Origin of the sequence: Niveispirillum sp., assembly GCF_052437035.1 — a bacterium.
Classification (GTDB): domain Bacteria; phylum Pseudomonadota; class Alphaproteobacteria; order Azospirillales; family Azospirillaceae; genus Niveispirillum.
Window position 1 is genome coordinate 1 of record NZ_JBQVOH010000012.1, and the last position, 113,467, is coordinate 113,467.

Consider the following 113,467-nt stretch of genomic DNA (forward strand, 5'->3'; position numbering starts at 1 on the left):
TCCAGATTATAGGCCGCCTTCAGGTTCGCCTCGATCTCCGGCGGCAGCACGCGTTCGCTGTCGAACGGGCCACCCGGTGCCGAATGCATCAGGAAGAACGACAAGGCCACGATCACCAGCAATGTCGGGATCGCTTCCAGCAGGCGCCGGATGATATAGGAAAGCATTGGGTTCCCCGCCGGTCAGAAGAAGGTCAGGATGCCGCCGCTGACGCGGTAATCATCCTCCACCACCGACAGCAGCCGCCATTTGTCGAAGGTGGTGCAGGGATGGGAGATGCCGAAACAGACCATGTCGCCCACCCGCAACGGGCTGTCTTCCGGCAGCGACAGGTAACCATGCTGATCGTTCATGCCCGTCAGCCGGTATCCCGCCTCCAGCGCCTGCGGCCCCTGCCCGCCGATGCGGTGCCAGGCGACGGGGACGGGCAGGTCGATATCGGTGCCGGCATCGCGCTTACCCAGGGTAACGATGGCCCGGCCCGGATCGGGCCGCGACTGCACATAGGCCCAGAGTTCGATGGCGGGCCGGGGTGGCGGCGCCAGCCCCGCCAGATGCGGGCTGCGTTCCACCAGCCGCTGCCAGGCCCGCTGCGCCCAGCCATGATCATGGGTCAGGTAGCAGCCGGACCGCAGCACGATCTGGACCGGTGATTTCAGCCCGATGGCCCGCATGGAAGCCGCCGCCATGTCGTAATAGATCGACCCACCCGCCGACAGCAGCACGGGGCCGGGCCGAAACCAGCCCCTGGCCTCAACCGCCCGCGCGGTTTCGGTCATCAGGGCGAACAGTGCGGCGATACACGTCTCAATGGTGGCATCATCAGGACCAGGCAAAATGCCCTCGTAACATTCGATCCCGGCCAAGGACAGCACGTCCGGCGCCTGCGCAACCGCCGCCGCAACGGCCATCGCATCCGAAAGGTTACGAGTCCCCGTGCGCCCCCCCGCCTGCCCGACCTCCAGCAGCACGTTCAGGGGCCGGGTGGGTGCCGCCGCGCGCAGCCCCTGCACCAGCAAGGCGACGCCGTCCAGACTGTCGACCAGACAGTAGAAATCGAAATCCGGGTCGCGCGACAATTCCCCCGCTACCCAGGCAATGTCGGGCCGGGACAGCAGCTGATTGGCCATCAGGATGCGGTTGATGCCGAAACGGCGGTATGTCGTGGCGTGGCCGACACTGGCCGCCGTGATGCCCCAGGCCCCGTCCGCCAGCTGGCGGTGGAACAGCTGCGGGCTCATGCTGGTCTTGCCATGCGGGGCCAGGGAAAGGCCAGTATGGGCCAGGAAGGCCCGCATCCAGGCGCTGTTGGCATCCAGGGCGGAGCGGCGCAGCACCGCCGCCGGCAAGGGCAGGTCGCCCGCCAGCAGGTTCCAGCCCTTCTCCGCAATCCTGTCCAGCCTGAAGGGTACCGTCCCGGCGGGCACGCCCTTGTAGCGGTCATCGATCTGCATATCATCGGGCATCATCATAATGCGCCCCTCCCCTTTTCACATTCTTAGTCTTTGCATGATTGTCGGCGGCGCGGTGGCCAGACATGTCAGCAGATGGGCAGCCACCGCCAGATCCTGCGCCACCACGCCCACCGATTTGTAGAGCGTGATCTGGTCGGCGGTGGTGCGGCCCTCGGCCTTTCCGGCCAGGATGGCGCCGATTTCCGCCCGGATATCGCCCTCCCCGATCAAGCCGTCGCGCAGCCCCGCCTGGATATCACCGCCCAACGCCAGGGCCGAGGGTCGATGATCGACATAAAGACGCCCGCGCGCCAGCACCGCACCATCCACCTCCCGCTGCTGCGGGAAGGAGGCACCGACGATATTCACATGCACCCCCGCCGGCAGCAGCCCGCCCGTCAGGATCGGGTCCGTGGCGGATGTCGTGGTGCAAATGATGTCGGCCTGTTCCACCGCCCCCGCCACGGTGGCGCAGGGCGCTACCGCGATCCCATGCCCTTCCGCCATCTCCGCGCCGAAGCGGGCAACCTTGTCCGCTGACCGGCCCCAGACGGACAGGTGGGTCACGGGCCGGATCAGGCACATCGCCTCCACATGCCGCCGCGCCTGCTCCCCGCTTCCCAGCACGGCCAGATGGCTGGCATCCGGTCGGGCCAGGGCGTCGGTGGCGACGGCGCTAGCTGCCGCCGTGCGGATCGCGGTAATGGCGCCGGCATCGAACAGGGCCACCGGCGCCCCATGATCAGCATCGAACAGCAGCACCGCCCCGCAATGCGACGGCAAACCGGCGGCGGCGTTGCCGGGAAAGGCCGTTGCCACCTTGATCCCGAAACAGGCCGGTTCATCGATGAAGCCCGGCATCATGCCCAGCAGCCGGCCCATGCCCGGCAGGTCCATGCGGCTGCGCGGTGACTGTCTTACATCGCCCAGCGCCATGCGTGCCATGACCTTGGCCACGACCCTGATGGCGTCTTCCATGGGCAGCAAGGCCTCCACCCCTGCGGCATCCAGCACGGCCAGGCCGTCACCCCTGCTCATAGCGGGTCCAGGGGCCAGACGGGGCGGGCCAGATGCAGGAACTGCACATCGCGGAAACCCAGGTCAATACCGCCGGGCGTATCGACATAGAGGATTCGATCCGTTATCGAAATGAAATTGCTGAAGAAATGTACCGTCGATTTCGGCACCAGAATTCGTTTCGAAAGTGGATCAATGCCCATTTGCGAATAGACATCGGGGCTGAATGTCTGCCCTCGACCCTCCGTCACCACAACATCGACGCCGCCGATGCGGATGGCAGCCGCCCCGCCGACAGGCAACAGCGGGGTTTCAGGGGCACAATGGCGTTGCATCGCATCATCGCGCAGGCACAGGACCGTCGCCATGCCGGTCACCGGCTCGCCTGAACAGGCCTCCCGCTTGCCGCCAATGCGGGCCGGGAATGTTCCACCGACCCCGGCGGCACGGGCATCGGCGACGGTTTCCGGATCATGCAGCAGACCGACCGCCGCCCCCTCCACCCCCGCCTCAATCAGGCCGCGCAGGATATGGGTGGCATCACCGGGCGCGCCGCCGCCGGGATTGTCGCTGCCATCGGCCAGAACGAAGGGCGGGCCGGGCGGGGCCGCCGCCACGATGGCCAGCGCCTGATCCAGCGGGATCGGCCGCAGCGCCAGTTCGTCCCGCTCCCGCCAGAACCGCCTTGCGATGGCATCGGCGGCGGCTTGCGCAAGGGCCAGATCACCATTGCCGATGGCCAGGGCGCGCACCCCGGCGTCGGCATGATCGCCCCAGGGAAAGCCATGGATCAGCGAAACGGACAGGATGCCATGCGGCTCCTCCATCGCGCCCATCCAGTCCACGAAATCGGCCATGGCCGGGCGTACCGTGGGGAAGGCACCGATGGCCGGTACCGGGATCATGACCATGCGCGGCCTGATCCGCCCCTGCGCGGTGGCCACCGCCAGACGATACAGTTCCCCGGCACGCGCGGCGATGTCGGTATGGGGATAATGCTTGTAGGCGACCAGCAGGTCGCAGCTTTCCAGCAGACCCGGCGACAGGTGGCCATGCAGGTCCAGCAAGGCGCCAACAACCACATCCCCGCCCAGCGCTGCCCGGATATCGGCCATCAGAACCGCCTCGCAATGGCTGCCATCCTCCGCCAGGGTGGCGCCATGCAGGTTCATCAACACGATATCCACGGGACCTGCGGCACGCAGGTCATTCAGGATACGGGCGCGCAGATGCTGCCAGCACTCCAGCCGCAGCGGCCCCGTCGGCGGGGCGAAGGCGACCGTGCCGCCTAGGACACAGTGCCCATCGGCCTGGGCCAGGGCGACCATATCGCTATGGCCGTTGGTGGGCGTGGCCATGCGGGGGTCGGTGCCTTCGCGATAAAGGCAATGGCCCGCGAAATCATCCAGGGTGGCGCGGGCGGTGACGAAACTGTTCACCTCGCACCCGAAGCCGGCGATGAAGATATGCATCGGACAGCCCTTCTTGTCGCAACGGATCAGGGAATGGACAGCACGAACTGCCCGTTGGCCGCCAGTAGGGCCAGATACAGCGCCAGCAGCACGACGCCGCCAGCCAGGACGCTGCGCATCACCGGACCGGCCTGCATACGCCGGTGCCACAGGACAGGAACTGCCAGGGCCAGCAGCATGGCCGACAGCCAGGGCAGCACGAAGGCGGGCCGCAGCCCCAGATAGCCCATGCCGTACAGCAGATCCCATTGCGAGCCCCCGGCCAGAACCAAACCCACCCAGAGCGGGAAAGCCAGGATGCTGAGTGCCGACAGCCCCAGCACCGTCATGCCGGGCCGCAACGCCGGGCGGCGAGCGAACAGCACCGTCGCCAGCACCAGCATGGCCAAGGCCGACCCCAGCCCGACCAACAGCAGCGGCAGCTTCACGCCGGCCTGCCGGTACCAGGGCTGCGGCAGGGCGGACAGGTTGTAGCCCGCGATGTCCAGATGGATGGACGCCACAGCGCCGGCCGCGTCGCGCACGACCGACAGGGTCCGCCCCACACGCCGGCCATTATCACCAGGCAGCAGGCTGAACCGGTCGGGCGCGGTTTCCATGAAGCGCGGGGCCGTGCCGCCATAAAGGCCCGGCATGGCCAGCGTCAGCACGCCATCATCATCCGCACTCAATCGGAACTCCGTCAGCATCGACAGCATCAGCAGCGGATCGGGGTCGATGAAGCGGAAATCCTGATAGGTGCCGGCGACAGACGCTGCACGCTGCGCCGCATCGGGCAGCGGCACCAGTGCCGGCGCCGGGTCTGGCAGATAGGTCTCCAGGAAGGACGACAGGAAATCACCGGTCAGGAAACCGCCATTCCCGGTAATGGCCAGGAAATAGCCAAAGCCCTTTTCGGGAAACAGCCGCAGGTCAGCCGACAGGCCCCGTTCACCACCGGAATGACCGACGACCAGCGTGCCCCCCACCTGCCGGCGCTGCCAGATGAGACCCAGCGTTGTGCCGATATCGGGGTTCCCCCCCTGACGCCGCAGCAACTCCCCAATGCCGGACGGCGGCATCAATATTGTATCGTGGCCCGCAGCACCTTCCAGATAGGCTGCCATGTAGCGGGCCATGTCGTTGGCGCTGGCCTGCAAGCCCGCCGCCCCGATATTCAGTGAATATTCAACGGGAACGGGGTAAAGCCGCCCGTCAGGCCCCGGTTCATAGGTGCGGGCCGGCATGGCGGCGGGATCGGCGGCAGGCGCCGCCCCCGGCAGGTTGAAGCGGCTGTTATCCATGCCCAGGGGCGACAGGATACGGTCGCGCAGCAATGCTGCATGATCACGGCCCGTCACCTGCTCCAACACACCGGACACCAGTGCCGTCCCGTAATTGCTGTAGGAATGGAACTGGCCCGGCGGCAGCAGCGGGGCCGGCTGCCGATCGGACAGATAGGTCTTCAGCGGCAACAGGCTGTCGGCATCCCAGGCGGAGCTGCCGATCATCCGGTCAGGCATGCCCGACGCATGGGTCAGCAGGTCGCGCAGCGTCACCGCCCGCCCCGGCCCCTGGTGCAAGGGGAAGGACAAATGCCGCTGCACGGGATCGTCCAGCCCCAGCCGCCCTTCCATCACCAGCTGTGCGACCGCCGTCGCCGTGAAGGTCTTGGTGATGGAGGCCAGCGGGAACATGGTATGATCAATGTCCACGGGCAGCTTGGCCTCCAGATCGGCCATACCATAGGCGCGGGCATGGAACACCTGCCCATCCTTCACAGCGATCAGCACAGCACCGGCCACCTGCCGATCCGCCAGTTTGGCGAACAGCGCCCTTTCAGCAAAAGCCGCGAAGGTCGCCGGGTCATCAGGGATTTCGGCCCGTACCGCCGGTGATGACAAACCCGCCAGCAGCAGGGTCACCCCCATGATCGAACGCAGCAACACCATCACCCCTCTCCGCACTTTGGTGGAATTGATGGCACCATAAAATGATATTGTTTTCAAGTTCAGTTTTTGGCACACTCAATGAATAGTGAATTGCGGAGCCGCATCCATGCGTATCCTGATCATCGGGGCGGGCGTCATTGGCGTCACCAGCGCCCATTACCTGCGCCAAGCGGGGCACGAGGTCAGCATCATTGATGCCGCCCCCGCCGTTGCCGACGGGGCCAGTCACGCCAATGCCGGACAGATCAGCTGGGGCTATGCCAGCCCCTGGGCGGCACCCGGCATTCCGTTGAAGGCGCTGCGCTGGATGGTCAGCGCGCATCCGCCCTTGTTGATCCATGGTTCCACCGACTGGCGGCAATGGCGCTGGCTGCGCTGGATGCTGCGCAACTGCACCGCCGCCCGCTATCGCCGTAACAAGACCTGGATGCTGTCGCTGGCCCGGTACAGCCAGCAGGCCCTGGCCGCCCTGCGCACGGAGACGGGCCTGCGCTATGATGATGGACAGCGCGGCACGCTGCAATTGTTCCGGACGCAGAAGGCCATGGACGCGTCGACCGCCGACAGCCATGTGCTGACCACCCTGAACGTCCCGCATTCCCTGCTGACCCCGCGTGAATGCGTGGCGCGGGAACCGGGCCTGGCGCATATGGTGGACGGGCTGGCCGGCGGTCTGCTGATGCCGGGTGATGAGACGGGGGATTGCCAGCTTTTTACGCACGCGCTGGCTAACCGGTTGCAGCAGGATGGCGTCGCGTTGCATCTGGGCACAGCCGCGACGCAGGTCGTGCAGGCGGGTGATCGGGTGACCGGCGTGATGGTCGGCGGGCGCTTCCACGCCGCCGATGCCGTGGTGGTGGCCGCCGGCCATGAAACCGCCCGGCTGCTGCGCCCATTGGGGCTGGATTTGCCCGTCCTGCCCGTGAAGGGCTATTCGGCCACGGTCCCCATCGTAGATGCGGAACGGGCACCCGTTTCCACCCTGCTGGATGATCATTACAAGATCGCTGTCACCCGCCTGGGTGACCGCATCCGGGCCGCCGGCATCGCGGAACTGGCGGGGCCGGATCACCGGCTGACCCCGGCGCGGTGCGATACCGTGCGCCATGTGATTGCCGACCTGTTCCCCGGTGCCGCTGACATGGCGGCGATCCAGTTCTGGACCGGCCTGCGCCCCATGACGCCCAATGGTGTGCCGCTGGTGGGGGAAAGCGGCACCAAAGGTCTCTACCTCAACACCGGCCACGGTACCCTGGGCTGGACCATGGCCTGCGGGTCGGGCCGGCTGCTGGCCGATATCATCGACGGGCATGTCACGGATATCGATGCCTCGCCCTATGCCTGGCCCCGCCCGTTTGCCGAATGAAAGAGGCCGTGATGCGTGCAGACCATCCCCTTCGCGATATTCCGCACCGGCTATCCCTGGCCCTGGCCGACCTGTGCCGGCAGGGCACCATCGGGGCGGTGCTGGGGCTTGCCGTACCGGGCCGTGCGCCCCTGCTGCTGGCGGCGGGGCATGCGGATATCGCCCGGACGCAGGCTGTCACACCCGGCTATCAGTTCTGTATCGGCAGCCAGAGCAAGAGCTTCACTGCCGTCACGGCCCTGTCGCTGATCAAGGCCGGGTTGCTGGACCTGGACCGGCCCGTCGCGGACTATGCCGCCGACCTTCGCCATGGGGGCGAGGTGACGATGCGGCAATTGCTGACCCACCAATCCGGCCTGGGCAATGGTCATGCCCTGCTGACCCCGCCCAAACGCCTGCCGGATCGGGAGGTGGGGTTCGATGAACTGGAAACCCTTTCCCTGGCCGATGGCCGGCATTTTGCGGCAGGAGAGCGGTTCGAATACAATAATTACGGCTACGCCCTGGCCGCCCATGTCATGGCGCGCGCTACCGGGACGCCCTATGAAAGCCTGCTGCGGGATCGGGTCTTGGCCCCCCTGGGCCTGAACCAGACGCGCCTGGGCCGACGACGAGCGGACCTCCCGCCGGGATTGATGGCCTCCGGCTGGTACCGTCCTGACCCGACACTGGATTTCGCGGATATGGCCGATGGCGGGGACCTGTTCTGGGCCGGTTCCTCAGGGGCCATGGTGTCCGACCTGGGCGATCTGCTGCATTGGTATCAATGCTTGCGGGACGGAAGCGCCGGCGGCATCGGCCTTGCCGACTGTCTGGCCACACAGGTCGCGGACCCCCATCAAGGGATGCGTACCGCCTATGCGCTGGGCCTGGAATGCCGGATGTTCGGGGGCATCCCCTGCTGGGGCCATGGCGGGCGGGTGCTGGGCTATCTGTCGGCGGGCTTTGTCGAGCCGGAAAGCGGCATCACCCTGGCATTGCTGACCAATCTGGCTGAAACCGGGGTGGCCGACCTGACGGCCACCATGATGCTGATCCAGTCCGTGGCGTCGCTGGCCCTTCATGCCGGCTTGGACATGGTGGAGTGACCGCAATGCGTCTGCTGCCTCCAGACATCCCCGCCCTGCCCCGACTGGGCGATTATCTGGGCCATTACGCCCATCACACGCCCGACAGCGACGCCGCCGTGCTGAATGGACGCCGCCTGTCCTACGCCACCCTGCATGCGCAGGTGACGGCGGCGCAGCGGGCATTGCTGGCCCTGGGGATACGGCCGGGGGACCGGGTGGCGATGCTGGCCCCGCCCTGCCCGGCCTTCTGGACCCTGTTCCTGGCCACCTGCGGCATTGGCGGCATCTGGACCGGACTGAACCCCAAATACCGCACGGCGGAATTCCGCCATGTCCTGACCGACGCGCAACCGTCGCTGGTCATCACCGTTCCCGGCTTTGGCGGACGCGATTATCCGGCCGAATTGTCGGAACTGGCGCGGGAGGTGCCGTCGATTCGCGCGGTTCTGGAGGTGCAGGGCGATAATCTGCACCCGCGCCATCTGGCGGCGGGTGAAAACCTGTCGCCTGCCCTGCTGGCCGCCGCCCGCGAAACGGTGACCGCCGACAGCCCGGCCCTGATCGTCTACACCTCCGGCTCGACGGGCCGGCCCAAGGGGGCTGTGCTGCGTCAACGCGGGCTGGTCGAATGCTCCCTGATCCAGGGCGACCATTTCGGCGGACCCGGCATGCGCATGCTGAACAACCTGCCCATCAACCATATTGGCAGCGTCGGCGACGTATCCTGCGCCACCCTGGTCCAGGGTGGGGCCATCATCTTCATGGAAAGCTTCGACCCCGCCGGCACCGTCCATGTGCTGGCGGCCGAACGGGTCAGCGTCTGGGGCCAGATCCCCACCATGTTCCAACTGGTGATGGATGATCCGGCCTTCGCCCATGCCGACCTGTCGCATCTGCGCGACATCGTCTGGTCTGGGGCGGCAGCACCAGAGGCGCTGGTATGCCAGCTGGCGGCACTGGGCAAGCGGCTGGTCACCTGCTTCGGCATGACGGAAACGACGGGTAACATCACCTTCACCCGCCCAGACGCCGACATCGCGGTGCTGGCCGGCAGCATCGGCTGGCCCGATCCGCGTTATGACATCCGCCTGGCGGACGCAGACGGCAACCCGGTGCCCGACGGGGTAGCGGGCGAAATCCAGGTGCGGGGCGGCTGGATCATGCAGGGCTATTTCAACCGGCCCGATGCGACCGCCGAAAGCTTCACGCCGGATGGCTGGATGCGAACGGGTGATCTGGCGGAGATCGTGCCAGACCTGGGTTGGCGCATCGTCGGTCGGCTGAAGGAGATGTTCAAATCCGGCGGCTATAATGTCTACCCGCGGGAGGTGGAACAGGTAATCGAAACCCACCCCGCCGTGGAACTGGCCGCCGTCGTTGGCGTACCCGACCCGCTTTACCGAGAAGTGGGATACGCCTTCATCCAGCCGCGCGCCGGCCATCCACCGCCGAACCCTGCGGAATTGGCCGCCCATTGCCGAGCGCACATGGCCAATTACAAGGTGCCCAAGCGTTTCATCCTTACAGAATCCCTGCCCCTGCTGCCCATCGGCAAGCTGGACAAGCAGGCGTTGAAGGCACAGGTGGCGGGGATGCTGGCAGGTGACGTAGGTCAGGTCGAGGCGAAAGCCGAGCCCTGACAGAAAAGGCCTTACCGCAAGACTGTCAGGGCTCGCGCGGCGCGCTCGACCTGACCTACGGAAGGTCACTGCCGCAACAGCGCTTGCCTTAAAAGTGAAATTGTGTTCGATTTCTAAAAATACCACATGCAAGGGCCGGGACCGCCGGCATCAACAACTAGAACAAGGGGGTTTTTATGGTACGGGAAAACAAGCGGGTACGGCTGGCATGCGCCTCCATCCTGGCCCTGACGGCAGCCACTGCCGGGCAGGCGCAGGAAATGATCGTGCTGGAGGAGATCATCGTCACGGCACAGCGGCGCATCGAGAATCCGATGGATGTACCTTTGTCCATCACGGCCATTTCCGGCGATGCGCTGGAACGGGCCGGTGTCGGCACCGTGGACCAGGCCATGCGCCTGATCCCCAACGTGTCGCTGGACAACAACAATTCCCTGCGCTCTGGCCGCATCTCCATCCGCGGCATCACCTCGGACGTGAACAATCTGGGCACGGAGGGCAGCGTCTCGGTCTCCGTCGACGGGGTCTATCAGGGCCGCGCCACGACCTTGAACAGCGACCTCATCGACCTGGAACGGGTGGAGGTGCTGCGCGGGCCGCAGGGCACGCTCTATGGCAAGAACACCACCGGCGGCGCCATCAACATCATCACCAGGCGCCCGGCAAAGGAGCCGGAGGCGGTGGCCGATATCCGCTTTGGCAATCACGACGCGCAGCGCTACCGCGCCACCGTCTCTGCCCCGCTGGGTGACGCCTTCGCGTTCCGCGCATCGGCCGCCGTCACGCGCCGCGACGGTCTGCTGACCAACAGCTTCCAGGGCCGCAAGGTTAATGACATCAACAGCGAGACCGCGCGCCTGACGCTGGAGGCGCGCCCGTCGGAAACCGTGACGATCCGCCTGTCCGCCGATGGCAGCCGCGATGACGGTACGGGCGACAGCAAGTCGGTCCTGACATTGGGCGGCACGGTTGGCGGTTTCGCCCAGGCCGTGGGCGTGCCCCTGACGGTGCCGCCTTTGTTCGACCGCACCACCGCCTTTGATGCGCCGAACAATGAAAACCGCCGCGTCTGGGGCACATCCGCCACCATCGATTGGGACACGGGCGAGGATACGGTCACCTCCATCAGCGCCTTGCGCGGCTTCACCTTCGACAATCAAAGCGACAATGACTTCACGCCCCTGTCGCTGGTGCAGTCGGGCCTGCGGGAGAAGCAGCACCAGTTCAGCCAGGAACTGCGCTATGTCGCGGCACAGCGGGATCATTTCCGCTACACGGCCGGCCTCTATTATTTCCACCAGATCCTGAAGGGCAATCAGGTCGCCTCCGTCGGCCCGCATTTCTCTGTTCTGACCGGGGTGCTGACCGGCGGGGCGCTGGTGGTGCCGGCGGGGTCCGTGGCCCCGGCCTTCGTGCGAACCGAAACCGACAGCTATGCCGCCTACGCCGAAGGCACCTATGACGTGACGGAGCAGTTCAGCCTGACGGCGGGCCTGCGCTACAGCCACGAGACCAAGGATGTCCGCCACGACCAGTCGAAGGTGAACCCGCTCTTCGTGCCGCTGGGCTTCCCGCCGCCGATCCCGGTCTTCACCGCCGGGCTGACGGAGAACAACCTCTCGCCCAAGCTGACGGCGCAGTACCGGTTCAACGACGACACCATGGCCTATGCGACCGTCAGCCGGGGCTTCAAGGGTGGCGGGTTCAGCACGGGCCTGATCAACAGCGCCGCCGACACCGAATTCAAGTCGGAAAAGGCGACGAATTATGAGCTGGGGCTGAAATCCACGCTGGTGCCGCGCCGCCTGAACGCCACGCTGACCGGCTTCTATCTCGATTACAGCGACCTGCAGGTCTCCACCTTCGTCACCAACCGTTTCATCGTCTCCAACGCCGCCAGCGCCACCAGCAAGGGCGTGGAGTTGGAGCTGGAATTCAAGGCGACGAAGGAATTGCTGTTGCAGGCATCTGCCGGCTATCTGGATGCCAGCTACGATGATTTCGCCAACGCCCCCTGCCCCGCCGGCAGTGCGGCCCGCACCTGCGATCTGTCCGGCAAGCGCATGCTGCGCGCGCCGGAATGGACCACCACGCTCACCGCCGGTTATGAGCGGGAGGTGACGGCGGGCATCACCGGCTATTTCCGGGCTGATTACACCTACAAATCCGGGCAGTTCTTCACCCTGGAACAGGACCCGGACCTGTCGCAGTCGGGCTATGGCCTGGTGGGCGGCAAGGCGGGCCTGCGCTTCAACGACGGTGCCTATGAACTGTCGGTCTATGCGCAGAACCTGTTCGACCGGCATTACATCAATGGCGGCGGCACAGGCATCCCCTTCTCCGACACCAAGGGCGTGACCTTGGGCGACCCGCGTCTATGGGGCGTCGAATTCAAGGCGCGCTTCTGATGATGAAGGCTGGCCCGCCAACCCCGTATCTGGTCGTCGACCGTGACGTGCTGGACCGCAATCTGGAAAGGATGCGGTCTATCGCCGCCCGGCATGGCGTGCGGCTGCGCCCGCATATGAAAACGACCAAGTCGGTGGAAATCGCGCTGGCCGCCCATGGCGGGCAGGCCGGCTCCATCACTGTGTCCACCCTGCGCGAGGCCCGGCATTTCGCCGATGCCGGGTTCCGCGACATCCTCTACGCCGTCACCACCACCCCGGCAAAAGTGACGGAAATCGCGGCGTTGGGCGCGGCCACGGGTGCGCAAATCACCATCCTGGCCGAAGACGCCACCGTTGCGGCGGCGGTCGGGGCAGAGGCGCAGTCCTGCGGGCTGCGGCTGCCGGTCCTCATCGACATCGATTGCGGTTATGGCCGGTCGGGCCTGCACCCGGACGACCCGCACCTGCCGGTGCTGGGCCGTCTGATCCACGATCATCCTGGCCTGTCTCTGGCCGGGGTCATGACCCATGCCGGTCAGGCCTATGATTGCCGCGATGCCGACGCCGTCCGTCGTGTCGCGCGGCAGGAGGTATCGGCCACCGTCGCCGCCGCCACCCTGTTACGCGATATCGGCCTGCCCGTGCCCACCGTCAGCATCGGATCGACACCCACGGCGCTGCTGGCCGACGACCTGTCCGGCATCACGGAAATCCGCCCCGGCAATTACCAGTTCCTGGACCTGACACAGGCCGCCATCAGCGTCTGTGGTCCGGGCGACATCGCGCTGCGCGTGGTGACGGAGGTGTTGAGCCACCATCCCGGCGGCCATGCCCTGGTGGATGCCGGCGCGCTGGCCCTGTCCAAGGATACAGGTGCCGACGGGCATTACGGGATCGTCGCCCGCATCGGTGACACCCCCGCCCCGCCCGGCCTGTTCATCGCCAAGGTGGCGCAGGAACAGGGCTATCTCCGTGGCCCGCACGGGCTGGACCTGACCTGGCTGCTGCCCGTGGGCACACGGGTGGAGGTCCTGCCCAACCATGCCTGCATGACGGCGGCGGCCCACGATTTCTACCACATCCGCTCCGACAGCCACGCGCCGGACATCTGGCGGCGCGTCAATGGCTGGCACTGAACAATAAGGATAAGGGAATGACCACCACCATGCGTCCCCATATGGACGACCTGTCGACCCTGATCGGCGCTGAACTGGGCGTGTCCCGCTGGATCACGCTGGGGCAGGAGGATAACGACCTTTTCGCCCGCGCCACCCGCGATCCCGACCCGCTGCATATCGATCCCGATTGGGCGCGGCGTGAAGGGCCGTTTGGCGGCACCATCATCTTCGGCTTCCTGACGCTGGGCATGCTGACCCATCTGGCCAATGATATCGGCCTGCCGCGCGGGTCGAAATATCAGCTGAATTACGGGCTGAACCGGGTGCGTTTCGTCTCCCCGGTGCATGTCGGGTCACGCGTCCGGCTGCGCATGGCGCTGGCGGACGTAAAGGAACATGCGCTGGGTATGCTGATCACCAACAATTGCACCATCGAGATCGAAGGCAGCGACCAGCCCGCCATCGTGGCGGAATGGCTGGGCGTGCTGGTGCGGGAGGATTGACGGTCAACCCGTCTTCACTTTTTTGGCAAACAAACCGCCCGGCGTAACCAATACGCCGGGCGGTTTCTGCTTCAGGACTTCGCCGGCAGCAGCCGAAGGAACCGGGCCGGTGTGACCGTTCCCGGCGCCGGCTGCATGCCCTTAACGCGGGTTGAGACCAGCAGCTTGCGCGAGACCTGCAGCAGCGGGATCACAGGGGCGTCGGCCATTGCGAGGCTTTCGGCTTCGGCCAGCTTGTCATACATACCGGACAGGTCGGGCTGCTCACGCGCCACTTCCAGCAGCTTGGTGAAGGCGGGATTGTGATATCCCGGCCCGAAGCCGCCCCGGTCGCCGTCCAGCAGGTCCAGATAGGTCACGGGCTGATCCGAATTCCAGCCATTCATGGCCAGGTCGGTATAGTCGCGGGCCCGCAGATGCGTCACCACCGACTTCGTCTCCTGATTATGCAGGGTGACGGTGATACCCAGCTTCTGTTTCAGCATGGCGGCGACGGCGATATTGATCTGCCGGAACCGGTCACCCGTGGGATGCAGGATCTCAATCGACAGCGGCTTGTCCTTGCCGTATCCCGCCTCTGCCAGCAATTGCCGCGCCTTGGCGTCTCGGTCGGCCTGGGACAGGGTGGCCCATGGCAGAGGCGACGCCGTATAGCCGGGAATGCCGGTCGGCACGAAGGTGAGAAGCGGCGTTTCCCCGCTGCGCAGCACCTTCTGCGAGATCACCTCCCGGTCGATGGCCATGCTGATCGCCTGACGCAGCTTCACCTGCGTCGCCCAAGGCTCCCGTGTCAGATTGGGGCTGAGATAGAGGACGCCGGCGCTGGGATAGACCATCAGCGCCTCACCCCATTCCGCCCTGATCGCATCCAGTTGACCCGGCGGAACCGACACTGTCATATGCAGGTCGCCGGTGCGGAACCGTTTCAGTTCGGTCTGCTGATCCTCCGTGACATGATATTCCACAATCTCCGTGGCGACGGTAGCGGTATCCCAGTAATGGGGGTTCTTCTGCAACCGGACCAGCGATTGCGGTTCCCGTGCCACCGCCATATAGGCACCGTTGGAGAGGGGCAGCGCCCGGTCATTCGCCCCCTGGGTCAGGCTGGACCGGTGGACGGGGCACAGCATGGCCTGGGGCAGATAGGCCGTGAAATCCGCCTGCCGGCGGGCCAGTTGCACGACCAGGGTATGGGCGTCCACCGCCTTGACGCCCAGCGTCGCCGGGTCGGCCTTACCCGTGATGATGGCCTGCGCATTCGCCAGGTGGAGCAGTTTATCCGCCTGCGCTGCCGCCGTGGCCGGCGTCACCAGCCGGCGCCAGGCGGCCACGAAATCATCGGCTGTCACAGGGCTTCCGTCCGACCAGCGCGCATCCGTCCGCAGCGTGAACGTATAAGTCAGGCCATCCTTGGACAGGGTCCAGCCTGTGGCCACGCCGGGAATGGCCTCGCCCCGGGCACCATAGGCCAGCAGCCCCTCACAGATATCGTTGGCGATCCGCATCTCGAACACGGTGGAGGCCTTCTGCCAGTCCAGCGTTGAGATGTCGGGCCCGTTGCCCAGCCGCAAGGCCTCCGCCCCTGCCGCCACAGGAACCAACAGGCCCAGAGCGGCCAGCATGGCCATGGTCACAACGCGCATATCCCGTCTCCCGCATCAGTTCCGCCGGTACCGCTTCACATCCATGACACATGGTCCGACCGACAGCCCTTATTGACACACCAACGGGGTCGATGTTTCAATAGTGAAGTTGCTTTCAATTTCATAAAACTGGAGATCTTCATGGGACTCAGGTCGCCGGGCCGGCATTCTTCGGACAACTGGAACCCCCTGGCCCCGGTAGCGAAGACGCCGCACTACACCGCCAGCCGGTTCGACCTCTATGATATGGACGCGGTCGGGCAGAAGCGGGCGATACCGGGCGAGCCCCGGACCTTTGGTATCAAACTGCGGGTGGATTTCTGATGAGCGGGCGGTTGGGCGACGTGGTCACAACCGGCGCGGAGGCCGGGCAAAAGACGGAAGGCTGGAGCGACCAATCCTATTACCTGCCCATGCGGGACGGGATACGGCTGGCGCTCAGCCTCTATTTCCCCAACGGCAAGCCGCCGGCGGAGAGATCACCGGTCCTGCTGGTGCAGACCCGCTATGGGCGGGCGAGCGTCTATCTCTCCAACCCCGATTATGCACGCTGGCGAAAGGCGGGCTATGTCGTCGCCATCATTGATACGCGCGGGTCCACCGCGTCTTTCGGCGCGCGCCATGTGGATATCGGACCGGAAGAACAGGCCGATATGCCGGCGATCATCGCGCATCTGGCCGGCCAGCCCTGGTCCAGCGGGGAGGTCTTCACCCATGGCGTCTCCTACATGGCCGATACCTCGGACTGGTCGACGGCCATCCCCGCCCCGGCCCTGAAGGGCGCCTTGCCCCGCCAGACGGATTTCGACGCCTATCTGCATCTGTTCATGCCGGGCGGCGTATCCAATGACTGGTTCCTGACCGAATGGGGTGGCTTTACCCAGCGCATCGACACCGGCCGCGCCGGACGGGAGGATTTCGACTGCGTGGCGCGACCCGCCGACTGCCCCAAACTGTTCCCCGCCTTGCAGCCTGTCGATGGGGACGAAGATTACCAGCTGATGCGGCAGGCGGTGACGGGACGGGAACGCTGGGCACCCGGAGATTATATGGACGCGCAGTTTCGCGACGATCCGGGATTGAACGGCCACAGCCTATTCAACTCTTCCCCCGCCTCGGCCCTGGCCGCCATACGGGCGCTGCACAAACCCGTACAATATTGGGGGTCCTGGGTCGATGGCGGCACGGCGGAAGCCGCGCTGGCCCGCTTCCGCTCCGCCCCCGACGTGCCGATGGAAGTGTGGATCACCGCCAACAGCCATCAGCATGATGTGGGGGCCGATCCCTTCTTTCCCGATCAGCGTGACCCCATGCCCACTGTTGAGGCACAGTTCGCCCATAATCTGGCCTTCACGGAGAATGTTCGGCGTGGCGCGCCATCGCCGCGCATCATTCATTACTACGTTATGGGTGCACGCCGGTTTCGCGAGAGCCATGTTTGGCCGCCCGCCGACACGCGGGTGCATTCCTTCCACCTGGCCCCGGACGGCACCCTGTCCACGGGGCCGGCACCGGCGGGCAGCGTCGCCCACAAGGTGGATTTCACGGCCACCACGGGCGATGCCACCCGCTGGTCAACGCAGTTCGGCACCCCTCCCGCCTATCCCGACCGGCGGGCGGAGGATGCGAAGCTGCTGGTCTTCGACAGTCCAGCTTTCCAGACGGATATGGAGTTGGCGGGCACCCCGGTCCTCACGCTGCACACCAGCAGCGCCACTGACGACCCGGCCTTCTTCGCCTATCTGGAGGATGTGGCCCCCGATGGCCGCGTCACCTATCTGACGGAGGGCATGCTGCGCGCCATCCACCGCAAACCGGCCGACCCCTCCACCCTACCCTATGACCAAGGTCCCGTCCCCCATTCCTTCCGTCGGGCCGATGCGATGCCAGTTTTGCCGGGGGAAGTGATGGAGGTTCGGTTCTCCCTGTTCCCCTTGGCCGCCCTGCTGAAGCGCGGACACAGGCTGCGTCTGGCCATCACGGGCGGTGATGCCAAGGTCTTCCGCCGCCATTCCAGGGACGAGAACGAAGTTTTCACCATCCAGACCGGGCCGGGCAAGCCAAGCCGGGTCGAGATTGATCTCCGTCCCTGGTGGGATTAGAGCTGTTTGCACTCAACCGGTGCTGGATACGCTGCCTGATCATGTACAGGTCATGCGGTCCTGGCCGCGCCCGCTGGGCATGATGCAGGATATCGAGACGGACCCCTTCACCGCCTGCCTGATGATCGGCCATCATACGGGCCGTGCATCAGGGGCGCCGCCGCCGATGCCGTCCGCACCAGGACCACAGCAACGCCGCTGCTGCCGGATACGCCGCTGACGGTGGAGGTGCAGTTCAAGAACCACTGGAACGCTGAACTGCTGGTCGACCTGCCGTGCTTCAGCCGGCTGGATACGGTCACTGTCGGTTTTACGGTGGATGACGCGCCGGTCCTGGCCCGTATCCTGAAATTCATCACCAGTTACACGCCGTCGCCCTGAATTTAGCCCTGTGCCTTCAGATCCGCCATACCCGCAAACTCCCCCATCTGATCGGCAGGCGGGTTGGCCAGGAAGACTGTACGATACCAGAGGATGGACAGAAAGCGGGCGATACGATCCGGGTCCAGCTCGCCTTCCACCAGTTCCGGCAATGGTTGGACATAAAGATCGAACAGGGCGCGATCCACCATGCCGCCCAGCGTATGGGCCAGGGCCGCATGGACCGCCGGATCAACGCCGGCATCGGCGAAGCGCCGCTGGGTATTGGCCGCCACACGCCGGCTCCAGGCGGCGCTGACCTCTTGATAGAAGACGGCGAAACGCGGCTCGGAATCCTCCAGCTGCAACAGGCTGCGCATAATGCCGGGACGTTCGGCGTATTGCCGGGCCAGGACAGCCGTGGCGCGCATCAGCGGATCGAAACCGTCGGGGCTGCGCTGCCTTCCTTCCTGCGTCATGGATCTGCGCAGTTGTTCCATCATGTCGGTCACCGCTTCTTGCAGCACCTCCATGGCCAGGCTCTCAAGGTCTGGATAGTAATGGTACAACAGCGAAATGGGGACATCCGCCTCCTGCGCGACATCGACAAGGCGCAGCGCACGGTAGCCGTCACGCTCCAGCACCTTCCTGCAAGCGTCCTTTATGCGCTGCCGGCTGCGCACACCCCGGCTGGTGGCGACAGTGCCGTTTTCACCCTGCGACATCGACGATCCGTACCCTGAACATTGCGTAAGACAACCTAACACCCATCCCTTCCCATGCCTAGTTGGGCCGGCCCTGCCCAGTCAGGTCCGGATATCGGATGGAGTTGAAAAAAATGAAGTTGTTTTCAATATCATTTCATGATGTGATCCCGGCTATCCCCAAGCGCGCGACCGCCGTCAGAGATGAAAGCCGGCCAAGCCGGCGAACCGACCCATGCGATCGGCGGGCGGATCGCGGAGATAGAGTGCCCGATGCCAGAGCAGAGACACGAACAATGCCATATGCTCCCGGTCTTCTGCGAAGACAGGCGTCAGGATCGGGCTGCGCAGGACAAGACATTCATAGACGAAATTGTCCACCATGCTGCACAGCGCATGGGCCAGCATCAACCGCTCCCCCTCAGTCAGACGGGCGTCCGCGAATTGCTGGGCGATGGACCGCGCCACGGCCTGATTCCAACGTTGCGACATGTCGCGGAACAGCTGCTGGAATTCAGGCTCATCAGCGCCGAAGGAGATGATACAGCGCAGGAGGCCGGGATTGCCTGCATAAAGGCTGATGATACGGCGGTTCTTGTCCAGGATACGGTCGAAGGCGCTGCCTGTGCTGTCAGCCGCCAGCAAGTCCTGCACCTCGTCGCGCAGCCTGGTCAGGGCCGCCAGCACGATCTGCGCCTTGCCCTTGAAATATCGGTAGATCAGGCTGGATGGGACCTTTGCCTCAGCCGCGATGTCGGCCAGCCGCAGGTCCTGATAACCGATGCTGTTGACCATGCTGGTCGCCGCATCGATCAGCCGGTCCCGCGTCTCCAGGCCCTTGCGGGTCCGAGGCAGCCCCGGGTCCCGTTGCACGGCGTTGCGTCTGCGCCTTGTTGTCACTCTTCCCTCTTGGTTCGGCCTGATGCCGCGATGGCCCCCAGGGTATTTCGCGCCAGAATAAATGAATTTGATTCCAATGTCGGTTGGAAAATGCCGGTTCCGGCATGCCACCGCTCCCCCCGTCAGCAAAAATACGGAGAAAGACAAGATGTCCATCGTCGTTCTGGATCGCTACGCGGTTGAAGCCCTGTTGCCCATGGCCGAATGTATCGAGGCCGTGGCTCATGGCATGGCCCGCACGGCCCGTGGCGGCACGCGCCAGCCGCCACGCAGCCGCCTTGACCTGCCCGTTCCGGGCAACCTGCTATCCATGATGCCGGGCTGGATTGATGAACCAGAAGCGTTCGGCATCAAGGTGGTCAGCGTCTTCCCCGGAAATTTCGATGTCGGCCTCCCCTCCCATCGCGGTCTAGTACTGCTGTTCGAAGCGGTACACGGCGCCCTGGTTGGCATCTTCGATGGCGGCACCATTACCGGCATCCGCACGGCGGCGGCCAGCGCGCTCGCCACCCGCCTGCTGTCACGTCCGGAATCGAGCGACCTTGCCGTACTGGGCTATGGCGAGCAGGCGGAACAGCACCTCGCCGCTATGCAGGTCGTCCGGCCCATCACCCATGTCACGGTATGGGGCCGCTCGGCCGAGAAGGCCGCCGCCTTCTGCCGCCGAATGTCGGCGAAGCACGGGATCAGCGTCGAGCCCGCAAGAAGCGTGCAGGAGGCCGTGGCGACCGCAGACATCATCTGCACCACCACAGCCTCGCGGGAACCCATCCTGCAGGGGGCGTGGCTGCCGACAGGTTGCCATCTGAATGTCGTTGGTTCCAGCTTCCCGCAGAATCGGGAGATCGACGCCGAAGCCGTTTTACGCAGCCGCTTCTATGTGGATTACAAGCCCTCGACCCTGGCGCTGGCCGGCGATTATCAGGACGCAGTTGCCCAAGGTCTGATCGATGAGAGCCACATTATCGGCGGCACGGGCGATGTGCTGGAGGGGCTGGCACCGGGCCGCATCACCCCTGGGGACATTACCCTCTACAAGTCGGTGGGCATCGTGGCGCAGGATCTGGTGGCTGCACAGCACCTGCTGAACAAGGCCTTGAACGATCCGGCCGCGGCGGCAAGCGGGTTGGTTCAGTCGATCGCATTTTAAAGCCGGGTAAGAAGAACCTACCCCCGACAGGGTCCAGGTTCTTCCCTGGGCTTTGGTGTTGGATGCAGGGGGCGGCACCCTCGATTTGAACCCGCTGAGCTAAGTTATTGATTTCGTTAAATAGTGGGTCATTGCAAAGAACCAGAGCCAAAGACATAAGCCCTGTAACCTGTTGGTATTACGGGGCTTTTGGTGTGACCAGTTGGATGCGGGGGCAGGATTTGAACCTGCGGCCTTCAGGTTATGAGTTTGAAAAGTATTCATACGATCAAATACGACGACACCAGCCTATTCCCCATAACATGCTGTTTATAAATAATAATCCCAATGAGCCATTGTCTCTCAAATACGCTTCAATTACCCTAATTTCACTCTCTCTTGTTACCTATATGTTACCTGTGGACCGGTGGCATGACCACAGTTTTTTGGCAGGCAAGGAGGTTGATGATGGCGAAACTGACAAAGCGCGTGGTCGAACAGTTGGAGCCGGAAGCCGTCGAAACCGTCCATTGGGATGATGAGCTTCGCGGCTTCGGCGTGCGCGTTTGGCCATCGGGCCGCAAGGTCTATGTTGCCATGACGAGGGTCAAAGGCCGGCTGCGGAAGGTGACGATCGGCACGCATGGCCCTATCACCGCCGAGAAAGCCCGGATTAAGGCACACGAAATCATCTCACAGGCGAAAGCTGGCAACGACCCGGTCAAGGAGCTTGACGTAGCCCGCAAATCGCCCACGGTCAAAGGGCTCGGCGAGCGCTTCCTCAAGGAACATGTCGCTGTCCGCTGCAAGCCCTCCACTCAATATGAGTACAGGCGCTCCGTCGAGTTGTTCATCAATCCCGAGATCGGCACCCGCAAGGTCTTGGATATCGAGCGCCGGGACGTCGCCGAACTGCACCAATCCCTACAGCACATTCCCTATCAGGCCAACCGGACCCTGGGGGTGCTGTCCAAGATGTTCAATCTGGCCGAGGTTTGGGGGCTGCGGCCTGACGGCAGCAATCCCTGCCTGCATGTGAAGAAATACCGTGAAGAGAAACGCGAGCGGTTTCTTGGCGCCGACGAGTACGCCTCCTTGGGCCGGACCTTGGCCGAAGTTGAAGCGGATGGTTCAGAGCCTCCGGCCGTAGTCGCCGCCGTCCGGTTGCTGATGCTGACGGGCTGCCGCCTGGGCGAAGTCATGACCTTGAAATGGCCCTATGTGGATTGGCAGGCGCGGGCATTGCGTTTGCCGGATTCCAAAACGGGCGCGAAGGTTGTGCATTTCGGGGAAGCCGTGGCCGCCGTGCTGCGGTCGATCCCCAGGCTACAGGACAATCCCTGGGTGATCACCGGCACGAAGGAAGGTGCCCGGTTGAGCGACTTGCAGCCGCCTTGGCGCCGCATCCGCAAGAAGGCCGGGCTGGATGATGTCCGCATCCATGATCTGCGGCACTCGTTCGCCAGCGGCGCCCTGTTCCTGGGCGAAGGGCTGCCGATGATCGGCAAGTTGCTCGGACATACCCAAGTGCAGACCACAGCCCGGTACGCCCATCTGGCTGCCGACCCCGTCAAGAATGCCATGGAGAAGGTCTCGGACTTCATTGCCAAGCAGGCGACGATCAGTGCAAAGCGGCGGCGCAATCACAAATACACGGTCCAACCCTTGGGATCGTGGGCAAGCGCGAAATCAGCACCGTAGAGGTAGGGTGCCCCCTCCCCTTTCGTCCTTTATAGCTGCTTTTGCATCTCAGGCGGGGGCTATGGGACATTATGGTCAGGATAACAGCGCTACACCCAGCTGATCGACAAGACGTGCCCGGACAGTCTTGGCAAGTTTGTCCAGGTTCAGTTGCTTCCACCGCACGGCTGGCAGGTTCGCCGCTTCGGGAAGCCCGACGAGGCTCCAATCCGCCTCGCCACGCTTGAACCGCAGCAAGAAGTCCCGATGCGCGGCCGGCATCCCGCCGATGATCGTCGCAATCAACGCCTCCCGCGCCGCCGCCAAGTCCTCAAGAGCGACGGGCTCCGTCGTCATGCCCTCGAAACCCTGCGCGAACTCCTGGGCTAGGTCCTTGCGACGGGGTGCCACCAGTTCAAATATCAACCGGTCATGGCTGACCAGATAGACGATGAAGGCGCGGCGCAGTTCATCATTGATACCCTCGTTGGCCAACAGGTCCCTGATGTCGAACAGGTCCCGCGGATGTTGCCGGTCGAGTGCGGCCACGATCTTTCCGGCATAAAGATCAGCGAACGAGACAACCTGCATTTCGGCAAAGCCGAACGCCTGCTCCACCGCGGCCGACACAGAGCGCAGTTCCGGTGCGAAGACGCAGCCGCGCAGGACGGGCGTCACCTCAATCTTGATCTGGGCATCCCCCCGCTGCACTGTCAGCTTCGTGACAACCTGCTCGCGTGTGTTCAGGACTTCGGTGACATGCGCACCGCGCAGTCCCTTGCGGATGGCAGCGGCGATCCGCTTCATGCCGGCGTCAATCGCGGACAGGGATTCCGGGCGCCCGGCTATCGGCAGGTATGTCAGGTCGATGTCGACCGACAAGCGGGGCATGTCGCGAACAAACAGGTTGATCGCCGTGCCGCCCTTCAGCGCGAAATCCTCTTCCGCCGCAACGAACGGCATCACGGCGATCAGGAGTGCGACCTGCGCCCGGTAGCGATCAGACAGGGGCACCAAGATCCTCCGGCACGGTTATCAGGTACTTCGGATCAAGCCGGCCACCCTTGACCAGCATGCGCTTGCCGCTGCCGAGCGACACACGGTCCCGGTCGATCCGGTTGAGCCAGCGATGGCCATGTCGTTCGGCAAACCAGAAGAACAGCCGCTTGACCTTTACGCTGCGGCAATCTTCCAGCAGCCTCTGGAGACGGGCCGGACTGAGCGAGCGCAGCCCTTCCGCGATCATATCGACATTGTGGAATGTCTCTCGTTTCGGCAGTTCGTCCAGCAATTCCAGAAAGGCCCGTTCAGGTGTGGAAACCAGCAGAGGCCAGTGCGCGCTCATGGTTAGCGGGCGAACATGATCCCCGGTTCGTTCATGGTCATCGCCGTCATCGCCACCAGCCAAGCTGAGCGGACCCTCCGCGGTAGTCGTTGCACTGAACAGGGTCTGGGCCTTGTGGAAGATGAAGCGCTCCTTGAAAGGCAGTTTCGCAAGCCAGCCTGGTGGGGGTTCGTCACCATGAAGATGGATGCTCGCCGGCCCGCTGGCGGAGACGTAATGACCAAGCCCTTGCAGTTCAAGCGCGGTCCGACCGCCTACGATCAACGGATGCTTCATCAATGCTTGCAATGAGATGACGGCTCTTTCCCAAGTCAGCTTGCCAAGCGGCCGCTTGTAGGTGCCACGAACCGGCTGCACCAGCCAGCCAGCTGCGACATACTGGCTGCGGAGGCTGGTCGAATAGCCGTGCTGCTCCATCCAGGCCGCATCCACCAGCAGCCCGTCAGGGAGCGTCCGCTCCAGCAAGTTTAGCTTTCCCATGCTTTGCCTAGTCATGCTTGGTAAAATAGCACGGTTTCAAACCGCGCTTCAAGGTTCAAGCTCGGAACTTTTTACAAAGTATAACTTAGTAAAATTCATCTTCTGTAAACTTGCAATCCATTCACATGGCATTTCACAGGAGAACCAGACCATGGCCATTGCGGTCTTTCCGCCGTTCTGGTCGATGCCCTGACAGCGAACATGGCTACGAACGGCACGTCCGGAAAGCGCCCCCGTTGTGGTCGTTTGGGGAGATGGTTGCTGGGACGATAAGCGGACGTAGCAAGGGGCCGGCGGAAGGGTTCCCGCAGGTCCAGCCGCGCCCTCATCCGCGTCGCCCACCGCGTCTGCAGATGGGCGCTCAACATCAAGGCCCAGGGCGTGACCACCAGGGTAAGCAGGGTAGCGAGGGTCAGGCCGACGACGATGGCGTTCGCAATCGCCATCTAGCATTGCGTCGCCGGCGCAGCCACAGTCACTGTCCGTTCCAGCAAGTCGAGTACATACCTAGGCACAGCGGCAGCAAGCTCAGCGCGGTGCCCAGGATGGCGTAAATCGTAACCGGCACCGACCGAGGTCTACTTGACCAATATTATGAAAATGTCAGAATTCGTAGAATTTTTCATTTTATCCTGCTTTCTGCGCAAACTTACATCCATGATTGTAATTTATATATAGAGCTCGCAATTTATATTGCATAATTATCTAATTGTAATGTTAAAATATTATTATCACAAAATATACTATGAAAACTGCTCGATCAAATTGATTTTCTTTGGTATTTGATTGTCATGAACAATATATCACATCGATCATGCCGTAATCCGTACTGTATTGAAGGGGGATACAGTGGTATGCCTGAATGCGTCGATATGAAGGATGAGTAGCGATGCAGAATGTATCTGGGTTGCTGGGAGCAGCAGAACATTACCGGCGAGACAAGCCGGAACGCCATGCCGTGATTCTCGACCTGTCAGGGTTACTGCATAAAGATGACCCGGTCTTCCGGCGTACGCTGCGCCGGTGGCTAGTGGGCGATGATAAGCAGGCGGCTGATGGTGCTAACGTCATTCTGTTTGATATGGGCAAGGACAAACTGGTCCTGTCCATTCCCGATAGCCTGCTGACGGAACGGCGTCAGGCTCTGGGTCGGGTGGAGGAGGCATTGGCTTCCCATCACCGGGGGGAGTTGCGGACGACATGGTTCGATCTGTCACGCGACGCCGATGGATTTGGCGATGCGGTGCGCAATCTGGTCGAACAGATGGGCAGCGAGCAATATCCAGATGCGCCGCCCGCCGCCGACGCCCTCGACAAGTTCATGGAGATGGAGCGAACGCTGCACGCGGTCGATCTCTCCTCCCTGTTGCGTGAACAGATCATCTTTCGGCTGGATGATGAGAAGGGGCTGGTCCCCGTGATGGTGGAACGGACGGTTTCCATCGAGGCGCTGGACCGGCTGTTCGCCACGCACATGCGGCGCGAACCCTGGCTGTTTGATCAGGCCACGGCTCTTCTGGACCGCCGCATGCTCTACGACCTGCTGCGGGATGATGCCGTCCACACCCTGCCCATCGCCGTCAAGCTGCATGCCGCCACTGTGGCGGGAGAGGAATTCCGGGAGATGACGGCCCGCTTCCCGGCTCGGCTGCATGGCAAGCTGGTGGTGGAGATGCCCTTTCTGGAATGGGTGGCCGACCGGGAACTGTACCGGAAGGCCCTCAGTCAGGCGCAGGCGGATGAGGTTGCGGTTGCCGTTGACCATATCCCGGCCCTGGCCCCATCCGATACCGAACTGCCGGTGGTGGACTGGTATCGCATCCCCTGGCTGGGCGATGATGGGGCACCGGTGGACCTGTCCGGCGGGATTGCCTGGCTGGGACCGGTGGCCCGCACGCGCTGCATCCTGACACGGTGCCGGGATGATCAGGCGCTGGAGGATGCCCGCACCCTGGGGCTCCGCTACGTCGAAGGTGCGGCGGCCACCCGCGCCTATCATGACGGGCTGAGGGTAGGTGACGATCAGCGCAGGGAGCGGATGGCACCCGGTAACGGCCCGACGGACAAGGCAGGCGTGGAGCCAGCGGATGAGCTGGCCAAGCCATCCTCCTGGTGGTCCCGGCTGTTCGGGGGCTGACCCTCAGCGCGTTACGACATTGGCGGTTACGGCATCGGTATCGACGACAATTTCCACGCGCCGGTTTTCGGCACGCCGGGCGGGGTCGGCGGTTACCGGACGGCTGTCAGCCAGACCAAGCGCACCCAATCGGGCGGGCGGGATCCCCATGCCGGCCAGGGCGCGCACCACCGCCGCCGCCCGTGCCGCCGACAATTCCCAGTTGGAAGGGAAGCGGATGGTGCTGATGGCCAGATCGTCGCTGTGCCCCTCCACCGTGATACTGCCCGGCAAGGCCGCCAGGGATGGTGCCAGCGTGCGCAGCAGGTTGATCGCCGCCGGCTGCAATGTCGCGGAACCCGACGCGAACAGGATACGTTCGCGAACCACGATGGTCACCTTGCGTTCCGTGGCGCTGATATCAACCTCCGGAGGAAGGCCCAGTGCCTCCAGCCGGTCCAGCCATTGCCGGTTGCCTGGCGTCAGCGGCGGGGCCGCCGGCTCGGGCGACGATGCCGGCACGGATGCTGCGGGGACTGCCGGCCGGATGGGTTCCGGCGGGGTCGGCGCGGAGGGGGGCGGCACCGGCACGTCCTGACGCAGCGCCTCTGTCACCGCCGTCGCTGCCGCGCGTTCCGCCTCATTGGGGGCGGCCAGACGCCCATCCATGCCCAGAATGGCCAGCATGCCCAGGAAAACGGTCATCAACACCGTGACCATGTCCATATAGCTGATGACCCATTCCTCGCTCTCTTCCGCCGGTTCGCTGGAACGGATGCTGGCGCTGCTGCTCCAGCGGGCGGCGACGCGTGCCCGGTCGGCGGTATCCCGGCGGGGGGCGGGTGCGGCGGGGCGGCGTTCGGGCTCAGCGGCCACGGCCCGCCTCCTCATGCACATCCATCAGGTACGTGGCGAGCGTTTCCTGGATGACGGAGGGGGACCGGTTCAGATGGGCCAGAACCACACCTTCCAGCAGGATGTTCAACTGCGCCACATGCTCCGTCGTCCGCTGTTCAAGCTTGATGGCCAGCGGCTTGAACACCAGATTTGCCAGGATCAGACCATAGAGTGTGGCCAGCATCGCAATGGCCATGGACGATCCGATCAAGCCGATATCGCCGCCGCCCAGTTGCTTCAGCATCCCCACCATCCCGGCCAGCGTGCCCAACAGGCCGAAGGCAGGGGCAAAGGATGCCAGCACGCGGAAGAACCGCGACTGGGCCTGTTCCGCCTCCGCCTGCTTCTGGATACGCCAGTTCATGACATGCATGATGTCGTCCAGCGAGGCACCATCGACCACCATCTGCAGGCCCAGTTTTAGAAAGGGGCTGCTGACCTTGCGTACACGGTCGTCGGCGGCGGCGATCTGCTTGCCATAAAGCAGCTTGGACACATCCAGCAGGTCCGCGACCTCCCGTTCCAGGCCCCCGGTCCGGCGAAAGACGGCGGAAAGGGCGGAAAGCGCGGCCCTGATCTCGTCGCCGCGAAAGGCCAGCAGCGCCACACAGATCACCCCGCCGACCACGATCACCAACCCTTCCTCATTATAGAAGAAGCGGGCATCGCCGCTGGCATGGGTCACGAACCAGAGAAGGCCGATCGTGGCGAGAATGCCCAGGATCGACGTCAGAATGAAGCGGGAGGAACCGGAACGGGCCATCGGACGGAAACCATAAAATTCGCCTGGAGAATGAATATCACCGTATGCGATCAGCAACCATGATTCATCTCAATGTTGCATAACCCGCCGGCCCGCCCAAAGATCGGCGATCTCCTGGCTGATACGATCCTGGCGCGCCATGGAAAGTTGTACCGACAGGTCAGCGCACCGGTCGCGGATACGTTCCCTGGCCCCCGTTAGGGTCGCCAGCCGGGCCATCTGTTCTGCGATATGGTTGGCTAGCAGCAGGCGCAGCAGCCGCGCCACCCGGCCCTGCCGGCCTGCGGCGGCCAGCAGTTCGGGGCCCGGTATCTGGGTCAGCAGGTCACAGCGGCCCGCCCGGCGGGGGAGCGGCGGCAGATCGGTGCGCACAATCGCTTGCCCCTGCGGCGACAGCACGGCGATGCCGGCACTGGCGGGCAGTGCGGCAGCCAAGGACGCGGCCAGGGCTGGCAGGCCATCAAGGTTTGTCGATGCCGCCCGGACGTCGGCCACCGGCCAATGCCGCGCACGCAAGGCGGCCTCCATGCGCGTGCCGACAACGACCGGGCGCCACCCGTCGGGAAGTGCCGCCACGATCCGGCCGGCCAGCCCGCCGGTGAAGCCGCCATCAGGTCCCAATACCAGCGTCACCACACTGTCCGCCGCCGCCGGTTCGGGGTGCAGCAGGGCCATGGCCTGCGCCGCCTCCCCCGCATAGGCGTCAAGCGCGGGCAGAAGGGACAAGGCCTTCTGCTGCTTGGCAGCCGTCAGGGACCGCAGCGCCTCCACCACGCCCAGAAGGGCGCTCAGCGTCGAAAGCCGGTATTCAAGGGCGGCTACGCTCATTCGGCGGCGTCCTTGGCCTTGGCGATGATGCGGCGCAGGGCATCCAGGTCGGTCGGGTCCGTGCCGTCCACATGGGCCGCAATGGCATCGCGCACCCGTTCCACGGCGCTCAGGTCCAGCCCATCCGTCAGGTTTTCGTCATGGGCCAGCAGCAGGGCCACTTCCGCGCCTAAGCTGCGGGGTCGGCCCTGGCGCTGCGCCAGCAGCAGGCGCAGCCGCCGCCCCCGTTCCACGGTCTGGCGGGTGCGTTCATCCACCAGACCGCCGAAGCGGGTAAAGGCCTCCAGTTCCAGAAACTGCGCATATTCCAGCTTCAACTGTTCGGCCAGTTGCCGCAGCACCTTGGGCTGGGTCCGCGCACCTACTCGGCTGACAGAACGTCCGACATCCACGGCGGGGCGCTGGCCCGACTGGAATTGCCTTGCATCCAGAACGATCTGCCCGTCGGTGATGGAAATCAGATTGGTGGGGATATAGGCGGATAGGTTACCCGCCTGCGTCTCCACCACCGGCAGGCAGGTGAGCGAGCCGCCGCCCGCCGCCGCCAACAGTTTGGCCGACCGTTCCAGCAAGCGCGCATGCAGATGGAAAATATCACCGGGAAAGGCCTCACGGCCCGGCGGGCGTTGCAGAAGCAGGCTGATCTGGCGGTGCATGGCCGCATGCTTGGACAGGTCATCCAGCACCAGCAGGGCATGCCGGCCGGTGTCGCGGAAGAACTCGGCGATGGTCATGGCGGCGAAGGGGGCGATCCATTGCAATCCCGGCGCGGCATCGGGGGCCGCGACGATGACAATCGCGCGCTCCATCAATCCCGCCAGCTTCAGGCTGGTGATGACATCGGCGACCGCCGATGCGCGCTGACCAATGGCGCAGTAGATGGGGATGATGTTGGTCCGCGCCTGGGCCAGCATGGCATCGACGGCGATACTGGTCTTGCCGGTGGCCCTGTCGCCCACGATCAGCTCACGCTGCCCCCGGCCAATCGGGTACAGCGCGTCGATGATGGTGGTCCCGGTGGGCAAGGTCTCCGCCACCGTACCGCGATCGGTCAGGGCAGGGGCCGCCCGTTCGACCGGGTCCATCCGGTCGGGCACGGGGTCTTTGCCCCCGTCAAGCGCCCGGCCTATCGGATCGATGACCCGCCCCAGCAGGCCGTCCCCCACGGGCACGCGCAGGACGCCCTCGGCCACGGACACGGGATCGCCCGCCTTGATGGCATTGCCATCGCCCAGCAGCAGACAACCCAGCCGGTCCTGATCCAGGTCCAGCACCAGACCGGGCACGCCGCCGGGCAGGGTCAGCATCCCGTCAGCCGGGGCGTTATCCAGCCCGCTGATCAGGGCGATGCCGTCACCAATATGGCTGACGCGACCGCGTTGCCGCCAGCCGGGCGGCGGCAATGGATCGGCCCGCAAACGGCCCTGCTGTCGCCCCGTCCATTCCGCCAGTGCCAGGGAGAGCGTGTCGGTCATGCTTGCAGTCCCTCACGCGCGGTCGTCAGCGCGGCACGCCAGCTATGGTCGATCAGGTGATGCGGGGCGGACAGTTCCACCCCGGCAATCAGGTCGGGATCGATCACCCATTCCACCCGATCCGACGGCAGCAAGGACAGCAGCGCTTGACGTCGCTCATCCGGCCAGGCGCGCGCGATGGTCAGGGTCAGCGGTCCATCGACGCCCAGCAGCGTGGCCTTGCGGTCCGCCTCCATGCCGGACAGGTCGGCGGTCAGGGCGGCGGCGAAGAGTGTGTCCGCCATCTCCGGCTGCGCATCGGTCAGCAGACGCCGCGCCAGCGTCAGGGCCAGATCGCCTGCCCGCGACGTCAGTTCGGCTTCGGCCTGTCGGCGTTCTGCATCGATCCGGTCGGCTGCTGCCTGCCGCAGCGCGTCCGCCGATTGCCGTGCGGCATCCAGAATGCGCCGCCGCTCTGCCTCTGCCGCCTCATGGGCTTCGGCCCGAAGGCGGGCGGCATCGGTGGCAAGGGCGGCCCGGTCAGCCGCGACCGCATCCCGTGCTGCCTGTGCCTCGGCCAGAGCGCCTTCGGCGTCCCGCCGTCGCGCCGTCTGCGCGGCCTCCCGCCGGTCGATGGCGGCCAGCACGGGCCGGAACAGGAACCGCCGCAACAACAGGACAAGCGCCAGGAAGTTGACCAGTTGCAACGCCAGTGTCGTCGGGTCCAGATGCATGGCATCAGCCCACGAACGGATTGGCGAACAGCACCAGCAGCGCGATCACCAGACAATAGATGGCCGTCGTTTCGATCATCGCCAACCCCACGAACAGGGTTCGGGAAATGGTGTTGGCGGCATCCGGTTGGCGGGCGATGGCGTCCAGGGCGGCGGCGACCGCCCGTCCTTCCGCCAGGGCCGGGCCGATGGCACCGAAGCTGACGGCCAGGGCGGCGGCCAGGATACTGATCATCTCAATGGTCATGGGTCAGCCCTTCTCAATGGAACCGATGGCCCCGCCAATAAAGACGGCGGCCAGAATGGTGAAAATGTAGGCCTGGATCAGGCCCAGCAGTGCCTCCAGCGCCATCAACGGCACCGGCACCAGGAACCCTGCCAGCGACAGCACGATGGCGATGACGAATTCGCCGCTCATCACATTGCCGAACAGGCGCAGGATCAAGGACAGGGTGCGGGTCAGTTCCGACAGCAGGTTCAGGGGCAGCATCCACCAGCGCGGATGCGCGAAGCTGCCCAGATAGGCGCGCCAGCCGCGACGGTACACGCCCAGCACATGCACCGATCCGAACACGGCTAGACCCAGGGCGATGGCCGTTTCCAGATGCGCCGTCGGCGCCCCCAGACCCGGCACCAGTCCCATCAGGTTGGCGGTCGCGATGAACAGGAACAGCCCGCCCAGCAATGGCAGAAAGGGGCGGCTGTCGGTCTGCATGACCTGATCCAGTTCAGCGCGCAGCAGATCGATAACGGCCTCTATCGCCGTGCCCAGTCGCCCCGCCAGCTCTGTCGCGACGCGGGCCGACAAGCCGATCCCCACAAGCGTCAGCAACAGGCTGCACAGCAGGGCGTAAAGCACCGGCCAGGTGATGGGAAAAGGCCCAAGGACAAAGGCAACCGGCGCGTCGAAAGGGGCTGAAAGCTCCATCACGCCCTCCCATATCGCCGCATCAGCAGGGGGCGCACCAGCAGGAAGCCGGCAAGCACCGCCAGCAGCGGCAGGGCACCCCCCATCACCACCACCGCCAGCAGCGTCGCTGCCACAACCCCCAGGCGTCCGAGGTGCAAGGCCGCCGCCGCCACCGCCTGTCCCGTGGCGTAAAGGCGCATATTCAGCGCCAGAAGGTGGAAGAACAACCAGCCCCCGCCGGCCCCTGCGACCAGGCCAAGGGCAGCCGCGATCCAGGTTTCAGTCATCATGATGCCCCTCATCAATACGCCGCCATGCCGCCCAGCAGCCCACGAACACACCCGTGAACAGCAGCGACAGGGTCCAGAACCGTCCGTCGCCCGTCCGGTCCAGCCAACGGCCCAGGAACAGGCCGGCAAGGGGCGGCAGGACGATCAGCCAGCCCAAGGTGCCGATCAGCGCCAGGGTTGCCCCGGTGCCACGCCGTTTCTCCGCTGCTGCCCGTTCCTGTTCACGTTGCGCGCGGCGGATCGGGTCGATCAGGTCGGGATCGGTCATGCCTCACCCGCCTTGTCGCCGGTCACACTGTCCAGAAGATGATGCACCAGGGCCGCGTGCAATGTGCGCTCCTGTGCTGCGCCTTCGCGCTGCCGGTTCAGACCGGCTGCCTTCTCCGCCGCCACCCGCGCTGCCAGCGGGGCCAGGTCCGGCCCCACCGCCGCATCGGGACAGGTCACATGCACGCCGTCGCGGTGGACCCGCAGCATGCCACCCGCAACAGCGGCATAGAGCACGGCCCCGTGTTCGGTGCGCAGCGTCAGAACGCTGGACGGTAGGGCCGTCAGGAACGGCGCATGCCCCGGCCTTATGCCAAAGGCGCCGCTGTCATCGCGCGCTGAAATCTCGGCAATGTCCGGTCGGTCCAGGATCGTGGCCAGGGGGGTCAGGATATGCAGTCTCATGCCCTGCCTCCCCCGGTTTCGCGCGCATGGGCATCGGCCAAGGTGCCTGTCATGTACAGGGAGGATTCGGCCCAGCCATCGGCATCGCCGTTCAAGATCGCCTCGCACCCGGCCAAGGTATCCTGGATATCAACGCTGACCCCCTGGCGGCCCGTGAACCCGCCGGTGACGTGGAAAGGCTGGGTCAGGAAGCGCAGCAGGCGGCGGGCGCGTCCCACGACCTGCCGGTCGGCCGCCGACAATTCATCCACCCCCAGCAGGGCGATGATATCCTCCAGCGCGCGATATTGGGCGATCGCGGCCCGCACGGCGGCGGCCACCCGGTAATGGTGTGGCCCCACCAGATCCGGGTCCATCAGGCGGGTGGAGGATGCCAGCGGATCAACAGCGGGATAAAGCCCTTCCGCCGCCACGGCCCGCGACAGCACAATTGACCCGTCCAAATGGCTGAACAGTTCAGCCACGGCGGGATCGGTAAAATCATCGGCGGGGACATAGACCGCCTGGATGGAGGTGATGGCGGCACCGGCGACCGACGCGATGCGTTCCTGCAGCATCCCGATCTCGCCCGCCATGGTCGGCTGATAACCGACGCGGGCCGGCATATGGCCCAGCATGCCGGCAATCTCCGCACCCGCCTGCACGAAGCGGAAAACATTATCCATGAGCAGCAGCACATCGCGGCCCATGACATCGCGGAAATATTCCGCCTGCGTCAGGGCGGTCAGGCCAGCACGCCAGCGGGCACCGGGCGGTTCCGCCATCTGCCCCAGCACCATGACGGTCCGTTCCAAAACGCCCGAGCCGCGCATATCGTCCAGCAGTTCCGCCGCCTCACGCGACCGCTCCCCGATCCCGGCAAAGACCGACAAACCGTCATCACGCTCCACCACGGTGCGGATCAGTTCCATGATCAGGACGGTCTTACCGACGCCGGCACCGCCAAACAGTGCTGTCTTGCCCCCGCGCGCCAGCGGCGCCAGCAGGTCGATAATCTTGATGCCGGTCCATTGCGGTTCCAGCCGCGCAGATCGCCGGGACAAGGGTGGTGACGGCTGATGAATGGACCGAAGCGGCGCATCGGCGGGCAGCGGGCCAAGGCCATCCAGGGGGCGCCCCACAACATCGACAACCCGGCCCAGAAGATGCGGCCCCACAGGCACCGACAGCCCGCTGCCCATCCGAAGGGCCGCGTCACCACGCTTCAGACCAGCCGTGTTATCCAGGGCCACGGCCCTCACCCTATCCGCCGATAGATGCGCCCGAACCTCTGCCGGTATGGTTCCCCGGATAAGCAACATCTCGTCCAGGCAAGGCAACCCGGGTGGGAACTGAATATCCAGTACTGACCCACGGATGGCCTGAACTTTTCCCAGGTACGGATCGTCGACGGTCATAATTGTCTGATCTCAACAGTATCAGTGACAACCATACGTTAATGCCGATCCGACACCTGGGAACTGACACAGGTCAATGTGGCGACGATTTGCCCCGTAAATGTTTGGAACGACAGAGGGCTCTGTAGCAAACTTGGTCTGCCGTGGGCGGTGTGGCAGAAACGGTGTTTCTGTCGACCACTACTGTGAGCCCGGCATCTCGGTCCAACTGACGCCAGAGTTCGTCCCATCGAGAGGACCGGAGCAGGAAGTGATCAGGTTCACTGAAGAGTAGATCATCAGTGTGCTGCGTGATCAGGAGGCCGGCGCGAAGACGGCCGACCCGTGCCGACGGCACGGAATCAGTTCGGCGACGTTCTACGCCTGGAAGGAGAAGTTCTGTGGGATGGAGGTGTCCGACGCGAAGCGCCTGAAGGCGATTGACGACGAGAACATCAAATTGAAGCGTTTCCTGGTCGATGCCATCCTTGACGCTTCCGTCCAGAAGAACTTGCTGGCAAAAATGATGACGCCTAGCGCCGTTCGGGAAGCCGTCGTCAACGTCTTGCGCGAGCAAGACGTGGGCGAGAGGCGGGCGTGTTCCATCATCGGTGCCGACCGATCGGCCATTCGCTGCCGCTCCCGACGGAGCGACGACGCTCTTCTGCGTGGTCGTCCGAGAGAACTCGCGTCCGAGCGGCGGCGGTTCAGCTAGCGGCGCCTGCACGTTCTGCTGCGGCGGGAGGGTCATGTGGTGAACCACAAGCTGGTCCAACGGCTCTACCGCGAGAAAGGACTGTCGGTTCCACGTCGACGCAGTCGCAAGCGTGCCATCGGAACCCGTGCGCCAATGGTCGTCAAACCCGCCCAAATGCTCGTTGGTCGCTCGATTTCGGTCACGATCAGAGGGCGTCCGGCCAGCGGTTCTGTGTTCTCAATGTCATCGACGATGTGACTAAGCAGTGCCTCGCGACGATCCTCGACACGTCAATCTCGGGGATGACGCACACGGCAACCGCACGGGGGCGGCAGGCCGCACCTGGCACTATGACACCCGTAACATGTTGGGGGGGGGGACAACGCGCCGGGCATGGTGGCCACGTACGGTTACTACCCCGAGGGTGGGGCGCCTGGAAACAGGTGAATGGCGTCACGACGCTGTATCTGGAAGTCGGCGGGTTCGAGTGTGGCAGCTACGACCCTAATGGCACGCTAAAGGAGCGCACCATCCGCGCCTCGGGTGCTGGCGGTTCCGTGGTGACGGTCCAATACCCCACCGGCTGCCTGATCCTCCTGCTGCCCAACCGCCAAGGCAGCGTCATCGGCTGGCTGCGGCCCGACGGCAAGCTGGGTGGGGCCTTATCGCGTATCAGGCAGACATCACCTCGGCCGGGATAATCTCGTCAATGCAGTTGATCCATGGACGTACCTTTGTGTCAGGCCAAACCCGGCCGTGATGGAGGATGTCATGGGACGTTCAGCGTTTGATCCTGGCGCGAAAGGAAACAAGCCTTGGAATGCTGGCCGGCGGATCGGTGCCAAGCGCGCCTTGAAACCACAGCAAGTCTGGGCGATCCGTTTCTGGCTGGACCACCAGCAGCGGGTGCGTGACCGCGCTTTGTTTGATCTGGCCATCGACAGCAAGCTACGTGGTTGTGACCTGGTCCGGATGAAAATTGGCGACATTGTTCGTGGTGGAGAAATCCGGTGCCGTTCCCTGGTTGTTCAGAAGAAGACAGGCCGGCCAGTTCAGTTCGAATTAATGGAGACGGCCCGCAAGAGCCTCAAGGCTTGGCTGGAACGCCGGGGCGGGTCGCTGACTGATTATGTCTTTCCCAGCCGGGTCGATCATGCAAAACCCATCAGCACACGCCAATATGCCCGCCTTGTTGAGGAATGGGTGATTGGGACCGGTCTGCGCCGTGAGGATTATGGAACCCACTCTCTGCGACGAACCAAGGCCGCCCTCATTTACAAGCAGACCGGCAACCTGCGCGCCGTGCAAATCCTGCTGGGCCACGCCAAGATCGAGACGACGGTGCGATATCTGGGTGTCGATGTCGAAGACGCGCTGCAACTGGCGGAGACGACAGAGATATAGAGGGTGTGGAGAAGGTGACGGCGTTGGGGCGGGCGGTAATGTCCGGAATCCAAGATTTACCGCCATAAACCCGCCCTTCCGCTTTCGGCCCCGCAGCAGCCACAATAGGACCTGCGCACTTTACTGCCTGCAGCGATTCCAGATGAGCTTCGCCACCACCCCACCCTCGCTTGTAAACAAGGCGGCACTTATAGGTTCGAGCAAAGCCGGGTCGTCAAAGCGTACCCGGAGATAGGCGCGTGGATCCTCTCCTGTGGTCTGTGCTTCCCAGGCATCGCCGATACGGTCGTGCCCCAGTAGCAGGCGATAGGCAGGCGCACCATCCTGATCGCAATTGTCGTTGGGAACGAGACGCACCTTGGCATTGACGGTCAGGGTGCGGATGATGCCGGTCCAGCCGCCATCCTTCGCCAGCTTAAAATGACCGATGGTGCTCATGGCTCAAGCTTCCTTGTCATCGGTGGGAGGTGCCGCATCCGCGCTGACCTTGCGCCCTCCCCGGCGGCGGATAGGCTCCACAACAACGGGCAGTTCTTCCTTCCGGGCCTTGGCGTAGGCACGATCGCTGTCCAGAAAAGCATCCAGCATGTAAGGGACCAGATCGGCGACCGGTTCGGCCGTGCCGTAGGTGGCACGGTAGAGGGCCGCATAGGACAGCAGGCGCTGATGCAGATCGGGGCTGACGGAGATGGTCAGCTTGACCGGCGTACGGTCGGGCAACTTGGCGAGCTTCAACATGGATCAGCCTCCGCGATAGGGAGAAAGGATCACGTCCCGCCGGATAATGACGCGCAGGGGCCACCCGGGGCGGACGGTCAGGGTGGGCTGGATATCCAGGTTGCGCTCGGTGATGCGCTGGCCGGCGCGGTCGGCGTTCTGCTGGATGGATTCCCGCACGGCGCGGACCAGTTCACCTTCCTGCTGCCCGAAGGTCAGTTCGGTGCCGACGCCCAGCAAGGTGGCGAGCGCAATGCCCTTCAGCAGGCGACCAGTATGGAAATCCACCGTGTCGGACAGGCCGGACCGGCCCTCGGTATCGCTGGCCGGCAGGTTGTCCAGTTGCACGGACGAGCCGTCGGGCCGGATCAGGCGCTGCCAGACCAGCAGGGCGCGGCTTTGTCCAAAGCTGACCCGGCTGTCATAGGTGCCGATGAGACGGGAGCCCTGGGGGATCAGCAGGGTCCGACCGGTGATGCTGTCATGAACGTTCTCCGTCACTTGGGCCACGACCATGCCGGGCAGGTCGGAATTGAGGCCGGTGACGAGGGCGGCGGCAATGATGCTGCCGGCCATGATTTGGTGGGGCGAGGCGGGTTGCTGTTCGGCATAAGGATTGAAGATGCCGCTGCTGTTCGGCTGGGACAGGAAGTCCAGCTTGCGCTGCTGAGCGTCGGGTTCGGCAGCCGGCGACAGGTCGGTGGGAGGCATGGAACCAGCGGCGGGCTCCGGATTCCGATTTCCTGGCATCCCTGGCACGGCTTTCGGTTCGGTGCGGTAGAACAGGCCGGATTGCCGGGCCTGGTTGACCTGCACCTGCTCGGGCGTAAGCTGTTGGGCCGGTCCCGTTGCCGGCCAATCGGTACCATGCCGCTTCTGGTGTTCCAGAATCGGCCGGCCCAGATCACCCGGCAGGGGCGGCCCCAGGACCGGGGTGTCGGGCTTGATCTGGCTGTAATCGGCCGGCAGGGAGGCCAGCCCTTCCGGTGTCGGCGACCGGTTGGGATGGGACAGTTCCTGCCCCCGCCCGTCCGGTTTACGGTCGACGCTCTGCAAGGAGATCAACGTCAGGGCCAGGATGGTGCCGGCGGCGATGCCGGTGCCACCAATGATCAAACCCCGCCGGAAACGGATGGCCCGACGTGGGGCGGCACGCAGTTCCAGCTTTTCGGAAGGGATATTGTCGTCACCGACGGGCGCGGTCATGACGGCCTCCCGTCAGTACGCTCAATGCGGACGACCTGCTGCGGCTCGTTGCCCAGGCGCAGTTCGGCGGCAGCGAACAGTCGGTCGACGATATAATGGCGGCCGCGGACCCGGTAATTGACCAACTGCGCCTCCCCCAGCGGCCCGATAACGAATAGCGGTGGCGCTTCGCCCTGGTCCAGACGGCTGGGGAACTCGATATAGACCTTGGACCCATCGTCGAAGGCGCGCAGCGGCCGCCAGGGCGGATCATCGCCGCTGAGGGCGTAGCGGAAATGCAGTTCGTCCAGGGACAAGCCGCTGGCAACGGGCTGGACGGCCTCGGCCTGGTTGTTCCGGCGTTGTAGGGCCAGCAACTGGTCCTGCGGGTAGGTCCAGGACAGGGCCGCCATGGCAGTCTGCTCGGTGCTTTCCAGCAGCAGATGGTAGGCGCGGCGATCGGTGGTGATGACGAGGTTGGTCGTCAGGCCGGCGGCCACGGGCTTGACCAGCACATGGACCCGCTGGCTGGCGCCGGCCCCGCTGCTGGTATCGCCGATGATCCAGCGCACCGTGTCGCCGGCCGAGACGGCGACGACGCCTTCGCCCGGCTGGAGGGCGATGTCGCTGACCCGTTCCGGTGCGGCATAGAGCCGATAGAGGGCACCCTCGGTATAGGGATAGACCTGGATGGCATTGACATAGCCATAGCGGGTCGGTTCCTGGGTGGCAGCCTTGTTGGCATCGGCCACCCGCTGGGTCGGCGGACGGTTGTCGGGCGTCACGCTGGTCTGGGGCGGCTGCTGCAACTGGCCCGGCAGCGGCAGGAGCACGGGCCTCTCGACCACCTGCACCGGCAGCAGCGGTTCCGGCTCGGCCTCGGCCAGCCGGAAATCGGCGCTGTCATAGGTGATGGCGGGGGGCGGCTTGGGCTGGCCAGCGCAGGCGGTCAGCAGGCCAGCCAGCAGGGCCGGCAGGATCAGCTTGGTCATGGCGTGGTCCTCTGGGGAGCGGGGGTGTCGAATTCACGCGACCAGTCGATGGCGGTGATGGTGACGCCCAGCGGGTTGCGGCTCAGCGCCTCCGGCGTGCGGGGCGGACGCAGGCTGACGGCCAGGATGGAGGTCCAGCGCTCGGTGCGAACCAGACTGCCGCGCTCGAACAGCTGCTCGGTCCATTTCACCTGGAAGGAGAGGTCCGAGGCGCGGACGATGCTGGTCACCTGGACCGTAACGCTGTTGATGCCGATGCGGCTGAACGGGTCATTGACCTTGGCCTGTTCGTTCAGGAACAGGGCCGCGCGGTCAGCCACGAAATCATAGGCCGTCAGCCAGTTCTGGCGTACCAGCACCGGGTCGGTGGAGAGCGAACGAACATTGCCGATGAAGCGCCCCAGGTAATAGGCAACCTGGGCATCGGTGGGCTGATAGGCACTGGTTGCCAGTGCCACGGCACGAGCCTCGCCCAGCCGGTCGATCTCCACCACATAGGGAATGATCCGGCTTTGGCCCGACTGCCAGGCCACGATGCCCGCCAGCCCGATGCCCAGCCCCAGACAGCCGAAAGCCATCAGCCGCCAGTTCCGGGCCTGAACACGGGCGCTGCCAATCCGTTCATCCCAGAGCTGGGCAGCCTTCTGATAAGGTGTCACCGGCTCCGGCGTGGTGCCGTAACGTTGCAGGGTGCGTTTGAACATGGTCAATCATCCTTCTGATCGAGGGACGGGGCAGCGCTGCCGCCGGACCGGTCCCCATCTTTGATGGCCTGTTCGGTGCTGTGGCGGCGGGCGCGTGCGGCCTGCTCGGCGCGCAGCTTGCGGGCCCAAGCAGGAGCGCTTTCGGTGGAAGCTGGGGACGCAGTGCCAGCCCCCTCCCCGCCCGTCTCATCAGAAGGGTCGGGATAGGTGGATTGGCGACCGGACTGATAGGCCTCTCGCAACGGCTCGGTGATGCGATAACCGGCATCCTTGGCTTTGCGCATTGTGGCCTCACCTGCGGCACGGGCCATACCGCCCAAACCAGACTGTCCAGCGGCCTGGGCGGATTGGTAGGCACCAGTAGCGGCACCGCCCAGGTTGGCCCCCGCTCGCACGGAGGCGAAACCAGCACCGCCGGCCAGTCGGGCACCGGCCACAGCCGCACCGCCCGTCAGCAGAACCGTGCCGGCAGCAGCACCGGCGGTTCCCAGTGCAGCACCCGCGCCGAGTTGGGGTGAACCAGACACCAGCCCAGCGGCGATGCCGGGGCCGAAGATGCCCAGCCCCAGCAGCGCCAGGGATGCCAGCACCATCGTCATGGCATTCTCAATCGACGGCGTGTTGCCTGCTAGCGCCTCGGTGAATTCCCGGAAGAAGCTGGAGCCGATGCCGACAATGACGGCCAGGACCATGATCTTGATGCCAGAGGAGATGACATGGCCCAGCACGCGCTCGGCCAGAAAAGCGGTCTTGCTCCACAAGGCAAACGGCACGAGGACGAACCCGGCCAGCGAGGTCAGCTTGAATTCCACCAGCGTGATGAAGAGCTGTACCGCCAAGATGAAGAACGCGATCACCACAAAGAACCAAGCCAACACCAGGATGGTGAGATTCAGCGCGTTTCCAAAAATCTTTGGAAACCCGATCATGGTCTCGGCCTGCTTGAGCAGCGGATGGGCTGCCTCAAAGCCCACGGCGGCCAACTGTCCTGGATGCAACAGGTCACTGGCCGACAGACCAGAGTTCCCTGCCCGCAACCCCAGCTGCGCAAAGGAGCTGTAAACAGCCTCGGACAGTGCCTGGAAATTGCCCAGCACCAGCGCGAAGAAGCCGACATACAGCACCTTGCGGATCAGCCGCGGCATCACGTCGTGATGGCTGTCCATGGCCCAAAACAGCCCCGCCAGGACCATGTCGATGGTGATCAGGGTGGCTGTCAGATAAGCGACATCCCCCGCCAGCAGCCCAAAGCCGCTGTCGATATAGCGGATGAAGGTTTCCGTGAAGCGGTCGATGATACCGAGGTCGCCCATGATGGTTCCCCTCAGCGGCTATAGGCGCGGCCATCGCCCAGGAACTGCCGGGTGCGTTCCCGCGCCATGGCATTGGCCTCGGCAATGGCGGCCTGGGTTTCGGCATCGGCGCGGTACTGGGCGGCCATCAGGCTTTGCAGCTGCATCTGCTGTTTGATGGACAGGGCCAGGAGCTGGTTGCCCGCCTGCTGGGCCTGCAAGCTGCCATCGGCCCCCTGGCTGCGGTTGACCAGATCGGCCAGTAACGGCGCATCGGCCTGGATTGCCGTGACGATGCCCGACTGAACCCGCATGGTCTGCTGATAGGCGGCCCTGGTACTCTGCCATTGGATGTCGGCCTGCTGGTCCAGGCTGGCAGCATCGGCATCGCGGTAAGTACCGGGATAGGTGCGCTGCCAGGCGGCATCGCTACCGGCAAGGTCAAAGCCGATACTGTCGGCCTGGATCATCAGCCCGTCGATGCGGTTCAAGGCGCTGGAGATCTGGCCGAGCGACGAATAATCCAGCCGCTGGAGCTGCCGGGCCATGTTCTGCAACATGGTCGCCTGATTTTGCAGGCTGCGGATCTGGTTGTTGATCTGCTCCAGGGCACGGGCGGCCTGGAGCACATTCTGGGCATGGTTAGCAGGATCATAGACGGTGAAGGCCTCAGCCCTGCCGATGATCAACACGACGGCCAGCAAGGCCGCGAACAGCTTGGCGCTCATGATCGGGTCTCCTCAGGATAGCGGTCCAGAAGCTCGGCAGCCCAATCCAGGCCCCTGGCACGCAGCCATGAGGCGGCAAAGCCACCCTGCCCCACCTCGGCCAGGACCTTGTCGATCAGCGCCTGCGACGCCGGGTCCGATGCCGCGCAGAAGGCCTTGGCCACGGGCCCCAGTCCCAGTTGGAACAGCCGGTTGCCGCGCCTGGATTGCAGGTAATAATCCCGCTTGGGGGTGGCCTGAGCGATGAGGCCGATCTGGCGGTCGTTAAGCCCGAAGGCCGCATAGACGGCCCTGGCCTGCGGTTCGATGGCACGGTCATTGGGCAGGAAGACGCGCTGCGGGCAGCTTTCGATCAGGGCGGGGGCAATGCTGCTCCCAGCGATATCGGCCAGCGATTGGGTGGCAAACAGCACCGCGACGTTGCGCTTGCGCAGGACCTTCAGCCATTCCCGGATCCGGGCGGCAAAGGCGGGATTGTCGAGATAGACCCAGGCCTCATCCAGGATCAGCAGGGTAGGCGCGCCCGTGAAGCGCTCCTCCAGCCGATGGAAAAGATAGGTCAGGACCGGCAGCACGGCCCCTGTCCGGTGCAGCAGCGCTTCCATCTCGAAGCACTGAACGGCGGCCAGGTCCAACCCATCCTCGGCAGCGTCCAGCAGGGCACCGTGCGGCCCCTCCAGCGTGTAGGGCTGGAGGGCAGTCTTCAGCGAGTTGGATTGCAGCAACAGGGACAGGCCGGTCAGAGTGCGCTGTTCCGGGGGTGCCCCGGCCAAGCTGTTCAGCGCTGACCAGACGAGGTCCTTGATCTCCGGCGACACCGCGACCTGTTCATGGTCCAGCAGACCGATAATCCAATCGGCAGCCCAGGCCCGCTGGTCAGGATCGTCAATGCGGCGCAGAGGCTGAAAGGACAGGTCGCCCGTCTGTCCCAGCGCATGGTGGCGACCACCCATGGCCAGGGTGGCCGCACGGGCGGAATTGCCCTTGTCGAAGATATAGACCTGGGCACCGGGATAGCGGCGGAACTGCATCGCCATCAGGGCCAGCAGCACCGACTTGCCCGCGCCGGTCGGCCCCACCACCAGCATGTGGCCGACATCGCCGACATGGGTGGAAAAGCGGAACGGTGTCGCCCCGCTGGTCTCGGCCTGGAACAGCGGCGGGCCATCCAGATGCCCATTACGGGCGGGCCCTGCCCAGGTGGCCGATAGCGGCATCAGATGGACAAGGTTCAAGCTGTGGACCAGCGGCTGGCGGACATTGGCATAGACATGACCGGGCAGACTGCCCAACCAGGCTTCCACCGCATTGATCCGCTCAGGGATGACGGTGAAGCCCAAGCCCGTCAGCACCCGCTCGACAGCGGCCAACTTATCGTCTGCCCCCTGCGGGTCTGTATCCCAGACCGTGACAGAGGTGGTCAGGTGACCATAGGCGACATGGTCGGCGCCAAGCGATTGCAGCGCCTCGTCAACATCCATCGCTTTGTTGTCGGCATCGCTGTCCAACAGGGTTGAGGGCTCATTGGTCATCACCTCGCGCAGCAGGGCACCAATGGATTTGCGCTTGGCGAACCAGTGGCGGCGCAACCGGTTCAGGGCGCGGGTGGCCTGCTCTTTATCCAGCGGGATCCAGCGCGTGACCCAGCGATAGGAAAAACCCAGATGGTTCAGCCTATCCAGCAGGCCAGGGCTTGTCTGGTTGGGAAAGCCCAGTACCGACAGGACCCGGAGATGCCGGTCGCCCAACATCGGTTCCAGCCCGCCGAGCAGGGGCGTGTCCACCAGCACCCCGTCGAGATACAGCGGGACGTCCGGGACGGCGACAGGATGCCGCCGGGTGGAGATGCAGCTGTGCAGGTAGGTCAGCGTCTCGGCATCATCCAGATCATGCTGTTCGGGCAGGATGGTCTGCAGCAGACCCGCCAGCCGGAAGAATTCCTGTTGGAACTGCTCCAGCTCCCGCCGCCAGTCGCGCCGCCCGGCAGACGAAGTACCCCCATCCAGCAAGGCATTGCTGGCACGGGCCTGCGCGTCCGGCGGCGGCAGAAAGAGGACGGTTAGGTGGTAGACGCTCTCATAATGGCTGCCTGCCCGTTCAAACCCGGCCCGGCGCTCCTGATCGACCAGCCAGGACGCAGCATCGGGAAAGGTACCGTCGGGATAGTCCGACGCCGGCACCCGTTCGGCCTCAAAGAACAATGCCCAGCCCGATCCTAACCGCCGCAGCGCATTGTTGGTGCGCGCGGCCAGCGCCGCCAACTCGGCCTCCGTCGCGGAATCCAGGTCCGGCCCGCGATAACGCAGGGTGCGCTGGAAACTGCCATCCTTGTTCAGCACGGTGCCGGGGGCTACGAGCGCCGCCCAAGGCAGATGATCGGCCAGCCGGTCCGACTGGGGGCGATATTCGCGCAGGTTCAGCATGACCAGCCTCCCGCCTGGCGCAGATGGCGGGCCAGGATGGCGGCGATGTGGGGATCGCGGCGGCTGACCAGTACGGCCAGACTGTGCCCGCCCAGCGCCAACAACAGGCCCGCCAGCCATTGCTGAAGCCCCAGGCCGATGGCGGCGGCGATGGTGCCGTTGAGGATGGCCAACGCGCGCGGGGCGCCGCCCAGCCGGATCGGCTCGGTCAGCGCCCGGTGCAACGGCACGGTAAAACCTTCCGGCAGGTCCTTCATGGCAGCAGCGCCCCGCCGCCAAAGGAGAAGAAGGACAGGAAGAAGCTGGAGGCGGCGAAAGCCACCGACAGCCCGAAGACGATCTGGATCATCCGCCGGAAGCCGCCCGACGTTTCCCCAAAGGCCAGGGTCAGACCCGTGGTGATGATGATGATCACCGCCACGATTTTGGCGACGGGACCTTGAACGGAATCCAGAATGCGCTGGAGGGGATCCTCCCAGGGCATGCCGGAGCCAGCCGCCCGCGCAGGCGCGGTCAGCAGCATGGCCATGCCGGCGAAGGCCAGGGAACGCAGACGGGACACGCGGAACGGTCGCATGATGATCTCCTGTCAAAGCTGTTGAAGGTCAACCGGACCCAAAGTGACGATCCGGTAATCGCCATGGGCGTCCAGCCCATCGGTGCGGGCGATGGCATCAACCCGGCGCTGACCGCCGCGGGATTGGATATGGATGATGAGGTCCACCGCCTCAGCGATGAGGCGGCGGGGCACGGTGACGACTGCCTCCTGCGCCAGTTGTTCCAGCCGATAGAGGGCGGCCTGGGCGGAATTGGCGTGCAGGGTGGCGATTCCACCGGGATGGCCGGTGTTCCAGGCCTTGAGCAGGTCCAGCGCCTCCCCGCCCCGGACCTCACCCACGATGATGCGGTCGGGCCGCAGCCGCAGGGTGGAGCGCACCAGATCGCGCAGGCTGACCACGCCCGACCGCGTGCGCAGCGCCACACAGTCTGGGGCGGCGCATTGCAGTTCGCGTGTGTCTTCGATCAGGACCAACCGTTCGGCACTTTCCGCCAGCTCGGCCAGCAGCGCGTTGGTCAGCGTGGTCTTGCCGGACGCGGTGCCGCCCGCCACCAGGATATTGCGGCGCGCCCGCACGGCGCGGCGCAGGGCATCGGCCTGCAAGGGCGACAGGATGCCATCAGTGACATAGTCAGCCAGGGTCAGTATACGCGCCGCCGGTTTGCGGATGACAAAGCAGGGGGCGGTCACCACGGGCGGCAGCAGCCCCTCGAACCGCTCGCCCGTGGGCAGTTCGGCCGACAGAATGGGACGCTCGGCATGGGTTTCAGCACCGACATGCGACGCGACCAGCCGGATCAGCCGCTCCACCTCCTCGGGCGGCACTTGCATGCCGGTGGCGGCAATCCCCTGCCCGGCCCGTTCCAGCCGCAGCATGCCATCGGGATTGACCATCACCTCGGTGACGGTCGGATCATCCAGGGCAGCGGCAATATCCGGCCCCAGGGCGGTGCGCAGCATGGAATGACGGCGTTCGTCCGCCTCGCGCTTGGGGCTCATGCCGTGCCCTCCCGGCTGGCCGACAGGGTGCGGGTGGGGGCGGCCATCTGGCGGCCCACCTGATCAATGAATTTCTGGAACCGTTCCTTACCCACGGCATGGGCGGCCCGATCAGGTTCGGGCACCGGGGCGGTGACGGTCAGTTGGTAGCGGACATAAAGCGCCAGGCTTTCCAGCAGCACCTGCACATCACGCTCAATGCGCTCCAATTGTCGGGCCTGCCGGTCCAGCCGGATGCGCAGAGCTTCCTCGATGCCATTGGCCCCCCGCCGGGTCAGGTATTGGCGCAGGGCATCGGCGACAATGGCCGATTTGGTCGTGCCCGGCTTGGCGGCCAGGGCCTCCAGCTGGGTTGACAGTTCATCATCGAGATAGAGGTGATGGCGGGGTTTCATGGCCCGGCTCCAACAGCGGAAAAGTTGGTGCCAAGCGTGGGACAGAGCGGCGAAATCTCTTATGGCCGTTACCTACGCCCTTATTCGATCTGCACCAGGGTCGGCTATCCCCCTGTCCATCCAGGTAACTGGTCAGAGGCCGATCATTCAGGGTAAAGGCTTGGAAATCGGGCACTCTGTTGGTGCCGGTAATGCAGAACGGGATGAGAGATGACGGAAAAGATCAGCAAGGACGACCTCGCCGCCATCGTGGCTGAGGTCACGGGCAGTACGAAGGTCAGCGGCAAGGAAGCTGTGGAGCGTATCCTGGGGGCCATTGCCGCCGGCCTGAAGGATGGCAAAGAGATTAATCTGGCTGGCTTTGGCAAGTTCACGGCCCAGCAGGTGCCGGAGCGTCAGGGCCGCAACCCGCAGACCGGAGCGCCGACCACCATCGCCGCCCAGACCAAGGCCAAGTTCGCGCCGGCCAAGGCGCTGAAGGATGTGCTGAACGGCTGATCCAGATGGCGATGCCCCACCCAGCGGGCATCGCCCATCCCGCCCCTGTCAGAAGTTGGGCAGCAGATCGTCGCGTGATCCCTCATTGATCGCATGGGCACGAGCGACATTCGACAACCGGTCCATTGCGCGCTTATCCGCCGCCACATCCGTCTCGTCATCGGCAGTCCCGAACAGGTCGGCACCGTCAGGGTCGACCGGTCTGACCGTCCCCTCCTCTGGCAGCCCCGGATGGCGCTGCTGCTGTAGACCGCCCTCGCTCAGTTCATCCAACGCGGTGTCGTCATCCTCCTCCGCAAGCCGCTGATCCATGCCACGAACCTGTCCGCCCCAATCATCGGATCGGGCCGGGGGACAGTCGGCATAGGGGCCATCCGACAGGATCGGTGCCGGCAACACTCGTTCCGTGAAGTTCCGGTCCTCATAGTAGCGCAGCTTGCGGGCGCGGATCGGCGACAGGCCGGATACCAGCACCAGTTGATCCGTCGGCGGCAACTGCATCACCTCGCCCGGTGTCAGCAGGGGCCGGGCTGTCTCCTGTCGGCTGACCATGACATGGGACAGCCAGGGAGACAGGCGGTGGCCGGCATAGTTGCGCTGCGCCCGCTGTTCCGTCGCTGTGCCCAGCGCGTCCGAGATGCGTTTGGCCGTCCGCTCGTCATTGCTGCTGAAGGCGATGCGGACATGGCAATTGTCGAGGATGGCATTGTTCTCGCCATAGGCCTTGGAAATCTGGTTCAGGCTCTGGGCGATCAGGTAGGCGCGGATGCCATAGCCCGCCATGAAGGCCAGGGCCGTCTCGAAGAAATCCAGTCGCCCCAGGGCCGGGAACTCATCCAGCATCATCAGCAACTGGTGCCGCCGCCGCTTGGCCGGGTCGCCCTCCAGCCGCTCGGTCAGCCGCCGCCCGATCTGGTTCAGCACCAACCGCACCAGCGGTTTGGTACGGGAAATGTCCGAGGGTGGGATAACGAGGTAGAGCGATACTGGTCGCGGCGCGTCCACCAGATCGGCAATCCGCCAGTCACAGGCTGCCGTCGTGGCCGCGACCGTAGGATCACGGTAGAGGCCCAGGAACGACATGGCGGTGGACAGCACGCCCGAGCGCTCATTCTCCGACTTGTTCAGCACCTCCCGCGCCGCCGACGCAACGACGGGGTGGACGATGGGATTATCGGCTGTGCCCAGATGGTTGGTGGCCATCATCCGGCGCAGGGTATGGGCAAAGCTACGCCTGGGATCGGACAGGAATGTCGCCACGCGGGCCAGGGTCTTCTCCTCCTCGGCATAGAGCACATGCAGGATGGCCCCGACCAGCAGGCTGTGGGAGGTTTTCTCCCAATGGTTCCGGCGCTCCAACGCCCCCTCGGGATCGACCAGGATATCGGCAATGTTCTGCACGTCGCGGACCTCATCTGGCCCCTTGCGCACCTCCAGCAGCGGATTGTAACGGGCGGAGCGTGGGTCTGTAGGGTTGAACAGCAGGCTGTGCGAAAAGCGCGCCCGCCACCCCGCCGTCAACTGCCAGTTCTCGCCTTTGATATCATGGATCACCGCCGATCCGGTCCAGGACAGCAATGTCGGCACCACCAGCCCCACGCCCTTGCCCGACCGGGTGGGGGCAAAGGCCATGACATGTTCTGGCCCATCGTGCCGCAAATACCGGCCCCCCAACCGTCCCAGAAAGACCCCCGCCGGTCGAAACAGCCCCGCCCCCTCCACCTCCCGGCTGGTTGCCCAGCGTGAGGAGCCATAGGTGGTGACCATCCGCGTCTGCCGGGCGCGCCACAGCGACCCGATGATCGCAGCAGCACAGCCCATGAAACCGCTGGCCCCCGCCAACATGCCGGCCTTGTCGAAAACATGCGGCGCATAGGCCTCGTACCAGTACCACCACTCAAACAACTGCCACGGACGATAGACCGGCCATCCAGCGATGACGGTCCAGGCGGGTCCGAGCTGTGCCTGATAACCCAGCATGGACGCCGCCCATTGCGTTGCCGCCCACACGCCCAGGATCACGATGGCGAACACGACCAGGATCTGGCCGATCAGCAGTTTGGTGGGGGTCATGGGATAGATCCCGCCAGGAGCCGACCTACAGCAGGTCCCCCAAATAATAGGATTTCCGGCGGATAGGCTGGACAGCCCTTACCTACGCTTACGCACCAAGACTGTGCCAAGGGCCGACAGACCATCTGCGCAACCTTTTGGCGAAACGTACTCACTTAAGTTTGGTGATAACCTTTACCTATTCAGTGATAATCCGTTAGAGTTGAGAACAACAGATATCTGCATTCATTTGTAGTCAGCTCGCTGGAGTAGAGAATGCTGGAGACAGGCACCATTGCGTCGGGCAATGAAGATGGCAACGAGAGCTGGCCACTGAAGGAAAAACTGGAGCGCGCTCGCACCGAGCTTCTGGACCTGTCCACCCGCAACAGGCTGATCAGTACACCGCGCGGCACGAAGGCCAAGCAGGTCGAAATCATTGATGAGTTGTCCGCCGAAATCTTTCGACTGCTGGTCAATGACGGCAAAGCTCTGACCTTCCTGCCGGGTCGAAAAGCAGCCGGTGCCGCCAGTAACGAGCAGGATGGGGACAGCGATGAAATTTCCGAGCTGGCGCAACCCGACGATGACGCGATTGATGAACGGGGCCGGGCGTCGCGCCACAGCGATACAAAGCTGCAAACGCGGCTGACATCCGAGGGTTTGCAAAAACGCCTTCTGGACCTATGCCTGGATGCCCGGACTTTGCAGGAAGAACAGGGCGTCAACATCCTCTACCTGGCGCTCGGCATGCTGAAATGGTTTGAGGATGAGAAATCCGAGAAAGAACGCTTCGCCCCCTTGATCCTGTTGCCCGTAACGCTGGACCGCGGATCAGCCGGTGAAAGGTTCAAGCTGCGGTGGCTACAAGAAGAACCAGCCGCTAACCTTTCCTTGGGCGCTTTGATGAAGCGCCAGTTCGGGTTGGAACTGCCACAGTTCACCGAGGGGGATGAGGCGTTCGATCCCACATCCTATTTCGCGCGAGTAGCGGCGGCAGTTGCCGGGCAGCCGCGCTGGGCCGTACTGGAAAACGACGTCACTCTCGGCCTGTTCTCCTTTGCAAAATTCCTGATGTACCGAGATCTGGATCCCGATTTGTGGCCGACAGGCGTCGGCATCGCCGACAGTCCGATTGTATCCGGCCTACTGGGTGATGGTTTCAAACCGGGCGATGGCATGATTGGCGAGGACGAACCCGTCGATCCCCATATCGATCCAGAACAACTTGTCCATGTTGTGGATGCCGACAGCTCGCAAACCATGGCGGTGCATGAAGTGCGCCGGGGCCGGGACATGGTCATCCAGGGGCCACCGGGCACCGGCAAGTCGCAGACCATCGCCAATGTTATCGCATCTGCGGTGTATGACGGCAAAACTGTGCTGTTCGTGGCCGAGAAGATGGCAGCATTGGAGGTGGTCAAACGTCGCCTGGATGCCAATGGCATCGGCGATATCTGCCTGGAATTGCACAGCAACAAGGCCAACAAACGCTATCTACGGGAAGAACTGCGTCGGACATGGGATCTGGGGCGGCCCAGCGGGACCGAGGATGGTGCGCTGATCCGACAGTTGCGCCAAAGCCGCGACAAGCTCAACGAACACGCACAACGCCTGCATCGGCGTCAGGCCCCCTGCGGCCTCAGCCCCTATCAGGTCATCGGCCATTTGGTCCGTTTGCGGCAGACCAACGAAGGCCCGGCGAAGGCAACGCTTGTTGCACCCGAGACCTGGTCCCGCCCGGAGCGCCAGGAAAGGGAATTGCAGCTTAAGTATCTCGCGGGCCGCATTGATGATATCGGGCCGCCCGCGCAGCATCCGTGGCGCTGCGCTCATATTCCGGCCATCACCCCAATGGATGTGGAGCGGATGGTGGCTAGGTTGGGCAGCCTTCTGGCAGACTACAAGCAGTTCATGGACAACAACAGCCAGCTTTGCGCATTGCTGGGCATCGCCGCGCCCAACCGGCTGCATGACGTAGAGGACGTTATCAGCACGGCTCGCCGCGTCGCAACGGCCCCGCCACTCGACCGGGCCACGATCAACGACGACATCTGGGTATCGCAGCAAGCACAACTCGCCGCCTTGGTTGAGAACGGCGAGAAGGTCACCGCGTTATGGTCCCAACTGGCAGCAATCGTCACGGAGCAGGCCCGTGATCAGGAATTGGCGGCGGCAGGAGCGTTGCTGGACCGATACCGCACAGGTTGGCTCATCGCGCAGGAGCCCAGTTTTGAGCCGGCACGAACCGTCATCGCGACTTTCATTGAACATCTGACAGGCCTGAAGACGGCTTTGGGATTGCAGCACGATCCGGCGAGTATGCAGTCTGCCAAACGGTTGCTGGGGATCGTTGAGCGGGTGGTGGTGGCACCAGCATTCGACCCAGATGCCATGCTGAACGATGTCTGGAAAAGCCGAGGCGCGGATATCGCCGATCTGGTGGAGATCGGTCAGGACTTTGTTGCCCGAAAGCAAGAGCTTGACAGCGTCTTCACCTCCACCGCGTGGGACACCGATGTAAAGCTGGCGCGACAGCATCTGGCAATGCATGGAACCAGCTTCTTCCGGTTCCTGAATGGGGATTTCAAGCGGGCAAAGACCCTGATGTCGTCCATCCTGGCAACGGCCGGCACCATGCCGGTTGGCGAACAATTGCAGCAGTTGGACAAGCTGATCGCCAACCAGAGGGCCTTGAGCCGCCTTTCCTCTGACGACGCGCTTGGGCGAGCTGCTTTTGGACCGCTTTGGCGTCGGGAACGATCCGACTGGCCAGCACTGGCGAAGATTGTCGCCTGGGCGCAGGGCAATGGCGTGGGGGATCGCGCCGCAGATATCCGGCGCGTTGCCGCCACAACCAAACCGCAGATGATCCAGAGCCTGGCGCGCCCATTGGAACGGACCGCAGCCGAGCTGAAACCAGTCCTCGCCGCGTTGGCTCCGCGTCTGCAAGCGGCGGCCCCTTCCGCATTTCCAGTCGAACCCGTCGATGAGATGGATGTGGAGGTACTGGCTTCGACCCTTGGTGACTTGGACGTCGCCGCGCGGACCCTGGCCCTCATCTTCACCCAGCCGCCACAGTCCCTGGACGAACAGCGACAGGTGCTGAAACAGTTGGCGGATATGAAAGCCACAGCAGCACTGCTGGACGTGGCCGTGGAAGCCGAAGGTCCTTCATTGGGGCGGAAGGCGTTCGGCGTGAACTGGCTTGGGGAGCGCTCCGACTGGACACACCTACGCAAGATTGTGGACTGGGCACGCGGCAATGGTCAGGGACCGACCGCATCGGTCATCCATGGGGCCGTAGCACGCGGGGTCGATCAGCCTGTTGTTGGCCGTCTCGCTGATGACCTTGCCAAGTCATCACCAATGCTGGTCAGCAAAACTGACGAGGAGTTCCGCTATCTGTCCCTGGACCGCACAGGGGCATTCGGGACCGACGGCGTGGAACTGATCAACCTCACCATCTTGATGGACCAGATTGGGCTGTGGATTGACCGTGCCGAAGACCTGAGCAAATGGACGGCCTATACCGCCAAGGCAGGCTTGGCCCGAGAGGCCGGTCTGGCCGACCTTGTCGAACGACTGGAGGATGGTCGTCTGAACGCGCGTTCCGTCCTGCCGGAGTTCGAGAAATCCTATTACGAGGCGTTGTTCAACGGGATGGTCAAGGACGATCCCGAACTGGCGCGGTTTGATGGCGATGGTCATTCCCGCATGGTCGAGGAATTCGCCCGTCTGGATCATAAGCGCATTCACCTTGCGCGCCGCGAAGTCGCCGCGATCCACCACCAACGCATTCCACGACAGGAGGGAGGTGCCGGCCCCCTGGGTGTGCTGAAGGGTGAGATCGTCAAGCGCCGTAACCACCTGCCGATCCGGCAGTTGATGAAGAAGGCCGGGCCTGCCATCCAGGCACTGAAGCCCGTCTTCATGATGAGCCCGCTGTCCGTGGCCCAATTCCTGGAACCGGGCAGCCTGACCTTCGACATGCTGGTCGTTGACGAGGCCTCGCAGATCCAGCCCGTCGATGCCATCGGGGCCATCGCGCGGTGTCGGCAGATCGTCGTTGTGGGTGATGACAAGCAGCTGCCGCCGACCCGCTTCTTCGACAAGATGTTGGCAGGGACTGACGACGACGATAGCGATGATCCAGCAACCAAGGTTGCCGATGTCGAGAGCATCCTGGGGCTCTGTGTGTCCAAGGGGCTACCGCAGCGGATGCTGCGCTGGCACTATCGCAGCCGGCACCAGTCGCTGATCGCCATCTCAAACCGCGAATTCTATGAGAACAAGCTCTATATCGTGCCCAGCCCCTACACGGCTGAGGCCGGCATGGGTTTGCGCTTCCATTATTTGCCCCACGCCACCTATGACAGCGGCGGCACATCCACCAATGTCGAAGAAGCCAAGGAGGTTGCCAAGGCGATCATTCAGCACGCACGCAGCCATCCCGACCTATCGTTGGGCGTCGCCACCTTCTCCACCAAGCAGCGGCGTGCCGTTCTGGACGAGGTGGAGCGGCTACGTCGTCTGAACCCGGATACGGAGCATTTCTTCTCCGCGCATCCGGCCGAACCGTTCTTCATCAAGAACCTGGAGAATGTGCAAGGTGACGAGCGCGACGTGATCTTCATTTCTGTCGGCTATGGCAAGAATGCCCAGGGTTATATGAGCATGAGCTTTGGCCCCTTGAACCGGGATGGCGGTGAACGGCGACTGAACGTGCTGATCAGCCGGGCCAAAAGGCGGTGCGAGGTCTTCTCCTCCATCACTGACGAAGATATCGACCTGGAGCGCGCGAAGGGCAAAGGCGTCTTCGCTTTCAAACTGTTCTTGCACTTCGCCCGCACCGGCAACCTCAGCATCGGCCATAAGACTGACCGGGAACATGACAGCGTGTTCGAGGAGCAGGTTGCCAATGCCCTTAAGGCACAGGGCTACAACGTGCATGCACAGGTTGGCCTGGCTGGCTTCTTCATTGATCTGGCGGTCGCCGATTTCGACCGGCCCGGCCGCTATATACTGGGCATTGAATGCGACGGCGCCGCCTACCACAGTTCACGTTCTGCCCGCGACCGCGACCGGCTGCGCCAATCCGTGCTGGAAGATCATGGTTGGATCATTCATCGCATCTGGAGCACGGATTGGTTCAACAGGCCACAACAACAACTGGCCAAGGTCATTGCCGCCATCGAGGCGGCCAAGGAGGAGGTGGCCGCCCGCGAAGGGGCCGCTGGCCGCCACGCTCGGGCTGTGCCGATTGAAATCGTGACCGTGGAACGGGAGCATGTGACGGAGATCGGGTTGCGGCACGCCGGCGACGCCACCGAGGCGGCCAGCAGCGGCCCCGCCCTGTCCGTTCCCTATGTCCAGGCGACACTCACTGTTCCAACTGAGGTCGAGTTGCATGACGTCGCGTCAGGGATGATGGAAAATCTGGTTACACAGGTTGTCGCCGTTGAAGGCCCCATCCATCTAGACGAAATCGTCACAAGGCTGCGGGAACAATGGGGCTTGCAACGCGCTGGCGGACGTATCCGACAGGCCGTCGCACGCGGGGTCGAGTTTGCCGTCAAATCTGGGCGGATATCTGGGGAGGGCGATTTCTACATCGTTCCGGGTTGGGACATCGCCGTTAGGGACAGAAGCGAAGCCCAGTCACCGGGACTGCGTAAACCCGAGATGATCCCACCGTCGGAAATCCAGAAGGCCGTCATCACTTTTGTGGCGGCGCATCTGGGCGCGACAGAGGAAGAAGCTATCACGGGGGCCTCGCGCCTCTTTGGCTTCAAAGCAACCAGCGCCCAGCTCAAACAGCTAATCGCAGGCGCCATCACGGTGGTCGAGCAAGCTGGTCTGCTGGTTCGGCAAGGTGACCTGCTTCGCGTTCCGCCAGAGAGTTGATTATCATCAGGTGATGGTGGGACCGCTTCTGGTTCGCCCGAAGTTCCAGGACACGCCATCCCCGCTGACGATTCCCGACACCTGCTGCCCGACATGCCGTTCCAACACGGGCCGCCAGGGCACCAGGGTGAAGTCACGACTGCGTTCGATGACGGCGAGTTTCTCGCTGGCAAGCGTCACCGTCCGGCGGTAGGTGCCCTCCACCGGTTGGCCACGGGAGAGGCTGGCATAGGGCAAGCCCAGCTCGTCAGACAGTTGGCCAGCCACGCGCAGCAGCTCGCGCCGCCGCAGGGTCGCCAGCAGGTCGGAACGATAGAAGGTTCGGCCTTGTTCCTCGCGGGCTAATTCCTCAACCATCAACCATTGTCGGCGACGTTCCTGGGCGTCACGGACTTCACGACCGAAGCCAGAATCGCGCAGCGGCGCGGGGTTCGGGGCGACCAACTCGCGGTCCAGCCAGGTGGCACCGGCGGTGGTGACCTGATGTTCCAGTGGCAAGGAGGACAGCACCCGGACGGTGACCGGGTTCAAGCGGGCCTGGGTGCGTTCATAGTCGGCGACGCGGTCTAGGTGGTCGGGTTGGATGATCCAGGTGCCGTCCGGTTCACGGTTGATGGCGTTGGTCAGACGGCGTATCGCCTCCAGCCGCCGGACATGGGTGTCGGCAAAGGCGTCGCTGGCCGTGGGATCGTGACGCAGATGGATGTCGATGCTGTACCGGCCATTATTGGCTGCGGCGATCTCCATAATGCGGCGATCTATGGGGCGCGGGTCCGTGGCGTGCGGCTCCACACGCAGGATGCTGCCGACCGGCGTTGGCTCCGTGGCCTCACCCTTGCCGATATCGACATAGTGGGTCCGGCCATCGTTGGCGTCGACGATCAGGTAGTGGCGATCATTCACCTCGTCCGACAGACCGCGTGCGATGACACGGCCTGTGATGAGCGGAGCGTTGGCGGCACCGGCATCGTGGATGAGCAGATCATTTGGCGTTCGGATCAGGTTCTGTGCGGCCAGGTCCCGATACAGGGTCTTGATGATATCGCCGCGCTCGCCCATACGGCGCAGGGCGGTTTCCAGGTCTTCGGCGACCCTCCATTGGCCCGCTCCTAAGTCCTCGACCAAGCCCAACCGCTCCAGCTTGCGCAGACGGCCCGTGCGCAGGGCCTGCTGAAACGGGTCGTGGTCGCCGCCCGATACCAGCTGATCCGGCGTCCGGTCCCGCAGCAGACGGCGGTCCAGGCTGGTGAACCGTTCCTGTTCCACCTCCCGGCGCAGCTTTTCCTGGACTTCCAGGTCGGTGCGGGGACCCAAATCCAGGCTGACAATCTCGGCCGCCCGTTCGCGCATGCCCTGGGACAGATATTCCCGCGCGATGATCAGGTCTTGGCCGCGATCATCTTTCCCCCGGACGATGATGTGGCTGTGCGGATGGCCGGTATTGTGGTGATCGACCGCCACCCAATCGAGCTGCGTGTCCAGGTCCTGTTCCATCTGCGCCATCAGTCGGCGAACCAGGGGCTTCAGGTCGTCATACTGATCGCCATCCTCGGCTGAGACGATGAAGCGGAACTGGTGGCGGTCGCCGTCAGCACGGTCGAGGAAGGCCCGTCCGTCGAGTTTGTCCTGGTCGGGGCCATAGAGCTGACCCGACTGTCCCTCACGGGTGACACCATCGCGCTGGATATAGCGCAGATGGGCGCGGGCGCTGGCCATGCCCTTGCCCGCCAGTTTGACGATCCGCGATTTGATGATCACGCGCCGCTGCCGAAAGGCGGCAAACTGGTCGCGCGATGCCAGCACCCGGCCCACGCCGGCACCGCGCCCGATGCGGCTGCCATCGAAGCGGCTTGACCGGCGGGTGAAACTCAGCGGCCCGCCCCTGGCCAGGACTGTGGCCGCCAGCACCCGGTTCAGGAAGCGTTTGCCGCGTCGCCCGGTGGCGCTGCGCATACGGCCCAAACTGGGGCGGAAATCATGATCATCGCCGAACATCGCGGTCTCTCCCGATCCGAAGCTGAAAAGGGGCATCTCGGGGCCGTAGCGCCAGAATGGCACCGACACAACCGCCCTGGCACCACCGCAAGGCCCCAAAAAGGATGTGCAGACAGGGGGTTACGGGGGCGCTGGCGCCACCGTTTTATCTTGCCCTACAACGCCGGAAATCAGCACCCGCGCTTATCCACGCCCTTCTACGCTCTCATGCTGGAAAGATAAGGGAGCGACGGCCTGAACCGCCGCTCCCCGATCAGCGCCGCTTATCGACCGTTGGCGCTCTGGAAGGCCTTCTCGGCGGCGTCGTGCGTGGCATAGGCGCGCTGGCGGGTCATGGAATGCAGACGCTCATCGCCATCAACAACGCAGCTGGCGACGATGAAATCACCCCGGAAATGGCTAAGGATCAGGATGCAGTAAAGGCCTTCTGCACCGTCATCAGCGCCCATCCATTCGCCCAGATAATGCTCCTGGAAGCGGCCCTCCCAGATGAAATCAGGCCGTTCGGCGCTGATGAAACGCTCGACATTGGCCATCAGGCCTTCTTCGCCGAACTCGGTACGGACGTCATCAACCAAGGCAACGAAACGGTCGATTGCGGTCTGCGGATGCGTTGCAATGAAGGACATGGGAACCTCCGTTTCTGTCGTCCCCATCATCGAGGACGGGGTTCCCTCCTCAGCCGGAGAGGCGGCGGTCAAGGACGCCGCAGGCGCCGCGGAGCGGGGCGCGGGGGAGCCGAATTGCACGGCAATTCGGGGGGACCGCGCATCCTTGACGGGCGCCTCGGTCTGGCTGGTAGGATGGGCCTGACCGAGATGAGAGAACCCCACCCATGCCGGGCATCGGGGACCATCAATGTCGGTCCGACGGCCGGGAAATCGGCACGAACAGGCGCTGGTCCGCCGCGCCCAGGGGCATGAAGAGCCGTTGGATCTCGTGGCGCTCCGCCCTGACAATGTCCAACCTGCCCAGATAGGTGCTGGTTTCGACGGGCAGCGATACGCCCTGGCGCAGATGCGCCTCATAGCGGCTGGGACCGGCATTATAGGCCGCGAACAGGCCGGGATAGCCGAAGCGGTCCCGCATCTCGGCGAGATAGGCAGTGCCCGCCATAATATTGGCGGCGGGATCGAATACTTCACCGACAATGCCGTGACAGTCGCGCATCTCCGCCCAGGTATCGGGCATCAGTTGCATCAGGCCCTGCGCCCCCTTGGACGAAACGGCACTGGGATCACCGCCGCTTTCCACCTTGATGACGGCCCTGATCCAAGCCGCCGGCAGATGGAAACGCCCGGCTGCCACCGCGATCTCCGCCTCGTAAGGCGACCGTTCTACCGCCAGGACGGGCCCTGCCAGCACCATTGCCAGCAGCACGCCGCCCAATCTCAGCGCCGCCATAACGGCACCAGCCGGCCGATGACATGCACCGACGAGATCGGCCCGAAATAGCGCCCATCCAGGGAGCCTGCGGCCGACATCAACAACAGGATTTCACCCGCCGACAGGTGGCGACATCCTTCCCACCAGGGGAGCGGGCGGCCCAAACTGTCGGTCTTCAGCCGCCGTGCAACCACATCCCCGTTGATCGACAATTCGTCGCCACGGGCACAAACCTCGTCCCCGCCGACGGCCGCCACCCCCTTGATCAGCGGCACGCCGCGCGGCAGGTAGCCCCGCCGGGCGGCCAGATCGACGATGGCATCGGGCGGGCGGACCAGAACCATGTCGCCAGTGCGTGAACGGGTTTCCGGCAGCACCAGGTAGAGCCCGATGGGGGCCGAGGCGCTGCCGTTCCACACCAGGATTGGTGCCGGGCGGCCCAGGCTGGCGAAGCCCAGCGCCGCCAACCCGAGGCCCGCCAGGATCAGCACCTCGCGGCGCGTGGCGCGCGGCAGACGACGCCTTCGCGATGGCCGACGGCCAGCTCTCGGGAGGCTGTTCATGACAAGCCCCCCTTGTCCGAAGTGCTGTCGCGACGCTCGCCCTGCGACCATGAATCCAAGTCATCGATATGGTAGCGGACGTAGCGCCCATGCTTGCGGAAGCGCGGCCCGTCGCCGGTCAGGCGCATCTTTTCCAGGGTCCGGTGCGACAGGCCGACATAGAATGCAGCCTGTGCGGTATTGAGGAAGGGACTGCCCTTCCTGGCCTGGGCAGCCCGGTTCACCTCGTCTTCCATGCCAATCTCCATCAGTTCATGCGGCGGATATCGCCGCAGGTGGGATCAGCATGTCGGTCCTGGGCGTGCGTGAGGACGCTCGAAAATCCACCCCCCTTGTTTTCGATCCCCCAGCCGATGGACAGACGAAAGCCCCGTTCCGGGCGATCCCGGAACGGGGCTTTGGAAGGCGGATCAGCGGTCGCGGGCCTCCCAGAGGATGATGTGGGTGTGGCCCTCGTCAGCAGGCTGTTCCAGCTTGACCAGGCGGGCATAGAGTGCCGACGGAGCGATCTCCGGCGCCTCCATCTTGAGGTTCAGGTAGGTCTGACCGCTGGATTTGGCCGTCTGGCTCCAGCCGGCGCCGATCTCGTAGCGCTGGCCACCGCCGGCATAAACGCGGTGGTCGGGAGCCTCCTCCGACAGCTTGTCTGTCGGCACGATGGCGAGATTGGTGGTGATGTTGAGGGTCTTAAGGACGCCGATGAAGCTACCGTCATCGGTGCGGGTAAGGGTGCCGAGGGTGCGGGCCATGATCTGTCTCCGTCGCTGTTTCGCGGGACCATCCCCGCGATGTCCCCGGCGTCAGAGCCCGCGTCAGGCGTCCCGCGTCACCCGAGCGTCAGCGATGGGCCGGAACGCAGTGGAGGACCCGAGTGCTGGGAAAATTTGTCTCGCGAGGAATGCCGACCCACCCCGAATGGGGTGGGCCGGCAGGGGAAATTTTCTCAAGCCCCGAGGGTTGGCAAGGGCGCCGCGGGCTCTAGCCATCAGGAGGACAGCGGGGATTGGGCTGCGAAAGCAGGGGTCTGAAGGAGACGGTGGCGCCAACCTCCTGCCCAACCACGACACGATGCGCGACCTCTCGGACGGAACCAAGCCCGTTGTCAGCGTCAAGCCACTGCCCCACGGACAGCACGGCAAGGCCCGCAAAATCCGGATTGCTGAGACGGGAAGCACCGATGATTGGCTGCCGAAAGGACGGCCAAAGCCGGAACGCCTGGACCTTGAACCCGATGGCGGGCGCGATGTCGGGCGCCAACCCATCGGCCCGCGTCAAAGCGGACTCCACTCCCGGCGGGATCAACCGACACAGGCTTTATCTGCGACCGCAAACGATCGCTGGCGCAATGCGAACGTGGCGGATAGAGATCGCGCAGTCCACCTCCGTCTTTTGCAATTCCTATCGCCTCATCCGTGCATTAGTTTCGCGCCGCCCAATGACGAGGTTGATGATGGACAGCGACGTGAAATGCCCCGAGTGCGGGTCTGAACATGCATATCAGGACGGCAGCATCTGGGTTTGCCCGGAATGCGCCCACGAATGGAGCCAGCGAGCGACCCTTGGCGAGACCGGCGCGCAGGAAGCGGATGGGCTTGGCACCATCCACGATGCCAATGGAAACGCGCTCGCCGATGGTGACAGCGTCACGGTCATCAAGGATCTGAAGGTCAAGGGATCATCCCTGGTCGTCAAAGGCGGAACCAAAGTGAAAAACATCCGCCTTGTGGACGGGGCCGATGGCCACAACATCGCCTGTAAGATCGATGGTATCGGCGCAATGAATTTGAAATCGGAGTTCGTGAAAAAGGCTTAAAAAGACCGGGGGAAGTTTCGGCACATGTCGCCGGCAGCCTCGGTTCCCATGGCCAACACAGGCAGGAAACAGAGGTCGGGGAACACCCGTCACCCCCCGAACCGCCACACCGGAATGCCCATCTTTCGGGCCTTGTCGGCCAGATTCTGCGAGATGCCGGAGCCGGGGAAAGCCACCAGCCCGATGGGCAGCGCCTCCAGCAGTGTGTCATTGCGGCGGAACGGTGCTGCCTTCTTGTGGCGGGTCCAGTCGGGCTTGTAGACGATCTGCGGCACCTGCCGGTGATCCGCCCAGCAGGCAGCGATACGCTCGGCCCCCTTCGGGGTGCCACCATGCAGCAGCACCATGTCGGGATGCTTGGCATGGACCTTGTCCAGGGCGGACCAGATGCGATCAACGTCGTTGAACTCAATGCCGCCGGCAAAGGCGATCTTGGGACCGGGCGGCACCAGCACATGGGTGTCGGCATAGCGTCGGGCGGCAATATGATCACGGCTGTCGATCAGGGCCGCCGTCAGGGTCCGGTGGCTCAGTTGGGAGCCCTGGCGGGGGCGCCAGGTGGAGCCGATCAGGGCTTCGTACATCTCGGCAGCAGCGTCGCGGAAGAACTCGAAGGCGTTGCGGCGCTCGATCAGGCCGATACCTTCCGCCGTCAGCCGCTCCAGTTCGACGGAACGGATTTCCGAGCCGTCCTGGTCCTGCTGGCTGCGCAGTTGGGCCTGCTCGTTGCTGTCCAGGTCGCGCTCCAGGCCGGCGATGCGGCGGTGGAAGACATTGACGCAGGCCCAGAGCAGGTCGCCCAGATCGTCCTCCAGCCGGGTGCCGGTCAGCAGGCCGGCCAGGGTTTCCAGGCACGCCCCGATCTCGGCCCGGGCCTGCTCGGCGTCGGGCAACGGGCGTGGGTCCGGTTCATCCTGGAAAGGCCGATATCCGTAGAGTTGCAGCTCCTCCAGCAGGTGGGCTGACGGGGCCGATGCGTTTGGCGCTTCATCATCGGGGGACAGGGAATGGGTGCTCAGGCGGGTCATGGCGGCCTCCTGGATCTCCGGTTGGCCGCGCCCTCCGCGGCCTTCATGGGGATCGCCGGCCAGGGCCTCAGGCCGGGCCCGCACCCGCTTTGCGGGCCGGAGCGATAGCGGAGGATGGCGACCCGCGCTTTCTTGTCCCGCGAGGAGGCCGCCCTTGGGCGGCCGGGGAAGAAAGCAAGCGGGCCGCCATTGCGGACCCGGCCGGCCCTGGCAGATCCCCTCCCCCGAAGGCCGCGGGCGGGGCCCTGGCCGGCCAAACCACGGGCGCCCGGCACCCTGCCGCCAGCCAAGTTCTAACCCTCCCCGATGACGCTGACCATGGCCGGCGGTCACCTGCTGCTATGGAAGGAAGCGCCCGACGTCGTCGGGATGGAACTGCCGGACCAGCCGTTTCCGCAGCACCGGCAGGCCGTTCGCAAGCAGGTCGGCGTTGAAATCCTTCCCGTGTGGCCGCAGCGGCTGGATGTCGATACCAGCGGCCTTACCGCGCAGGAAAAGCCGTTCCAGCGCCCGACTGCCGGCTGCGTCCTTGTCCTGGAGAACGTAGAGACGGCGCAGGTCAGGCGGGAACAACAGGGCGGCGAGGTGGCCGGCAGACAGGGCAGCGACCAGCGGCAGGCCCGGCATGATCACGCGCGCCGTCAATGTGGTTTCGATGCCTTCGCCGGCCGCCATGGTGGGGCCGGCCGCACCAAAGCGCACGCCGTTGCCCAGCAGATGCCCCATGGACCGGCGGGGTTCGTCCAGCGCAGCCTTGCCGCCATCCACACCCAGCCAGGTGCGGTGCAGACCGGTCAGATGACCTTCATGATCGGTGACGGCGGCGATCAGTGCCGGCAGGCTGACACGGCCATGAGGCTCCCGCCGGTGACAGCGTGGATGGAAACGCAGGGCCGGCTCGGGCTGGGCCAGAATGATGCCACGGCCGACCAGATAGCGCTCGGCCAAGGTGCCCGGCAACGGCCGGCTGGCCGCGAACAGGCGATGGCAGGCCTGGGGCGAGCCGACGCCGGAAGGCACCACATAGCTGCTGGCGGCGATGGGCAACGGCATGCGCAGGAAAGCTCGGGCCTCATCCATGGCCTCGCGGAGAGACAGGTTGCGGTTCAGGGCGATCAGGTCCAGCAGGTCGCCATGCTGGCCCGTGGCAGCATCGGTCCACCGACCGGCCCGTGACCCTGTCAGGCGAACATAAAGGCTGCGGCCGGCATGTCCGCGCACATCGCCCACCTGCCAGTAGTTGCCCTGCCGATGTCCATTGGGCAGGAACTGGCGGCACACCGCCTCGGCCTCCAGCGCGAGGCGGTGTGCAAGGAGGCCGGCATCCCCCATGGTCAGGCACCGGAGCCATCCGGACCGCCGGGGGCATCCGGCGGAAGATAAGCGTCGTAGGGATTGCCATCGGCGAGATGACCGAAGGGGGTTATGATGATGCCGCGCCGATCTCGACCGACGGCACAGATCACGTAGCGGGGCTCGCCGGTGATGGCATCATTGCATTCCATCAGCGCCAGATTGCCGTCCCGGGCGGCGCGCAGCAGGGTGCTGAAATTGGCGCGGGCATGGTCGGGTATTGCCATGATCCGTCTCCCGAAAAAAGAATGGCCCGGCGCTGAGGCCGGGCCAGGGTTGGAAGTTGAAGGTCGGATCATTCGGCAGCGATCGACTGTGCCACCTCTTGCGGGTCTTCCACCGGCACCGTGTTTTCCGGCTCGATATCGGCAGCCGGCTGTTTCACGGGGTCGGTTTCCCCTTCCGGTGCGGCCATCACCTGCCCCGGCATGCGCAGCAGTGCGGGCAACCAGTTGCTGCCGGCCAGCATCAGTTCGGCCTGCACCGCCATGTCGGGCTTGCGGAGATGGTCGATCTGGCGGGCGGCAGCCTCGCCCTTGGCCTCGGTCACCGCCTCCAGGATCCGGGCTTTGGTAACCCGTCCGAGATAGTTCAGCGCCGTCGGCGCCCAGCCCACCGCCGCCATGTCGAGATGGACGGCAGCCGCCAGCCGGTCGGCATGATGCCGGCTCTCCGGCCCATACTCGCCGGACGATTGCACGGCATGCACCGTCTGGCCGACACAATGGGCGAACAGCGCCGCCCGGCTGTCGGCATCGAAGCCTACCAGCACATCCCAGAGATCATGCGGGTCCTGGGGCAACTGCTCCCCCCAGTTCGCGTGCCGGGCATTGATGGACTGGGCCGGAATGCTGTCTGCCAGCCCCTGAGGTTCCGCCATGAAGCCGGGACTCCGGGCCGTGATCTGCAGGCAGGAATTGGAGCTGCGATGGCAGAAGAGCTGGAGACAGAGGACGTGCAGTGCTGCGATGAAGGCCGTGTCCGGGTCCCGGGCCAGAGCGTCGCGCAGGGCCAGGGTCCGATAGGCCGTCAACTCCATCACCAGCCGTTCGGGCAGCGGCTTCAGCCCCTCGTCCTCCGGCTCGGGGTCCTGGCTGACGGAACCGCCGGTATGGGCCACATGGGCGACGGCCGGGATGCGGGCACCCTCCGCATCGCTGCCTCCCTCGGCGGGATCAGCTTCCGGTGCTGCCGGCTCCTCGACGCGCGGTTCATCCTCCGGCCGGACATAGCCGCGTTCGACCCGCAGCAGCCCGTCCGACCCGATGCTGACATAGCAGCCGGCCCGAGCGATCTCTTCCGGATCATAGCGCACGGGCCGCTGTTCCAGCACGGCGATTTCACCCGAAATCGCCGTCAGGCGCTGATCCACCTCCTCGGAAATCTCGCCATCATCGTCATGCTCCTGGGCCAGCCGGTCATATTCATCCTGTAGCGCGGCGTAGCGGGCCTCCTCCTGCTCCGTGCGAGCGATCACCTCGCCCCGCAAGCGGCGCTGGCCGGCGGCATGACCGTAGAGGAAGTCGGTATCGACCTCCATCCATTTCCAGCCCTCCTCCATCACCGTCTCTGCGGCCTTGGCCAGCCTCGAAGCCGCCAACCGTTCCAACAGCGGCACATCGCCCAGCCAGCCGCCATCATCAGGCGTGAACAGGTCGCGCATGACCGGCCCACCGGCGGCGACATAGGCGTCCAACCCCACGAACTGCGCCCGCTTGTCATGGGCCGGGATGCTGCCAGCCGTCAGCGCCCGGCGGATGTGATAGGGCTCGCGCTGCCAGGGCTGGGTCAGGGATGCCCACACCTGCTCCTGGTGGTCATGATTGTTGCTGACGCTGAAAGCCATCACCATCTCCAGCGTCATGCCGTCCTCGGCATAAAGGTCCAGGAGCTTCGGCGATACCGACGCCAGGCGCAGCCGCTGCTTGACCACGGCGGGTGTGATGAAGAACCGGGCGGCAATATCCTCCTCGCTCAACCCCTTGTCGCGCAGGGTCTGGAACGTGCGGAACTGGTCGAGCGGGTGCAGCGCCACGCGTTGCAGGTTCTCGGCCAGGCTGTCCTCCTCGCCCAGCCCTCCGGTACGGACAACGCAAGGGATAGGCGCGGTGCGGGAAAGGCGCTTCTGCTTGACCAGCAGTTCCAGCGCCCGGTAGCGGCGCCCGCCCGGTGCCACTTCGTAGATGCCCGTCTCCTTGCCATCGGCGTCCAGACGCGGACGAACAGGCAAGCCGTGCAGCAAGGTGCGATTGGCGATATCCTCGGCCAAGTCGGCGATGGACACGCCGGCCTTGACCTTGCGGACATTGGCCTGGGACAGGACCAGCTTGTTGAAGGGAATGTCCTGGGACCGGCTCAGGACGATCTTGGCGGTGGCATTGGCCATGGGTCTTCTCCACGACGGGCCGATGGAAGCCTCTCTCCCACCTGGCAGCCCGTCGCAAAGCCCCCTGCCCTCCTCTGACTCGAAACGTCCGGAGCAGAGCTCCGACCCACCGGTCAGGCCACCCGGTCCAGCAGCTTCTTGGCCCGCCCCTCCATCTCCAACCTGGCATCCTGGTGGGGTTTGTCGCGAGCCACGGCCGTGATGCCCTGGACGAAATCGAAGATGCTCGTCGGTTTGCGGCCCTCCTCAGCCAGCACAGTTTCGATGATCCTGCCGGTTTCCGCCTTGGAGAAGCCGCGCTTGCGCAGGAACTCCGTGCGGTCATCATCGTCGCGGGCGACGATCCGCTCCCGCGCCGCCTTGATGCCGTTGATGAAGGGCATGGGCGAGGAATCGGCGAAACGGGTCAGGGCCGGTGCGGCCTCATTGGCAAAGCGGGACGGGGCATATTTGGAATGCCGGATGGCAATCTCCTGGAAATCCTCAGCACCCCAGATATTCCTGTTCTGGCACACAGCCCGCAGATAGAAGCTGGCCATGCCCAGGGTCTTGGCGCCCACCTCGCTGTTCCAGCAGTAGAAGCCGCGGAAATAGAGATCCGGCGAGCCGTCCGGCAGCCTTCCCGCCTCGATCGGATTCAGATCGTCAACGAGGAACAGAAAGACGTCCCTGTCGGAGGCGTACAGCGTCGTGGTGTCCCGCGTGATGTCCACACGCGGATTATAGACGCCCGTCTACCAGTCCAGCACACCCGGCACCTTCCAGCGCGTGTCGCCGGTGCCATTGCCGGCGATGCGCTGTACCGCCTCGACCAGTTCATGGTCGAAGATGCGGCCATAGTCGGGACCAGTGACGGCGCGCAGTTCCGTCCGGCCGTCTTCGATTTCCAGCGTCTTGACCTGCTCGCCCCGGTGCGAGGTCAGGCCATATTGCAGATTGATCCCGGCCAGTGCCGCCGGAAGCTGCCGCAAATAGGCGGCCGGCGCGCCCACCAAGCTGGCCAACTGGCCGAAACTCCAATGCGTGGGCGCCACGGGCTGGTCGCTGCCCGGCAGCAGCAGGGACAGTTTCTCGGGATTGTCATTCCTCGCCTCCACGCGGATGTCGGCGCTGGGCAGGGTCCGGGTCCGGCTGCGCTCGGTCCGCGACCGCACGGAGGCGTAGAGATCCGACAGGGACAGGAAACGTTCATCATCAGGCCGCGAGAACCATTCCGAAGACACGCGGCCGATCCGCTGCCCACGGGTCACGTCCACCTTGTAGCCGCCGCTCCGGTCGGGGGCAGCGTCGAGGATTTCTACTTGGGTCATGGCACATCATCTCCAGGACGGGCGCCGGAAGCCTCTCCTCCGGCTGTGGCCCGTCACCCGGAAATCCGTTCCACCTCTTACTCTCCACCCATTCACCCCGCACACTTGTCGGTCGGTGTCGGTGGAACGAACCCACCCCGCCACAGGCCCGAGGCCAGGAACCTTGCATTGTTCTCCCAATTGCTGAGGTCGTCCCGGCCGAAACGGCAGGCCAAGGCCCAGCCTCCACGGACCATGCGCTCCGATAGGGACGTGCCACCGACGAAGCAGTCGGACAGGTCTGTACTGCCGGGACGGGGCCGACAATAGACCGGCGTGCCGGTCACCAGTTTCCGCAAGCCCTGGACGGCCTCCTGGCCGCAGGGCCAAGTCGTGCCCTTGCGATCGACACAGTGCTGGTCAGGCAATGGCGGCACGATGCCAGCCAGACGGTGCCGCATGCCGGCGATCTCCAGAACGCCTGCGTTAAGGACTGTCGCCGGTCCCTCCTGCTCGACACGCCCCTTGGGCCATAGCGTGAGGACGCCAGCGCCAATCCCAATCAGGATCAGCACCGGCAGAGCAAATTTCAGGGTCTTCATCACGCAGTCTCCTTCCGGTTGGGTTGCTGACAAGGCACCCGTCAAGCTCCCTTTCCCTGCCTGCCAAAGCCCGTCACGAAGGTTCCAGCCGCCCTCTCGCTCTTTGCTGGCCACCGGCAGTTCCGCCTCCCGGTTCATGTTGCTCCCCTCGAGCGAAGCAGATCACGGTAGCCGCCATGCACCATTCGCCAGGCGTCTCGAACCAGCCGCTGGACCCGCAGACGCAGATAGTCGGAATGGCCGTTCCAGTTCTCCCGGACCTCCCGTTCGCCCAGCAGGATGGCGGCAATCTCACGATGGCTGGCTCCGGCGCAGACCCCATCAAAGGCGCGGAGCTTTTCGATCCAGCGCGGGGCTCGGGTGTCTGCGGGGTAGAGTTTGTGGGACAGTCGGCCGGAACGGTGGAGTTGCATCAAGCGGCGAACGGCCAGCAGGCTTTCTTCTGTGAACCGGAGGTCGGTGATCGTGCAGCGCAGCCGCACCGGGCCCGATAGCAATGTTCCCGCATTCACCATCAGTTGGAGATGATGGCGACCGTCACTGAACAGAACATGTTCAGCCCCGCCGGCGATCTTCAGAACCACGGCAAGCTGCTGGAGCCGCCGCACATCGAAAACGTCCTCTGCGTCGGGTGCGGCGCGGGACGCGTCGACGGTGAGGACGGCAGGTGCCAGCGACGGATACCAGAAGATGGTGTCCGGTTCGATGGCATCGGCAAAAAATCACCCCCCAGCGAGCATCGACAGGCAGGTCGGATAGAATGATGATCCTGGGTCCGCCTACGGGCCGTTGGGTTGTCCGGACCTTTTCGGCGAAGCTGTTGAGGATGTCCGCAAAATCAGGAGACCGGCGAAGCCATTCTGCCGCCCAGCCCGCCTTGTCCAGGGCCAGCAGCGGCCGGTAATGTTCCGGATCGCGCCAGTCTGGCCGCAACGGAAATTCAGGGCATCGAGATTGTCGCTGCACGGTAGCCTCCCGTTGGCCGCATGGGCCATACAGGCCCAACGACAACTGAAACATCGCCGAATGCTCGAATAGCAGACGACAAATGCAGCTTCTTTACAATGCCGATAGACGTCTTTCGTCAGGTTGCGTTACCTGCCGGGAAATTGCGGTGAAAGAAATTCATTCAATAAATAAAATTCGTGTCCATCGGCGATTTACAGTGATTAAATTTACAAAATAGAAGCTTACACTGATTTGATTAACTCTAAAGTTGGAGACCAGACCGTGAAATCATTTCACTCATTTAGGCGATAGGCACGCTCTACTATTTTCGAGGTATACCTTCCCTCATCAAGAGGTGACGATAACCGCTGGCAGCCATCCATTGAGCCCGCCGCAGGTGGGAAGCCCAGCAGCGATGGGTTCGATCCTTGTCCAGCAGCGCGTCACGATGCAGGACGATCCTGGCAACGTCCTGCCAGTCGGCTCCCGATGCCTCGGCGTCGAGCAACCGGACATAAGTGATATAATGCGCTTCATCATAGGGGGTGATGGTCTCCGACCAGGGCACCTCATCCTGAACATCCGGGTTCAATTCACTCATGTTCTTGCCTCCCGTCAGAGTCTTCGTCGCAGTCCGGAAGCACCTGTTGGACTCCGTACTGCAAATTGACAAATCCCCCAAGGGCAAACTCGGTGACAAACGCTCCGCTCGGGCAACCGCTTCATCGCCGGTCCTTCCGGAACTGTGAAGGTGTCGTTCCCGTGATCTTCCGGAAGGTCTCAGTGAAATGGCTGTGGCTCGAAAAGCCCAGGGTGAGGCCGACCTCGGTGATCGACAGATGCGGATCGAGCAGCAATTGCTGGGCCCGCGCGATGCGCCGCTTGTTGAGATAACGGAAGGGAGAAGTGCCCAGGCTGACCCGGAAGGCCCGGATAAAATGGTAGCGGGTGAGCCCGACTTCGGCGGCCAAGTGGCCGAGATTCAGCTCCTCCCCCAGGCGTGCCTCGATATATTCGACAACACGCCGCTGCCGTGAACTGCCGAGACCACCAATCACCGGCGCGGGCCGGCCTGCATCTCCGAAAGTCTCATACAGCTTGAGAAGCAGCATCGCGCCGATGTGATTGAGATAAAGTGGGCTGGTATGGCCGGATCCCTCCATGCCCTGATGCAGGCAATCGATCAGCTTGCCGATCACGGGGTTGTCCACGGCAACCATCGGCTTCAAGTCGGGTATCGTCCCGCCGAAGACCTCCGACAATGTACGTTCGATGAAGCTTTGCGTGAAGGAGACCGCGAATATTCGCTGATTGCCGGCCCAGTCGACATGGACAAATTGATCGGGCGGAAATAGATGGAACTGACCAGCGTTGACGACATGGCGTTGAGGTTCCAACACGGTGTGGGGTTTCCAGCCAAGTTCACAGGGCTCTCCCTGATGGACTACCATGCTCAGATGAGGAGTCCTGACCCAGGTTCCAGAATTGGCTGGAGCCTCGAACTGACCAACAATCAGGCCTCGATGGATGAGGCGTTTGCCGATCCTCACCGACAACGGCAAAAAGTCGGAAGAGAAGTCCAATACGACACGTCTGGTTCTGGACTTTGAAGACAATTCAGCCTCCATCTATCGATTTTGGCTTGGATAACAATCAGAATAGTCCCGTTCTAGACCCCGTTCGTGTTCAACATGCGATGCGCTCCCGGCTCCCCCGCCACCTCCGCGGCCTGGACGCAGACAGCACAATAGGCCTCGTCGAGCAGCGGGTTCCCGACATTCGCCATTCATCTGATCGACAAAGCATTGGACGGGTAAAGCCCCCTTCCAATTCGAAAGCCTGTTCGAGGGCAGCTGCGGCCGTCCTGGCCGCAGGACGGTTCCTTGGGGGTTCTGGACTCCAGCTGCTACTATCGGCCCATTGCAGCTTGTGGCGTTCCTGTTCAACAAGAGAAATGACTCAACTTGACTGAAATCAAGGCAACGATCGGATCGACAGCGGACATTCGTCGATCCAAATTCCGCCATGTTAAGAGCCTCCTCACAGCCGAGCATGGATGTTCCATGAGGAAGTTATGCGGAAATTTCGCCGAGTTTCTTATAGAGGTATGACCGGGATATGCCCAGTTCTTCGGAAACCTTCTTCTTATTGCCTTTGTGACGCGCCATGGCGCTCTCGATCACCACATCCTCAACCTTTTGCATGTGGTCCTTGAGCAGCATGTCCGGCACCGATGCAGTCGGCGCCACGGCCCTCAGGACTCCTGGCGCAGGGATATGCCCCTGACGCGAATGCTGAAGCATATCTGTACCGATCACGCCGCCATTGCTGAAGATCGCGGCCCGTTCGATCTCGTGCTTGAGCTGGCGCACATTACCCGGCCAGCTTTGTGATTGCAGATAGACGATAGCGCCGGCATCCAACGCGTAGTGCGGACGATTATGGCGCTCCGAGAAGTTCTTCAGAATCTCGTCGGCCAGTGCGGGAATATCCTCAAGGCGTTCGCGCAGCGGCGGGACCTGCAGGATAACCGGGCTGATCCTGTAATAGAGGTCGAGGCGGAAATCGCCCTGCTCGATCATCCTCTCAAGATCTCGATTTGTCGCCGAGATCAGTCGGAAGTCGACCTTCAGGGACTTTGTTCCGCCCAGCTTCTCGACCATTCCATCCTGCAGCACCCGCAGGAGCTTGGCCTGGACATTGAGCGGCATGTCGCCGATCTCGTCGAGGAACAGGGCGCTGCCATGCGCCTGCTCGAACTTCCCAGCATGCCCCTTTTGCTGGGCGCCGGTGAAGGCGCCCGCCGAATAGCCGAACAGCTCGCTCTCCACCAGCGTGGCCGGCAACGCCGCGGCATTAATCATGACCATGCTGTTGCCGCGGCGCGAGCTGAGCCGGTGGAGCGCCTGGGCCACCAGTTCCTTGCCGGATCCGCTCTCTCCCACAACAAGAACAGGAACGTCGAGGGGTGCTATCCGGACAATGTCGCTCTTGAGGTTGCGAATGCTGCGGCTGTTGCCAATAATGCTGTCGAGACCATATTCATTGCGCCGCATGGCCTCGGCCTCGCGCTTGTAGAATTTTACCTCGCTCTCCAGTGAATTGATCTCCTGGTTGAGCTTTTCGAGCTCCTCGGGCCCCTTGAACATGATCCGGCCGATGGCCCCGACGATTTTCCTGCCACGATAGATCGGCGTGCGGCTGACGACCCTGTTGGTGCCATTCATCCGCTGGATGTGCCCGACTTCCGCCTTTCCACTCTGCACCACTTTGTGCAGCCGGGTATTTTCGATTATTTTCTCGACCGGTCGGCCATAGCCCTCGCCATGGCGCTGATGGAAAAAGTTCTCGTGTATCGGCGAGATGAAACGGACGATCGCGTCGGCATCGACGACTGTCATCGCGTCAAACGGATTGCTCAACAGATGATCGAAGATGTCGTAGGCGAAATCGACGGAGCTGACGAACTCCAACACCGTATCACCCGGCGCCTCGCTGATCGTCAACATGGCGCCTTCGGTCAGGTCCGTCCACATCAGCACCAGCTTATGCCCGTTCACCGTCAACGCCACCAGCCGCGAAGCTCTTATGCCCGCGACCCATTCGCGATCCCGGACGACGGCCTGGATGGCAGGCTGGCGGCCAAGACCGACCGCATGCAGGATTTCGCCGCTGGCGGACAAGACGACAAGGCTTGTCTTGGGCGCCTCGGCGGCATCCGCATCATTGTCCGGCGCTGGCGTCGGCAGTGGTCTTGCCCTCATGGAAGACATGATTCCACCCTTTGAGTGTGATACCTCCCAGCCGCATAGTCGCTTTTGGCTGCGCTTTGGCTTGACCTCACTATTAAATAAAAATTTAATGCCGGTCAAGCGCGACGCCGGGCCGTGGTGCACACAGGATTTGAGGGTTTCTCGATGGCCACCAAGCTTCCGCGATCGGCGGAGAAAGAGTCCCCTGAGGGAAGAAGTGCCATTTTGGAGGCGGCGCGCGCCTTGCTGGGCGAACGCGGCGGCTCACGCTTCACGCTTGCGGAGGTGGCGAAGCGTGCGGGGAAGAATGTGGCACTCGTCAGCTATTATTTCGGTGGCCGGGAGAAGATGCTGATCGCAATCCTCGATGAGGACCAGGCCATTATGACCAGGCCGCTGGACAAGCAGCTGGAGCCCGATCTGCCGGCTGAGGCACGGCTCGAACGCCATCTGTCAGGCATGGTGAAGCTCTGGAGTAAACGCCCCTATCTCTACGCGCTGGCCGGCGAACTGCTGCGACGCAGCGGAAGGAGTTCCGAGGACGAGATCGTCAACCGCCTGCTTCGGCCCACGATCGAGGTCCAACGCTCGATTCTGGAGCAAGGCCGGGCGGAGGGCGTGTTTCGGGACATCGATCCCATGATCTTCTACCTCTATGTGATGGGCGCGGTGGACATGCTGTTCAAGGCGCGCAACACCATCGAAAATGTGTTCGGGCGAAGCGCCGATGATGCCGAGATCCGGGAGCATTTCGTGAAACAGACGATGTCCTTGGTGATGGACGGATTGCGCGCGCCGGACACTGTCGCGGATCGGGGCCAAGCCCGCTGATCGGCCGATCCGTGTAGGCGCGCGACCCCGGCATTTGAAGCGGCAGGCCGAAAGCGACGCCCGCCACTCTTTCCAGGGCGGACGGGCGACGCTTTGCATCGGTCACTGTTCTTGGAAAAGACGGTTTTACCGGGCTATTGACCGGGATGGATACAAAGCAATAGCCCCCAGAAGCACCCGCCTGCCCCTAATCATACGGTCTGGATGCAGCACGACTGAATGGCATGTCGCTTGCTGAGGACAGCCCCACCGCCCCGGAGCGGGCGCGAGGGGAAGCAAGAAAATGACATCGGCTGCAGGCGAGGTGACAATGGAACGGCGACCGATGGAGGGTTTGCCTGTCGTCGAGGCGGGAGCGGGGTTTACCTTTCTTTCCGGCATTAAGGTGCTCGACCTCACGACGTCGGTGGCGGGGCCTTATGCGTCGATGCTGCTTTCAGACTTCGGCGCCGAGATCATCAAGGTCGAGCGGCCCGGCGGCGACGATGCCCGCGGCTGGGGACCTCCGTTCCTGGATGGGGAGTCACTCTGGTTCACCGCGGTCAACCGCAACAAGAAGAGCATCGTCCTCGACCTTGAGGATGCGACGGATCGCGCCAACTTGCGCGGTCTTGCCGTCCAGGCCGACGTCGTCATCACCAACCAGCCCCCTAAGGCACAAAGGAAGCTCGGTCTCGATTACGAGGCTTTCGCCACGCTCCGCCCTGACATCATCTTCACCTCCATCACCGGTTTCGGACTGACCGGTGAGCGGTCCGACCTGACTTGCTACGACCTGATCGCCGAAGGCTATTCCGGCGTCATGGACATCACCGGCGAGGCCGATGGCGGCCCCCAGAAGATTGGGGCACCGGCGGCGGACATGCTCGCGGGACAGGATGCGGCGATGGCCACCATCGCTGCGCTGTTCGACCGGATGCGCACCGGCAAAGGGCATCTGGTCGATGTCAGCCTGGTGGAAAGCATGACCCGATTCCTGAGCTGCCGCGTCTCGCCCTATCTCGGCGCGGGCGAAGTGCCCGCCCGGTCCGGCGGAACCGACAGCGTGATCGCGATCTACCAGCAATTTGCGACAAGCGATCTGTCTCTCACGCTCGGCCTTGGCAATGACGGCATCTGGCACCGGTTCTGGAAGGCCGTTGGCGATCAGGCATATGGCGAGCGGCCGGAATTCCGTTCCAACACGCTGCGGCGCGCATCCAGGAACGAGATCGTCGCGAAGATCCAGTCGATCCTGCTGACCAGCCCGCGCGATCATTGGCTGACGCTGTTCGCCGGTGCCCGCGTCCCAGCCGGACCGATCAACACGGTGGAAGATGTCGCATCGGATCGGGCCTTGCGGGAACGCGGCCTCTTCTTCGCGCTACGCGACGGCGACCGCATCGTCCCCCAGATCGGTCTTGGAATCCGGATCGACGGCAGGACCGCCATCCCCCGCTCAGCACCTCCGCGCCTTGGCGAGCATTCGCATGAATATGCGACCGCGGGCGCAACCGGCCCCTCGGTCTGACCGGAGACGAACAGGAGACTTGACATGAGCTTCAGCGAAATCCTGTACAGGGAAGAGGGGCCCGTCGGCATCATCACCCTGAACCGGCCCCACGACGGCAACATGTTCACCCAGACCATGTGCCACGAACTGCGCAACTGCATCGAAGATATCCGGCGCGAGACCCGCACCCGCGTGATCGTCCTTACCGGCGCCGGGGACAAGTTCTTCTGCATCGGCGGGCGCAAGGAAGGCATGGAGGACACCAATCTCTATGCGGGCGTGCTGCCGACGCTGGACATGTATGAGGCGATCGACCGCCTGCAGAAGCCTGTCATCGCCAGCGTCAACGGTTTCGCCGTCGGCGGCGGCAATGTGCTGCAGATGGTCTGCGACCTGACCATCGCGAAGGAAAGTGCGGTGTTCCGTCAGGTCGGCCCGATGATGGGGTCGTTCGATGCCGGCTACGGGACCTGGTATCTCGAAGATCTCGTCGGCAAGAAGAAAGCCAAGGAGATGTGGTATGCTAATATCAAGATCGGCGCGCCCGAAGCCCTGTCCCTCGGCCTGATCAACCGGGTCGTGCCAGACGATACGCTGGCACAGAAGACCATGGAATTCGCACTGGAAGTGGCCGACCGCGGATCCTTTGCGCTGGCGTCGATCAAGGGCGCGTTCAATGCGCGGCATGGAGGGGTTAGCGGCCTGTCGCGGATCACGCACGACATGCTACTGCGTCAATATCTGCGGTCGGACGAGCATGAGGAACTGGCGGCAAGCTTCGCTGAGCGCCGCAAGCCGGACGGCTCCAAATTCGGCAAATAGCGCAGCAGCATGACAGCGCACAGCGGGCCGATTGAATCAATCCAGGAGCGATTTGTATGAAAGCCGTACGGGTCACCGCATTTGGACCGGTTGCAGAGGCATATTATGGGGAGGTTCCCGACCCCCTGCCCGGGTCCGACGACCTGCTCATCGATGTCAAAGCGAGCGAGGCCAATTATCCCGACCTGCTGGTCATGGAGGGGAAATACCAGATCAAGCCGCCTTTGCCTTTCTCGCCGGGCAAGGCGGCCGCAGGCATCGTCATCGCGGTCGGCGCGAATGTATCGGGCTTCCGCGTCGGTGACCGGGTTGCCGCCCAAGTCGAATACGGCGCCTATGCGCAGAAGCTGGCCGTTCCCGCCCATAGCTGCTTCCCGCTGCCTGCCGACATGCCGTTCGACGTCGCCGCAGCACTCGGGCTGGTCTACCAGACCTCCTATTTCGCCCTCGTGAACCGGGCCGCGATCCAGCCGGGAGACAGCGTGCTGGTGCTTGGCGCATCGGGCGGCGTCGGATCGGCCGCGGTCCAGCTCGCCAGGGCGCTGGGCGCATCCGTCGTGATCGGCGGCGTGCTGGGCGACGAGAATGCGCAGGTGGCGACATCGCTCGGCTGTGATCGCGTCATCGATCTTGCCCGTGCCGACCTGCGCGACGGGCTGCGCGAGGCGGTGTACGACGTCACCTGCGGTCGGGGTTGCGACATCGTGATCGATCCGGTCGGCGGCAACGCCAACGCAGCCGCCCTGCGCGCGCTTGCCTGGTGCGGGCGGATGGTGATCATCGGCTTCGCATCGGGGGAGATCCCCACGATCAAGGCCAATTATCTGCTGGTCAAGAATATCGCGGTGTCCGGGCTGCAATGGTCCGATTATCGCGATCGCGAACCCGGCAAGGTCCGTGCGGCACAGGACCACATCTTCTCGCTCTGGCAGGCGGGAAAGCTGGCCCCATACATTTCCCGGCGGCTTCCGCTGGAACAGTTCGTCGAGGCATTGGAAGACCTGCGTCACAGCCGGGTGCAGGGCAAGGTCATCCTTCAACCATGACAGCGACGGGGAACCCAGGACCGATGCCTTCACATGCATTGACCCCGACCTGCGCCGTTGGCGTCGTCGGCGCCGGCACGATGGGGGCCGGGATCGCGCAGGTCGCCGCCACCGCCGGTCACCAGGTCTTCCTGTACGACGCGCGCGAGAGTGCGGCGCAGGAGGCCAGCATCCGTACCGCCGCACAGCTCAGGCAACTGGCGGCCAAGGGACGCATCGCCGCCGCCGATGCGGAGGCGATCGCGGCGCGGATCGTGCCATGCGCTCAGCTCGGGCAGCTCGCACCGGCGCAGCTGGTCATCGAGGCCATTGTGGAGGATCTGGAGGTCAAGCGAGCCTTGTTCGTGGAACTGGAGGCGATCGTCGCGCCGACTGCGGTCCTGGCGTCCAACACCTCCTCGATCTCGATCACGGCGATCGGTGCTGCCCTTGCGCGACCGTCGCGCTTCGCCGGCCTCCATTTCTTCAATCCCGCACCGGTGATGAAGCTGGTGGAGGTCGTGAGCGGCCTTGCAAGCGCGCCGGAGACGATCGAGCGGCTGCTCGCCACGGCAGAGGCCTGGAGGAAAGTGACGGTACGCGCCCGCTCGACCCCCGGCTTCATCGTCAACCGGGTGGCCCGTCCCTATTATGCGGAAGCCCTGCGCCTTTACGAGGAGCAGGTGGCCGATCCCGCGACCATCGACGCGATCCTGACCCAATCGGGTGGCTTCCGCATGGGCCCCTTCGCGCTCATGGACCTGATCGGTCACGACGTGAACTATGCCGTCAGCCGCTCGGTATTCGACGCCTATTACAATGATCCGCGTTTCCGTCCCTCGCTCGCGCAGCTCGAGCTTGTCCAGGCGGGCTGGCTTGGCCGCAAGACCGGCCGGGGCTTCTACGACTATGGCGAAGGCGCCTGCCCACCCGAAGCGGCGTCGGCGCCTGCCCCGGTCGCTTCACAGCCGTTCGACGTGGACCTGTTGGACGGCGAGTTGATCCTGGATGGCGTGCTGATCGCCACCACCGATGGACGGACGGCGGAGGAGCGCGCACGGGCCATCGGGCGTTCCGTCATCCTGGTCGACCTGATGCTCGACAGGGCGACAGCCGGCAGGATCTGCTTCTCAACCTCGCGGGACGTTCCTTCGGCGGTCCTTTCCCGCTTCCTCGCAACATTGGACAAAATGGACAAGGTGGCGACCCACCTACCCGACTGGCCTGGGCTGGTCGCGATGCGCACCGTCGCGATGCTGGCAAACGAAGCCTATGAGGCCGTGCTGCACGGGGTTTCGGACGAGGCCGGGATCGATGCGGCGATGCGCTTCGGCGTCAACTACCCGCTTGGGCCGATCGCATGGGCGAAGAGGATCGGCCCGGAGCGCATTGCCGCCGTCATCGACGCGATTTTCCACCTCACCCATGATCCACGTTATCGCGTTTCCCTCGGCCTGCGCCGGGCCGTCGCGCAGGAGCGCTAGGGGATGCCGACACGTAGCACTTCTCCCCTGCGAGGCAGATGATGGCTTACGACCATATCCTTCACGCGGTCGATGGGCCGATCGCCACAATCACGCTCAATCGGCCAGAGCGCATGAATGCCTATATCAGGCCGATGATCCTTGAGGTGCGGGATGCATTTCTGGCTGCCGATGCCGACGATGATATCCGCGTAATCATCGTGACCGCGGCCGGTGACCGTGCCTTCTGTGCGGGTGCCGACATGTCGGCGGGTGGTGATAACTTCAAAAATCCGCTGAGCAGCGATCCATCGCTGCTCAATGCCGAACGGCTGTATCTCGATACCGTGTATAATTGCCGCAAGCCGTCGATCGCGGCCGTCAATGGTGCCGCTGTGGGCATCGGTGCCACGATCATCCTGCCCATGGATTTCCGGATTTGTTCTGAAAATGCGCGCTTCGGTTTTGCCTTCGCGCGACGCGGGGTCAGCCCCGAACTTGCCAGCGCTTGGTTCCTGCCGCAGCTGGTGGGCGTGAGCCAGGCCCTGCAATGGTGCCTGACGGGCAGGCTGTTTGGAGCGATCGAAGCTCTGGCCGGCGGCCTTGTATCCGAAGTGACCAAGCAGGACGAGCTGTTGCCGCACGCCCGGCGCCTCGCGATGGAAATTGCCGAATGGACGTCGCCCGTTTCCGTCGCGGTGACCCGGCAGATGATGTGGCGCTTTGGCGGGCTGGCGAGCTATCAGGATATGAAGGAGCTGGATCAGCGCATCTTCACCGAACTCAGCGCCGGTGCCGATGTAGCCGAGGGCGTGAACGCATTTCTCGAAAAGCGCCCGCCCCGCTTTCCGGGCCGGGTCTCCCGGGACATGCCGCCCAGCTATCCTTGGTGGAAGGACTGATGTCAGGGAGAGGAACGCCATCATGATCCACGGTTACTGCACCCCGAAGTTCGAGGGCGTGCGCGCGGAATTCGCCCGAAACTTCGAAAATCGGGGCGAGATCGGCGCCTCGGTTGCGATTTATGTCGGCGGCACATTGGAGGTCAGCCTCTGGGGCGGCGTGGCGGACGCGGCCTCTTCAAGGGCCTGGGAAGAGGACACGCTGGCGGCCATCTTCTCCTCCACCAAGGGCCTTTCCGCGACCTGCATGCATATTCTGGCCGATCGCGGGCTGATCACCTTCGACGCCCCGGTGGCACGCTACTGGCCCGAATTTGCGGCCAATGGGAAGGCTGGCATCACCGTGGGCATGGTTCTGGCGCATCAGGCAGGCATGCCGGTCTTCCGCGAACCACTGCCCGACGCCGGCCTGACAGACTGGCGACTTATCGTTTCGCGCCTGGAGGCGGAGGCCCCGGTCTGGGCTCCGGGAACGCAGTCGGGCTATCATGCGGTCACGATCGGCTATCTGCTGGGCGAGATCCTCCGCCGCGTGACCGGCAGAACGATTGGACAGTTCCTGCGCGACAATGTGGCGGGGCCGCTTGGTGCCGATGTGTGGATCGGCCTACCGGCCGAGCTGCACGACAAGGTCGCGACAGCCTATTTCGACGCCCCCAGCCCGGACTCCGCGCTGTTCAGAAAAATCGTTGAGGAGCCGCAATCGCTGGCGGGCCTGCTCGTTTTCAACAGCGGCAATGACCATACCCCCGAAAGCGTCAACAGCGCCGCACGCCGTAGCGCCGAAAACCCTTCGGCAGGCGGCATCGCCAGCGCAAAGGGCCTTGCCCGTGTGTACGCGCCGCTGGCACTGGATGGGTCGGTCGATGGGTTGAGGCTCGTCAGCCGGGATATGTTGCCCTACATGCGCTATGTCCGCTCAGCAGCAGCCATCGACCCTATTCTCCAGGTCGCAACGGCCTTCACCTCCGGTTTCTCCAAATCCTGGGGGGATCGCAGACGGGGCGAAGGCGAGCATGCCATCATCGGCGAACAGGCATTCGGAACGGCAGGTGCCGGTGGCAGCATGGGCTTTGCCGACCCGCAGGCACAGATGTCCTTCGGCTACGTCATGAATCGCCTTGGTCCCGGCATTGCCCTCAATAACCGTTGCCAGAGCCTGATCGACGCGGCCTATACGGCACTTGGCTTTGCAGGCAGCGACCCGGGTTTCTGGATCCGCTAGCCAAGCGGCCGCAGCCATTCCGCCAGCGTCGATTTCAAGAGGAACAGCGTGACCCGTTTCGAACCTGCATCCCACCGTTTCGTCTCGCAGCGGCTTATTCTCCACTATCTCGATTGGGGCAATCCCGGACGTCCGCTGCTCGTCCTGGTGCATGGCGCACAGGATCACGCCCGCTCATGGGACTGGGTCGCGCAGGAGCTTCGGCACGACTGGCATGTCGTATGCCCCGACCTGCGTGGGCATGGCGACAGCGCCTGGTCGCCGGATGGCAATTATCCGATCCCGGCCCTTGTCGCCGATCTGGCACAGTTGATCCACCAGAACAGCGATGGGCCGGTATCGATCGTGGCCCACTCACTCGGCGGTGCGATTGCACTACGCTACGCCGGGATTTACCCGGAGCGCGTGGCGCGACTGGCCGTCATCGAGGGCATCGGCACGTCATCGCTCGGCCGCAAGCCGGGCACGTCCGTTGCGGAGCGATGGCAGGACTGGATCGACCAGCGCCGCACTCTCGCCGCACGCCCCCCGCGTCGTTACCCGACCCTAGACCTGGCCTACGCCCGCATGCGTGAAACCAATAAGCACCTGACCGCCGAGCAGGTAGGCCACCTGACAAAGCATGGCACCGCCCGCAACGAGGATGGCACCTACAGTTGGAAGTTCGATAATTACAGCAGATCCGCACTACCGATCGGCAACACGGACGAAGAATTGTTTGAACTCTGGCACAATATTGACTGCCCGGTCTGGCTGGTCCACGGTGCCGACAGCTGGGCGCGGCATCCAAATGTCGACGGGCGCGCGGGCCATTTCAAGGATGTGACCGTGACCAGCTACGAACGCGCAGGGCATTGGGTCCATCACGACCGCCTCGACAGCTTTATGCACGACCTGAAGGCCTTTCTGAGCAATACCGGGCAATCGCCAGGCGCGTAAGGAAACAGGAAACCTCCCCTGATCAGTCACGATCCAGGGAGATCGATATCAGGCTGCCCGGCCCAGTGCGATATGCCGCGCGAGATGGTGATCCTCATCCCCAAGCACATGGTTGAGCATGACGAGACGTTTGGCAAAGTGCGACAATGGCAGCTCCCAGGTCATGCCAATCCCGCCATGCATCTGGATCGCCTCCTCCGCAACCAGTGCACCGACGGTCCCGATCGTATATTTGGCCGCCGAGGCATAGCGGTCGCGCTTGATCGGGTCCGCCAGGAAATGCGCCGCCGCATTGATGGCCGCTGAGCGCGCTTGTTCGATTTCGAGCGCTACCGTTGCCATACGGTGCTGGAGCGCTTGGAATTTGCCGATCGCCATCCCGAACTGCTTTCGCGTACGCAGATAGTCCACGGTGGCGACGCATATGGCGTCCATGATGCCGACCGCTTCCCAGGCAACGGCCGTCAGGCCCAGCGCGAACGCTGTCCGAAGGCTGGCGTCAGCCTGCCCCTCAGCACCCACCAAGCGTGCTTCGGCATCCGCCAACGTCAGTTCGCCGGCCGCCCCGCCATCGATCAGCGGATAGGGACGCACCGATACCCCCGGTGCACTGGTCCTGACAAGAAAGGTGGAAAGACCCAAGTCGGTCTGGGCAGTCACCAGGATCAGATCTGCGCTGGCCAGATAATCGACAATCCCTTTGACGCCGCTCACCGTCCAGCCATTCCCGTATCTCACCGCTCTGGCCACCGGACTTGGTTGCCCTAAGGGACCGATTGCCGGCTCATGAGCGAAGGTCAGAACACTGTCACCCGAAATCACCGCTTCCAGCGTCCCCCTTTCTCCGGCCGCTTCGAGGATTCTGCCCGCAAGCAGGGTTGCAAGGCTGGGACCGGTCACCAGGGAATGGCCCAGTCGCTCGAAGGTCGCGCCGATGTCGAACGCTGATCCGCCATAGCCGCCGGCCCGCTCGCCGAACCAGGATCCGATCACGCCGAGTTCGGCCAGCCCCTTCCACACGGAGAGCGAAAAACCGGCGCTGCTGTCGATCGCCTTCTCCCGATCCTTCCAGGTGAAGCGGTCAGCGAGGAAGCGCGTCATCGAATTGGCTAGCATCTGCTGGTTGTCACCGAGCGAAAAATCCATGATCTCAAAGCTCCAGTATCGATTTGGTGATGATCTCGCGCTGCACCTCGTTGGATCCGCCGAAGATCGAAAGCTTGCGGTTGTTGAAATACTGCGCGGCGGCCGGCCCGGCCCATCCGGGTCCGACTGGTGTGTCGTTGGTCGCTTCATTCACAAAGGGCTGGGCGTACCGTCCGGCGGCGCGGCGCAGCAATGCGCTGAGTCCCTGCCTGATCTCGGTCCCGCGGATCTTCAGCATCGAGCTTTGCGCCGTCGGCGCATGGCCCGCACCTGCCGCTGCCAAAACTCGCAGGTTGGTCGTCTTCATATTCTCAAGGTCGATCTCAATCCGCGCCATCCGCGCCGCGAACGCCGCATCGTCGGCCAGAAGCCCGCCGTCGCAGGGTGACAATCCTGCTATTGCCTTAAGTTGCTCGAACGCCGCCATGGAGAGCCCGACGCCCGCGATGTTCGTGCGCTCGTAGGTCAGCAGATATTTGGCGTAGGTCCAGCCCTTGTGCTCCTCGCCAACTAGATTCTCGACAGGCACGCGGACATCGGTGAAGAAGACCTCGTTCACCTCATGATCGCCGTCGAGCAACTTGATGGGCCGGACCTCGATGCCCGGCGACTGCATGTCAATCAGCAGGAACGAGATGCCTTCCTGCTTCTTGCCGCCGCTATCCGTCCGCACGAGGCAGAAAATCTTGTTCGCATGTTGCGCCAAGGTCGTCCATGTCTTCTGGCCGTTGACGATATACACATCCCCATCGCGGACCGCGCGGGTCTTGAGGCTGGCGAGGTCGGAGCCGGCCCCCGGCTCCGAATAGCCTTGGCACCACCAGTCCGACCCGTCCAGGATGCGCGGCAAATAGTATTTCTTCTGCGCCTCATTACCATATTTGATGAGTACTGGTGCCAGCATCGAAAGACCGAAATGGACGATGCGCGGCGCATGGGCCATTGCCGTTTCGGTCTCGAAGATGAAGCGCTGCATGACCGTCCAGCCCGTCCCTCCCCATTCAACCGGCCAGTGGCTGGCGAGCCAGCCACGCGCGTTGAGAATGGCGTGCCAATGCTCCATCTCCTGCTTGTCCAGCTGCTGACTGGATCGCACCTTGTCGGACAGGCTGGCCGGAAGACTTTCCCGCAGAAAGTCGCGAACTTCGCTACGAAAGGCTTCTTCCTCGGGCGAAAAATCAAGATTCATGGTGATAAGCCTCTGACCAAATGGGAAAGCGCGTTGTGCGTGCGCGATTCCGCCGCCGATCACGCGCAGAGACAACCGGTCTGCCTAGCTCTGCCGGGCGGTCCGACCATCACCTAGATCTGACGCGCCCGTCCGGCCCAATAAGGCGCACGGACCTTGTCGCGCAGGATCTTGCCGGCATCGGAGCGCGGGAGATCGGTGACGAAGTCAATCGCCTTGGGAATCTTGTAACCGGGCAGCCGGGTACGGGCGAAAGCGAGGATCTCGCCCGCCAGCGCGGCCGTGGGGGCATATCCCGCCTTAAGCTGGATGACGGCGCGAACCTGCTCCCCCCAATCCGGGTCCGGGATTCCGACCGTGGCACTGTCGGCAACCGCCTCGTGCCTGACCAGCTCGTTGTCGATCTCCTGCGGATAGATGTTCACGCCGCCGGATATGATCGTTTCGGCACTCCGGCCCGTCAGGAAGAGATAATCATCCTCATCGAAATAACCGATGTCGCCCATCGTGAAGAAGTCTTCGAACCGGCCTGCCGCCGTCTTTGCGGGGTCCTTGTGGTAGGTGAAGCCTCCCCCCGCTGGCAACTGGTGATAGATGGTCCCGGAGATGCCGGCGGGTACATCATGCCCGTTCTCATCCAGTATCCGGACCTTGAGAAGGTCCGGTTTCCTGCCGACCGATCCCGGCTTTTTCAGCCACTCGTGCGAATTTATGAAGAAACCCGCGCCACCTTCCGATCCGGCGTAATATTCCGTCAGGACCGGTCCGAACCAGTCGATCATCGCGCGCTTCACCTCCGGTGGGCACGGTGCTGCACCATGGATGATGTAGCGTACATGACCGACGCTGTACTTCGCCTTCACTGCGTCCGGCAGCGCCAGCAATCGCTGGAACATGATCGGAACCAGATGCATGTGGGTGACTCGCATCTGCGAAATTGTCCGCAGAACCTGCTCGGTATCCCATTTGTCGAGAAACACCAGCGGCGTGCCGCTGTTCATTGCGGCACGGACATCGAAGCCGAGCGGACCGCCATGATAGGCCGGTCCCGCGCACAGTTGCACAGACGTCTCCGGATCATAGCCCTTTTCAGCATAGGAACGCGCCGGCAGGATCAGTGCTGCCGACCGCAGAACGCCCTTGGGCCGCCCCGTCGTGCCGGACGTGTAGAACATGATGTTGCCGAGTACAGGATCGGCAATATCGGACCCGTCATATTCCGCTAAGGCATCGTCATAGGCTTCAAAGCCCGCGATCGCTCCGCCCACCGCCAGCCGGACGGTCACGTCGGGACAATCCGCAATCGCCGACGACAGGGCCGGGGCGACGCGCGCGTCGCCAACCACCGCCTTAGCATCACAGTCCCGGACGATGAAGGCAATCTCGTCGGCCGTCAGATGCCAGTTCACCGGCGTCACGCGGATCCCGGTGCGCAGCGTCGCGGCCAGCACTTCGAAAAATTCGGCCCGGTTCGAGCAGATGAGGGCCAGTGCATCCCCGGCCTTCAGGCCACGCGCGCGCAGCAACCGGGCCAGCCGGTTCGCATTGCTGTTCGCTTCCCCTAAGGATCGTGTACGACCATCCGGGTCGTACACGGCGATGCGGTCGGGCTGCCGCGCGGCCCAGACCGACAGGGTCATGCCTGACTGCGCAGCACGATCCAGACGGTCGTATAGCGCATCGCGATCATGGATTATGTCGGTCAATGCGTCCCTCTCCCACCCCTCGGTCGACCCAGTTTACCGGAACTGAAGCCGCCTGCGTTTCTTGTTGCTCCAACCGCCTTGCCTCGGTCGAACGATCAGCGGCGGTGGCATGACGGGAAGGAGCATCCCCTTCCCGTCATGGTCAAACGCGACGCTTCAGCGGAAACCGCTAGGCCCGGCAGGCGCACTCCTTCAATCTGCCCCGAAGAAGATAGACTGTGCATGACCAGCCAGTTCCTGCGCCGTATAGGGCTTGTCGGGACGGAAGCCGTCGGTCTGCACCATCTTTACTTCGGCCACGCCTTGCGACGAGACGGAGAGCACCTTGCCCGAATGGTCGGCGGCGAGGTCCGATGCCATGAACAGCACGGCGGGGGCGATGTTCTCCGGAAGACGCAGCGGGTTCTCCGGATAACCCAGGTCCGCGGTCATCCGGGTCAGGGCGCCGGGCGCCAGGCCCATCACGCGAATGCCGCTCTTGCGCCCTTCGATCGAGAGGACGCGCATGAAGCTGTAGATGCCGCCCTTGGCCGCGCCATAATTCGCCTGGCCGAAATTGCCGTAAAGTCCGGTCGTCGAGGAGGTCATGATGATGACACCCGGCTTGCTGTTCTCCTTGAGCCACTTCCACACCGGCAAGGTACAGCAATAGGTGCCCTTCAGGTGGACCTTCACAACAAGGTCCCAATCTTCCTCGGTCATCTTCGGGAAACTCTTGTCCCGCAGAATCCCGGCGTTGCAGATCAGGATGTCGACCTGGCCGAAATTGTCCAAGGCGGCCTTCAATATATTCTCGCCGCCCTGCATGGTGGAGACGTCATCGCCATTGGCCACAGCGCGGCCGCCGGCGGCACGGATCTCGTCCACCACTAACTGCGCTGCGGCACTCGCATCCGCGCCTGAACCATCACGCGCCGCGCCGAGGTCATTGACAACGACCGCAGCCCCTTCAGCAGCAAAAAGCTTGGCATACGCCGCACCAAGGCCGCCGCCGGCGCCGGTGATGATGGCGACCTTGCCGTCAAGAAGTCCCATTATGCTCTCCCTGGTGGCGCATCTGCGCGCCATACGGTTTGCGCGACCCAAGCGCGCCTCATTCAACATTTCCGCCGCAGCCGGTGGAATATCCCTCACTACGCAAGGCCCATACCAAAGCAGGTAGCCACATGCCCTGACCGGGAGGCGCGAACGATCCAATCCGCCCAAAACAACGCAATCCCGCCAGTTGCGGTCGGTGCGGTCGCCATCATGCTCGAAACCGGGCCGCGGGCTGGCGGGAACAATGCTCCCGCCGACGACATGTTTCGCAGAACCTGACCGTGACGTGCACACGCCGGGCCCGGGTCTCGACCACGTGGAAAGGGGTGCGGATGCAGATGTCCTGCGGAAGATGATCAGAGTTCGCCTGGAGCGCGACCAGATCTATGGAAGCGCCCAACTTAATGCCGCTCGCTCTGGAAACGATCACACGGCCTGATCAAAGATGATGACGGACCGTGCGAGGCCGCCAGTCTTCATGTCGGCAAAGCCCTCGTTCACCTGTTCGAGGCGGATCCGTTTCGAGATGAGGTGATCCAGCTTCAGCCGTCCGGACAGGTAGAAATCGACCAGACGCGGCATGTCGACCGGGAAACGGTTGGAGCCCATGAGCGAGCCTTGAATCCGCCTTTCACCCAGGAATGCAGCACCCGGCAGGGATATGTTGATGCCGGGCGGAATCATGCCGATGATGTTGGCCGTGCCGCCGCGGCGGAGAATGCCGAAGGCCTGCTCCGCAGCTTTCGCGAGGCCGATGGCCTCAAAGGAATGATGAACACCGCCTTTGGTGATCTCCAGCACTGCGGCGACCGCGTCAGTCTGCGAGGCGTCGATGAAGTCCGTGGCGCCGACGGCCCTGGCCAGATCTGCTTTTGCTTCGTTCATGTCGATCGCGATGATCCGGCTGGCGCCGGCGATTGCAGCACCGTTCAGAGCCGACAGGCCGACGCCACCGCAGCCGATGACCGCAACGGTCTCCCCGGGTCGGACTTGCGAGGTATGAATGACCGCCCCCACTCCCGTCATAACAGCGCACCCGATGAGCGCTGCGCGGTCGAAGGGCATGTCCTGGCGGATCGCGACACAGGCATGCTCGTGCACGAGCATCTGTTCGGCAAAGGCCGAGAGATTGAGAAACTGCGGCAAGGCGGCGCCAGCCTGGGAAAGCCGGGGCGGATGATCTTCACCGCGCTTGGTATCCGGTGACTGACACAGGCTCAGATGGCCCGTGATGCAGTGCTCGCAATGTCCGCAAAATGCCGACAGGCAGGTGATCACGTGATCTCCCGGTTTCACTGTCCTGACTTCCGAACCGACCTGTTCCACGATGCCCGCACTCTCGTGCCCGAGCACGGCAGGCAGGGCGTGCGGATATGAACCTTCCATGAAATGCAGATCGGAGTGGCACAGGCCGGCGGCCATGGTGCGGATCAGCACCTCGTGCGGACCGGGCTTGGCGATCTGCACATCTTCAATCCGCAGCGGCGTGCGCACTTCGCGCAATACAGCAGCTTTCATCTTCATCCTCCCCCTGGGAGCCTCCGCCGCGTATTTCGGTACCCTCGCCTCGATCCGGGAGGATGGCCCCACATCGCGACAATCTTTACCGCAGAATCGTCAGCCCATTCTTGATGACCGTGACGCCCCGCTCGACAACTCGCGCTTCGAACGAGATTTCCTTGCCGTCCCGCCACAGGTCGACGCTGATGGTTTCGCCGGGAAACACCGGCGCCGAAAACCGGACCTGATGGCTGAGGATCTGGTCGGGATCATAATCGGTAATCGCCTGGAGCACTGCGCGGCAGGTGATCCCATAGGTGCACAGCCCGTGAAGAATGGGCCGGTCGAAACCGGAACGGTTGGCGCTTTCAGGATCGGAATGAAGCGGATTGCGATCCCCATTCAGGCGATAGAGTAGCGCCTGGTCCAGCCGGGTGGGGATCGAGACGGTGAGGTCGGGCGCACGGCCGGGAACATTGTGCGGCACGGGCCCACCATCCGACGGGCCGCCAAATCCGCCGTCACCGCGCAGGAAGACCGAACTTGTCAACGTGGCGACCCGTTCGCCGGCCTCATCGGTCCACGTTGTTTCACGGATTTCGACTGCACCCTTCGCGCCCTTGTCGAATGCTGCGACGGTCCCGACCTGTACGGTGAAGGTCCCGGCGGCGGGAAGCGGCCGGTGAAGGACGATTTTCTGCTCACCATGGACCAGCATCAGCACATTGGGCACGCTCTCGCGGTGACCCGGCTTGCGCTGGGCGGGACGGAGCCGGCTGAGCGGTGGTGCTAGGACGGTCACGGCCGTGGGAACGACCTTGAGACCCTTCTCATACACGAAGGGCAACTCGGCCTCATTCAACGGATCGCCGCCCAGCCCGACGCCGAGCGCGTAGAGCATGACGTCCTTGTCCGTATAGCTGAAGATTTCCGGTTCGGTGACCTGATCAAGAATGTCGGGATAATAGATGGGCATGGAACGTCCTTTTCTGACTGATATGATCGGCTCTCTCACTGGAGAGCCGTGCGCAGCCGCTTGATCGTCACCTCGATGGCGCGGGGCACCGCCGGGGACATATCGGGCATGATGTAGAAATCGTGCGGCAGCGCGCCGAACTCGATGTGATCGACGGTGGCGCCATGCGTCACCAGGCGTTCCGCATAGGCACGGCCTTCGTCCCGCAGGGGATCATGACCGGCTGTCACGACCAGGGCGGGCGGTGGGTGCAGAAGCCTGGCGTTCTCCAGGACGGTGCGATCCGCTTCGCCGTGGCCACGGAAACCCAGGCAATCGGTGAACCACGCCAGATTGACCTTCGTCAGCACCGGCCCGTCAAACATGTCTCGCGATACTGTCGGGATTTCCGGCCAGGTCACGGGGTACAGGAGCATCTGGAAGACGAGGGGATGGACGGGATCGTGCCCCAGCATGTTGGCAGTGGCGGCCGCGAGATTGGCACCGGCGGAATCACCGCCAACCGCGATCCGCCGCCGGTCCGCACCCAGCGCCTCGGCGTGATCGAAACACCAGCGCGTGGCCGCCAGCGCGTCGTCATGTGCCGCCGGGAACGGATGCTCCGGTGCCAACCGATAGTCGACGGCAATTACCCGACACCCCGCACCGACGGCAAGACGCCGGCAAAACCCGTCATGGGTGTCAAGATCGCCGACCACGAAGCCACCCCCGTGGAAATAAGCCATGGCAGCCGATGGTGTCGCAACGCCGTCAGGGACGTACAGGCGCGCACCCAGCCTGCCGTCGCCTCCCTGGACCTCTATCTGTCGGACCATCACCCCTGCGGGCGGACACTTGTCCTGCGCCTGGCGCTGCGCGCGATAACCCGCACGGATCTCCACCAGCGGAAGGGCCGTAAGCGTGGAATTCGCCAAGCTGGTCGCGGCCCGTGCCTGGGCATCGAACAGCGCCCGGAATTCACTGTCCATGGCCTGATCCGGCCATAACCGGTTCGGCCCACGCTGGTGCGAAGGTGGGCAGGCAGACATGGCTAAGGCGCTTCGTTTGAAAAGATCACCGTTCCGGCCGCCCAGAAGATGCCGCCGACGCCATGGCTGACGCTGATGGCGGCTCCAGGCACCTGGGCCGCCGCAGTGCCGCGCAGCTGTCGTACGCTCTCCTGCATCGCATACATGCCATACATGCCCGAATGCATGTAGCTGAGACCGCCGCCATTGGTGTTCACGGGCAGCTTGCCGCCGATGGCGGTGTTGCGCTCGTTGATGAAACCCGCTGCCTCGCCCGGCTTGACGAAGCCGAGATCTTCCAGGCCGTAGAGCGGCAAATGGGCGAAGGCATCGTAGATCATCAGGTGATCGACATCGGCATGGGTGATACCGGCCTCATCGAACGCCCTCCTGCCGGAAAGCCTGAACGCGGTGGACGAGGTGAAATCATACATCTGGGACACCATTGGTGTCTCGACGCTCTCTCCGGTGCCAAGGATATAGACCGGCTTCTGCGGGAAATCCCTGGCCCGCTCCGCCGAGGTCAGGACCAGGGCCCCCCCGCCATCGGTCACCAGGCAGCACATGAGCTTGGTGTAGGGCCATGCGACCATTTTCGAACTGAGCACATCGTCGATGGTGAGCGGATCCCGGAAACTCGCGCGCGGGTTCAGGGCGGCCCATTCGCGCTGGATAACCGCGACATTGGCGAGGTCCTCGACCCGATAGTCTCGTGCCTTGAGATATCGCAGAACCGGCAGGGTGAAGGTGCTGGCCGGGCCTGTCGTCCCGAACGGTTTTTCAAACTGGTCCGCTAGGCTCGATGGCGGCGGGCTGAAGCTGCCGGTACCTATCCGCGAACGGCCGGATTCACCGTGCGTGATCAAAACCGTCGTGGCCAGGCCCTCATTGATGGCTGCGGCCGCGTGGCGGACATGCATCATGAACGAACAGCCACCGACGCTGGTGCCATCGGCATAGACCGGCTTGATGCCGAGGTAATAGGCCAGCTCGACCGGGCTGACGCCTGCGGTCGCCACACCATCAATGTCGGACGGTTTCAGGCCAGCGTCGGCCAGCGCATTGAGCGCTGCGTCGGCGTGCAATCCGAGCACCGAGGCATCCGGAATCCTGCCCATCTTCGTCGTTTCGGCGGCGCCGACCACGGCTATGGTTTTCTGCTTCATGGGGTTACGGCCTCGCCGGCGCGAAAAGGGGCAGTGTGATCTCGTCCGACCGTTTGCCGAAGGCCGCCTGCAGCGGCATGTCGAGTTGCAGCGCTTCGGGTGTCTGGGGGCAATCCACGATGTTCGTCATCATCATCGGCCCTTCGTCCAGCTTCACCACAGCGATGGCATAGGGCTCGCTACCGAAGTCGGCGCGCGGAAGGTGATTGATCACATAGGACCACAGGATGGCGTTGCCGCTGGCTCTGTAGACCTCGACCTCGCGGCTGCCGCATTTCGGACAGAAGGGACGTGGCGGAAAATAGCTGTCCTGGCAGGCGACACACCGCTGCAGCCGCAGCTCTCCCGCCTTGCATCCGTCCCAGAAATGCTGCGTCTCCGGCGTGGGGACCGGTAGAAATTGCGAAAGCATTCATTTCTCCATCTGCCGGTACCCCCGCCGGCAACCCGGTCCGGTCATACCGAAAGGCACAGATATTTGAGTTCGGTGTAGTCATCGATCCCGTACTTGGATCCTTCCCGGCCCAAGCCGGACTGCTTGATACCGCCGAACGGTGCCACCTCGGTGGAGATCAGGCCGGTATTGATGCCCACCATTCCATATTCGAGCGCCTCGGCGACCCGGAACACCTTGCTCAGGTCACGTGCGTAGAAATAGGAGGCGAGCCCGAATTCGGTGTCGTTGGCCAGTGCCACGACCTCTTCCTCGGTTTCGAACCGGAAAAGCGGCGCCACGGGCCCGAAGGTCTCCTCGCGTGCAACCTTCATCGCACTGGTGACGCCGGTCAGGATCGTCGGCTGGAAGAACAGCCCGCCACGGGTGTCCCGCTGGCCGCCCAGCGCCACTGTGGCGCCCTTGGACAGAGCGTCGGCAATGTGATCCTCGACTTTGTCTCGCGCATCGGCATCAATCAGGGGCCCCACCGACACGCCCGCCTCGAAGCCGTCGCCGACTTTCATGCAAGCGACCCTTTCGGACAGCTTACGCGCAAATTCATCGTAAACGCCCGCCTGGATGTAAAGGCGGTTCGCGCACACGCATGTCTGACCGTTGTTGCGGTATTTGGAGATCATCGCCCCTTCGATGGCCGCATCGATATCGGCATCGTCGAATACGATGAACGGCGCATTGCCACCCAGCTCGAAGCCCAGCTTCATGATCTGGTCCGCACCCTGACGCATCAGGATGCGGCCGACATTGGTGGAGCCCGTGAAGCTGAGCTTACGGACCTTCTCGTTTTCGCAGAACTCCTTCCCGATGTCGGAAGAGGCGCTCGACGTCACGACGTTGAAAAGGCCCGCCGGCAGACCCGCACGTTCGGCCAGCAGTGCCAGCGACAGCGCCGACAGCGGCGTCTCGGCCGCGGGCTTGGAGACCACGGCGCAACCGGCGGCGAGCGCCGGCGCGAACTTGCGCGCGAGCATGGCGTTGGGGAAATTCCACGGCGTGATCGTCGCCACGACCCCGACGGGCTGCCGGAGCACGATGATGCGCTTGTCCGCCTGCGGTCCCGGGATCATGTCGCCATAGAGGCGCTTGGCCTCCTCGCCGAACCACTCGACATAGGAGGCACCGTACAGGATCTCGCCTTTCGCCTCGGCGAGGGGCTTGCCCATTTCCGTCGTCAGGATCACCGCGAGATCATCGGCATTCGCGATCATCAGGTCATGGACCCGGCGCAATATCGCGGCACGTTCCTTGGCGGTCCTGGCTGCCCAGAGCTTCTGCGCATCATAGGCGGCAGCGATCGCCCGGCCGGTTTCGGCCCGCCCGAGATCAGGCAGCGTCGCGATCACCTCTCCGGTTGAAGGATTGGTCACCTCGAAGGTCTTGCCGCTGTCGCTCCTGGCAACCCATTGCCCTGCAACATAGGCCTGGTCGGTGACAAGCGTCGGGTCCTTCAGCCGCGCCAGAAGGCTATCAGCGATTGCCATGATCGACCCCTCCGCCACGCACGCCATTCTCATGCTCGCCCGGCGCATTCCGCCGGCTGCGCTCAGCCTTGAGCTTCAACATTCTTCTCCGAATACAGGATTCTCTTCCTTGCAATCAGCAAGCCCCATGCCAACGACGCTATCCCCAGTAATCGCCCGCCGCCCGCGCGATAATGTTGTTATGGACGACAGGTGGGCGGGGTCGCTGACCGCAGCGGACACAACCCCGCCACGCAATCCCGCGATCGCGTCAGCGGTCCAGTATCGCCCCGATCGCGGCTGATACCGTCGCGATCTCCGCCATGCCGTCAACACGGCTCACGAGCCCGCGCGCCTCGTAGACCGGCAGGATCGGCGCCGTCTTGGCCCGATACTCGGCCATGCGGGTGCGGACGGCCTGTTCATTGTCGTCGGGACGGCGCAAGAACTGCGTGGAACCGCACCGCTCACAGGTTCCGGCCAGCCGGGGCTGCCTGAACCGGTCATGATAGCCTTCGCCGCACTGCGCGCAGCTATAGCGGCCGGTAATCCGCTCGACGAGCGCATCCTCGTCCACCGTAAGCTCGATCACATGGCGCAGGGCGCGCCCACGCTGCGCCAGAATGGCATCAAGCGCGATTGCCTGCGGCCTGGTCCGTGGATAGCCGTCAAAGATCGCGCCCGCGGAATGCGCCATACTGTCGAGCTTCTCGCCGATCAGGCCTGAGACGATCTCATCGGACACGAGTTCGCCCGCCGCCATCACCGCCTGTGCCTGCAGGCCGGTCGGCGTGCCATCGCGCACGGCCGTGCGCAGCATGTCCCCGGTTGAGAGCTGGACCATGCCGCGACCGGAGACAAGCGTCGATGCTTGGGTTCCCTTGCCGGCGCCGGGCGGACCCAGCAGAATGATGTCGAGGGGCACGGTCTTCATGATGTCTCTTTCACGGATGCCGACGCAATCAATCCGGCATCAACAGTTCAGTGATCAGCCGCACCAGTTCGGTGAAGCACAGAATGGCGAACCACAGGGTCGCCGCAAATGCTGCGGCAAGGATCAGCGAGATGGGGCCGAGTGGCGACCAAGTGATCAGCAGCGCCGCGACAAAGGCGAAGACGGCTGCGGCATATGCGGCCGTGCGGCCGTGACGCAGCGTCGCGCGCAGCATCGGGAACCGGGCCAGACCCTGCGGCTCGCCCTTCGTGGCGGTGGGAGATGGCAACGCCTGAACATCCTGCGTCACCGGCTTTCCCATCAGGGCCGCCAGCCGCTCCGCCCCGAGCAGGCCGAAGGTTCCGGCCTTGATCAGCCCCCCGATATAGCCGGCATTGGTGCCTCCTTCGAGGCCACCGGTCGCGGCGCCCGCCGCAAACAGCCCCGGAACAGGCTTTCCATCGGCCCCCAGTACCTGCGCGTGCCCGTCAATGGCGATGCCACCCATCGTATAGGTGATGCCGGGCATCACCCGGATCGCCATATAGGGCGCCTGGTTGATAGCGAAGGACTGGATTTTTTCTGATCGCGCGATCGGCAATTGTGCCAGCGTTCCGGTTGCCCTTGCGTGGTTATAGCCGCCCACCGTCTCGATGAGCGCAGGGGCCGGCACACCGATCAGGTCGGCCAGTTCCTGGAGCGTATCGGCCCGGTGGACGGTGCCGCCCCCCTTCTCGACCCATGGATTGGGTGCCACGCGGTCGGCCCTGCCGGGCCCTTCCCAGATTGCACTGTCGAAAATCACGAACAGTCCGGGGTCGGCAGGGACCGAGGCGAGCGCGTTGGTGAGATAGACGCCGGTTCGCCCCTCGTCCGCAACCCGCAGGCCGTTGCCGTCCACTACGATACCGGCCGTTGCGATGGCGTCTAACTGCGGAAATGGCCAGAGGTCGTCATTGGACCGCGCCTCGGCGCAGAGAAGATGACCGTAGAAGCGGTTGGTATCCGTCAGGGCGGCACCGGCCGCGACCGCCATCTTCAGTCCGTCACCCTTGCCCGTCCGGGCGCCACGCTGAAAGACGGCATTGAAGTCGGGCGCGATATGCGTCTCGAACAGCGCGCGATCGGCCTGGAACCCGCCATCGGCGATCATGCAGGCGCCCGCCTTCCAGATCTTCGCCCTCCCATCGGCTTCGCCGCGAACCCCGACGCAGCGCCCATCCTCCATCAGCAGGTCTGTCGCCCGGCTCCGCAATTGCAGGACACCACCGAGATGCTCCAGCCGCCCCGCCAGTTGTGCCAGCGCCTTGTCCGGGCCGCGCCCGTCCCAGTCGATCCCGCCCTTGAGCGCACGGGGCGGTGCCATGCCCCAGCGATACATTTCGCGGGGATCGAACCGCATGAGGCGCACATCTTGGCCCCGCAGCCAGCCGATAAACCGCGATGCGTGGGCGGCCAGGGCCCCCGCTACGTCCGGGCGCACCTGCCCGTCGGTCACACGCGCCATGAGATCGGTCAATTCGGCCGGTTCGCGACAGGGATCATGGAACGCGATATGCAAGATCCCGCCGGATTGCCGTGAATTGCATGGATATTGCGGTCCATCGCCCTGCTCAAGCACGATGACCCGCAAGCCCAGTTCACAGGCCCTGACAGCCGCCGTCAATCCGGCCAGCCCGCCGCCAATCACGACAAGATCGCAGGATGCGGCCGCACCCGTCGCGATCGCCCCGTCATCGCCTGTTATTGGCACACCGCTGCGCCGCGCGCCCTCATCTCCTGTAGCGCCCATTTAAAGCGTTGCCGTTTCTTCGAGGAGGTCACCCGACTTCCTGGCAAGTGTGCCGGGCGGCGGAGATGATGGGGCGGGCGGGCCGCGATGATGATCGAACCGCAGATTGCCCGTGATGCGCGCCTCAAACACTTTCCACTCGCCATCATCCTTGCGGTAGCGCTTCATGTAGGTGCCGGCGCCGGTGTAGCTCGTCTTGTCGGGCATGACGATCACGGCCTGATAGAAGGCGCCGAGCCAGGCTTCCATCATGCCCGGTTTGAAGCGCACCAGGGTGTTCGTTCCATAATGGATGAAAAACCTGGGACGGCCGATCAGATAGCGATAATTCTCGCGGATCGCATCGCTGCCGATATAGGTGCCGCGCGGATTGACGAGAACGCAATCGTCGGTGAACCGGGAGACGACACCGTCCAGGTCACCGGCATCATAGAGATAGTGGTAGCGCCGGAAGGCATCCAGCACCTCAGCCTCTTCATGATCGACGATGGACAGATCATCCTTCGACAGGCCCGCCGTGCGCGAACACCGGCCCAGTCGGGCGAAGATGTCCCACATGCCCTTGCCCCATTCATCCACATGGGCGGGATCCGGATTGATCATGTTGATGGTCCTCTTGTCCGTTCAGGGGTTTGATCTTGTCGATTGACCGCCGGCGCCGGTGGGTGCCAGCAGCGCGTCATTGTCCTGTCCAAGGCGGGGTGCGGTTTCCGTCACCTGCGCTGCGCGGCGGAACGGCCGGGCGATGGGCGTCGGCAGGGCGCGGATGACGTCGCCCGCCGCGTTCGTCAGCTCCGCCTCGAACACGCCGCGTTCAAGGAAATGCGGATCTGCCATCGCCTGCCGGGCCGATTTCACGATCGAGCAGCAGCAATCCGCGCGTGCGAACACTTGCGCCCAATGCGCCGCCTCCCGTGCGGCGATCAGTTCTCCGATGCGGCGGGTGGTGGCCGCCGGGTCGACATTGTCGTCGCACAGCTCCAGCTCCAGCCCGATTGCATCGGTAAAGGCGCGCCAAAACTTGTCTTCCAGCGCCGCCACTGCCGCAAAGCCACCGTCAGCCGTGGGATAAAGGCGATAGCGGCAGGAGCCGCCGGTGACCAGCGCGTCGCCGCTCCCGGGCCAGTCACCGACGGCCTGTCCCTCACCCATGGCCCAGTACAGGAACGGGAAAAGGTTGTCGGCCATGGCGATGTCGAGACAGGCTCCCTTGCCCGTCCGGTCGCGCTCGCGCAAGGCCAGCAGGATATTGAACACCGCCGGATAGGTGCCACCGGCAATGTCGGCGATGAGCGCGGGAGGAATGACGGGCGTCCTGGCGGTACCGAGGCTGAGGGCGAGCAGGCCGGTGTCCCCGATATAGTTTAGATCATGGCCGGCAGCCATGTGCCGGGGACCGTGCTGCCCGTAGCCGGTAATCGAGCAGTAGATAATGCCGGGATTGATTCGGACAAGATCGTTATAGGCAAAGCCGAGACGTGCCATCACCCCAGGACGGAACTGATCGACCAGGATATCGGCACTCTCCAGCAAGGGCAGCAGGCGCGCGCGCTCTACTGGATCCTTCAAGTCGAGCGCCACGCTTTTCTTGCCGCGGTTGAGCATCGCGAAATTGACGCTGTCCTCTCCCCAGCGCGGCACATAGCCCCTCATCTCCTCACCCGTTTCCGGGCGCTCCACCTTGATGACCTCAGCGCCCGCTTCAGCAAGGAAAAGCGTCGCCATCGGCCCCGGCAGCAATGTAGAGAAATCCAGCACCTTCAGGCCGGCAAGGGCACCTTGGGACATCATGCCGTCTCCCGTGCCTTGGCCACCACGGCGCGGCGGGCCGGCATATAGGCCGCCTGCCCGGTCATCGCGTGGATCGCGCTGCTGATGTCATGGTGGCGGGCGAGGTTGCCGCGTACGACCCGCTCGATCGGCCCATCGGGATAGCCCAGGCCCATGCGGCAGGTGATATCCATGGCTTCCGCCGTCGCCAGCCCCTCATCGAGGAAGCGCAGGGCCGCATTGTATTTCGGCCGCACCAGCCGGTCGATGATGCGCCCCGGCTGGTCTGCGCAGAGAACGACGTCGAAGCCAGCCGCCTCAAACATCAGGACCGTGGCTTCGATGGCTTCCCGGCTGCTGCGCGGCTGATGCACAAGTTCGATCAGGTTGGTCGGCGCGTCGTTCCCGTTGCGGTAGCGCGCGAATCCCAGGATGTTGGATCCCTCGCTGCCGGACAACTCACCGGTGTGAACACCAAGGCATTCGGTATCCAGCTCCACCAGGATGGCCGTCTTCAAGGCATCTTCCCGGGGGCTGCCGCCAAGATGGATGACGACATCCGCATCGTCGGCGGCCTTTGCCGCGAACGGATCGCCGGGCGGAAAGGCGCGGCTGGGACCGGTCTGTACGATGGCATAGTCGCGCGGCGCAGGCGCGTCCCCCGTCGGCTTCTGCGAGCCGCAGAGGCCCTTACCGACCTTGCGGCCAAGCTGGCCGGCAGCCACCATCCGGCGCAGCAGCGGCGGCGCCGACGCGCGCGGATCCAGCGTCACCGGATAGAAGGCCTCGCATAGCCGAACCTGCGTATCCAGCCCGATCAGGTCGAGCAGTTCGCAGGGTCCCATCTTGTAGCCGAGACCCTTCCTGATCGCCTTGTCGATGTCGCCGGGCGTGGCAACACCGGCCTCCACCGCGCGGATCACGTCATTGTTGAACGGGACGAGCAAGGCGTTGAGGATGAAGCCGGGCTTGTCCTGGGTTTCGACCGGATGCTGTCCGGCGGCCAGCGTCCAGTTCCATGCGATCTTGAAAACCTCCGATGCGCTGTTCATGCCGCGCGACATCTCAATCAGCTTCATCATCTGCGCGGGCAGGCAGAAATGCATGCCCACCACGCGATCCTCCCGCCCGCAACCCGACGCGATCTCGGTGATGGACAGAGTCGATGTGTTCGACGCGAAGATCGTCCCGGCCTTGCACAGGGCATTGAGGTCGGTGAACAGCTTGCGCTTGACCCCCAGATCCTCGAAAATCGCCTCGATGACCAGATCGCAATCCGCTAGGTCGGCAAGGCGGGTCGTATCGACCAGATTGGCCATCGCGGCATCGCGTGCCTCGGCCGTCATCTTGCCGCGATCGACCGACTTTCCGAAGAATTCCGCGGCGGCCTTGCGCTGGGCCGTCAGTGCCTCGGCGGACAGATCGAAACACAGGGTCCGGAAGCCGGCACGGGCGGCGACTAGGGCAATGCCGGCGCCCATGGTGCCACCGGCGCCACAGACGGCGACCTTTTGAATGTGCATGGTCATTTCGTGACGAAGCTCCGTCCGATGAGTTGGCGGTGGACCTGGTTGGTCCCCTCCCATATCTGGGTGATCTTGGCGTCGCGCATCAGCCGCTCGGCCCGATAGTCGGTGCAATAGCCATAGCCGCCATGGAACTGGACGCATTCCGTCGTCATGCGCATGGCCAGGTCAGAGGCGCGCATCTTGGCGACCGAGGCTTCCATGCCGAAATTCTCCGCACCACCATCGACCAGATCGGCGACATAGTCGATCCAGCGTTCGACAAGGGCCAGTTCGCCGGCAAGATCGGCCAGCGTGAACTGGTTGCCCTGGAAATCGAGTACCTTCCTCCCGCCCTGGACGCGCCCATTGCCATAGGCGACCATGTCCTTGAAGGCGGCGCGGGCGATGCCGCGTGCATGCGCGGCGATCGACGGGCGCGACTTGTTGAGCGACGCCAACAGGATCGACAGGCCCTGCCCGGGCGCGCCGATCAGGTTGGCGCGCGGCACCCGGACATTGTCGAACGCAAGCGCGCAGGTCGACGAGCCGCGATGGCCCATCTTGTGCTCCTTACCGATCACGGAGAATCCCGGCGCACCCGCTTCCAGGATCAGGACCGAGATCGCCTTCCTGGGGTCATCGATCCCAGACCATTTGCCAAACAGCAGGATCCGGCCAGCAACGTCGCCATTGGTGATGAATATCTTCGATCCGTTGACGATGATGTCGTCGCCATCGGGCGTGAAGCGGGTCTTCATGCCGGTCGCATCCGAGCCGGCACTTTGTTCGGTGATCGCCAACGCGCCGAAGCCGCCCTCCGCAATGGCCGGCAGCAACCGCGCGCACTGCTCGTCGCTGCCGAAATCGATCAGCGGCTTCATGCCATGATAGTTGGTCGCATAGATGATACCGGTCGATGCGCACGCTTCCGAAATGATCGAGACGATCTCCAGATAGAGCCGGTACGCGGCGGGCATCCCGCCAAATGCCTCGGGTATGAAGATGGTGTTGAGGCCGAGCGCATTGATCGCCTCCACATTTTCCCAGGGGAACCGCGACTCCTCATCGATGCGCTTGGCATTGGGCGCGATGATGTCGTCGGCCATGCGCTGGACCTGGTCCAGGATCTGGCGCTCTTCATCGTTCCAGTTGCGGCTGGTGTTGAGCTGGTCGAATAGGGTCATCAGTGGTTCATCCCCTGCCCGCCATCGACATAGAGGGTCTCGCCGGTGAAAAAGCCGATGTTTTCGGAGAAGATGGCGCCGACCAGCCGGGCAACCTCGTCGGCGGTGCCCGGCCGTTGCACGGGAATGCGCTTCGACAGCCATGCCTTGACCTTGTCGCTGGCAAGGAAGTCCCTGTTCAGGTCGGTCGCGATATAACCGGGGGCGACGTTCAGGACGCGGATATTGTCACGCGCCCATTCAACGGCCATGCAGCGGGTCATGGCACCCACGGCGGCTTTCGATGCGCAATAGGCGAAATTGTCGGCAACGCCCAATTTGTCGAAGAAGGAGCCGATATTGATGATCGTCCCGTTGCCGCGAAGATAGGGATAGGCCTCGCGCGCGGCGATCATGACCGCCGTGGCGTTGAGCCGCATCACCGTTTCATATTCGGCCGTGTCGAGGGTCGCGATCATGCCGTGGATATGGACGCCGGCATTGTTGACCAGCCCGATGATCGGCCGGCTTTCCGCCGCCTTGACCAACATCGCGCGCACGGCCGCCTCGTCGGTCATGTCGCAGGCAATGCCCTGGCCAACCGGGGCGTCACCCGACCGGGACACGCAGATCACCGGATAGCCCCGCCGATCCAGTTCAGCGGCGATGGATGCACCGATGCCCTTGCTGGCACCGGTAACGATGACAGATCCTTTATCCATCATTGAACTCCGGCTTGCGCTTTTCCTGGAAGGCCGCCATGCCCTCCTCGGCATCAGCGGTACGATAGGCCAGCGTCGACAGGTCGGCCTCCACCCTCAAGCCCTCGCCCAGTGACAGCCCACCCCCGCGCTGGACCGCCCTCCTGGCGAATTCGAGCGCTGGCAGGCTGTAGCGGGTGAAGCCGGCGGCAAACGCCTCGCCGGCTTCGACCAGATCACCCTCGACGATCCTGTTGACCAGACCAATGCGCTCGGCCTCCCCGACGTCGACCGTGCGGCCGGTCATGATCATCTCCAGTGCCCGGCTCTCCCCGATCAGCCGGGGGAGCCGCTGGGTTCCGCCATAGCCCGGGATTAGGCCGAGCTTGATTTCGGGCAGGCCAACTTTCGCGGTCCGTGAGGCAAGCCGGAAGGTGCACGCAAGCGCCAGTTCGAGCCCGCCCCCGAAGGCGTAGCCGTTGATCAGCGCCACCGACGCCACCGGCAGGTTGTCGAGCTTCGCAAATACGGCCTGGCCCAGTTCCGCACCCCGCTTCTGCGGGAGCAGGGGGCGGCTCCGCAATTCCTTGATGTCGGCACCGGCACAGAAGGCCTTTTCGCCGGCACCGGTGATCAGCAGCGCGCGGACACCCTCCATCTCCGCCACCGTGTCGAGGGCGGCACCGATGTCGCGTATGATGCTGAAACTCAGCGCGTTGAGCGCCTCGAGCCGGTTCAATGTGATCAGCGCGCAATTGCCGCGCCGGGTCAGTTCGACAGTCATGGGACAGCAACCTTAGGTGGAATGTAGCGGACGGGGACGGGCTTCAGGTCGCCGCGGGCGACCCTGTCGACCAGGTCGCGCTTGAGGATCTTGCCGCTTGGGGTCAGGGGGAAGGCTTCCAGCTTCAGGAACCATTCGGGCATGTCGAACTTCGACAGGCCCTCCCGGGCGAGATGGTGGAGCGCTTCGTCGCTGGTGACCTCCCCGACCACGGCCAGGCAGACGCGTTCACCCAGTCTCTCGTCGGCCACCGCGAAGACGGCCGCCTTCCGTATGGCATCATGGGTCAAGGCGAGAGATTCGATCCGCGACGGATAGATATTGTGTCCGCCACGAATGATCAGGTCCTTGAGGCGCCCCTCAATTCGCAGGTTGCCCTCATCGTCAAGCGATCCCAGGTCGCCCGAAAGAAACCAGCCATCGCGGTTGAAGCTGCTCTCGGTTGCCCGCTGGTTGCCGAAATAGCCCAGCATCAGCGTCGCACCGCGACCGCCGATCTGGCCCGTCTGTCCGGGCCCGAGCGGGCGATCCGCGTCCTCCGGGTCGAAGATGCGGATTTCGTAGCCTCTGCCCCCACGCCCGCAGGTCCGGGTCCAGATGTCGGGGGAGTCACCGGGATGGGTATATTGATGAGACGAGTTTTCCGTCATCCCATAGACATTCTGCGGCGTGATGCCCTGCGCCATGAAGTCCTCCGCAACAACCGCCGGTATTGGTGCGCCGGCCATGTAGAAGGTCCGCACCGAGCCGAGCGTTGCGAGGTCGCGCGCCTTCTGCTCCTGAAGGATGTCCATCGCATGCGTGGGCACGCCCAGCACATAGGTGGCACCGGTCGTCAGGGTCCAGTCGAGACGGCCCATGCCGGCCGGCGCGTCGTCCGTTACCAGGAGACATCCGGCAAAGAGCCATTGGCACACGGCAACCCAGGCGATGTGATGCGACAGCGGGCTGAGCGTGAGAATGACATCGCGGTCGTCCAACCCCCAGTCCCTCACCAAGTCGCGTCCGTTCGCCAGCAGCGTGTTGGCCGAATGCATGACGCATTTGGGTGTGCCGGTCGTACCGGAGGTGAAGGCGAGATACGCAACGGTGTCGGGATTGTCATGAACAGGGCGACGGCTTTCGCCCCCGGCACCCGGCATGGTCGATGGCGTGTAGACGCGCTTGAGAAACGGTAATTGCGCCATCATCGCATCGAAGTCGCACGTCGCGCGGTCGGCCCCCCAGCCATCCTCGGTCAGGAGCGCCGCACTGCCCAGCGTCGTCAGGAGGTCTGCAATCTCCCGGCACGTATAGGTCCGGTGGAGCGAGGGATTGCAGGCGATACCTTCACGTGAACAGGCCAGGAAGGTGATCACGGCGTCCACCTTGTTGGACAGCCACATGGAAACGCGATCGCCGACGCCCAGCCCGTGCCGCACGAGATCATCGGCCATGGCATCGGCCCGCAGGTGCACGTCGCGCCATGTCAGGGTCTCCTGGCCATCGCGAAGGGCCGGGTGATCAGGCTTCGTCCACGCCGCGTCGGCCAGCAACATGTAGAATGTGTCCCGCATCCACAGGCCTGAATTATAATGGGCCCTGGCGGTGGCGGGATCATGCAGGGTCAGAAACGGCCTCATGCTGCCCGCTCCGGCGTGTGATCCGGGTACGCCTGCACTGCACGGGACGGCTTATGCATGGGAGAATGCCCCTGCCAGCCACTTGAGCTGACGCGCCGTGTTCGCACGCCGAAATGCGTTTCGATCGTTCATTCTTTTCCTCCCCTTCGGAGCTTGCGCCCGAGGCAACCTGGGAGGACCTTCCGCAAGGACCATGCCAGCGCTTGGCGGACAACCCACCCAGGGGCTTCATGCCTGACGGCGGGTCGCAAAGCCTCCTGTTGGCTTCGCGGGATCGAGTGGTAGCGCCGTAAGGATTTGTGCGCCTTGCGGTCATCGGCGTCTCGGCATTGTCTTTCCCGAAGCCACATTCATTCAGTGCGGCAGCGTGTCCGCCCACGATCCCGGCCGCGACGGTCGGGGCGGCATCCATCCGTTTGCCGCGAAAGGGAATGTGGGCGCCACGGACAGCCTGTCTGCTCCAGCGCCTCTCCCAGACTACACAGCGACATACGCCGGGCTGTCCGGCAAGTTTGCCTTCCATCCTCCTGGCATCTGTAAAACATGGATATTATCCGCGGCGGGCCATCACACCTGATCTGCCCTGATATCTCTTGGCACGTGACTTGCCATGAGTACGGAACTTCGACCGCACGGTCGGAGGAAAACGTCGATCGGGCGCGATCTCCAGTCGCGCAAGACCAAGGCGATGACCCAGGGAGGGGAGCTTATGAACGGCAAAATGATTAAGTTGGCACTGATGGCAGGCGTTGCAGGGGTTTCGCTGGCCGGCGAAGCGGGTGCCCAGGACACCGCTGCCCAGGCTGCACCAACCACCGCACAACCCGGCCCGGCCGCAGGTACCAGCGATTTCGTGCTTGAAGAGATCATCGTTACGGCGACGCGCCGTGCGGAACGACTGCGCGACATTCCGGTCTCCATCGCCGCCTTTGGCGGAGCCCAGCTCGAGCAGAGCGGCGTCTTCGATGTTACGCAACTGGACCGGCTCGCGGCGGGCGTCCAGGTCGCGACGGCCTATGGCGGCTATCAGCGCATCACAGTGCGCGGCATCGGCAGCCAGCAGGTCATGCCGGGCGGCAACCCCTCTGTCGCCGTCCATCGCGACGGTGTCTACCTTCAGGCCAACAGCGACTTCGGTCTGGGCTTCTTCGATGTCGAGCGCATCGAGGTTCTCCGCGGCCCGCAAGGTACCCTTTATGGCCGCAATGCAACCGGCGGCGCGGTCAATGTCATCACCGGGGCGCCGACCACCACGTTCAAGGCCGGTGGCACGGTGACCATAGGGAACTACAACTTGGTCGAGACGGAAGGTTATGCGGCGGGCCCCATCGCCGGCGATGAGCTGACGGGCCGGATCGCCGTCAAGACGCGCAAGGATGACGGCTTCGTCCGCAATATCCATAATGGCGACGCCTATAACGGATCGGACTTCGCCGGCGCGCGGGCCAAGCTGCACTATGAACCCAATCCGGGCTTCTCGATCGAACTGGCGGCTGATTTCAACCGGGACAACGCCGTCGCCCTTCCCTATTTCACGCGGGCCCGAACGGGTAATCCGCTGCCGTTCGAGAACTCGGGCGGTATTCTCCCGGCGCCCCCGAACGTCAATCTCGACTATCGCAACCGCAAGGACGCCACGATCTGGGGCACGTCGGCCACGATCCAGGCCGATCTGGGCGGCGTCGACCTCAAGTCGCTCACCGGCTACCGGAACTATAAGCTCGATACGTCCCTCGATACCGACGGGCAGAGCCTCGATCTGTCCCACTCCGTCACGGTCGAGAGCCTGAAGCAGATTTCCCAGGAACTGACGTTGAGTTCTCCGGCAGGCGAAGATTTCAAATGGGTTGCGGGCGTCTTCTATTTCCATCTCGACACCGATGGATATCGCTCGCTGGCCTTCCCACAGCGTGGCACCGCGCAGATCAACATCATCCCGGGCCTTGAAGGCGATGCCTATGCCGTATTCGGCGAGGCGAGCTATCCGGTTCTGCCCCCGCTGACTCTGACGGTCGGCGGGCGTTTCAGCTATGAAAAGAAGTCGATCTTCCAGACGCAGTCCTTCGCAGGCGCGTCCCAGAGCGAGAACCTGGACGAGACCTGGAAGGACTTCTCGCCCAAGGTGTCGCTGCTCTACGAAATCAACGATTCCATGAATGCCTATGCCACCGTCAGTAAAGGCTTCAAGGGCGGTGCCTTCAACGGTTACGCGCTGCAAGGCCGGGCCGTGCAGCCCGAGAAAGTGATCAACTACGAAGCCGGCCTGAAGAACTCCCTGTTCGGAAATCGCCTGACGGCCAACCTGTCCGCCTTCTATATGGATTACACGAACCTGCAGGTGTCCATCTACCAGACCAATCCGCTGACGGGGGCTTCCACCGCGGCCCTCGCCAACGCGGCCACCGCGCGGATCAAGGGTATCGAGGTCGATTTCGATGCACGCCTGACCGATGGTCTGTCGATCCATGGCAACGCCTCCTATCTCGATGCCAAGTTCGAAAGCTGGCCGAATGCGATCGATCCGGCACGGGGCGGAGCGTCGTTCTCCGTATCCGGCAACCAGTTGCCTTATGCGCCGGAATGGTCGGCGAATATTGGCGCGTCCTACGCGATCCCCGTGGGCGACTGGGGCACTGCAACGCTGCTCGGTGAATATTCCTACCGGACCCGGACCTACTTCTCGGCTTTCGAGGACAATTTCCTCTCGCAGGCTGGATATGGGCTGGTCAACGCCCGGCTCACCTTCGAGGATGCGGATGAGCGGTGGCAGCTCGCCATCTGGGGCAAGAACCTCGGCGACAAGCTGGCGATCAATGAAGCGCTGGAAAATTACAGCGCCATCACCGGCCAGCGGGCGACCCTGTTTCCGATCGCGCCGCGCACCTACGGCGTGACCGTCGGCTACAAGTTCTGATTTCGCCCGTGTCCCTCGCGCCTGCCAATATCAAGCGCGGGGGACACGTTCAGACCCCGTCCCCGAGGAAGCACCCTTCATGCAGGATACCAGGCCCAATCTGTTCACTGCCTGGAGTTTCACGATACTCCTTTCAGTCCTGTACGCGCACTCGATGCTGGACAGGTACATCCTGTCGCTGCTCGCCCAGCCCATCATCGCCGAGTTCGGGCTCAGCGACGAACAGATGGGCCTGCTTCTGGGCGCGGGTTTTGCGATCCTCTACTCCGCCGCCGGTCTTCCGGCCGCGCATTTCATCGATCGCAACAGGCGCATTCCCATTGTCGTCGTGGGTGTCGTGCTCTGGAGCCTATCGACGATGGCCGCCGCGTTCGCGACCGGATTCTGGACCCTCGGGCTGACCCGCGCGGGGGTCGCCGTTGGCGAAGCGGTCCTGACGCCCGCCGCGATTTCCATGATCGCGGATCTGTTTGCCAAGGAGAAGCGAGGGGCTCCCGTTGCGGTCTACTCGATGACCGCTGCCATCATGGGCACCGGCGCCATCGCACTGGGCGGACTGATGTTCGCCGCGGCCAAGCTGCTGGCACCGGTTCTCGACATGGCGCCCTGGAGGATCACGCTGCTTCTCGTGGGCGCGCCGGGGCTGGTCTTCGCCCTCCTGCTCGCTGTCACCATGCGGGAGCCGCCCCGAAACGCCGCGAAAAGCAGGGCGGAGGAAACCGGCGTCAAGGCATTCCTCGCCGAACTCGCAAAAAACCGGGCGCTATACTTCCCCTTCTATCTCGGCGTGACGGCCGTGGCGCTCTACATTTTCGGCCTGTCGAGCTGGGCCCCAACCATCCTGATCAGATCCTACGGCGTCGAAGCCTCGTCGGCGGGCTATATGCTCGGCCTGATGGGCATCCCGGGGGCTATCGCGGCGGCGGCCTTCTGGCCCTCGCTTGCCGCCTATCTTGGACGGCGCGGCTGGAAAAGCCCGCTTCCCGTCACATTGCTGATTTCGGCGGTAGTGCTGTCCCCGGTCATTTTCCTGACACCCTTTGTCGGATCGGCGATCGCATTTGCCGTCGGGGTCGGTGTGGTCAAGCTGGCGAACGCGACATCAACGGTCGCACCGCTGACGATCCAGAATTACGGGTCCAGCCGCATGCGCGGACGGCTGACCGCCTTGTTCGTGCTGACGTCGAGTGTGTTCGGGTTGAGCGGCGGGGCCTTGCTGGTTCCACTCTTTGCGAACCTCTGGCCGGGCGATCCCGACAGCCTCACCTATGGCCTGGCCATGCTGGGCGTGATTGCCGCGGTCATTTCCATTCCATCCTTCTGGCTGGCGCACCGCGCCGCCGCATCGGTCCTGCCCGACGACAGCGATTGATCGGAGGATGGCCCGGCGGGCCGTTCCCGCGAACCACAATTCCTGTTGCTGAAAGGAGTTTGCCTTGTCCCTCACTGCCGGCCGGCTTGCACAAACCTGCCCGGAAGCGTTGGCGCTTGCCGATGAACGCCGGCGCTTCACATGGAAGACGCTCGATCCCGTCCTCAATCGCGTAGTCAACGCGCTGCGCCACGCCGGATTGTCGGATGATGGGCGGGCCGCGGTGTTCGCCCCAAACAGCGTCGAAAATGCTCTGGTCTATATCGGCGCGCTTGAGGCTGGCGTCTCCAGCGTGCCGATAAGCTTTCACCTGACGGTCGACGAACTCGCCTACATCCTGAAGGATTCCGGGACAGAGGTATTGTTCGTCGGACCGGAGACGGAAGAGGTCGGCCGAAAGGCCGCCGCCCTCGCCGGCGTCAGGACCGTTGTCGCCTGGCGGTCGGACGCGAAACTGGGCCTGATCGACTGGGATGCGTGGCTGGGCGATAGCGCAGATGCCGAACCACCGCACGACATGCGGCCGCGCCCCCATCTCCACTATACATCCGGCACCACGGGCCAGCCCAAGGGCACGCAGACGCCGCCCAACATGCTGCCTGCCACCGGGACCGTGGCCAGCCTCTTCGAGGCACTGACCGCGCGCCACCACGCGATGGGATCACGGTCGCCGATGATGATCGTCGGGCCGATGTATCATTCCGGCCCCCTGAACTCGCTGCGCAGCATGGCGGGCGGTGCCGCCATCATCGTGCTTTCGCGCTTCGATGCGGAGACGGTGCTGCGCACGATCGAACAGCATCGCGTGCAGAGCGTAGGCATGGTGCCCACACATTTCCAACGTCTCCTGGCACTGCCGCCGGAGGTTCGCGCCCGCTACGACGTGTCCAGCCTACGCGCAGTCTCGCATACGGGTTCTGCCTGTCCGCGCAACGTGAAGGAAGCGATGATCGCATGGTTCGGGCCCGTGCTTGTCGAGGATTACGGCGGTTCGGAATCCGGCGCCACCAATCGCATCTCGTCTGAAGAATGGCTGCACAAGCCGGGGTCGGTCGGCCGCACGCTTCCGCCCTTCGAACTCCTGATCCTGGGCGAAAATGGCGAGCAGCTGGGGCCGGACCAGGAGGGCAGGATCTATTTCCGGGATATGACGGGGCGCGGCATCGTGTATCACAATGACCCGGAAAAGACCCGCGCCGCGCACCTGGAGCCCGGCGTTTTCACGTTGGGCGAAATCGGGTTCGTCGACGAAGAGGGTTATCTCTTCATCACGGACCGCGCATCCGACATGATTATCAGCGGCGGCGTCAACATCTACCCCGCCGAGATCGAGAAGGTCCTCATCCAGCATCCCGACATCCTGGACGTCTCTGTGGTGGGCGCACCTAATGCCGAGATGGGCGAGGAAGTCCGCGCGCTGGTGGTGCCGCGGGAGCTGTCGCAGCCGCCCGCCGTCGATGCCCTCTCACGCTTCTGCCGCGAGCGGCTGGCCGGCTTCAAATGCCCGCGCGGCTATGATTTCGTCGCGGATATCGGTCGCAACGCCATGGGCAAAGTGCACAAGCGGGAACTCCGGCGGCGGTATTGGCCCACCGACCGCACGATAGGTGGCTGACGCGGCGGCCATGTCTCCGTCGGTTTCGGGCGCGCCCGCCCTTAGGAAAGCGCACCCGAAACCAGCGCCTCGCGCAGCTTGCCGCGCAGATAGAGCAGGCCGCCAGCCGTCGTGCCACCGTCGATGGCGATCTCGGCACCGGTGATGAAGTTCGCATCGTCACTGGCCAGGAAAAGCACCAGTTTCGCACACTCAAGCGGGGTACCCGACCGCTGCAACGGAATGCTGCGGCGCACGGCCTCCGTGAAACCCGATTTGTTGCCGTCGCGGAAGAATCTCGTATCGTCGATCTGGCCCGGGTGGATGGAATTCACCCGGACATTCCACTCCGCGAACTCGGCCGAGGCCGACTTGGTCAGACCGCGCAGGCCCCATTTGCTCGCGGTGTAGGCGGCATCGTAATGGGCGCCAAGACCGGCCGTCGACGAGACGTTGACGATTGAACCGCCGCCGGACTGGCGCATCACGGGTGCGGCATGCTTCATGCCCAGCATGGCCCCGGTCAGGTTCACCGCGATGGTGGTCTCCCAGCGCCCCAGCTCGCTGCCGGTGATGTTCTGGCGGCTGAGCGTGCCGGCATTGTTGACCAGCACATGGAGGCCGCCAAAGCGCGACTGCGCCAGCGCGATGCTCCGCTCCCACTGCGTTTCGTCGGACACATCGTGCTGGGCAATGGCGACCCGCTCCGGTGCATCGAGAGCGCGTGCGAGGTCTTCAAGTTCCGGTATGCGCAGGTCGGTCAGGACCAGGGAGGCCCCTTCTGCCAGGAAAAGATGAGCCTCGGCCAAGCCCTGACCGCCCGTGGCGCCGGTGATCAGAACGACTTTCCCGTCAAGACGGCCCATGATTTTCATCCCTTGTACGAGTTTTTCCATCTCCGGAGGGGGGCAACCTGCCTGCCATGGCGCTGGCATCTTCCACCAGCCCCCGGATATCGATCAGTAGCCACCGAGGCGACCGAACCGGTCGCGGTGGTAGCTTGCATTGCCCCATGCCGCTTCAAGCACAGCCGCACGCTTCAGATAAAGTCCCGCATCATATTCGTCGGTCATCCCGACCCCGCCGAAGAGCTGGATCATCTCGCGGCTGATCAGGTTCAGCGTGTCACCCGCCAATGCCTTGGCGAGGCTCACCGCCTGACCGATATCCCCATGCCCTTCATCAATCGCCTCCAGTCCGGCTTCCACCGCCGTGCGCATCAGCTCCAGCTCGGTGAACATCCAGGCCATGCGATGCTGCAGGGCCTGGAAGGTCGAGAGGACCTGGCCGAACTGGACGCGCTGCTTGAGATAGGCCAGCGTCTGCTCAAAGGCGCTTTGCGCCATTCCCAGCATTTCAGCGGCGGTCAACGCCGCGGCGTGATCCATGATCGTCGCGGTGAGCTCTGTCCCGCCCAGCCGCGTCGCATTGGCACCTTCAAACTGCAAGGCGGCATAGTCCCGCCCATCCACCAGCTTGCGTTGGGCCAGGCTGATACCGGCGCCCTTTTCGACAAGATAGAGTCCATCCTGCGCACTGACCACGAACAGGTCCGCCGCGGCAGCATCAGCGACGAATGTCTTGGCTCCCTGGAACCTGCCATCGCGTACCACGGACAAGGGCGGCGTGTCGGTCACAGGACTTTCAGCAATGGCAAGCGCGCCGACCGCCGCACCGCTCGCCAGGCGCGGTAGCCAAAGGTCCTTGGCCGCATCCGCGTCGCCCAAGCGGATCGCGGTGGCCGCCAGCGCGGTGGACAGCAGCGGTGTGGCCACGAGATTGCGTCCGAGCTGCTCGACCACGAGCCCGAGCGAGACATAGCCGAAGTCGGTTCCACCATGGTCTTCGCCAACGACGATGCCGGCCCAGCCCATATCACCGATCGCGGCCCATTTGTCCGGATCGAACCCGTCGATCCCAGCATCGCGCAAACGACGAAAGGCCGAGACAGGGCTTTCATGATCCGCCCATTCCCGCGCCATGTCGCGCAGCATAATCTGCTCTTCGCTCAGAACAGCCATCTCACCCATTCCTCATCATTCGAACTCTCTGCGCCCGATCGGGCAGGTATCACCGCGCGGCGGACGGCGCAGTGCCGACCCTACTGATGGTCCATCATCCCGAGGATGCGTTTGGCGATCACATTGTTCTGGATCTCGGTGGAACCGCCGTAGATGGAGACGGCCTTGCCCTTCAGCCAGTTGTAGGTCTGGGTCATTTCCTCTTCGCTGAACCCGTCCCCGGCAGATCCCAGGCCCGCCAGACCCATGATCTCGATATTCAGTTCCGCCCGTCCGAGCGTGATACGGGCACCGACATTCTTCGTGATGCTCGTCACATTGGACGGACCAGCAGCCGCTGCCGCCCCCGCACTGATCCGGCGCAGTGTCAGTTCGAAGACCCGCCGGTCCATCTCATGGCGGATGACGCGCGCCCGCAGGTCCGCGTCGGCGATCCGTCCGGCGGCGTCGACGCCGCGATACCGCTTGGCGAGTTCCGGAACGCTGGCGCCCGCATTCAGATGGGCCGTCGGTCCGCCATCACCTGAGATCGAGCTGCGCTCGAACTGGAGCAGGCGCATACCGATCTCCCAGCCCTGACCTTCCCGTCCGACCAGATTGGACTTGGGCACGACGACATCGGTAAGAAACGTCTCGCAGAAGGGGGAGATGCCCGAAATGAGCCGGATGGGCTTCGTTTCGATGCCTGCCGTGGCCATGTCGACCAGCAGGAAGCTGATGCCGGCATGTTTCTGCCTTCTGTCGGTGCGGACCAGCAGGAAGCACCAATGTGCCCATTGCCCGGCGCTCGTCCAGGTCTTCTGCCCGTTCACCAGATAATGGTCGCCCTTGTCCTCTGCGAACGTCTGGAGACTGGCGAGGTCGGAACCCGCCGAAGGCTCCGAATAGCCCTGGCACCAGCGCACCTCACCCCTGGCAATGCCCGGGATGTGGCGGTGCTTCTGCTCTTCCGTTCCATATTGAAGGAGTGTCGGCCCCAGCATCAGCACGCCCATCCCGCCGATCGGGTTCCAGGCGCCGATCCGGGCCATTTCCTCGCGCAGTATCCCGGCCTCGGCCGGGGACAGCCCCCCGCCCCCGTATTGCCGGGCCCAGGTGGGCGTACCCCAGCCCTTTGCCCCCATGGCCTGGCGCCAGCGGGCCTGATCGCCCGTCTCGTCCTGCGATCCGTCGAGAGCGGCCAGGAGATGGGTCTTGCCCTTCAGGTCCGCCGGAAAATGATCCGCCAGCCAGGCCCGCGCATGGTCGCGAAACCTGTCCAGTGCGGCTGTAAGATCGCCTTCACCTGCCTGTCCCATCACCCTGCCTCCTCTTTGCAATGCTTCGTCAGAAAGACCAGGACGCACCCAGGCCGAATTGCCGCGGCGGCGCATAGCTGACAGCCCTCACTGCACCCAGGATGCCCGCATATCCGGTCGTGCCGGTCGTCACGGTTTCGTCGGTCACATTGTGGACATAGGCGTAGATCCGCCACGGCCCTTTTTCGGGCGACAGCGAAGCGGTGAGGTTGAGCAATCCCACCGGCTTTTGCGAATTGTCCCTGGTGTTGAATTCGGTGAAATAGACGCGATCCCGCCATACATACTGGACGCCGACGTTCGGTACGAGGCCTGCGACGGACGGGGCCGTGTAACTGGCTCCCGCGCTCACATTCCAGCGCGGCACGTTCGGCAGGGCATAACCACGCAGATCGATCGGCGTCGCGGAAGCCGTGGGCGTAGTGGGTGTGTTGGTGAATTTGCGGAATTCCGCGTCCAGGTAACCGGCATTCAGCGTGAGGTGCAGGTTCTCCGTGGGCAGCACCTCCAGTTCAAGCTCGGCACCATTAATCCGCGCCTTCGGCGCGTTGGCCAGGGCAACCGTGATACCCACGAGCTGGGATATCTGCAGGTCAGTGTAATCGCTGTTGAACAGCGCCCCGTTGATCCGCAGCTGCCGGTCGAACAACCAGGCCTTGGCCCCGATTTCCGCCGTGCCGACCTTTTCCCGCCGGACCGCCGCCTGGAGGGAGCCGAGATTGATGGCGCCGTCCTTCGCAGCCGTGCCATATTTGGCATAGACGAAGAAATCCGGCGTCAGCTGCCCTTCGATACCGACCCTGAAGGGCAGGCTGTTCGTCTCCGAGCGGTTGGGGAAGTTGGCGACATCCACGCCGAAGGGGGGCACCAGGGTCCGCTCCAGCGCGTCCTTTGTCGTCTCCCCGTACCGCAGCTGGCCCGTCAATGCCCAGACATCGCTCAGCTTGAAGCGCGCGTCTCCATAGATGGCCCAGGCATCGGTATTCAGGCGGCCGCCGGTAAAGCTGTCGAGGAACAGCCCGGGGATGATCGTCTCGGCCTGAACGTCGATGAACTGGTCGGCGTCGACATGGATATACGTGGCGCCCAGCAGCCAGGTAAACCGTCCTGCGTCCGACGAAGCGAAATGCGCGTCCGCATAATAGTCATCAGTGTGCGTGGCCCGATCGAAGGTGCAAGAGTTGGCACTCGTGCCATCGCAATCATTGATGAAATGCTGCTTGCTGCGGCGGTAGTTGCCCGTCACTTGCAGCTTGTTATCACCGACAGGCACATTCAGATCGGCATATGCGGTATAGACGCTGTGGTCATAGGATCCGACATTGGCGTAGGTCGCGCGCGGATCGGCCGTGGGGCTGGCGCCATGCAGGAGAAAAGCGGGGTAGAAGGCGCTGAATTGGGTGGGCTTGATACCCAGCGCCGCGCCATTGTCATCCTCGTCGGCATAGCTGAACAGCAATCGCAGCGACGCGTCGTCGCCAAGATCGGTCAGCGTCTGGGCGCGTACCGCTTTCGTGTTGAGGTCGTCCAGATCATCCGGCGCCCCCGGCTGGTTGCCGATCAGGTTCCTGGTGTAGCCATCCGCACGCCGCAGCTGATAGGACAGGCGGAAATCGGTGCCCGCGACGCCCAGCGGGCCGGA

The 113,467-nt window shown here is 63.8% G+C and carries 102 protein-coding genes and 1 pseudogene (1 of these 103 cut by a window edge); 29 read left to right on the top strand and 74 right to left on the bottom strand.

Going from position 1 to position 113,467, the window contains the following annotated elements:
• Positions 1 to 182: 182 nt before the first annotated feature.
• From ACT6Q8_RS21990 to ACT6Q8_RS22005, 4 genes are read right to left on the bottom strand one after another with little or no spacing between them, the layout of a single operon-like run.
• Positions 183 to 1,472, bottom strand: coding sequence for an amino acid deaminase (locus tag ACT6Q8_RS21990; RefSeq protein WP_444734741.1), 1,290 nt, complete (start codon positions 1,470 to 1,472; stop codon positions 183 to 185).
• An 18-nt stretch (positions 1,473 to 1,490) separates the two neighbouring features.
• The gene (locus ACT6Q8_RS21995; protein WP_444734740.1) at positions 1,491 to 2,492 is read right to left on the bottom strand and encodes an ornithine cyclodeaminase family protein; all 1,002 of its coding nucleotides are present in this window, start codon (positions 2,490 to 2,492) and stop codon (positions 1,491 to 1,493) included.
• On the bottom strand, positions 2,489 to 3,943 hold the full coding sequence (locus ACT6Q8_RS22000) for a M81 family metallopeptidase (RefSeq protein WP_444734739.1): 1,455 nt from the start codon (positions 3,941 to 3,943) through the stop codon (positions 2,489 to 2,491). Before ACT6Q8_RS22000 ends, ACT6Q8_RS21995 begins: the two co-directional genes overlap by 4 nt.
• Positions 3,944 to 3,969: 26 nt before the next feature.
• Positions 3,970 to 5,874: a serine hydrolase domain-containing protein gene (locus tag ACT6Q8_RS22005; protein WP_444734738.1), complete on the bottom strand. Its 1,905-nt coding sequence runs from the start codon at positions 5,872 to 5,874 to the stop codon at positions 3,970 to 3,972.
• A gap of 106 nt (positions 5,875 to 5,980) precedes the next feature.
• Between ACT6Q8_RS22005 and ACT6Q8_RS22010 the strand changes: the two genes are divergently transcribed.
• From ACT6Q8_RS22010 to ACT6Q8_RS22035, 6 genes are all read left to right on the top strand, one after another.
• Positions 5,981 to 7,240 (top strand): D-amino acid dehydrogenase, encoded by a 1,260-nt coding sequence (locus ACT6Q8_RS22010; protein ID WP_444734737.1) that lies wholly within the window; start codon positions 5,981 to 5,983, stop codon positions 7,238 to 7,240.
• A gap of 11 nt (positions 7,241 to 7,251) precedes the next feature.
• Positions 7,252 to 8,328 (top strand): serine hydrolase domain-containing protein, encoded by a 1,077-nt coding sequence (locus ACT6Q8_RS22015; protein ID WP_444734736.1) that lies wholly within the window; start codon positions 7,252 to 7,254, stop codon positions 8,326 to 8,328.
• Between the two features lie 5 nt (positions 8,329 to 8,333).
• Positions 8,334 to 9,950 (top strand): class I adenylate-forming enzyme family protein, encoded by a 1,617-nt coding sequence (locus tag ACT6Q8_RS22020; RefSeq protein ID WP_444734735.1) that lies wholly within the window; start codon positions 8,334 to 8,336, stop codon positions 9,948 to 9,950.
• A gap of 176 nt (positions 9,951 to 10,126) precedes the next feature.
• Positions 10,127 to 12,358: a TonB-dependent receptor gene (locus ACT6Q8_RS22025; RefSeq protein WP_444734734.1), complete on the top strand. Its 2,232-nt coding sequence runs from the start codon at positions 10,127 to 10,129 to the stop codon at positions 12,356 to 12,358.
• A complete protein-coding gene (locus ACT6Q8_RS22030) occupies positions 12,358 to 13,476 on the top strand; it encodes an alanine racemase (protein ID WP_444734733.1) in 1,119 nt (372 codons plus the stop codon). Before ACT6Q8_RS22025 ends, ACT6Q8_RS22030 begins: the two co-directional genes overlap by 1 nt.
• A 17-nt stretch (positions 13,477 to 13,493) precedes the next feature.
• A complete protein-coding gene (locus ACT6Q8_RS22035; RefSeq protein WP_444734732.1) occupies positions 13,494 to 13,961 on the top strand; it encodes a MaoC family dehydratase in 468 nt (155 codons plus the stop codon).
• A 71-nt stretch (positions 13,962 to 14,032) separates the two neighbouring features.
• Here the strand turns inward: ACT6Q8_RS22035 and ACT6Q8_RS22040 are convergent, their stop codons facing one another.
• On the bottom strand, positions 14,033 to 15,604 hold the full coding sequence (locus ACT6Q8_RS22040) for a peptide ABC transporter substrate-binding protein (RefSeq protein ID WP_444734731.1): 1,572 nt from the start codon (positions 15,602 to 15,604) through the stop codon (positions 14,033 to 14,035).
• Between the two features lie 141 nt (positions 15,605 to 15,745).
• Between ACT6Q8_RS22040 and ACT6Q8_RS22045 the strand changes: the two genes are divergently transcribed.
• From ACT6Q8_RS22045 to ACT6Q8_RS22055, 3 genes are all read left to right on the top strand, one after another.
• On the top strand, positions 15,746 to 15,928 hold the full coding sequence (locus ACT6Q8_RS22045; RefSeq protein ID WP_444734730.1) for a hypothetical protein: 183 nt from the start codon (positions 15,746 to 15,748) through the stop codon (positions 15,926 to 15,928).
• Positions 15,928 to 17,706, top strand: a complete 1,779-nt coding sequence (locus tag ACT6Q8_RS22050; RefSeq protein ID WP_444734729.1) for a CocE/NonD family hydrolase — start codon at positions 15,928 to 15,930, stop codon at positions 17,704 to 17,706. The genes ACT6Q8_RS22045 and ACT6Q8_RS22050 overlap by 1 nt, the downstream gene beginning before the upstream one ends.
• A 147-nt stretch (positions 17,707 to 17,853) precedes the next feature.
• Positions 17,854 to 18,087, top strand: coding sequence for a M55 family metallopeptidase (locus tag ACT6Q8_RS22055; protein WP_444739427.1), 234 nt, complete (start codon positions 17,854 to 17,856; stop codon positions 18,085 to 18,087).
• Positions 18,088 to 18,089: 2 nt separating this feature from the next.
• Here the strand turns inward: ACT6Q8_RS22055 and ACT6Q8_RS22060 are convergent, their stop codons facing one another.
• Together ACT6Q8_RS22060 and ACT6Q8_RS22065 are read right to left on the bottom strand one after the other, a co-directional pair.
• A complete protein-coding gene (locus ACT6Q8_RS22060; RefSeq protein ID WP_444734728.1) occupies positions 18,090 to 18,791 on the bottom strand; it encodes a TetR/AcrR family transcriptional regulator in 702 nt (233 codons plus the stop codon).
• Positions 18,792 to 18,968: 177 nt separating this feature from the next.
• Positions 18,969 to 19,643 (bottom strand): TetR/AcrR family transcriptional regulator, encoded by a 675-nt coding sequence (locus ACT6Q8_RS22065; RefSeq protein WP_054168368.1) that lies wholly within the window; start codon positions 19,641 to 19,643, stop codon positions 18,969 to 18,971.
• Between the two features lie 175 nt (positions 19,644 to 19,818).
• Here ACT6Q8_RS22065 and ACT6Q8_RS22070 point away from each other — a divergent pair, with 175 nt between their 5' ends.
• Both ACT6Q8_RS22070 and ACT6Q8_RS22075 read left to right on the top strand, forming a co-directional pair.
• A complete protein-coding gene (locus tag ACT6Q8_RS22070) occupies positions 19,819 to 20,820 on the top strand; it encodes an ornithine cyclodeaminase family protein (RefSeq protein WP_444734727.1) in 1,002 nt (333 codons plus the stop codon).
• 444 nt (positions 20,821 to 21,264) lie between these two features.
• Positions 21,265 to 22,500, top strand: a complete 1,236-nt coding sequence (locus ACT6Q8_RS22075) for a tyrosine-type recombinase/integrase (RefSeq protein WP_444734726.1) — start codon at positions 21,265 to 21,267, stop codon at positions 22,498 to 22,500.
• 75 nt (positions 22,501 to 22,575) lie between these two features.
• Here the strand turns inward: ACT6Q8_RS22075 and ACT6Q8_RS22080 are convergent, their stop codons facing one another.
• On the bottom strand, positions 22,576 to 23,493 hold the full coding sequence (locus ACT6Q8_RS22080; RefSeq protein WP_444734725.1) for a nucleotidyl transferase AbiEii/AbiGii toxin family protein: 918 nt from the start codon (positions 23,491 to 23,493) through the stop codon (positions 22,576 to 22,578).
• On the bottom strand, positions 23,480 to 24,289 hold the full coding sequence (locus ACT6Q8_RS22085) for a type IV toxin-antitoxin system AbiEi family antitoxin domain-containing protein (protein ID WP_444734724.1): 810 nt from the start codon (positions 24,287 to 24,289) through the stop codon (positions 23,480 to 23,482). The genes ACT6Q8_RS22080 and ACT6Q8_RS22085 overlap by 14 nt, the downstream gene beginning before the upstream one ends.
• 904 nt (positions 24,290 to 25,193) lie before the next feature.
• On the opposite strand from ACT6Q8_RS22085, the gene ACT6Q8_RS22090 reads away from it, so the two are divergent.
• Positions 25,194 to 26,441 carry a hypothetical protein gene (locus ACT6Q8_RS22090; RefSeq protein ID WP_444734723.1) on the top strand — a complete coding sequence of 416 codons (1,248 nt, stop codon included), beginning with the start codon at positions 25,194 to 25,196 and terminating at the stop codon, positions 26,439 to 26,441.
• Between the two features lie 3 nt (positions 26,442 to 26,444).
• Here ACT6Q8_RS22090 and ACT6Q8_RS22095 read toward each other — a convergent pair whose 3' ends face one another.
• The 11 genes from ACT6Q8_RS22095 to atpD form a co-directional block, all read right to left on the bottom strand.
• On the bottom strand, positions 26,445 to 27,296 hold the full coding sequence (locus ACT6Q8_RS22095) for an OmpA/MotB family protein (protein WP_444734722.1): 852 nt from the start codon (positions 27,294 to 27,296) through the stop codon (positions 26,445 to 26,447).
• Entirely contained in the window at positions 27,286 to 28,080 is a 795-nt protein-coding gene (locus ACT6Q8_RS22100) for a motility protein A (RefSeq protein WP_444734721.1), read from the bottom strand. The genes ACT6Q8_RS22095 and ACT6Q8_RS22100 overlap by 11 nt, the downstream gene beginning before the upstream one ends.
• A 69-nt stretch (positions 28,081 to 28,149) precedes the next feature.
• Positions 28,150 to 28,908, bottom strand: coding sequence for a hypothetical protein (locus tag ACT6Q8_RS22105; RefSeq protein WP_444734720.1), 759 nt, complete (start codon positions 28,906 to 28,908; stop codon positions 28,150 to 28,152).
• Complete coding sequence (locus ACT6Q8_RS22110; RefSeq protein ID WP_444734719.1) at positions 28,905 to 30,383, bottom strand: F0F1 ATP synthase subunit alpha; 1,479 nt, start codon at positions 30,381 to 30,383, stop codon at positions 28,905 to 28,907. The genes ACT6Q8_RS22105 and ACT6Q8_RS22110 overlap by 4 nt, the downstream gene beginning before the upstream one ends.
• Positions 30,380 to 31,096: a F0F1 ATP synthase subunit B family protein gene (locus ACT6Q8_RS22115; protein WP_444734718.1), complete on the bottom strand. Its 717-nt coding sequence runs from the start codon at positions 31,094 to 31,096 to the stop codon at positions 30,380 to 30,382. The genes ACT6Q8_RS22110 and ACT6Q8_RS22115 overlap by 4 nt, the downstream gene beginning before the upstream one ends.
• A 4-nt stretch (positions 31,097 to 31,100) precedes the next feature.
• Complete coding sequence (locus ACT6Q8_RS22120; RefSeq protein ID WP_102114233.1) at positions 31,101 to 31,343, bottom strand: F0F1 ATP synthase subunit C; 243 nt, start codon at positions 31,341 to 31,343, stop codon at positions 31,101 to 31,103.
• A gap of 3 nt (positions 31,344 to 31,346) precedes the next feature.
• The gene (gene atpB, locus ACT6Q8_RS22125; protein WP_421893200.1) at positions 31,347 to 32,024 is read right to left on the bottom strand and encodes a F0F1 ATP synthase subunit A; all 678 of its coding nucleotides are present in this window, start codon (positions 32,022 to 32,024) and stop codon (positions 31,347 to 31,349) included.
• Positions 32,024 to 32,296: an N-ATPase subunit AtpR gene (locus ACT6Q8_RS22130; protein ID WP_444734717.1), complete on the bottom strand. Its 273-nt coding sequence runs from the start codon at positions 32,294 to 32,296 to the stop codon at positions 32,024 to 32,026. Before ACT6Q8_RS22130 ends, atpB begins: the two co-directional genes overlap by 1 nt.
• The gene (locus ACT6Q8_RS22135) at positions 32,286 to 32,564 is read right to left on the bottom strand and encodes an AtpZ/AtpI family protein (protein ID WP_444734716.1); all 279 of its coding nucleotides are present in this window, start codon (positions 32,562 to 32,564) and stop codon (positions 32,286 to 32,288) included. The genes ACT6Q8_RS22130 and ACT6Q8_RS22135 overlap by 11 nt, the downstream gene beginning before the upstream one ends.
• Positions 32,561 to 32,968, bottom strand: coding sequence for a hypothetical protein (locus ACT6Q8_RS22140; RefSeq protein ID WP_444734715.1), 408 nt, complete (start codon positions 32,966 to 32,968; stop codon positions 32,561 to 32,563). Before ACT6Q8_RS22140 ends, ACT6Q8_RS22135 begins: the two co-directional genes overlap by 4 nt.
• Entirely contained in the window at positions 32,965 to 34,365 is a 1,401-nt protein-coding gene (atpD, locus tag ACT6Q8_RS22145) for a F0F1 ATP synthase subunit beta (protein WP_421893213.1), read from the bottom strand. The genes ACT6Q8_RS22140 and atpD overlap by 4 nt, the downstream gene beginning before the upstream one ends.
• 274 nt (positions 34,366 to 34,639) lie before the next feature.
• Here atpD and ACT6Q8_RS22150 point away from each other — a divergent pair.
• The 3 genes and pseudogenes from ACT6Q8_RS22150 to ACT6Q8_RS22160 form a co-directional block, all read left to right on the top strand.
• Positions 34,640 to 35,343 (top strand): annotated as a pseudogene (locus ACT6Q8_RS22150) (transposase); the annotation flags it as partial.
• A 141-nt stretch (positions 35,344 to 35,484) separates the two neighbouring features.
• Positions 35,485 to 35,742, top strand: coding sequence for a hypothetical protein (locus ACT6Q8_RS22155; RefSeq protein WP_444734745.1), 258 nt, complete (start codon positions 35,485 to 35,487; stop codon positions 35,740 to 35,742).
• Positions 35,743 to 35,800: 58 nt separating this feature from the next.
• Positions 35,801 to 36,445, top strand: a complete 645-nt coding sequence (locus ACT6Q8_RS22160; RefSeq protein WP_444734743.1) for a tyrosine-type recombinase/integrase — start codon at positions 35,801 to 35,803, stop codon at positions 36,443 to 36,445.
• A 120-nt stretch (positions 36,446 to 36,565) separates the two neighbouring features.
• On the opposite strand, the gene ACT6Q8_RS22165 is transcribed toward ACT6Q8_RS22160, so the two are convergent.
• From ACT6Q8_RS22165 to ACT6Q8_RS22220, 12 genes are read right to left on the bottom strand one after another with little or no spacing between them, the layout of a single operon-like run.
• Entirely contained in the window at positions 36,566 to 36,883 is a 318-nt protein-coding gene (locus ACT6Q8_RS22165) for a DUF736 domain-containing protein (protein ID WP_444734714.1), read from the bottom strand.
• 3 nt (positions 36,884 to 36,886) lie between these two features.
• Positions 36,887 to 37,183, bottom strand: a complete 297-nt coding sequence (locus tag ACT6Q8_RS22170; protein WP_444734713.1) for a DUF2274 domain-containing protein — start codon at positions 37,181 to 37,183, stop codon at positions 36,887 to 36,889.
• Between the two features lie 3 nt (positions 37,184 to 37,186).
• Positions 37,187 to 38,368 carry a TrbI/VirB10 family protein gene (locus ACT6Q8_RS22175; RefSeq protein ID WP_444734712.1) on the bottom strand — a complete coding sequence of 394 codons (1,182 nt, stop codon included), beginning with the start codon at positions 38,366 to 38,368 and terminating at the stop codon, positions 37,187 to 37,189.
• Positions 38,365 to 39,339 (bottom strand): P-type conjugative transfer protein TrbG, encoded by a 975-nt coding sequence (trbG, locus tag ACT6Q8_RS22180; protein WP_444734711.1) that lies wholly within the window; start codon positions 39,337 to 39,339, stop codon positions 38,365 to 38,367. The genes ACT6Q8_RS22175 and trbG overlap by 4 nt, the downstream gene beginning before the upstream one ends.
• Complete coding sequence (gene trbF / locus ACT6Q8_RS22185) at positions 39,336 to 40,043, bottom strand: conjugal transfer protein TrbF (RefSeq protein ID WP_444734710.1); 708 nt, start codon at positions 40,041 to 40,043, stop codon at positions 39,336 to 39,338. Before trbF ends, trbG begins: the two co-directional genes overlap by 4 nt.
• Positions 40,044 to 40,045: 2 nt before the next feature.
• The gene (gene trbL / locus ACT6Q8_RS22190) at positions 40,046 to 41,356 is read right to left on the bottom strand and encodes a P-type conjugative transfer protein TrbL (protein WP_444734709.1); all 1,311 of its coding nucleotides are present in this window, start codon (positions 41,354 to 41,356) and stop codon (positions 40,046 to 40,048) included.
• 11 nt (positions 41,357 to 41,367) lie between these two features.
• Positions 41,368 to 42,063, bottom strand: coding sequence for a P-type conjugative transfer protein TrbJ (gene trbJ / locus ACT6Q8_RS22195; protein WP_444734708.1), 696 nt, complete (start codon positions 42,061 to 42,063; stop codon positions 41,368 to 41,370).
• On the bottom strand, positions 42,060 to 44,486 hold the full coding sequence (gene trbE / locus ACT6Q8_RS22200; RefSeq protein WP_444734707.1) for a conjugal transfer protein TrbE: 2,427 nt from the start codon (positions 44,484 to 44,486) through the stop codon (positions 42,060 to 42,062). Before trbE ends, trbJ begins: the two co-directional genes overlap by 4 nt.
• On the bottom strand, positions 44,480 to 44,743 hold the full coding sequence (locus ACT6Q8_RS22205) for a VirB3 family type IV secretion system protein (protein WP_089290439.1): 264 nt from the start codon (positions 44,741 to 44,743) through the stop codon (positions 44,480 to 44,482). The genes trbE and ACT6Q8_RS22205 overlap by 7 nt, the downstream gene beginning before the upstream one ends.
• Positions 44,740 to 45,063, bottom strand: a complete 324-nt coding sequence (locus ACT6Q8_RS22210) for a TrbC/VirB2 family protein (RefSeq protein WP_444734706.1) — start codon at positions 45,061 to 45,063, stop codon at positions 44,740 to 44,742. The genes ACT6Q8_RS22205 and ACT6Q8_RS22210 overlap by 4 nt, the downstream gene beginning before the upstream one ends.
• Before the next feature lie 12 nt (positions 45,064 to 45,075).
• The gene (trbB, locus tag ACT6Q8_RS22215; RefSeq protein WP_444734705.1) at positions 45,076 to 46,044 is read right to left on the bottom strand and encodes a P-type conjugative transfer ATPase TrbB; all 969 of its coding nucleotides are present in this window, start codon (positions 46,042 to 46,044) and stop codon (positions 45,076 to 45,078) included.
• Entirely contained in the window at positions 46,041 to 46,439 is a 399-nt protein-coding gene (locus tag ACT6Q8_RS22220) for a ribbon-helix-helix domain-containing protein (RefSeq protein ID WP_153206864.1), read from the bottom strand. Before ACT6Q8_RS22220 ends, trbB begins: the two co-directional genes overlap by 4 nt.
• A 210-nt stretch (positions 46,440 to 46,649) precedes the next feature.
• Between ACT6Q8_RS22220 and ACT6Q8_RS22225 the strand changes: the two genes are divergently transcribed.
• Entirely contained in the window at positions 46,650 to 46,937 is a 288-nt protein-coding gene (locus ACT6Q8_RS22225; protein ID WP_444734704.1) for an HU family DNA-binding protein, read from the top strand.
• Between the two features lie 48 nt (positions 46,938 to 46,985).
• Here the strand turns inward: ACT6Q8_RS22225 and ACT6Q8_RS22230 are convergent, their stop codons facing one another.
• Positions 46,986 to 49,010, bottom strand: a complete 2,025-nt coding sequence (locus ACT6Q8_RS22230) for a conjugal transfer protein TraG (protein ID WP_444734703.1) — start codon at positions 49,008 to 49,010, stop codon at positions 46,986 to 46,988.
• Positions 49,011 to 49,265: 255 nt separating this feature from the next.
• Between ACT6Q8_RS22230 and ACT6Q8_RS22235 the strand changes: the two genes are divergently transcribed.
• Positions 49,266 to 54,896, top strand: a complete 5,631-nt coding sequence (locus ACT6Q8_RS22235) for a DUF3320 domain-containing protein (RefSeq protein WP_444734702.1) — start codon at positions 49,266 to 49,268, stop codon at positions 54,894 to 54,896.
• A 6-nt stretch (positions 54,897 to 54,902) separates the two neighbouring features.
• Here the strand turns inward: ACT6Q8_RS22235 and rlxS are convergent, their stop codons facing one another.
• The 6 genes from rlxS to ACT6Q8_RS22265 form a co-directional block, all read right to left on the bottom strand.
• Complete coding sequence (gene rlxS / locus ACT6Q8_RS22240; protein ID WP_444734701.1) at positions 54,903 to 56,891, bottom strand: relaxase/mobilization nuclease RlxS; 1,989 nt, start codon at positions 56,889 to 56,891, stop codon at positions 54,903 to 54,905.
• A gap of 263 nt (positions 56,892 to 57,154) precedes the next feature.
• Positions 57,155 to 57,520, bottom strand: coding sequence for a hypothetical protein (locus ACT6Q8_RS22245; RefSeq protein WP_444734700.1), 366 nt, complete (start codon positions 57,518 to 57,520; stop codon positions 57,155 to 57,157).
• A gap of 226 nt (positions 57,521 to 57,746) precedes the next feature.
• Complete coding sequence (locus ACT6Q8_RS22250) at positions 57,747 to 58,295, bottom strand: lytic transglycosylase domain-containing protein (RefSeq protein ID WP_444734699.1); 549 nt, start codon at positions 58,293 to 58,295, stop codon at positions 57,747 to 57,749.
• Entirely contained in the window at positions 58,283 to 58,840 is a 558-nt protein-coding gene (locus ACT6Q8_RS22255) for a S26 family signal peptidase (RefSeq protein WP_444734698.1), read from the bottom strand. Before ACT6Q8_RS22255 ends, ACT6Q8_RS22250 begins: the two co-directional genes overlap by 13 nt.
• A complete protein-coding gene (locus tag ACT6Q8_RS22260; RefSeq protein ID WP_444734697.1) occupies positions 58,837 to 59,076 on the bottom strand; it encodes a helix-turn-helix transcriptional regulator in 240 nt (79 codons plus the stop codon). Before ACT6Q8_RS22260 ends, ACT6Q8_RS22255 begins: the two co-directional genes overlap by 4 nt.
• Positions 59,077 to 59,250: 174 nt before the next feature.
• Positions 59,251 to 59,589, bottom strand: coding sequence for a DUF736 domain-containing protein (locus ACT6Q8_RS22265; RefSeq protein WP_444734696.1), 339 nt, complete (start codon positions 59,587 to 59,589; stop codon positions 59,251 to 59,253).
• Positions 59,590 to 60,290: 701 nt separating this feature from the next.
• Here ACT6Q8_RS22265 and ACT6Q8_RS22270 point away from each other — a divergent pair.
• Entirely contained in the window at positions 60,291 to 60,653 is a 363-nt protein-coding gene (locus ACT6Q8_RS22270; RefSeq protein ID WP_444734742.1) for a zinc ribbon domain-containing protein YjdM, read from the top strand.
• A gap of 89 nt (positions 60,654 to 60,742) precedes the next feature.
• Here ACT6Q8_RS22270 and ACT6Q8_RS22275 read toward each other — a convergent pair whose 3' ends face one another.
• The 12 genes from ACT6Q8_RS22275 to ACT6Q8_RS22330 form a co-directional block, all read right to left on the bottom strand.
• Positions 60,743 to 61,681 carry a DUF2493 domain-containing protein gene (locus ACT6Q8_RS22275; RefSeq protein ID WP_444734695.1) on the bottom strand — a complete coding sequence of 313 codons (939 nt, stop codon included), beginning with the start codon at positions 61,679 to 61,681 and terminating at the stop codon, positions 60,743 to 60,745.
• 339 nt (positions 61,682 to 62,020) lie between these two features.
• The gene (locus tag ACT6Q8_RS22280; protein WP_444734694.1) at positions 62,021 to 63,013 is read right to left on the bottom strand and encodes a DUF7146 domain-containing protein; all 993 of its coding nucleotides are present in this window, start codon (positions 63,011 to 63,013) and stop codon (positions 62,021 to 62,023) included.
• A 2-nt stretch (positions 63,014 to 63,015) separates the two neighbouring features.
• Complete coding sequence (locus tag ACT6Q8_RS22285) at positions 63,016 to 63,261, bottom strand: DUF6117 family protein (RefSeq protein WP_444734693.1); 246 nt, start codon at positions 63,259 to 63,261, stop codon at positions 63,016 to 63,018.
• A gap of 68 nt (positions 63,262 to 63,329) precedes the next feature.
• Positions 63,330 to 65,420 (bottom strand): DNA-binding protein, encoded by a 2,091-nt coding sequence (locus ACT6Q8_RS22290; protein WP_444734692.1) that lies wholly within the window; start codon positions 65,418 to 65,420, stop codon positions 63,330 to 63,332.
• A gap of 113 nt (positions 65,421 to 65,533) precedes the next feature.
• Complete coding sequence (locus ACT6Q8_RS22295) at positions 65,534 to 66,133, bottom strand: hypothetical protein (RefSeq protein ID WP_444734691.1); 600 nt, start codon at positions 66,131 to 66,133, stop codon at positions 65,534 to 65,536.
• 21 nt (positions 66,134 to 66,154) lie between these two features.
• A complete protein-coding gene (locus ACT6Q8_RS22300; protein WP_444734690.1) occupies positions 66,155 to 66,730 on the bottom strand; it encodes a hypothetical protein in 576 nt (191 codons plus the stop codon).
• Between the two features lie 92 nt (positions 66,731 to 66,822).
• Positions 66,823 to 67,311: a thermonuclease family protein gene (locus ACT6Q8_RS22305; protein ID WP_444734689.1), complete on the bottom strand. Its 489-nt coding sequence runs from the start codon at positions 67,309 to 67,311 to the stop codon at positions 66,823 to 66,825.
• 134 nt (positions 67,312 to 67,445) lie between these two features.
• On the bottom strand, positions 67,446 to 67,895 hold the full coding sequence (locus ACT6Q8_RS22310; RefSeq protein ID WP_444734688.1) for a DUF2285 domain-containing protein: 450 nt from the start codon (positions 67,893 to 67,895) through the stop codon (positions 67,446 to 67,448).
• Complete coding sequence (locus tag ACT6Q8_RS22315) at positions 67,867 to 68,331, bottom strand: transcriptional regulator domain-containing protein (RefSeq protein ID WP_444734687.1); 465 nt, start codon at positions 68,329 to 68,331, stop codon at positions 67,867 to 67,869. The genes ACT6Q8_RS22310 and ACT6Q8_RS22315 overlap by 29 nt, the downstream gene beginning before the upstream one ends.
• 250 nt (positions 68,332 to 68,581) lie before the next feature.
• Positions 68,582 to 68,860, bottom strand: a complete 279-nt coding sequence (locus tag ACT6Q8_RS22320; protein ID WP_444734686.1) for a DNA -binding domain-containing protein — start codon at positions 68,858 to 68,860, stop codon at positions 68,582 to 68,584.
• A gap of 121 nt (positions 68,861 to 68,981) precedes the next feature.
• A complete protein-coding gene (locus ACT6Q8_RS22325) occupies positions 68,982 to 69,887 on the bottom strand; it encodes an AraC family transcriptional regulator (protein ID WP_444734685.1) in 906 nt (301 codons plus the stop codon).
• Positions 69,888 to 70,331: 444 nt separating this feature from the next.
• Positions 70,332 to 72,032: a sigma-54 interaction domain-containing protein gene (locus tag ACT6Q8_RS22330; protein ID WP_444734684.1), complete on the bottom strand. Its 1,701-nt coding sequence runs from the start codon at positions 72,030 to 72,032 to the stop codon at positions 70,332 to 70,334.
• A gap of 144 nt (positions 72,033 to 72,176) precedes the next feature.
• Here ACT6Q8_RS22330 and ACT6Q8_RS22335 point away from each other — a divergent pair, with 144 nt between their 5' ends.
• The 8 genes from ACT6Q8_RS22335 (at position 72,177) to ACT6Q8_RS22370 (ending at position 80,710) form a co-directional block, all read left to right on the top strand.
• Positions 72,177 to 72,842, top strand: coding sequence for a TetR family transcriptional regulator (locus ACT6Q8_RS22335; protein WP_444734683.1), 666 nt, complete (start codon positions 72,177 to 72,179; stop codon positions 72,840 to 72,842).
• Between the two features lie 283 nt (positions 72,843 to 73,125).
• Entirely contained in the window at positions 73,126 to 74,352 is a 1,227-nt protein-coding gene (locus ACT6Q8_RS22340) for a CaiB/BaiF CoA transferase family protein (protein ID WP_444739424.1), read from the top strand.
• Positions 74,353 to 74,376: 24 nt separating this feature from the next.
• Positions 74,377 to 75,156 (top strand): enoyl-CoA hydratase-related protein, encoded by a 780-nt coding sequence (locus ACT6Q8_RS22345; protein ID WP_444734681.1) that lies wholly within the window; start codon positions 74,377 to 74,379, stop codon positions 75,154 to 75,156.
• Positions 75,157 to 75,212: 56 nt separating this feature from the next.
• The gene (locus ACT6Q8_RS22350) at positions 75,213 to 76,202 is read left to right on the top strand and encodes an NADPH:quinone oxidoreductase family protein (RefSeq protein WP_444734680.1); all 990 of its coding nucleotides are present in this window, start codon (positions 75,213 to 75,215) and stop codon (positions 76,200 to 76,202) included.
• A 23-nt stretch (positions 76,203 to 76,225) separates the two neighbouring features.
• Positions 76,226 to 77,665 carry a 3-hydroxyacyl-CoA dehydrogenase NAD-binding domain-containing protein gene (locus ACT6Q8_RS22355; protein ID WP_444734679.1) on the top strand — a complete coding sequence of 480 codons (1,440 nt, stop codon included), beginning with the start codon at positions 76,226 to 76,228 and terminating at the stop codon, positions 77,663 to 77,665.
• 38 nt (positions 77,666 to 77,703) lie between these two features.
• Positions 77,704 to 78,546, top strand: coding sequence for an enoyl-CoA hydratase-related protein (locus ACT6Q8_RS22360; RefSeq protein WP_444734678.1), 843 nt, complete (start codon positions 77,704 to 77,706; stop codon positions 78,544 to 78,546).
• 22 nt (positions 78,547 to 78,568) lie between these two features.
• A complete protein-coding gene (locus ACT6Q8_RS22365; RefSeq protein ID WP_444734677.1) occupies positions 78,569 to 79,771 on the top strand; it encodes a serine hydrolase domain-containing protein in 1,203 nt (400 codons plus the stop codon).
• Positions 79,772 to 79,819: 48 nt separating this feature from the next.
• Complete coding sequence (locus tag ACT6Q8_RS22370; RefSeq protein WP_444734676.1) at positions 79,820 to 80,710, top strand: alpha/beta fold hydrolase; 891 nt, start codon at positions 79,820 to 79,822, stop codon at positions 80,708 to 80,710.
• A 48-nt stretch (positions 80,711 to 80,758) separates the two neighbouring features.
• Here the strand turns inward: ACT6Q8_RS22370 and ACT6Q8_RS22375 are convergent, their stop codons facing one another.
• From ACT6Q8_RS22375 to ACT6Q8_RS22465, 19 genes are all read right to left on the bottom strand, one after another.
• Positions 80,759 to 81,856 (bottom strand): acyl-CoA dehydrogenase family protein, encoded by a 1,098-nt coding sequence (locus ACT6Q8_RS22375; RefSeq protein WP_444734675.1) that lies wholly within the window; start codon positions 81,854 to 81,856, stop codon positions 80,759 to 80,761.
• Between the two features lie 4 nt (positions 81,857 to 81,860).
• Positions 81,861 to 83,045, bottom strand: coding sequence for an acyl-CoA dehydrogenase family protein (locus tag ACT6Q8_RS22380; protein WP_444734674.1), 1,185 nt, complete (start codon positions 83,043 to 83,045; stop codon positions 81,861 to 81,863).
• A gap of 113 nt (positions 83,046 to 83,158) precedes the next feature.
• Positions 83,159 to 84,751, bottom strand: a complete 1,593-nt coding sequence (locus ACT6Q8_RS22385; RefSeq protein ID WP_444734673.1) for an AMP-binding protein — start codon at positions 84,749 to 84,751, stop codon at positions 83,159 to 83,161.
• A 192-nt stretch (positions 84,752 to 84,943) separates the two neighbouring features.
• Positions 84,944 to 85,786: an SDR family NAD(P)-dependent oxidoreductase gene (locus ACT6Q8_RS22390; RefSeq protein WP_444734672.1), complete on the bottom strand. Its 843-nt coding sequence runs from the start codon at positions 85,784 to 85,786 to the stop codon at positions 84,944 to 84,946.
• Positions 85,787 to 86,215: 429 nt separating this feature from the next.
• The gene (locus tag ACT6Q8_RS22395; protein WP_444734671.1) at positions 86,216 to 87,307 is read right to left on the bottom strand and encodes a Zn-dependent alcohol dehydrogenase; all 1,092 of its coding nucleotides are present in this window, start codon (positions 87,305 to 87,307) and stop codon (positions 86,216 to 86,218) included.
• An 85-nt stretch (positions 87,308 to 87,392) separates the two neighbouring features.
• Positions 87,393 to 88,265, bottom strand: a complete 873-nt coding sequence (locus ACT6Q8_RS22400; protein ID WP_444734670.1) for a MaoC/PaaZ C-terminal domain-containing protein — start codon at positions 88,263 to 88,265, stop codon at positions 87,393 to 87,395.
• A 35-nt stretch (positions 88,266 to 88,300) separates the two neighbouring features.
• Positions 88,301 to 89,233 (bottom strand): alpha/beta hydrolase, encoded by a 933-nt coding sequence (locus tag ACT6Q8_RS22405; protein ID WP_444734669.1) that lies wholly within the window; start codon positions 89,231 to 89,233, stop codon positions 88,301 to 88,303.
• A 62-nt stretch (positions 89,234 to 89,295) separates the two neighbouring features.
• Positions 89,296 to 90,438, bottom strand: coding sequence for a thiolase C-terminal domain-containing protein (locus tag ACT6Q8_RS22410; protein WP_444734668.1), 1,143 nt, complete (start codon positions 90,436 to 90,438; stop codon positions 89,296 to 89,298).
• A 4-nt stretch (positions 90,439 to 90,442) separates the two neighbouring features.
• Entirely contained in the window at positions 90,443 to 90,850 is a 408-nt protein-coding gene (locus tag ACT6Q8_RS22415) for a Zn-ribbon domain-containing OB-fold protein (protein ID WP_444734667.1), read from the bottom strand.
• Between the two features lie 44 nt (positions 90,851 to 90,894).
• Entirely contained in the window at positions 90,895 to 92,373 is a 1,479-nt protein-coding gene (locus ACT6Q8_RS22420) for an NAD-dependent succinate-semialdehyde dehydrogenase (protein ID WP_444734666.1), read from the bottom strand.
• Between the two features lie 250 nt (positions 92,374 to 92,623).
• Positions 92,624 to 93,286 (bottom strand): adenylate kinase, encoded by a 663-nt coding sequence (locus tag ACT6Q8_RS22425; protein ID WP_444734665.1) that lies wholly within the window; start codon positions 93,284 to 93,286, stop codon positions 92,624 to 92,626.
• 28 nt (positions 93,287 to 93,314) lie between these two features.
• Positions 93,315 to 95,078, bottom strand: coding sequence for an FAD-dependent oxidoreductase (locus ACT6Q8_RS22430; RefSeq protein WP_444734664.1), 1,764 nt, complete (start codon positions 95,076 to 95,078; stop codon positions 93,315 to 93,317).
• Positions 95,079 to 95,681, bottom strand: a complete 603-nt coding sequence (locus tag ACT6Q8_RS22435; RefSeq protein WP_444734663.1) for a nuclear transport factor 2 family protein — start codon at positions 95,679 to 95,681, stop codon at positions 95,079 to 95,081. It abuts the gene before it with no gap.
• Positions 95,682 to 95,702: 21 nt separating this feature from the next.
• Positions 95,703 to 96,869 (bottom strand): CaiB/BaiF CoA transferase family protein, encoded by a 1,167-nt coding sequence (locus tag ACT6Q8_RS22440; RefSeq protein ID WP_444734662.1) that lies wholly within the window; start codon positions 96,867 to 96,869, stop codon positions 95,703 to 95,705.
• Complete coding sequence (locus ACT6Q8_RS22445) at positions 96,866 to 98,377, bottom strand: 3-hydroxyacyl-CoA dehydrogenase NAD-binding domain-containing protein (RefSeq protein ID WP_444734661.1); 1,512 nt, start codon at positions 98,375 to 98,377, stop codon at positions 96,866 to 96,868. The genes ACT6Q8_RS22440 and ACT6Q8_RS22445 overlap by 4 nt, the downstream gene beginning before the upstream one ends.
• Positions 98,374 to 99,540 (bottom strand): acyl-CoA dehydrogenase family protein, encoded by a 1,167-nt coding sequence (locus ACT6Q8_RS22450; protein WP_444734660.1) that lies wholly within the window; start codon positions 99,538 to 99,540, stop codon positions 98,374 to 98,376. Before ACT6Q8_RS22450 ends, ACT6Q8_RS22445 begins: the two co-directional genes overlap by 4 nt.
• Positions 99,540 to 100,244 carry an SDR family NAD(P)-dependent oxidoreductase gene (locus tag ACT6Q8_RS22455; protein ID WP_444734659.1) on the bottom strand — a complete coding sequence of 235 codons (705 nt, stop codon included), beginning with the start codon at positions 100,242 to 100,244 and terminating at the stop codon, positions 99,540 to 99,542. Before ACT6Q8_RS22455 ends, ACT6Q8_RS22450 begins: the two co-directional genes overlap by 1 nt.
• Positions 100,234 to 101,004 carry an enoyl-CoA hydratase/isomerase family protein gene (locus ACT6Q8_RS22460; protein WP_444734658.1) on the bottom strand — a complete coding sequence of 257 codons (771 nt, stop codon included), beginning with the start codon at positions 101,002 to 101,004 and terminating at the stop codon, positions 100,234 to 100,236. The genes ACT6Q8_RS22455 and ACT6Q8_RS22460 overlap by 11 nt, the downstream gene beginning before the upstream one ends.
• A complete protein-coding gene (locus ACT6Q8_RS22465) occupies positions 101,001 to 102,626 on the bottom strand; it encodes a class I adenylate-forming enzyme family protein (protein ID WP_444734657.1) in 1,626 nt (541 codons plus the stop codon). Before ACT6Q8_RS22465 ends, ACT6Q8_RS22460 begins: the two co-directional genes overlap by 4 nt.
• A 610-nt stretch (positions 102,627 to 103,236) precedes the next feature.
• Between ACT6Q8_RS22465 and ACT6Q8_RS22470 the strand changes: the two genes are divergently transcribed.
• The 3 genes from ACT6Q8_RS22470 (at position 103,237) to ACT6Q8_RS22480 (ending at position 108,527) form a co-directional block, all read left to right on the top strand.
• Positions 103,237 to 105,540: a TonB-dependent receptor gene (locus tag ACT6Q8_RS22470; RefSeq protein ID WP_444739425.1), complete on the top strand. Its 2,304-nt coding sequence runs from the start codon at positions 103,237 to 103,239 to the stop codon at positions 105,538 to 105,540.
• A gap of 79 nt (positions 105,541 to 105,619) precedes the next feature.
• Positions 105,620 to 106,912, top strand: a complete 1,293-nt coding sequence (locus ACT6Q8_RS22475) for an MFS transporter (protein ID WP_444734655.1) — start codon at positions 105,620 to 105,622, stop codon at positions 106,910 to 106,912.
• A gap of 64 nt (positions 106,913 to 106,976) precedes the next feature.
• Complete coding sequence (locus ACT6Q8_RS22480; protein ID WP_444734654.1) at positions 106,977 to 108,527, top strand: AMP-binding protein; 1,551 nt, start codon at positions 106,977 to 106,979, stop codon at positions 108,525 to 108,527.
• 41 nt (positions 108,528 to 108,568) lie between these two features.
• On the opposite strand, the gene ACT6Q8_RS22485 is transcribed toward ACT6Q8_RS22480, so the two are convergent.
• The 4 genes from ACT6Q8_RS22485 to ACT6Q8_RS22500 form a co-directional block, all read right to left on the bottom strand.
• On the bottom strand, positions 108,569 to 109,372 hold the full coding sequence (locus ACT6Q8_RS22485; protein ID WP_444734653.1) for an SDR family NAD(P)-dependent oxidoreductase: 804 nt from the start codon (positions 109,370 to 109,372) through the stop codon (positions 108,569 to 108,571).
• A gap of 93 nt (positions 109,373 to 109,465) precedes the next feature.
• Entirely contained in the window at positions 109,466 to 110,527 is a 1,062-nt protein-coding gene (locus ACT6Q8_RS22490; protein ID WP_444734652.1) for an acyl-CoA dehydrogenase family protein, read from the bottom strand.
• Between the two features lie 80 nt (positions 110,528 to 110,607).
• Entirely contained in the window at positions 110,608 to 111,825 is a 1,218-nt protein-coding gene (locus ACT6Q8_RS22495; protein ID WP_444734651.1) for an acyl-CoA dehydrogenase family protein, read from the bottom strand.
• 28 nt (positions 111,826 to 111,853) lie between these two features.
• Positions 111,854 to 113,467, bottom strand: the 3' portion of a protein-coding gene (locus tag ACT6Q8_RS22500; protein WP_444734650.1) for a TonB-dependent receptor. 579 nt of this gene lie beyond the right edge of the window; only the last 1,614 of its 2,193 coding nucleotides appear in the window; its start codon lies off the right edge, out of view; the stop codon is at positions 111,854 to 111,856.

What these genes read in the sequence shown, in the direction of transcription:
- ACT6Q8_RS22400 (WP_444734670.1), bottom strand. Translation starts at nt 88,265, where the DNA reads ATGCCCATCTATTATCCCGACATTCTTGATCAGGTCACCGAACCGGAA.
- ACT6Q8_RS22015 (WP_444734736.1), top strand. Translation starts at nt 7,252, where the DNA reads ATGCGTGCAGACCATCCCCTTCGCGATATTCCGCACCGGCTATCCCTG.
- trbB (WP_444734705.1), bottom strand. Translation starts at nt 46,044, where the DNA reads ATGAGCCCCAAGCGCGAGGCGGACGAACGCCGTCATTCCATGCTGCGC.
- ACT6Q8_RS22450 (WP_444734660.1), bottom strand. Translation starts at nt 99,540, where the DNA reads ATGACCCTATTCGACCAGCTCAACACCAGCCGCAACTGGAACGATGAA.
- ACT6Q8_RS22060 (WP_444734728.1), bottom strand. Translation starts at nt 18,791, where the DNA reads ATGTCGCAGGGTGAAAACGGCACTGTCGCCACCAGCCGGGGTGTGCGC.
- ACT6Q8_RS22405 (WP_444734669.1), bottom strand. Translation starts at nt 89,233, where the DNA reads ATGGACAGTGAATTCCGGGCGCTGTTCGATGCCCAGGCACGGGCCGCG.
- ACT6Q8_RS22225 (WP_444734704.1), top strand. Translation starts at nt 46,650, where the DNA reads ATGACGGAAAAGATCAGCAAGGACGACCTCGCCGCCATCGTGGCTGAG.
- trbJ (WP_444734708.1), bottom strand. Translation starts at nt 42,063, where the DNA reads ATGAGCGCCAAGCTGTTCGCGGCCTTGCTGGCCGTCGTGTTGATCATC.
- ACT6Q8_RS22320 (WP_444734686.1), bottom strand. Translation starts at nt 68,860, where the DNA reads ATGAGTGAATTGAACCCGGATGTTCAGGATGAGGTGCCCTGGTCGGAG.
- ACT6Q8_RS22365 (WP_444734677.1), top strand. Translation starts at nt 78,569, where the DNA reads ATGATCCACGGTTACTGCACCCCGAAGTTCGAGGGCGTGCGCGCGGAA.
- ACT6Q8_RS22300 (WP_444734690.1), bottom strand. Translation starts at nt 66,730, where the DNA reads ATGACCCAAGTAGAAATCCTCGACGCTGCCCCCGACCGGAGCGGCGGC.
- ACT6Q8_RS22210 (WP_444734706.1), bottom strand. Translation starts at nt 45,063, where the DNA reads ATGCGACCGTTCCGCGTGTCCCGTCTGCGTTCCCTGGCCTTCGCCGGC.
- ACT6Q8_RS22275 (WP_444734695.1), bottom strand. Translation starts at nt 61,681, where the DNA reads ATGACCCGCCTGAGCACCCATTCCCTGTCCCCCGATGATGAAGCGCCA.
- ACT6Q8_RS22395 (WP_444734671.1), bottom strand. Translation starts at nt 87,307, where the DNA reads ATGAAAGCTGCTGTATTGCGCGAAGTGCGCACGCCGCTGCGGATTGAA.
- ACT6Q8_RS22035 (WP_444734732.1), top strand. Translation starts at nt 13,494, where the DNA reads ATGACCACCACCATGCGTCCCCATATGGACGACCTGTCGACCCTGATC.
- ACT6Q8_RS22170 (WP_444734713.1), bottom strand. Translation starts at nt 37,183, where the DNA reads ATGTTGAAGCTCGCCAAGTTGCCCGACCGTACGCCGGTCAAGCTGACC.
- ACT6Q8_RS22345 (WP_444734681.1), top strand. Translation starts at nt 74,377, where the DNA reads ATGAGCTTCAGCGAAATCCTGTACAGGGAAGAGGGGCCCGTCGGCATC.
- ACT6Q8_RS22230 (WP_444734703.1), bottom strand. Translation starts at nt 49,010, where the DNA reads ATGACCCCCACCAAACTGCTGATCGGCCAGATCCTGGTCGTGTTCGCC.
- ACT6Q8_RS22265 (WP_444734696.1), bottom strand. Translation starts at nt 59,589, where the DNA reads ATGGCCCGCACCCTCGGCACCCTTACCCGCACCGATGACGGTAGCTTC.
- ACT6Q8_RS22330 (WP_444734684.1), bottom strand. Translation starts at nt 72,032, where the DNA reads ATGTCTTCCATGAGGGCAAGACCACTGCCGACGCCAGCGCCGGACAAT.
- ACT6Q8_RS22175 (WP_444734712.1), bottom strand. Translation starts at nt 38,368, where the DNA reads ATGACCGCGCCCGTCGGTGACGACAATATCCCTTCCGAAAAGCTGGAA.
- ACT6Q8_RS22445 (WP_444734661.1), bottom strand. Translation starts at nt 98,377, where the DNA reads ATGACCATGCACATTCAAAAGGTCGCCGTCTGTGGCGCCGGTGGCACC.
- ACT6Q8_RS22455 (WP_444734659.1), bottom strand. Translation starts at nt 100,244, where the DNA reads ATGATGGATAAAGGATCTGTCATCGTTACCGGTGCCAGCAAGGGCATC.
- ACT6Q8_RS22270 (WP_444734742.1), top strand. Translation starts at nt 60,291, where the DNA reads ATGGACAGCGACGTGAAATGCCCCGAGTGCGGGTCTGAACATGCATAT.
- ACT6Q8_RS22495 (WP_444734651.1), bottom strand. Translation starts at nt 111,825, where the DNA reads ATGGGACAGGCAGGTGAAGGCGATCTTACAGCCGCACTGGACAGGTTT.
- ACT6Q8_RS22460 (WP_444734658.1), bottom strand. Translation starts at nt 101,004, where the DNA reads ATGACTGTCGAACTGACCCGGCGCGGCAATTGCGCGCTGATCACATTG.
- ACT6Q8_RS22415 (WP_444734667.1), bottom strand. Translation starts at nt 90,850, where the DNA reads ATGCTTTCGCAATTTCTACCGGTCCCCACGCCGGAGACGCAGCATTTC.
- ACT6Q8_RS22410 (WP_444734668.1), bottom strand. Translation starts at nt 90,438, where the DNA reads ATGAAGCAGAAAACCATAGCCGTGGTCGGCGCCGCCGAAACGACGAAG.
- ACT6Q8_RS21995 (WP_444734740.1), bottom strand. Translation starts at nt 2,492, where the DNA reads ATGAGCAGGGGTGACGGCCTGGCCGTGCTGGATGCCGCAGGGGTGGAG.
- trbG (WP_444734711.1), bottom strand. Translation starts at nt 39,339, where the DNA reads ATGACCAAGCTGATCCTGCCGGCCCTGCTGGCTGGCCTGCTGACCGCC.
- ACT6Q8_RS22425 (WP_444734665.1), bottom strand. Translation starts at nt 93,286, where the DNA reads ATGAAGACCGTGCCCCTCGACATCATTCTGCTGGGTCCGCCCGGCGCC.
- trbE (WP_444734707.1), bottom strand. Translation starts at nt 44,486, where the DNA reads ATGCTGAACCTGCGCGAATATCGCCCCCAGTCGGACCGGCTGGCCGAT.
- ACT6Q8_RS22355 (WP_444734679.1), top strand. Translation starts at nt 76,226, where the DNA reads ATGCCTTCACATGCATTGACCCCGACCTGCGCCGTTGGCGTCGTCGGC.
- ACT6Q8_RS22340 (WP_444739424.1), top strand. Translation starts at nt 73,126, where the DNA reads ATGACATCGGCTGCAGGCGAGGTGACAATGGAACGGCGACCGATGGAG.
- ACT6Q8_RS22470 (WP_444739425.1), top strand. Translation starts at nt 103,237, where the DNA reads ATGAGTACGGAACTTCGACCGCACGGTCGGAGGAAAACGTCGATCGGG.
- ACT6Q8_RS22140 (WP_444734715.1), bottom strand. Translation starts at nt 32,968, where the DNA reads ATGAGACTGCATATCCTGACCCCCCTGGCCACGATCCTGGACCGACCG.
- ACT6Q8_RS22075 (WP_444734726.1), top strand. Translation starts at nt 21,265, where the DNA reads ATGATGGCGAAACTGACAAAGCGCGTGGTCGAACAGTTGGAGCCGGAA.
- ACT6Q8_RS22020 (WP_444734735.1), top strand. Translation starts at nt 8,334, where the DNA reads ATGCGTCTGCTGCCTCCAGACATCCCCGCCCTGCCCCGACTGGGCGAT.
- ACT6Q8_RS22290 (WP_444734692.1), bottom strand. Translation starts at nt 65,420, where the DNA reads ATGGCCAATGCCACCGCCAAGATCGTCCTGAGCCGGTCCCAGGACATT.
- atpD (WP_421893213.1), bottom strand. Translation starts at nt 34,365, where the DNA reads ATGACCGTCGACGATCCGTACCTGGGAAAAGTTCAGGCCATCCGTGGG.
- ACT6Q8_RS22375 (WP_444734675.1), bottom strand. Translation starts at nt 81,856, where the DNA reads ATGGATTTTTCGCTCGGTGACAACCAGCAGATGCTAGCCAATTCGATG.
- ACT6Q8_RS22360 (WP_444734678.1), top strand. Translation starts at nt 77,704, where the DNA reads ATGATGGCTTACGACCATATCCTTCACGCGGTCGATGGGCCGATCGCC.
- ACT6Q8_RS22255 (WP_444734698.1), bottom strand. Translation starts at nt 58,840, where the DNA reads ATGAACAGCCTCCCGAGAGCTGGCCGTCGGCCATCGCGAAGGCGTCGT.
- ACT6Q8_RS22165 (WP_444734714.1), bottom strand. Translation starts at nt 36,883, where the DNA reads ATGAGCACCATCGGTCATTTTAAGCTGGCGAAGGATGGCGGCTGGACC.
- ACT6Q8_RS22245 (WP_444734700.1), bottom strand. Translation starts at nt 57,520, where the DNA reads ATGTCCTTCATTGCAACGCATCCGCAGACCGCAATCGACCGTTTCGTT.
- ACT6Q8_RS22440 (WP_444734662.1), bottom strand. Translation starts at nt 96,869, where the DNA reads ATGATGTCCCAAGGTGCCCTTGCCGGCCTGAAGGTGCTGGATTTCTCT.
- ACT6Q8_RS22115 (WP_444734718.1), bottom strand. Translation starts at nt 31,096, where the DNA reads ATGCATCTGGACCCGACGACACTGGCGTTGCAACTGGTCAACTTCCTG.
- trbL (WP_444734709.1), bottom strand. Translation starts at nt 41,356, where the DNA reads ATGGGCGACCTCGGTATCATCGACCGCTTCACGGAAACCTTCATCCGC.
- ACT6Q8_RS22105 (WP_444734720.1), bottom strand. Translation starts at nt 28,908, where the DNA reads ATGAGCGTAGCCGCCCTTGAATACCGGCTTTCGACGCTGAGCGCCCTT.
- ACT6Q8_RS22205 (WP_089290439.1), bottom strand. Translation starts at nt 44,743, where the DNA reads ATGAAGGACCTGCCGGAAGGTTTTACCGTGCCGTTGCACCGGGCGCTG.
- ACT6Q8_RS22120 (WP_102114233.1), bottom strand. Translation starts at nt 31,343, where the DNA reads ATGACCATTGAGATGATCAGTATCCTGGCCGCCGCCCTGGCCGTCAGC.
- ACT6Q8_RS22235 (WP_444734702.1), top strand. Translation starts at nt 49,266, where the DNA reads ATGCTGGAGACAGGCACCATTGCGTCGGGCAATGAAGATGGCAACGAG.
- ACT6Q8_RS22160 (WP_444734743.1), top strand. Translation starts at nt 35,801, where the DNA reads ATGGAGGATGTCATGGGACGTTCAGCGTTTGATCCTGGCGCGAAAGGA.
- ACT6Q8_RS22135 (WP_444734716.1), bottom strand. Translation starts at nt 32,564, where the DNA reads ATGACCGATCCCGACCTGATCGACCCGATCCGCCGCGCGCAACGTGAA.
- trbF (WP_444734710.1), bottom strand. Translation starts at nt 40,043, where the DNA reads ATGTTCAAACGCACCCTGCAACGTTACGGCACCACGCCGGAGCCGGTG.
- ACT6Q8_RS22390 (WP_444734672.1), bottom strand. Translation starts at nt 85,786, where the DNA reads ATGGGACTTCTTGACGGCAAGGTCGCCATCATCACCGGCGCCGGCGGC.
- rlxS (WP_444734701.1), bottom strand. Translation starts at nt 56,891, where the DNA reads ATGTTCGGCGATGATCATGATTTCCGCCCCAGTTTGGGCCGTATGCGC.
- ACT6Q8_RS22030 (WP_444734733.1), top strand. Translation starts at nt 12,358, where the DNA reads ATGATGAAGGCTGGCCCGCCAACCCCGTATCTGGTCGTCGACCGTGAC.
- ACT6Q8_RS22285 (WP_444734693.1), bottom strand. Translation starts at nt 63,261, where the DNA reads ATGGCAATACCCGACCATGCCCGCGCCAATTTCAGCACCCTGCTGCGC.
- ACT6Q8_RS22430 (WP_444734664.1), bottom strand. Translation starts at nt 95,078, where the DNA reads ATGGGCGCTACAGGAGATGAGGGCGCGCGGCGCAGCGGTGTGCCAATA.
- ACT6Q8_RS22000 (WP_444734739.1), bottom strand. Translation starts at nt 3,943, where the DNA reads ATGCATATCTTCATCGCCGGCTTCGGGTGCGAGGTGAACAGTTTCGTC.
- ACT6Q8_RS22220 (WP_153206864.1), bottom strand. Translation starts at nt 46,439, where the DNA reads ATGAAACCCCGCCATCACCTCTATCTCGATGATGAACTGTCAACCCAG.
- ACT6Q8_RS22485 (WP_444734653.1), bottom strand. Translation starts at nt 109,372, where the DNA reads ATGGGCCGTCTTGACGGGAAAGTCGTTCTGATCACCGGCGCCACGGGC.
- ACT6Q8_RS22465 (WP_444734657.1), bottom strand. Translation starts at nt 102,626, where the DNA reads ATGAGGCCGTTTCTGACCCTGCATGATCCCGCCACCGCCAGGGCCCAT.
- ACT6Q8_RS22010 (WP_444734737.1), top strand. Translation starts at nt 5,981, where the DNA reads ATGCGTATCCTGATCATCGGGGCGGGCGTCATTGGCGTCACCAGCGCC.
- ACT6Q8_RS22325 (WP_444734685.1), bottom strand. Translation starts at nt 69,887, where the DNA reads ATGGAGGCTGAATTGTCTTCAAAGTCCAGAACCAGACGTGTCGTATTG.
- ACT6Q8_RS22100 (WP_444734721.1), bottom strand. Translation starts at nt 28,080, where the DNA reads ATGGCCCGTTCCGGTTCCTCCCGCTTCATTCTGACGTCGATCCTGGGC.
- ACT6Q8_RS22490 (WP_444734652.1), bottom strand. Translation starts at nt 110,527, where the DNA reads ATGGCTGTTCTGAGCGAAGAGCAGATTATGCTGCGCGACATGGCGCGG.
- ACT6Q8_RS22420 (WP_444734666.1), bottom strand. Translation starts at nt 92,373, where the DNA reads ATGGCAATCGCTGATAGCCTTCTGGCGCGGCTGAAGGACCCGACGCTT.
- ACT6Q8_RS22040 (WP_444734731.1), bottom strand. Translation starts at nt 15,604, where the DNA reads ATGCGCGTTGTGACCATGGCCATGCTGGCCGCTCTGGGCCTGTTGGTT.
- ACT6Q8_RS22435 (WP_444734663.1), bottom strand. Translation starts at nt 95,681, where the DNA reads ATGATCAATCCGGATCCCGCCCATGTGGATGAATGGGGCAAGGGCATG.
- ACT6Q8_RS22045 (WP_444734730.1), top strand. Translation starts at nt 15,746, where the DNA reads ATGGGACTCAGGTCGCCGGGCCGGCATTCTTCGGACAACTGGAACCCC.
- ACT6Q8_RS22130 (WP_444734717.1), bottom strand. Translation starts at nt 32,296, where the DNA reads ATGATGACTGAAACCTGGATCGCGGCTGCCCTTGGCCTGGTCGCAGGG.
- ACT6Q8_RS22315 (WP_444734687.1), bottom strand. Translation starts at nt 68,331, where the DNA reads ATGTTTCAGTTGTCGTTGGGCCTGTATGGCCCATGCGGCCAACGGGAG.
- ACT6Q8_RS22280 (WP_444734694.1), bottom strand. Translation starts at nt 63,013, where the DNA reads ATGGGGGATGCCGGCCTCCTTGCACACCGCCTCGCGCTGGAGGCCGAG.
- ACT6Q8_RS22260 (WP_444734697.1), bottom strand. Translation starts at nt 59,076, where the DNA reads ATGGAAGACGAGGTGAACCGGGCTGCCCAGGCCAGGAAGGGCAGTCCC.
- ACT6Q8_RS22090 (WP_444734723.1), top strand. Translation starts at nt 25,194, where the DNA reads ATGCAGAATGTATCTGGGTTGCTGGGAGCAGCAGAACATTACCGGCGA.
- ACT6Q8_RS22250 (WP_444734699.1), bottom strand. Translation starts at nt 58,295, where the DNA reads ATGGCGGCGCTGAGATTGGGCGGCGTGCTGCTGGCAATGGTGCTGGCA.
- ACT6Q8_RS22070 (WP_444734727.1), top strand. Translation starts at nt 19,819, where the DNA reads ATGTCCATCGTCGTTCTGGATCGCTACGCGGTTGAAGCCCTGTTGCCC.
- ACT6Q8_RS22380 (WP_444734674.1), bottom strand. Translation starts at nt 83,045, where the DNA reads ATGAATCTTGATTTTTCGCCCGAGGAAGAAGCCTTTCGTAGCGAAGTT.
- ACT6Q8_RS21990 (WP_444734741.1), bottom strand. Translation starts at nt 1,472, where the DNA reads ATGATGATGCCCGATGATATGCAGATCGATGACCGCTACAAGGGCGTG.
- ACT6Q8_RS22475 (WP_444734655.1), top strand. Translation starts at nt 105,620, where the DNA reads ATGCAGGATACCAGGCCCAATCTGTTCACTGCCTGGAGTTTCACGATA.
- ACT6Q8_RS22025 (WP_444734734.1), top strand. Translation starts at nt 10,127, where the DNA reads ATGGTACGGGAAAACAAGCGGGTACGGCTGGCATGCGCCTCCATCCTG.
- ACT6Q8_RS22110 (WP_444734719.1), bottom strand. Translation starts at nt 30,383, where the DNA reads ATGACCGACACGCTCTCCCTGGCACTGGCGGAATGGACGGGGCGACAG.
- ACT6Q8_RS22335 (WP_444734683.1), top strand. Translation starts at nt 72,177, where the DNA reads ATGGCCACCAAGCTTCCGCGATCGGCGGAGAAAGAGTCCCCTGAGGGA.
- ACT6Q8_RS22305 (WP_444734689.1), bottom strand. Translation starts at nt 67,311, where the DNA reads ATGAAGACCCTGAAATTTGCTCTGCCGGTGCTGATCCTGATTGGGATT.
- ACT6Q8_RS22350 (WP_444734680.1), top strand. Translation starts at nt 75,213, where the DNA reads ATGAAAGCCGTACGGGTCACCGCATTTGGACCGGTTGCAGAGGCATAT.
- ACT6Q8_RS22005 (WP_444734738.1), bottom strand. Translation starts at nt 5,874, where the DNA reads ATGGTGTTGCTGCGTTCGATCATGGGGGTGACCCTGCTGCTGGCGGGT.
- ACT6Q8_RS22050 (WP_444734729.1), top strand. Translation starts at nt 15,928, where the DNA reads ATGAGCGGGCGGTTGGGCGACGTGGTCACAACCGGCGCGGAGGCCGGG.
- atpB (WP_421893200.1), bottom strand. Translation starts at nt 32,024, where the DNA reads ATGGAGCTTTCAGCCCCTTTCGACGCGCCGGTTGCCTTTGTCCTTGGG.